Annotated in this window: 107 protein-coding genes, 1 pseudogene, 1 riboswitch and 1 other annotated feature (2 of these 110 running past the window's edge); of the genes and pseudogenes, 71 read left to right on the top strand and 37 right to left on the bottom strand. The window is 49.9% G+C overall.

Annotated features, from left to right (window positions below):
- The 3 genes in view from mdtC to LA337_14790 are tightly spaced (each overlapping or abutting the next) and all read right to left on the bottom strand, a layout consistent with a single transcriptional unit that may run on beyond the window.
- A protein-coding gene (mdtC, locus tag LA337_14800) for a multidrug efflux RND transporter permease subunit MdtC (protein UBI14451.1) crosses the window boundary here: on the bottom strand, window positions 1-2,347 show its 5' portion. Its footprint begins 734 nt before the window's first position; the window shows 2,347 of its 3,081 coding nt (coding positions 1-2,347); it begins with the start codon at window positions 2,345-2,347; its stop codon lies off the left edge, out of view.
- On the bottom strand, window positions 2,348-5,470 hold the full coding sequence (locus tag LA337_14795; GenBank protein UBI14450.1) for an MdtB/MuxB family multidrug efflux RND transporter permease subunit: 3,123 nt from the start codon (window positions 5,468-5,470) through the stop codon (window positions 2,348-2,350).
- The gene (locus LA337_14790; protein UBI14449.1) at window positions 5,470-6,717 is read right to left on the bottom strand and encodes an MdtA/MuxA family multidrug efflux RND transporter periplasmic adaptor subunit; all 1,248 of its coding nucleotides are present in this window, start codon (window positions 6,715-6,717) and stop codon (window positions 5,470-5,472) included. Before LA337_14790 ends, LA337_14795 begins: the two co-directional genes overlap by 1 nt.
- A gap of 279 nt (window positions 6,718-6,996) precedes the next feature.
- Between LA337_14790 and LA337_14785 the strand changes: the two genes are divergently transcribed.
- The gene (locus tag LA337_14785) at window positions 6,997-7,056 is read left to right on the top strand and encodes a type I toxin-antitoxin system Ibs family toxin (GenBank protein ID UBI18480.1); all 60 of its coding nucleotides are present in this window, start codon (window positions 6,997-6,999) and stop codon (window positions 7,054-7,056) included.
- A 99-nt stretch (window positions 7,057-7,155) separates the two neighbouring features.
- Here LA337_14785 and yegD read toward each other — a convergent pair whose 3' ends face one another.
- Window positions 7,156-8,508, bottom strand: coding sequence for a molecular chaperone (gene yegD, locus LA337_14780; protein UBI14448.1), 1,353 nt, complete (start codon window positions 8,506-8,508; stop codon window positions 7,156-7,158).
- A 136-nt stretch (window positions 8,509-8,644) separates the two neighbouring features.
- On the opposite strand from yegD, the gene alkA reads away from it, so the two are divergent.
- A complete protein-coding gene (gene alkA / locus LA337_14775) occupies window positions 8,645-9,514 on the top strand; it encodes a DNA-3-methyladenine glycosylase 2 (protein UBI18479.1) in 870 nt (289 codons plus the stop codon).
- Here the strand turns inward: alkA and LA337_14770 are convergent.
- A complete protein-coding gene (locus LA337_14770) occupies window positions 9,482-12,811 on the bottom strand; it encodes a diguanylate cyclase (GenBank protein ID UBI14447.1) in 3,330 nt (1,109 codons plus the stop codon). The two genes, alkA and LA337_14770, sit on opposite strands and share 33 nt — an antisense overlap.
- A 315-nt stretch (window positions 12,812-13,126) precedes the next feature.
- Here LA337_14770 and udk point away from each other — a divergent pair, with 315 nt between their 5' ends.
- From udk to asmA, 3 genes are all read left to right on the top strand, one after another.
- A complete protein-coding gene (gene udk / locus LA337_14765) occupies window positions 13,127-13,768 on the top strand; it encodes a uridine kinase (GenBank protein UBI14446.1) in 642 nt (213 codons plus the stop codon).
- A 91-nt stretch (window positions 13,769-13,859) separates the two neighbouring features.
- Window positions 13,860-14,441 (top strand): dCTP deaminase, encoded by a 582-nt coding sequence (dcd, locus tag LA337_14760; protein ID UBI14445.1) that lies wholly within the window; start codon window positions 13,860-13,862, stop codon window positions 14,439-14,441.
- Window positions 14,442-14,466: 25 nt separating this feature from the next.
- Complete coding sequence (gene asmA, locus LA337_14755; GenBank protein UBI14444.1) at window positions 14,467-16,320, top strand: outer membrane assembly protein AsmA; 1,854 nt, start codon at window positions 14,467-14,469, stop codon at window positions 16,318-16,320.
- Between the two features lie 44 nt (window positions 16,321-16,364).
- On the opposite strand, the gene LA337_14750 is transcribed toward asmA, so the two are convergent.
- Complete coding sequence (locus tag LA337_14750; protein ID UBI14443.1) at window positions 16,365-17,948, bottom strand: TerC family protein; 1,584 nt, start codon at window positions 17,946-17,948, stop codon at window positions 16,365-16,367.
- A gap of 654 nt (window positions 17,949-18,602) precedes the next feature.
- Between LA337_14750 and LA337_14745 the strand changes: the two genes are divergently transcribed.
- The 38 genes from LA337_14745 to ugd all read left to right on the top strand — a co-directional run bounded on the left by LA337_14745 (window position 18,603) and on the right by ugd (window position 63,801).
- Window positions 18,603-19,742, top strand: a complete 1,140-nt coding sequence (locus LA337_14745; protein ID UBI14442.1) for a polysaccharide export protein — start codon at window positions 18,603-18,605, stop codon at window positions 19,740-19,742.
- A 5-nt stretch (window positions 19,743-19,747) separates the two neighbouring features.
- The gene (gene wzb, locus LA337_14740) at window positions 19,748-20,194 is read left to right on the top strand and encodes a low molecular weight protein-tyrosine-phosphatase Wzb (protein UBI14441.1); all 447 of its coding nucleotides are present in this window, start codon (window positions 19,748-19,750) and stop codon (window positions 20,192-20,194) included.
- Window positions 20,194-22,356 carry a tyrosine-protein kinase Wzc gene (wzc, locus tag LA337_14735; GenBank protein UBI14440.1) on the top strand — a complete coding sequence of 721 codons (2,163 nt, stop codon included), beginning with the start codon at window positions 20,194-20,196 and terminating at the stop codon, window positions 22,354-22,356. The genes wzb and wzc overlap by 1 nt, the downstream gene beginning before the upstream one ends.
- A 77-nt stretch (window positions 22,357-22,433) precedes the next feature.
- Window positions 22,434-23,276 (top strand): colanic acid biosynthesis glycosyltransferase WcaA, encoded by an 843-nt coding sequence (wcaA, locus tag LA337_14730; protein UBI14439.1) that lies wholly within the window; start codon window positions 22,434-22,436, stop codon window positions 23,274-23,276.
- Between the two features lie 2 nt (window positions 23,277-23,278).
- Window positions 23,279-23,767 carry a colanic acid biosynthesis acetyltransferase WcaB gene (gene wcaB, locus LA337_14725; GenBank protein ID UBI14438.1) on the top strand — a complete coding sequence of 163 codons (489 nt, stop codon included), beginning with the start codon at window positions 23,279-23,281 and terminating at the stop codon, window positions 23,765-23,767.
- Window positions 23,764-24,981, top strand: coding sequence for a colanic acid biosynthesis glycosyltransferase WcaC (gene wcaC, locus LA337_14720; GenBank protein ID UBI14437.1), 1,218 nt, complete (start codon window positions 23,764-23,766; stop codon window positions 24,979-24,981). The genes wcaB and wcaC overlap by 4 nt, the downstream gene beginning before the upstream one ends.
- Window positions 24,956-26,173, top strand: a complete 1,218-nt coding sequence (gene wcaD / locus LA337_14715; protein UBI14436.1) for a putative colanic acid polymerase WcaD — start codon at window positions 24,956-24,958, stop codon at window positions 26,171-26,173. Before wcaC ends, wcaD begins: the two co-directional genes overlap by 26 nt.
- A gap of 5 nt (window positions 26,174-26,178) precedes the next feature.
- The gene (wcaE, locus tag LA337_14710; GenBank protein ID UBI14435.1) at window positions 26,179-26,925 is read left to right on the top strand and encodes a colanic acid biosynthesis glycosyltransferase WcaE; all 747 of its coding nucleotides are present in this window, start codon (window positions 26,179-26,181) and stop codon (window positions 26,923-26,925) included.
- A gap of 9 nt (window positions 26,926-26,934) precedes the next feature.
- A complete protein-coding gene (wcaF, locus tag LA337_14705) occupies window positions 26,935-27,489 on the top strand; it encodes a colanic acid biosynthesis acetyltransferase WcaF (GenBank protein UBI14434.1) in 555 nt (184 codons plus the stop codon).
- Window positions 27,490-27,513: 24 nt separating this feature from the next.
- On the top strand, window positions 27,514-28,635 hold the full coding sequence (gene gmd / locus LA337_14700; GenBank protein UBI14433.1) for a GDP-mannose 4,6-dehydratase: 1,122 nt from the start codon (window positions 27,514-27,516) through the stop codon (window positions 28,633-28,635).
- A gap of 2 nt (window positions 28,636-28,637) precedes the next feature.
- Window positions 28,638-29,603, top strand: coding sequence for a GDP-L-fucose synthase (locus LA337_14695; protein ID UBI14432.1), 966 nt, complete (start codon window positions 28,638-28,640; stop codon window positions 29,601-29,603).
- 2 nt (window positions 29,604-29,605) lie between these two features.
- Window positions 29,606-30,085 (top strand): GDP-mannose mannosyl hydrolase, encoded by a 480-nt coding sequence (locus tag LA337_14690; GenBank protein ID UBI14431.1) that lies wholly within the window; start codon window positions 29,606-29,608, stop codon window positions 30,083-30,085.
- Window positions 30,082-31,308 carry a colanic acid biosynthesis fucosyltransferase WcaI gene (gene wcaI, locus LA337_14685; GenBank protein UBI14430.1) on the top strand — a complete coding sequence of 409 codons (1,227 nt, stop codon included), beginning with the start codon at window positions 30,082-30,084 and terminating at the stop codon, window positions 31,306-31,308. Before LA337_14690 ends, wcaI begins: the two co-directional genes overlap by 4 nt.
- Entirely contained in the window at window positions 31,308-32,744 is a 1,437-nt protein-coding gene (cpsB, locus tag LA337_14680) for a mannose-1-phosphate guanyltransferase (protein ID UBI18478.1), read from the top strand. The genes wcaI and cpsB overlap by 1 nt, the downstream gene beginning before the upstream one ends.
- Window positions 32,745-32,871: 127 nt before the next feature.
- Window positions 32,872-34,242: a colanic acid biosynthesis phosphomannomutase CpsG gene (cpsG, locus tag LA337_14675; protein UBI14429.1), complete on the top strand. Its 1,371-nt coding sequence runs from the start codon at window positions 32,872-32,874 to the stop codon at window positions 34,240-34,242.
- A gap of 54 nt (window positions 34,243-34,296) precedes the next feature.
- Window positions 34,297-35,691 carry an undecaprenyl-phosphate glucose phosphotransferase gene (wcaJ, locus tag LA337_14670; protein ID UBI14428.1) on the top strand — a complete coding sequence of 465 codons (1,395 nt, stop codon included), beginning with the start codon at window positions 34,297-34,299 and terminating at the stop codon, window positions 35,689-35,691.
- A gap of 1 nt (window position 35,692) precedes the next feature.
- Complete coding sequence (gene wzxC, locus LA337_14665) at window positions 35,693-37,171, top strand: colanic acid undecaprenyl disphosphate flippase WzxC (GenBank protein UBI14427.1); 1,479 nt, start codon at window positions 35,693-35,695, stop codon at window positions 37,169-37,171.
- Window positions 37,172-37,234: 63 nt separating this feature from the next.
- Window positions 37,235-38,515 carry a colanic acid biosynthesis pyruvyl transferase WcaK gene (gene wcaK / locus LA337_14660; protein UBI14426.1) on the top strand — a complete coding sequence of 427 codons (1,281 nt, stop codon included), beginning with the start codon at window positions 37,235-37,237 and terminating at the stop codon, window positions 38,513-38,515.
- Entirely contained in the window at window positions 38,512-39,732 is a 1,221-nt protein-coding gene (gene wcaL / locus LA337_14655; protein UBI14425.1) for a colanic acid biosynthesis glycosyltransferase WcaL, read from the top strand. The genes wcaK and wcaL overlap by 4 nt, the downstream gene beginning before the upstream one ends.
- An 11-nt stretch (window positions 39,733-39,743) precedes the next feature.
- Complete coding sequence (gene wcaM / locus LA337_14650) at window positions 39,744-41,138, top strand: colanic acid biosynthesis protein WcaM (GenBank protein ID UBI14424.1); 1,395 nt, start codon at window positions 39,744-39,746, stop codon at window positions 41,136-41,138.
- 165 nt (window positions 41,139-41,303) lie between these two features.
- Complete coding sequence (gene galF / locus LA337_14645; GenBank protein UBI14423.1) at window positions 41,304-42,197, top strand: GalU regulator GalF; 894 nt, start codon at window positions 41,304-41,306, stop codon at window positions 42,195-42,197.
- Between the two features lie 443 nt (window positions 42,198-42,640).
- Window positions 42,641-43,657: a UDP-glucose 4-epimerase GalE gene (galE, locus tag LA337_14640; protein UBI14422.1), complete on the top strand. Its 1,017-nt coding sequence runs from the start codon at window positions 42,641-42,643 to the stop codon at window positions 43,655-43,657.
- A 33-nt stretch (window positions 43,658-43,690) separates the two neighbouring features.
- On the top strand, window positions 43,691-45,907 hold the full coding sequence (locus tag LA337_14635) for a glycosyltransferase (protein ID UBI14421.1): 2,217 nt from the start codon (window positions 43,691-43,693) through the stop codon (window positions 45,905-45,907).
- Entirely contained in the window at window positions 45,904-46,683 is a 780-nt protein-coding gene (gene wzm, locus LA337_14630; GenBank protein ID UBI14420.1) for an O89/O101/O162 family O-antigen export ABC transporter permease subunit, read from the top strand. Before LA337_14635 ends, wzm begins: the two co-directional genes overlap by 4 nt.
- Window positions 46,684-46,689: 6 nt before the next feature.
- Window positions 46,690-47,442: an O89/O101/O162 family O-antigen export ABC transporter ATP-binding subunit gene (wzt, locus tag LA337_14625; protein UBI14419.1), complete on the top strand. Its 753-nt coding sequence runs from the start codon at window positions 46,690-46,692 to the stop codon at window positions 47,440-47,442.
- A gap of 17 nt (window positions 47,443-47,459) precedes the next feature.
- Complete coding sequence (locus LA337_14620) at window positions 47,460-48,539, top strand: glycosyltransferase (protein ID UBI14418.1); 1,080 nt, start codon at window positions 47,460-47,462, stop codon at window positions 48,537-48,539.
- Window positions 48,540-48,548: 9 nt separating this feature from the next.
- Window positions 48,549-49,703 carry a glycosyltransferase family 4 protein gene (locus LA337_14615; GenBank protein UBI14417.1) on the top strand — a complete coding sequence of 385 codons (1,155 nt, stop codon included), beginning with the start codon at window positions 48,549-48,551 and terminating at the stop codon, window positions 49,701-49,703.
- A 44-nt stretch (window positions 49,704-49,747) separates the two neighbouring features.
- Window positions 49,748-50,938, top strand: a complete 1,191-nt coding sequence (locus tag LA337_14610) for a class I SAM-dependent methyltransferase (protein ID UBI14416.1) — start codon at window positions 49,748-49,750, stop codon at window positions 50,936-50,938.
- 2 nt (window positions 50,939-50,940) lie between these two features.
- Entirely contained in the window at window positions 50,941-53,022 is a 2,082-nt protein-coding gene (locus LA337_14605; protein UBI14415.1) for a glycosyltransferase, read from the top strand.
- An 89-nt stretch (window positions 53,023-53,111) separates the two neighbouring features.
- Window positions 53,112-54,518, top strand: coding sequence for an NADP-dependent phosphogluconate dehydrogenase (gene gndA, locus LA337_14600; protein ID UBI14414.1), 1,407 nt, complete (start codon window positions 53,112-53,114; stop codon window positions 54,516-54,518).
- Window positions 54,519-54,791: 273 nt separating this feature from the next.
- Window positions 54,792-55,592, top strand: coding sequence for a glycosyltransferase family 2 protein (locus LA337_14595; protein UBI14413.1), 801 nt, complete (start codon window positions 54,792-54,794; stop codon window positions 55,590-55,592).
- Window position 55,593: 1 nt separating this feature from the next.
- Window positions 55,594-56,463, top strand: a complete 870-nt coding sequence (locus tag LA337_14590; protein ID UBI14412.1) for a flippase-like domain-containing protein — start codon at window positions 55,594-55,596, stop codon at window positions 56,461-56,463.
- An 11-nt stretch (window positions 56,464-56,474) separates the two neighbouring features.
- On the top strand, window positions 56,475-57,956 hold the full coding sequence (locus LA337_14585) for a hypothetical protein (protein ID UBI14411.1): 1,482 nt from the start codon (window positions 56,475-56,477) through the stop codon (window positions 57,954-57,956).
- Between the two features lie 9 nt (window positions 57,957-57,965).
- The gene (locus LA337_14580; protein ID UBI14410.1) at window positions 57,966-58,364 is read left to right on the top strand and encodes a capsular biosynthesis protein; all 399 of its coding nucleotides are present in this window, start codon (window positions 57,966-57,968) and stop codon (window positions 58,362-58,364) included.
- A 1-nt stretch (window position 58,365) separates the two neighbouring features.
- On the top strand, window positions 58,366-59,100 hold the full coding sequence (locus LA337_14575; GenBank protein UBI14409.1) for a glycosyltransferase family 2 protein: 735 nt from the start codon (window positions 58,366-58,368) through the stop codon (window positions 59,098-59,100).
- Between the two features lie 272 nt (window positions 59,101-59,372).
- Window positions 59,373-61,991 (top strand): hypothetical protein, encoded by a 2,619-nt coding sequence (locus tag LA337_14570; GenBank protein ID UBI14408.1) that lies wholly within the window; start codon window positions 59,373-59,375, stop codon window positions 61,989-61,991.
- On the top strand, window positions 61,981-62,355 hold the full coding sequence (locus LA337_14565) for a GtrA family protein (GenBank protein ID UBI14407.1): 375 nt from the start codon (window positions 61,981-61,983) through the stop codon (window positions 62,353-62,355). The genes LA337_14570 and LA337_14565 overlap by 11 nt, the downstream gene beginning before the upstream one ends.
- A 279-nt stretch (window positions 62,356-62,634) precedes the next feature.
- The gene (ugd, locus tag LA337_14560; protein UBI14406.1) at window positions 62,635-63,801 is read left to right on the top strand and encodes a UDP-glucose 6-dehydrogenase; all 1,167 of its coding nucleotides are present in this window, start codon (window positions 62,635-62,637) and stop codon (window positions 63,799-63,801) included.
- A 46-nt stretch (window positions 63,802-63,847) separates the two neighbouring features.
- Here ugd and hisIE read toward each other — a convergent pair whose 3' ends face one another.
- The 9 genes from hisIE to hisL form a co-directional block, all read right to left on the bottom strand.
- Window positions 63,848-64,459: a bifunctional phosphoribosyl-AMP cyclohydrolase/phosphoribosyl-ATP diphosphatase HisIE gene (gene hisIE, locus LA337_14555; GenBank protein ID UBI14405.1), complete on the bottom strand. Its 612-nt coding sequence runs from the start codon at window positions 64,457-64,459 to the stop codon at window positions 63,848-63,850.
- Window positions 64,453-65,229 (bottom strand): imidazole glycerol phosphate synthase subunit HisF, encoded by a 777-nt coding sequence (gene hisF / locus LA337_14550; protein ID UBI14404.1) that lies wholly within the window; start codon window positions 65,227-65,229, stop codon window positions 64,453-64,455. Before hisF ends, hisIE begins: the two co-directional genes overlap by 7 nt.
- Entirely contained in the window at window positions 65,211-65,948 is a 738-nt protein-coding gene (gene hisA / locus LA337_14545) for a 1-(5-phosphoribosyl)-5-[(5-phosphoribosylamino)methylideneamino]imidazole-4-carboxamide isomerase (protein ID UBI14403.1), read from the bottom strand. The genes hisF and hisA overlap by 19 nt, the downstream gene beginning before the upstream one ends.
- Complete coding sequence (hisH, locus tag LA337_14540) at window positions 65,948-66,538, bottom strand: imidazole glycerol phosphate synthase subunit HisH (GenBank protein UBI14402.1); 591 nt, start codon at window positions 66,536-66,538, stop codon at window positions 65,948-65,950. The genes hisA and hisH overlap by 1 nt, the downstream gene beginning before the upstream one ends.
- Window positions 66,538-67,605: a bifunctional histidinol-phosphatase/imidazoleglycerol-phosphate dehydratase HisB gene (gene hisB, locus LA337_14535; GenBank protein ID UBI14401.1), complete on the bottom strand. Its 1,068-nt coding sequence runs from the start codon at window positions 67,603-67,605 to the stop codon at window positions 66,538-66,540. Before hisB ends, hisH begins: the two co-directional genes overlap by 1 nt.
- Window positions 67,602-68,681 carry a histidinol-phosphate transaminase gene (gene hisC, locus LA337_14530; GenBank protein UBI14400.1) on the bottom strand — a complete coding sequence of 360 codons (1,080 nt, stop codon included), beginning with the start codon at window positions 68,679-68,681 and terminating at the stop codon, window positions 67,602-67,604. The genes hisB and hisC overlap by 4 nt, the downstream gene beginning before the upstream one ends.
- On the bottom strand, window positions 68,678-69,982 hold the full coding sequence (gene hisD, locus LA337_14525; protein UBI14399.1) for a histidinol dehydrogenase: 1,305 nt from the start codon (window positions 69,980-69,982) through the stop codon (window positions 68,678-68,680). The genes hisC and hisD overlap by 4 nt, the downstream gene beginning before the upstream one ends.
- Window positions 69,983-69,987: 5 nt before the next feature.
- Complete coding sequence (gene hisG, locus LA337_14520) at window positions 69,988-70,887, bottom strand: ATP phosphoribosyltransferase (GenBank protein ID UBI14398.1); 900 nt, start codon at window positions 70,885-70,887, stop codon at window positions 69,988-69,990.
- Between the two features lie 45 nt (window positions 70,888-70,932).
- Window positions 70,933-71,055, bottom strand: a sequence feature (His leader region).
- Complete coding sequence (gene hisL / locus LA337_14515) at window positions 71,031-71,078, bottom strand: his operon leader peptide (GenBank protein UBI18477.1); 48 nt, start codon at window positions 71,076-71,078, stop codon at window positions 71,031-71,033. (Overlaps the previous feature by 25 nt.)
- A gap of 174 nt (window positions 71,079-71,252) precedes the next feature.
- Between hisL and LA337_14510 the strand changes: the two genes are divergently transcribed.
- The 4 genes and pseudogenes from LA337_14510 (at window position 71,253) to plaP (ending at window position 74,680) form a co-directional block, all read left to right on the top strand.
- The gene (locus LA337_14510; GenBank protein UBI14397.1) at window positions 71,253-72,077 is read left to right on the top strand and encodes an SDR family oxidoreductase; all 825 of its coding nucleotides are present in this window, start codon (window positions 71,253-71,255) and stop codon (window positions 72,075-72,077) included.
- Between the two features lie 40 nt (window positions 72,078-72,117).
- A pseudogene (locus LA337_14505) lies at window positions 72,118-73,102 on the top strand (LysR family transcriptional regulator).
- A 164-nt stretch (window positions 73,103-73,266) separates the two neighbouring features.
- The gene (yoeI, locus tag LA337_14500; protein ID UBI18476.1) at window positions 73,267-73,329 is read left to right on the top strand and encodes a membrane protein YoeI; all 63 of its coding nucleotides are present in this window, start codon (window positions 73,267-73,269) and stop codon (window positions 73,327-73,329) included.
- Window positions 73,319-74,680 carry a putrescine/proton symporter PlaP gene (gene plaP, locus LA337_14495; GenBank protein ID UBI14396.1) on the top strand — a complete coding sequence of 454 codons (1,362 nt, stop codon included), beginning with the start codon at window positions 73,319-73,321 and terminating at the stop codon, window positions 74,678-74,680. Before yoeI ends, plaP begins: the two co-directional genes overlap by 11 nt.
- A gap of 59 nt (window positions 74,681-74,739) precedes the next feature.
- Here the strand turns inward: plaP and sbcB are convergent, their stop codons facing one another.
- On the bottom strand, window positions 74,740-76,164 hold the full coding sequence (gene sbcB, locus LA337_14490) for an exodeoxyribonuclease I (protein UBI14395.1): 1,425 nt from the start codon (window positions 76,162-76,164) through the stop codon (window positions 74,740-74,742).
- 401 nt (window positions 76,165-76,565) lie between these two features.
- Between sbcB and phsA the strand changes: the two genes are divergently transcribed.
- The 7 genes from phsA to LA337_14455 all read left to right on the top strand — a co-directional run bounded on the left by phsA (window position 76,566) and on the right by LA337_14455 (window position 83,815).
- Window positions 76,566-78,839 carry a thiosulfate reductase PhsA gene (phsA, locus tag LA337_14485; protein UBI14394.1) on the top strand — a complete coding sequence of 758 codons (2,274 nt, stop codon included), beginning with the start codon at window positions 76,566-76,568 and terminating at the stop codon, window positions 78,837-78,839.
- Window positions 78,840-78,853: 14 nt separating this feature from the next.
- Window positions 78,854-79,432: a thiosulfate reductase electron transport protein PhsB gene (gene phsB / locus LA337_14480; protein UBI14393.1), complete on the top strand. Its 579-nt coding sequence runs from the start codon at window positions 78,854-78,856 to the stop codon at window positions 79,430-79,432.
- Window positions 79,429-80,196 carry a thiosulfate reductase cytochrome B subunit gene (locus LA337_14475; GenBank protein ID UBI14392.1) on the top strand — a complete coding sequence of 256 codons (768 nt, stop codon included), beginning with the start codon at window positions 79,429-79,431 and terminating at the stop codon, window positions 80,194-80,196. Before phsB ends, LA337_14475 begins: the two co-directional genes overlap by 4 nt.
- Window positions 80,197-80,335: 139 nt before the next feature.
- A complete protein-coding gene (gene dacD / locus LA337_14470) occupies window positions 80,336-81,508 on the top strand; it encodes a serine-type D-Ala-D-Ala carboxypeptidase DacD (protein UBI14391.1) in 1,173 nt (390 codons plus the stop codon).
- 122 nt (window positions 81,509-81,630) lie between these two features.
- The gene (gene sbmC / locus LA337_14465; GenBank protein ID UBI14390.1) at window positions 81,631-82,098 is read left to right on the top strand and encodes a DNA gyrase inhibitor SbmC; all 468 of its coding nucleotides are present in this window, start codon (window positions 81,631-81,633) and stop codon (window positions 82,096-82,098) included.
- Window positions 82,099-82,183: 85 nt separating this feature from the next.
- Window positions 82,184-83,242, top strand: coding sequence for an FUSC family protein (locus tag LA337_14460; GenBank protein ID UBI14389.1), 1,059 nt, complete (start codon window positions 82,184-82,186; stop codon window positions 83,240-83,242).
- A gap of 237 nt (window positions 83,243-83,479) precedes the next feature.
- Complete coding sequence (locus tag LA337_14455; GenBank protein ID UBI14388.1) at window positions 83,480-83,815, top strand: DUF496 family protein; 336 nt, start codon at window positions 83,480-83,482, stop codon at window positions 83,813-83,815.
- A 40-nt stretch (window positions 83,816-83,855) separates the two neighbouring features.
- Here the strand turns inward: LA337_14455 and LA337_14450 are convergent, their stop codons facing one another.
- The 21 genes from LA337_14450 to pduA form a co-directional block, all read right to left on the bottom strand.
- The gene (locus LA337_14450; GenBank protein UBI14387.1) at window positions 83,856-84,722 is read right to left on the bottom strand and encodes an L-threonine kinase; all 867 of its coding nucleotides are present in this window, start codon (window positions 84,720-84,722) and stop codon (window positions 83,856-83,858) included.
- Between the two features lie 92 nt (window positions 84,723-84,814).
- Entirely contained in the window at window positions 84,815-86,029 is a 1,215-nt protein-coding gene (locus LA337_14445; GenBank protein ID UBI14386.1) for an acetate/propionate family kinase, read from the bottom strand.
- Window positions 86,014-86,466 (bottom strand): propanediol utilization protein PduV, encoded by a 453-nt coding sequence (gene pduV, locus LA337_14440; protein UBI14385.1) that lies wholly within the window; start codon window positions 86,464-86,466, stop codon window positions 86,014-86,016. The genes LA337_14445 and pduV overlap by 16 nt, the downstream gene beginning before the upstream one ends.
- A 3-nt stretch (window positions 86,467-86,469) precedes the next feature.
- On the bottom strand, window positions 86,470-86,820 hold the full coding sequence (pduU, locus tag LA337_14435; protein ID UBI14384.1) for a propanediol utilization microcompartment protein PduU: 351 nt from the start codon (window positions 86,818-86,820) through the stop codon (window positions 86,470-86,472).
- Window positions 86,820-87,374, bottom strand: a complete 555-nt coding sequence (gene pduT, locus LA337_14430; GenBank protein ID UBI14383.1) for a propanediol utilization microcompartment protein PduT — start codon at window positions 87,372-87,374, stop codon at window positions 86,820-86,822. The genes pduU and pduT overlap by 1 nt, the downstream gene beginning before the upstream one ends.
- Before the next feature lie 2 nt (window positions 87,375-87,376).
- A complete protein-coding gene (locus LA337_14425; protein UBI14382.1) occupies window positions 87,377-88,732 on the bottom strand; it encodes an SLBB domain-containing protein in 1,356 nt (451 codons plus the stop codon).
- Complete coding sequence (locus tag LA337_14420) at window positions 88,729-89,841, bottom strand: iron-containing alcohol dehydrogenase (protein ID UBI14381.1); 1,113 nt, start codon at window positions 89,839-89,841, stop codon at window positions 88,729-88,731. Before LA337_14420 ends, LA337_14425 begins: the two co-directional genes overlap by 4 nt.
- A gap of 10 nt (window positions 89,842-89,851) precedes the next feature.
- Window positions 89,852-91,237 carry a CoA-acylating propionaldehyde dehydrogenase PduP gene (pduP, locus tag LA337_14415; GenBank protein ID UBI14380.1) on the bottom strand — a complete coding sequence of 462 codons (1,386 nt, stop codon included), beginning with the start codon at window positions 91,235-91,237 and terminating at the stop codon, window positions 89,852-89,854.
- Window positions 91,234-92,241, bottom strand: a complete 1,008-nt coding sequence (gene pduO / locus LA337_14410) for a two-domain cob(I)yrinic acid a,c-diamide adenosyltransferase PduO (protein UBI14379.1) — start codon at window positions 92,239-92,241, stop codon at window positions 91,234-91,236. Before pduO ends, pduP begins: the two co-directional genes overlap by 4 nt.
- Window positions 92,242-92,249: 8 nt before the next feature.
- On the bottom strand, window positions 92,250-92,525 hold the full coding sequence (locus LA337_14405) for a EutN/CcmL family microcompartment protein (GenBank protein ID UBI14378.1): 276 nt from the start codon (window positions 92,523-92,525) through the stop codon (window positions 92,250-92,252).
- Window positions 92,526-92,528: 3 nt separating this feature from the next.
- Window positions 92,529-93,020, bottom strand: a complete 492-nt coding sequence (pduM, locus tag LA337_14400; GenBank protein ID UBI14377.1) for a microcompartment protein PduM — start codon at window positions 93,018-93,020, stop codon at window positions 92,529-92,531.
- Entirely contained in the window at window positions 93,017-93,649 is a 633-nt protein-coding gene (locus LA337_14395; protein ID UBI14376.1) for a phosphate propanoyltransferase, read from the bottom strand. The genes pduM and LA337_14395 overlap by 4 nt, the downstream gene beginning before the upstream one ends.
- Entirely contained in the window at window positions 93,649-94,113 is a 465-nt protein-coding gene (locus LA337_14390; protein ID UBI14375.1) for a BMC domain-containing protein, read from the bottom strand. Before LA337_14390 ends, LA337_14395 begins: the two co-directional genes overlap by 1 nt.
- Before the next feature lie 23 nt (window positions 94,114-94,136).
- Complete coding sequence (pduJ, locus tag LA337_14385; protein UBI14374.1) at window positions 94,137-94,412, bottom strand: propanediol utilization microcompartment protein PduJ; 276 nt, start codon at window positions 94,410-94,412, stop codon at window positions 94,137-94,139.
- 19 nt (window positions 94,413-94,431) lie between these two features.
- On the bottom strand, window positions 94,432-94,782 hold the full coding sequence (locus LA337_14380) for a glycerol dehydratase reactivase beta/small subunit family protein (protein ID UBI14373.1): 351 nt from the start codon (window positions 94,780-94,782) through the stop codon (window positions 94,432-94,434).
- Window positions 94,772-96,604 carry a diol dehydratase reactivase subunit alpha gene (locus tag LA337_14375; protein ID UBI14372.1) on the bottom strand — a complete coding sequence of 611 codons (1,833 nt, stop codon included), beginning with the start codon at window positions 96,602-96,604 and terminating at the stop codon, window positions 94,772-94,774. The genes LA337_14380 and LA337_14375 overlap by 11 nt, the downstream gene beginning before the upstream one ends.
- Before the next feature lie 15 nt (window positions 96,605-96,619).
- Window positions 96,620-97,138, bottom strand: a complete 519-nt coding sequence (gene pduE, locus LA337_14370) for a propanediol dehydratase small subunit PduE (GenBank protein UBI14371.1) — start codon at window positions 97,136-97,138, stop codon at window positions 96,620-96,622.
- A gap of 14 nt (window positions 97,139-97,152) precedes the next feature.
- Window positions 97,153-97,827: a propanediol dehydratase medium subunit PduD gene (pduD, locus tag LA337_14365; GenBank protein ID UBI14370.1), complete on the bottom strand. Its 675-nt coding sequence runs from the start codon at window positions 97,825-97,827 to the stop codon at window positions 97,153-97,155.
- Between the two features lie 10 nt (window positions 97,828-97,837).
- Window positions 97,838-99,502 (bottom strand): propanediol dehydratase large subunit PduC, encoded by a 1,665-nt coding sequence (gene pduC / locus LA337_14360; GenBank protein ID UBI14369.1) that lies wholly within the window; start codon window positions 99,500-99,502, stop codon window positions 97,838-97,840.
- Between the two features lie 18 nt (window positions 99,503-99,520).
- Window positions 99,521-100,333, bottom strand: coding sequence for a propanediol utilization microcompartment protein PduB (gene pduB, locus LA337_14355; protein UBI14368.1), 813 nt, complete (start codon window positions 100,331-100,333; stop codon window positions 99,521-99,523).
- Window positions 100,333-100,614 carry a propanediol utilization microcompartment protein PduA gene (gene pduA, locus LA337_14350; protein UBI14367.1) on the bottom strand — a complete coding sequence of 94 codons (282 nt, stop codon included), beginning with the start codon at window positions 100,612-100,614 and terminating at the stop codon, window positions 100,333-100,335. The genes pduB and pduA overlap by 1 nt, the downstream gene beginning before the upstream one ends.
- A 524-nt stretch (window positions 100,615-101,138) precedes the next feature.
- Between pduA and pduF the strand changes: the two genes are divergently transcribed.
- From pduF to LA337_14265, 17 genes are all read left to right on the top strand, one after another.
- Window positions 101,139-101,948, top strand: a complete 810-nt coding sequence (gene pduF / locus LA337_14345; protein UBI14366.1) for a propanediol diffusion facilitator PduF — start codon at window positions 101,139-101,141, stop codon at window positions 101,946-101,948.
- A gap of 201 nt (window positions 101,949-102,149) precedes the next feature.
- Window positions 102,150-103,061, top strand: a complete 912-nt coding sequence (pocR, locus tag LA337_14340) for a regulatory protein PocR (protein ID UBI14365.1) — start codon at window positions 102,150-102,152, stop codon at window positions 103,059-103,061.
- 332 nt (window positions 103,062-103,393) lie between these two features.
- A riboswitch (cobalamin riboswitch) is annotated at window positions 103,394-103,569 on the top strand.
- Window positions 103,570-103,656: 87 nt separating this feature from the next.
- A complete protein-coding gene (locus tag LA337_14335; GenBank protein UBI14364.1) occupies window positions 103,657-105,036 on the top strand; it encodes a cobyrinate a,c-diamide synthase in 1,380 nt (459 codons plus the stop codon).
- Window positions 105,033-105,992 carry an adenosylcobinamide-phosphate synthase CbiB gene (gene cbiB / locus LA337_14330; GenBank protein ID UBI14363.1) on the top strand — a complete coding sequence of 320 codons (960 nt, stop codon included), beginning with the start codon at window positions 105,033-105,035 and terminating at the stop codon, window positions 105,990-105,992. Before LA337_14335 ends, cbiB begins: the two co-directional genes overlap by 4 nt.
- A 10-nt stretch (window positions 105,993-106,002) precedes the next feature.
- Entirely contained in the window at window positions 106,003-106,635 is a 633-nt protein-coding gene (locus LA337_14325; protein UBI14362.1) for a cobalt-precorrin-8 methylmutase, read from the top strand.
- Window positions 106,632-107,768 (top strand): cobalt-precorrin-5B (C(1))-methyltransferase CbiD, encoded by a 1,137-nt coding sequence (cbiD, locus tag LA337_14320; protein ID UBI14361.1) that lies wholly within the window; start codon window positions 106,632-106,634, stop codon window positions 107,766-107,768. Before LA337_14325 ends, cbiD begins: the two co-directional genes overlap by 4 nt.
- Window positions 107,762-108,367: a cobalt-precorrin-7 (C(5))-methyltransferase gene (locus LA337_14315; protein ID UBI14360.1), complete on the top strand. Its 606-nt coding sequence runs from the start codon at window positions 107,762-107,764 to the stop codon at window positions 108,365-108,367. The genes cbiD and LA337_14315 overlap by 7 nt, the downstream gene beginning before the upstream one ends.
- Window positions 108,357-108,926 (top strand): decarboxylating cobalt-precorrin-6B (C(15))-methyltransferase, encoded by a 570-nt coding sequence (locus LA337_14310; protein ID UBI14359.1) that lies wholly within the window; start codon window positions 108,357-108,359, stop codon window positions 108,924-108,926. The genes LA337_14315 and LA337_14310 overlap by 11 nt, the downstream gene beginning before the upstream one ends.
- Window positions 108,919-109,692, top strand: coding sequence for a cobalt-precorrin-4 methyltransferase (locus tag LA337_14305; GenBank protein UBI14358.1), 774 nt, complete (start codon window positions 108,919-108,921; stop codon window positions 109,690-109,692). The genes LA337_14310 and LA337_14305 overlap by 8 nt, the downstream gene beginning before the upstream one ends.
- Complete coding sequence (cbiG, locus tag LA337_14300) at window positions 109,673-110,728, top strand: cobalt-precorrin 5A hydrolase (GenBank protein ID UBI14357.1); 1,056 nt, start codon at window positions 109,673-109,675, stop codon at window positions 110,726-110,728. The genes LA337_14305 and cbiG overlap by 20 nt, the downstream gene beginning before the upstream one ends.
- Window positions 110,728-111,453, top strand: a complete 726-nt coding sequence (locus LA337_14295) for a precorrin-3B C(17)-methyltransferase (GenBank protein ID UBI14356.1) — start codon at window positions 110,728-110,730, stop codon at window positions 111,451-111,453. Before cbiG ends, LA337_14295 begins: the two co-directional genes overlap by 1 nt.
- The gene (locus LA337_14290; protein ID UBI14355.1) at window positions 111,450-112,235 is read left to right on the top strand and encodes a cobalt-precorrin-6A reductase; all 786 of its coding nucleotides are present in this window, start codon (window positions 111,450-111,452) and stop codon (window positions 112,233-112,235) included. Before LA337_14295 ends, LA337_14290 begins: the two co-directional genes overlap by 4 nt.
- A gap of 10 nt (window positions 112,236-112,245) precedes the next feature.
- Complete coding sequence (locus LA337_14285) at window positions 112,246-113,040, top strand: sirohydrochlorin cobaltochelatase (protein ID UBI14354.1); 795 nt, start codon at window positions 112,246-112,248, stop codon at window positions 113,038-113,040.
- Entirely contained in the window at window positions 113,037-113,750 is a 714-nt protein-coding gene (locus LA337_14280; protein ID UBI14353.1) for a cobalt-factor II C(20)-methyltransferase, read from the top strand. The genes LA337_14285 and LA337_14280 overlap by 4 nt, the downstream gene beginning before the upstream one ends.
- Window positions 113,747-114,484, top strand: a complete 738-nt coding sequence (gene cbiM / locus LA337_14275; GenBank protein UBI14352.1) for a cobalt ECF transporter S component CbiM — start codon at window positions 113,747-113,749, stop codon at window positions 114,482-114,484. The genes LA337_14280 and cbiM overlap by 4 nt, the downstream gene beginning before the upstream one ends.
- Window positions 114,485-114,486: 2 nt before the next feature.
- Window positions 114,487-114,768 carry an energy-coupling factor ABC transporter substrate-binding protein gene (locus LA337_14270; GenBank protein ID UBI14351.1) on the top strand — a complete coding sequence of 94 codons (282 nt, stop codon included), beginning with the start codon at window positions 114,487-114,489 and terminating at the stop codon, window positions 114,766-114,768.
- Window positions 114,755-115,343: the 5' portion of an energy-coupling factor ABC transporter transmembrane protein gene (locus tag LA337_14265; protein UBI18475.1), read on the top strand. The gene runs 89 nt beyond the window's last position; 589 of the gene's 678 nt are visible here — the first part of the coding sequence; its start codon is at window positions 114,755-114,757; its stop codon lies off the right edge, out of view. The genes LA337_14270 and LA337_14265 overlap by 14 nt, the downstream gene beginning before the upstream one ends.

Genomic DNA, 115,343 nt, shown 5'->3' with positions numbered 1-115,343 from the left:
TTGCAAAGTACGATAGCGGGATGGCCTTACCGTCATTGTTGATGACGAACATTTTATCCAGCGCGCTGATGTCCTGGGTGTAACGTCGATCGACTTCCATCACCACTTTGTACTGGTTCATCGGTTGATAGATAGTTGAAATCTGCCGTTGTCCGAAAGCGTTATTCAACAGGCTGTTGGCGGCGGCAACGTCGATCCCCAGACGAGACATGGTGTCGCGATCGTAAATCAGATTCATCTCCGCGCCATTATCCTGCTGATCGGAGTTGACGTCCGCCAGTTGGGGCAGGGCGGCAAGCGCCTTACGGATCTTCGGTTCCCACTCGCGCAGTGCCGCGAGGTCATCTGACAACAGAGTGTATTGATAGCTGGCGTTGGCCTGACGACCGCCGACGCGAATGTCCTGCACCGCCATCAGAAACAGGTTTGCTCCGGGTTCTTTGGCAAGCGCGACACGCAGGCGGTCGATCACCTGCTGAGCGGTTTCATGGCGCTCACCGCGTGGCTTGAGGGTAATAAACATCATCCCGCTGTTAACCCGTGAACCACCGGTAAACCCGGTGACGTTATTCACCGCCGGGTCGTCGCGGATTATCTTCATAAAATCCTGCAGTTTGCCGCGCATCGCCTGGAAAGAGATGCTCTGGTCGGCCTGGATCCCACCCATCAATACGCCCGTATCCTGCTCCGGGAAGAAGGTTTTGGGGATGGAAATATAAAGCCAGATATTCAGCGCAATGGTGCCAAGTAACACCACGCCTACCAGTCGCGTATGGCGCAGCACCCAATTAAGCGAGGTGCCGTAACTTTGCTGTAGCGCGACCAGCACACGACCAAAACCCCGTTTCCGGGACTGTTCGCGCGGGGCGCTCGATTTAAGCATCCAGCCGCACATCATTGGCGTTAAGGTCAGCGATACCAGCAGCGAGATACCAATAGCAACCGACAACGTGACGGCAAACTCGCGCAGCAAGCGCCCAGGTAATCCACCCATTAACAGTAGCGGCAGGAACACCGCCACCAGCGACAGGCTCATGGAGAGCACCGTGAATCCCACTTCACGCGTTCCTTGTAACGCCGCCTGGAGCGGCTTCATTCCCGCTTCCAGGTGACGGGAAATATTTTCCAGCACCACGATGGCATCATCAACGACAAATCCTGTGGCAATGGTTAACGCCATCAACGACAGGTTGTTCAGACTGAATCCACACAGATACATGGCGGCAAACGTCCCGATGAGCGAGACCGGAACCGCTACCGCGGGGATCAGGGTCGCGCGCCCGGAGCGCAGGAAAACAAAGACCACCAGGATAACCAGCGCAACGGAGATAATCAGCGTCTGTTCGACTTCCTCCAGTGAGGCGCGAATAGTCGGCGAACGGTCCTGAGCGATTTGCAGATCGATGGCGGCCGGGACCATCGTTTGTAACTCCGGTAATTTGGCGCGAATGCTGTCTACCGTCTGAATAATATTGGCTTCCGGCAGTTTGCGGATCATCAGCAGAATGGCCGGTTTGGCATTGGTCATCCCCGCGTTACGAACGTCCTGCACCGAATCAGTTACAGACGCAACGTCGCCCAGTCGCACTGCAGCGCCGTTGTTGTAGTGAATGATAATGGGTTGATATTCGGCGGCGGTTTTCAGCTCATCGTTGGTTTGTACCTGCCAGCGATGGGCATCATTCTCGATAGCGCCCTGCGGCTTACGCACGTTGGCGTTGTCAATTGCGCTACGTACGTCGTCCAGCGACACGCCCTGGTTAAACAGCGCTTGCGGATTGAGCCCTACGCGCACGGCAGGCAAAGAGCTGCCTCCAACGTCTACATCGCCCACTCCGTCGATTTGCGCGATGGTCTGCGCTAATTGAGTTGATGCGAAATCGTATAATTCACCCTGCGAGTAAGTGTCCGATGTGAGCGTCAGGATCATGATTGGCGCATCGGAAGGGTTGGCTTTGCGGTACGTTGGTCGGCTTGGCATTCCGCTTGGTAGCAGGCTTTGCGCCGCGTTAATTGCGGCCTGAACATCCCGCGCCGCGCCATTGATGTCGCGGTCGAATTTAAATTCGAGAATAATGCGCGTACTGCCAAGCGAACTGCTCGACGTCATTTCGTTCACGCCCGCGATGCGCCCCAGCGAGCGCTCCAGCGGGGTGGCAACGGATGATGCCATTGTCTCAGGCGACGCCCCCGGTAACGAGGCGCTGACCATGATCACCGGAAAATCCACCTGCGGCAGCGGAGCGACCGGCAGCAGACGAAAGCCCAGTATCCCGCACAGGGTGATCGCTACCGAAATGAGAATGGTCGCCACCGGACGATGAATGAAAAGCGCAAAAAATTTCATTTACGCTTCCTCTTCCTGGCGCGGGAAGCGGCTTTTCACATACAGCGACAAACGGTCAAACAGCAGATAAATCACCGGGGTGGTAAACAGGGTTAATACCTGGCTTACCAGCAGCCCGCCGACCATACCAATTCCTAATGGGCGGCGTAATTCGGCACCTACGCCGGTACTTAACATCAGCGGCAAGGCGCCGAGCAGTGCTGCCAGCGTGGTCATCAGAATTGGGCGAAAACGCAGCAGACACGCCTGGAAGATGGCTTCGCGCGGTGCCATGCCCTGTTCGCGCTCTGCAGCCAGGGCGAAGTCGATCATCATGATGGCGTTTTTCTTGACGATACCAATGAGCAAAATAATGCCGATAATCGCGATGACGTCCAGTTCGCTCCCGGCAATCATTAACGCCAGAAGCGCCCCGACGCCCGCCGTGGGTAGCGTGGAGAGAATGGTAATCGGGTGAATAAAGCTCTCATACAGCACGCCGAGCACGATATACATCGCGACAACCGCAGCCACAATCAACCAGATGGTGTTACCCAGCGCGGCCTGGAAAGCGAGCGTGCTGCCCTGGAACTGGGTGGTAATATTCACGGGCAGGTTAAGCGTTTTTTCGGCATCCAGAATCGCCTGCACCGCATCGCCCAGTGAATGATCGTCCGGCACGTTGAACGAGATGGTGGTGACCGGGAACTGATCGAGATGGTTAATCGACAGTGGGGCGAAACGCTGTTCAATGTTTGCTATCGCGCTGAGCGGTACCACGCCGCCTTCGCTACTGGTCAGGCGGATAGTGTCGAGCGCGGCAAGTCCCGGCGTACTATTAGTGTCATGCTCTAACACCACGCGATACTGGTTTGCCTGGGTGTAAATGGTTGAAATCAGTCGCTGGCCGAAAGCGTTGTACAGAGCGTTATCGACATCCGCCATGCTGATGCCTAAACGGCTGGCGCTGTCGCGATTGACGTTCACATACGCCACCAGGCCTTTGTCCTGCCAGTCGCTACTGACATCGGACAGTTGCGGTAGCTGATGTAGTTTTGCTAACAGTTGTGGAACCCAGGTGCTGAGGGCATCCAGGGACGTTGCTTGCAGCGTAAACTGATATTGCGTCCGGCTGACCTGGGTATCAATCGTCAGATCCTGGGTGGGCTGAAGATAAAGGTCGACGCCGGGTACTCTGTCAACCGCGTCCTGTAGCCGCGCGATCACTTTCTGTACGCGATCGTCGCGCTCATCCAGCGGTTTAAGATTGATTTGCAAACGTGCGCTGTTCAGTGCCGGGTTAGTGCCATCCACGCCAATAAAAGCGGTCAGGCTCTCTACTGCCGGATCCTGAAGGATGACATCTGAAACCTGACGCTGGCGCTGGGCCATGCTGGCAAATGAGCTGGACTGCGGTGCCTGTAGCGTACCCTGGATAATGCCGTTGTCCTGGATTGGGAAGAAACCTTTGGGAATAAAGACCCAGAGCATGACGCTCAGTGCCAGCGTGCTGAGTGCCACGCCCAGCGTGAGCCAAGGGTGGTTAAGCACTTTTGCCAGCCAGTGGCCGTACCCGGCTATGATGCGTTCGAACATTCGCTCCGAGGCACGGGAGAAGCGGTTTTGCTTACGCAATGAGGCCTGACTAAGCATACGTGCGCACATCATCGGCGTGAGGGTGAGTGATACGACGGCGGAAATCAGAATCGCCACGGCCAGCGTAACGGCAAACTCACGGAACAACCGGCCCACGATATCCCCCATAAACAACAGCGGGATCAGCACGGCGATCAGTGAAAATGTCAGAGAGATGATGGTAAACCCAATCTCACCTGCACCTTTCAGGGCGGCAGTTAGCGGTTTTTCGCCTTTTTCGATATAGCGCGAAATATTCTCGATGACCACGATAGCGTCATCCACCACAAAGCCTGTCGCGATGGTTAGCGCCATGAGGGTCAGGTTATTGATAGAGAAATCAAGAAACACCATTACCGCGAAGGTACCGATTAACGATAGCGGAACGGCGACGGCGGGAATAATAGTCGCCGGAATATTGCGCAAAAACAGGTAGATAATCATGACTACCAGCGCAATCGCCAGCATCAGCTCGAACTGGGTGTCAGCAACAGACGCACGAATATTGGTCGTACGATCCGAAAGTACGCTGACCTTAACTGATTTGGGCAGGCTGTCGGTGAGCTGCGGCAGCATCTGGCGGATACTGTCTGCCGTGGAGATGATGTTCGCTCCAGGCTGGCGCTGAACATTCATGACTATAGCTTGTTGCTTATTGGCCCATGCGCCCAGCCAGCTGTTTTCTGCACCTTGTTCGACAGTGGCGACATCGCCCAGACGAACCGGCGCACCATTTTTATAGGCAACAATGAGCTGACGATATTCGTCTGCGGACTGCATCTGGTCGTTGGCTGAAAGGGTAACGGCACGCGTTGGGCCATCAAGACTCCCTTTTGCCGAATTGACGTTAGCGCCGGTAATGGCCGTACGGATGGTTTCGCTGGTCAGACCGAGAGCGGCAATAGCCTGTGCGTTAAGCTTCACGCGCACTGCTGGACGTTGTCCACCGGACAGCGTCACCAGACCGACGCCGGAAACCTGGGATATTTTCTGCGCGACGCGGGTCTCGACCATATCTTCCACCTGCGTCATCGGCATGGCGCTGGAGGTGACCGCCAGCGTCATGATCGGTGGATCCGCCGGATTTACCTTGCTGTACACCGGCGGGTTAGGCAGATCGTTCGGTAACAGGTTGGTGGCGGCGTTAATCGCAGCCTGGACTTCCTGTTCAGCAACGTCCAGCGGCAGCGTGAGCTGGAACTGCAGTGTTACTACCGATGCGCCGCCGGAACTTTGCGAGGACATCTGTTTTAAGCCTGACATCTGTCCGAACTGACGCTCAAGCGGTGCGGTGACTGCCGAGGTCATGACGTCCGGGCTGGCGCCGGGATAGAGCGTAACAACCTGGATCGTGGGGTAATCGACTTCGGGTAAGGCGGCGATCGGCAGGAAGCGATAACCGATAACACCGGCAAGCATAATCGCCACCATCAGCAGCGTGGTGGCGACGGGGCGCAGAATAAACAGGCGCGATGGCCCGCCTGTGTTGTCCGGAGGTAACACCTGCATCAGGAGTTGGCTCCTTTTTTGCTGTATCCGCGTGGCGCAGTTTTTTCGCCCGTCGCTGAGGCATCGTGCGCCTCAACGACTTCGACTTTTGCGCCTTCCGTCAGGCGGTCAATACCGTCGGTTACGACCCGATCGCCAGCGGACAATCCAGCGGAGATCACCACTTTTTGGCTATCCTGAATACCGGGTTTAACCAGATGTTTGCTCACTTTGTTATCGCTGTTCAGTACCCAGACAAAATGGCCCTCATTGCCCATTTGCAGGGCAGCTGTTGGGATCACAACGGCATTTTGTTGTGTGTCGACCAGCATGCGAGCGTTAACGAACTGGTTAGGGAATAAAGCATCATCCTGATTGTTAAAGCGGGCTTTAACTTTAATGGTTCCGGTGGTGGCATCAATCTGATTGTCGAGACTGAGCAGGACGCCTTCGCTCAGCTTTTGCGAATTGGTTCGGTCCCAGGCTTCGACCTTTAACGGCGTTCCCGATTTTTGCGCCTGGATTACGGTAGCAATGTCATTTTCAGGCAAAGTGAATATCAGGTCGATAGGATGCGTTTGCGTAATAACGACGATACCGGTGGTATCGCCGCTGGAAATTTGGTTGCCGATATCGACCAGTTTCAGACCGACACGACCATCAACAGGGGCGGTTATCCGGCTCCAGTCGAGCTGCAACTGAGCGCTGGCGACGCTGGCTTCATCAGCTTTGATTGTCCCTAACGTTTCATTTACCAGTGCCTGCTGGGCATCCAGCTCCTGGCGGGAGACCAGATTGGTTTTTACCAGCTGTTGATAACGGGCAAGATCGCGACGGGCATTCGCCAGCGTGGCTTTATCTTTTGCCAGTTGTCCCTGCGCCTGAGCCAGAGCGACTTTGAACTGGCTGGGATCTATCTCTGCCAGCAGGTCGCCGGCTTTCACCTGCTGTCCTTCCTCGAAGTGCAAGGCGATGAGCTGACCATCTACCCGACTACGTACCGTAGCGGTATTTGCGGCAGTAATGGTACCCAGCCCTGTCAGATAACGCGGAACGGCTTCAACGGCGGCGGTGGCAGCCTGGACGGGAGCTAACGGTCCGGAGCGCATTCCACGCCGCCCTGAACCTGGCGCATTCTGCGCGGGTTTGGTTGCGCCCGGTGCGGTTTCCTGGGAGCCGCTGCGGCTATGCCAGAACCAGATGGCGGCGACGGTGGCCACGACGATCGCGATTGCTATCACCCAGCGGGATTTTTTACTGCCTTTCATTGTTATAAGTTTCTCATCCTGAAACGATTCGCGGAATGATACTAGTTTAGCCAGCGAACAAGGGAGAAAAATGGAGGAATTATGAAACACTGTCGGGATTCGTCTGAATGCTGACGCGGCTTTGCGAGGCGTTACGCAACATTAAGCGCTGAAAACGGCGAAGAAGAAATAGTGCGCTAGAGTGCGTTTAAGGCAAAAAGGAGGAAAGCCAGAGATTTCAGCGGGACGCTGGAACGGGAAAGCCCCTCCCGAGGAAGGGGCCAAAATAAGGAAAGGGTTATGATGAAGCAGGTCATCATACTGGTGATACTCTTAGTCATTAGCTTACCGGCTTACTAAGACACCAGGGGGAGGGGAAACCCTCCCTAACCCTCACTCCTGAAAATAAGCCACAGCAACGGTGATGTCAATACGCACACCTTTCAGCTTGCGAGCGGCTTAGCGGAAAACAACATCAGCCCAGCGGGCCAGTCCGGCGGTAACGGAACCGAAATCATCGCCACCTGCGATCGGGATCCCCGGAAGCTGCTGGGCAAGTGCTTTTTTAATCAGCGGCGAACGCGCACTGCCGCCGGTCAGGTAAATCACGTCCGGTTTTTCCTGCGCGTTTTCCAGCGCCAACTGAACCTGCTCAAGAATGCGCGCCAATGGCTGGTTGAGCGCAGCTTCCAGTCCGTATTGACTGATATCGGTTGCCAGCGTGTTGCTGATAAACGGTATCGCCGCCGTAACAATGGCCTGATCGGAAAGCGCGATTTTGCTCTCTTCTGCACTGCGTACCAGGCGATAGCTTAGACGCTCGCGCCAGACTTTAAGCAGCAGAGCGACTTTATCGGCTTCTCTCGCGTCGCGGACAAGATCGTTGAGCAATCGACCGTTGGCGCTGCTGTAGAAATCACTTTGCGCGGGAACATCGTTGATTGCGACCGCGTTCCACCAGGGCAGAATAGGCAAAGCGATACCTTTTTCAGTTTCGCCGCCCATACCAAGCAATGGCATCAGGTGTTTAAACGCCAGCGCGATATCCAGATCGTTCCCGCCTACGCGGCAGCCACTGTGCCCGAGCAGGCTGTTTTCGCGATCGGCGCGCTGATGCCATTGCGGCCCCATCAGCAGCAGTGAACAGTCGGTCGTACCCCCGCCAATATCCACCACCAGGACGCGTTTCTCATTCTGCAACGTGGCTTCGTAATCCAGTCCCGCCGCTACTGGCTCGTACTGGAAGACGACATCCTGAAAACCGGCGCGTTTGGCCGCACGTTCAAGAATACCTTGCGCCTGGGCGTTGGCGTCATCGCCACCTAACCCCTGGAAGTTGATGGGACGACCAATAACAGCCTGAGTGATGGCTTCCGGCAACTGGTTTTGCGCCTGGTTGCGTATGTGCAGCATCATCGCGCAGACCAGATCTTCAAACAGCGCAACCTGCTGCGGCTTCAGACCGCTGGCACCCAAAAATGATTTTGGCGATTTAACGAAGTACACCTCTTCCGGGTCTTCAATATACTGACCCAGCGACGCCAGACCGAACTGCACGCTGTTGGTGTTAACGTCAATGTCTTCTTCGCGGTTATAGCGCATTGCACGGCGAAGCAGCGCCTGCGTTTCATCGTCCGTGGTCGGGACGTCGTGGTGGCGATACAGCCACTCGCTGACCGCTTCGCGCGTTGGTGCGCAAAGCATTGAGGGCAGAAGCGTGCTGTTATTTTCCATTTTGAGCAGGTGAGGCTGCCCGTCACGCATAACGGCCACTGAACAGTTTGCCGTACCGTAGTCAAAACCAATAAACACCGTAAAAATCCCCATGCCAGTGAAGAAGGGGCGTGACTTTAACGAAATGTTGACGCTCCGACAACTGGAATATGAAAGCAAGGCGCATCAGTTGAATACCGTTTATGCTGTAGGTTTGCTTAAAAAGGAAAACCGAATGTTCACGCTGAGCTGGCAACCGCCTTATGACTGGCCCTGGATGCTGGGATTTCTTGCCGCCCGTGCGGTTGAAGGTATCGAAACTGTAGAAGAACTGAGTTATGCCAGAAGCCTGTCCATAGGGAAGCATCATGGTCTGGTGCGCGTCGTACCAGATTTGCACGCCAACGTGCTACACGTGACGTTAAGCTCAGGATTGCAACCGGTAGCCTCCGAGTGCCTGGCAAGAATAACACGCTTGTTCGATCTTACCTGTTGCCCGCAGCAAATTGTCAGCGCGCTGGGCAACCTCGGTGCGGCGCGTCCGGGACTGCGTCTGCCGGGATGTGTCGATGCGTTTGAGCAAGGGGTACGGGCAATTTTAGGCCAGTTAGTCAGCGTGGCGATGGCAGCAAAACTGACGGCGAAAGTAGCGCACGCTTATGGGGATACGCTGGAAGATGCGCCGGGGTACGTTTGTTTTCCTGTGCCTGAAGCGCTTGCTAACGCAGAACCACTGGACCTGAAAGCGTTAGGCATGCCGCTCAAACGCGCTGAGGCGTTGATTCACCTTGCTCGCGCAACGCTTGAGGGCACGCTTGCGACAACAGCCCCGGACGATATTGAGCAAGGCGTTAAGCAGCTACAAACCTTTCCCGGGATAGGACGCTGGACCGCCAACTATTTCGCGCTACGTGGTTGGCAGGCGAAAGATGTTTTTCTGCCGGATGATTACCTGATTAAACAGCGTTTTCCCGGCATGACGCCAGCGCAGATCCGGCGCTATGCCGAGCGCTGGAAGCCCTGGCGCTCCTATGCGCTTTTGCATATCTGGTATACGGATGGCTGGAATCCGTCAGTTGATGGCGAAATTACTGGTATTCAGTAGCAGTTCCAGCGGTTGGGCATCGGCAATAATATCGCCATAAATCATGTCGATACCGATGCCTGAAAGTGCATCCATGATCAGTGGCAGTTGCACCGGGCCAGCGATGGTTTTAATGTCCAGGCGCTGGGCATGGCCCTGGATAATGGACACCCACATTTCATCAATCAGGTCGCCGTGAGCGCTGGCGCTTAGCTCGCTGTCGAGCAACAGGTAATCGACAATGTGATACTTCAGGTTGTCAAAAAGCTCTAAATCACGACCGACCTGGCTTAACACAATTCGACAGCCGAACTGACGTAGCCGATGCAGGGCGGATATCGCCTGTGTTGAATTGGTTTTGATGGCGCTAGCCGGAACGGTCAGATGCAGCAACCGTGGCGGTAACGGACTGTGTTGCAATTGATCCAGTAGCTCATCAATAAGTTCTGAATTGAGCAGCCCGGCGGCTGAAAGGGGCAGGGCAATACTGAGGCCCTTGCTGGCGACAGCCGAAGCAGCATTCTGGAAGAATTCGCTGAATACCCGCCGGTCGAGCGCTTGATTCAACGCGGGATCGACCAGCCCATTACGGAAAGTGTGCTCTTCAATCACTTCGCCTTCTGCGGTCCCTAAGCGTAACGATATCAGCCAGAAGCTAAACGTCTCTGGGATACGCGGTGAAGCCACGCCTCTGGCGATCATCAGCATGGGGTTGTGTGTGATGGTGTGTCTTTGTTCGTCCAGTGACAGTTGGCTACGCGAGGCATGGGCCTGGCTTTGCTGGGGTTCATAGACGCACACTCGTCCACGTCCGCTGTTTTTCGCCGCGTAGCAGGCGATATCCGCCTGAGACATAACGTCGGTCGCGATATGGTTTTTCTCATCAATCAACGTAATCCCCGCGCTGGCGCCAATACGGTGCAAACGGCCTTCCCACATAAAGTGGTAATCGTTAACCGCGTTGATGATACGACCTGAGATAAAGCGGGCGCTTTCGATATTACAATCTGGCAGCAGCAGGCCAAACTCATCGCCGCCAAGGCGCGCCAGCATATCGCTGGATCGCAGCATGCTTAGCATCAGCGAAGAGAGTTCACGCAGCAGGGCATCGCCCGCGGCATGGCCTGCGCTATCATTCACCGCTTTAAAGCGATCCAGATCGATAAAAACCAGCACATGACGCTGGTGTGCGTCGTGTACCGTATGCAGCAACTGCTTGAGATGGTTTTCAAAGCTGACCCGATTTGCCAGCTGCGTCAGGTCGTCATGCGAGGCACTGTAGCTAAGCTGGCGCAGCATTTTACGTGACTCGGTGACATCCTGAATGACCAGCACCGAGCCAATGCTACCGCCATCGAGAGTGCTGAGGGGGGTGATGCTGTACTGAATGTCATAACTGTTGCCGTTGCGACAATGCAACACCACTTCCTGCTCGATGGCCGTACGCGACATGTCTGCACTGTAGATATTTTCCATCAGCGGGCCGTTATCGCCGAAAGTAATTCGCAACACCGTCAGGAGCGGAATGCCGATCGCGCTTTCCTGCTGCCAGCCGCTCATTTTCTCGGCGACCGGGTTCATAAAAGTCACATTCATGTCGACATCAATACAAATAACCGCTTCGCCGATGGAATCCAGCGTAATGTGCAGACGTTCTTTTTCCTGGAACAACGCTTCGTTGAGCTGCTTTACTTCTGTCATATCCATATTGATGCCAAGTAAGCGTTCAACTTCGCCGTCTTTATTCAGCACCCGGTTAGCCAGAGAGCGGATGTGCCGGATGCCATCTTTTACCGCAATACGAAACTCAAGCTTAAAGGGAGCCCGAGCGGCCAGCGAATCGCGAATCACATTTTCGGCGTGTTCGCGATCTTCAGGTACAACGCACTCATACCAGACTTGCCAACTGGGTTTGATATGCGCAGGGACTTCGTAGAGGTCAAACATACGCTTATCCCAACTGATCACATCAGGCTGCAGTTCCCATTCCCAAATGCCGATCCCCCCGGCTTCATTAGCGAGCGTGATGCGCTCCATCAGCCGTTTGTTGATCCACTCGGTATGCTTCAGATCGTTAATGTCTTCAACCTGCGCAATAAAGTAGAGTGGGGTATCGTCGCTATGACGTACCAGTGACACCGCCAGCAAGGCCCAGACAACCTCGCCCTCGCGGGTGTAATAGCGTTTTTCCATGGAATAGCTGTTGATTTCACCGCGAGTCAGCATCTCCAACTGTTCGAGGTCATTATTCAGATCTTCCGGCCAGGTTAATTGCTGGAAGGTGAGCGAACGCAGCTCATCCTGACTATAGCCCAGAAACTGGCACAAGGCTTTATTGGCCTGTAGCCATTGCCCCTCGGTACCGACCAGCGCCATGCCAATTGCCGAATACTCCATGGCGTTGCGAAAGCGCGATTCGCTTTCTGAGATGTGCTTGCGTTCGGCCCGAAACGCATACATCACCATGGTCATCATATTGGCTGGTAGCAAAATCATCAAAAACGGCAGCCAGGGGATATCCGTCATCATATTGGGCTTGGGGGTATAGAGCAGCGAAGGGTCGGCGGCAAGCATCAGCGAAACCATCATCACGGTGCTGAGGAAAATTAAAAACGCCTCCATGCGCGGCAGACGCACAGCGCTCCACATCAACAGGACGATTACGCAGGTAAAAGGCCATGGAAGATACATCATGGACAGCCAACTGAACGTTAGGGTTACCAGGAGCGTAATTAACGTCTCGAACAGTAATCGCGGATTGCGGTGGCGCAGCAAATAATGTGGCTTAAACAGTAAACCTAACGGCACCAGCGCCAGCGCGCCGATGGATTCTGAGAGCACCCAAATAAGAAAAGTATTTAACGACGTTTCCCGCGGTAAAAGTAACCACAATAGTAAACCACCCAATAGCGGAGGGACAACGGCGCTGCCGAACGCCAGGCGTGCCCAGTCGTTAAGATTTTTTAAGGGATTGTACCAGGGCAGTAGTTTGCGCAATAACATTGCCCCAACGACAGCCTCAATAATGTTGATGGCTGTGTAGGTAAAGCTAAGCGACTCGCCGGGGAAAAAGAGTAAAGAAGCCCCGATGTTACCAAATGAGCACGCCAGCGCGATTCCTGGCCACATTTTTCCTGCATGACGATAAAAAGCCACCATCATGATCGAGGTCGGAAACCACAGCGGCGCCAGTTGTGCACCGAATCGAGACAGTTCCAGCGAGAACAGCGTAAAGATGAAAGCCACCAGACCTAAACTGGCCAGGCGCAGTAGAGGATGAGGTAAGGTAACTAAAACATGTTGGGATTGTTTACTCATTACCACTCTACCCAAATAGCCGGTGTCGCCCAGTAGAGATGCCGGACGCATCACATTTAATCTGGGATTATGCTAGTACAAATAATTTACAATTTATACGCCAGCTGCTCATAAATTAACACTCTCAAGCTATTAATTACTAAGGCTGATGAATAAATGTAGCGCATGCTTTAAATATGACCGTTTAAATTTGCGACAGGGACAGCATTGGTGCAGGCTGGGCTGGCATCGCGCTGCTGAAATCCCTATAATTGCCGCGTTTGGCGTTTCGGCGCCGCCCTTCCTTACATCCAGGTTAATCAGGTCGCTAAATTTATGACTGATCAGTCCCATCAGTGCGTCATTATCGGCATTGCCGGCGCATCGGCTTCCGGCAAGAGTCTTATTGCCAGTACTCTTTATCGCGAATTGCGTGAACAAGTCGGTGACGAACATATTGGCGTTATTCCCGAAGACAGCTATTACAAAGATCAAAGCCATCTGTCGATGGAAGAACGTGTAAAAACCAACTACGACCATCCGAACGCGATGGATCACAGCCTGCTGTTCCAACATTTGCAAACTCTGAAACGCGGCAGTGCCATTGAGCTGCCTGTGTACAGCTACGTTGAGCATACGCGCACGCAAGACACTATTCACATCGAACCCAAAAAAGTCATCATCCTGGAAGGCATTTTGCTGCTGACGGATGCGCGTTTGCGCGATGAGATGAACTTCTCTATTTTTGTCGATACGCCGCTGGATATTTGCCTGATGCGCCGTATCAAGCGGGATGTGAACGAACGTGGTCGTTCAATGGATTCTGTGATGGCGCAATACCAGAAAACCGTCCGCCCGATGTTCCTGCAATTTATTGAGCCTTCAAAACAATACGCCGACATCATTGTGCCGCGCGGGGGTAAAAACCGCATCGCCATCGATATTCTGAAGGCTAAAATCAGTCAGTTCTTTGAATAAGTTCAGCGAATTGTGTACCGTTCAGTGATAACCTGGTTCACCCTTAACGCACCTGGCATTAAGGGGTTGAAGCACGAAAGGAGAAAGTGCCATGCGTTTATGTGACCGAGATATTGAAGCCTGGTTGGATGAAGGTCGCCTGTCGATCAATCCACGCCCTCCTGTCGAGCGAATCAACGGCGCCACGGTAGATGTGCGCCTTGGCAACAAATTCCGTACGTTCCGCGGTCATACGGCGGCGTATATCGATTTGAGCGGGCCGAAAGATGAAGTCAGCGCCGCGCTGGATCGCGTGATGAGTGATGAAATCGTCCTTAAAGACGGCGAGGCGTTTTTCCTGCACCCGGGCGAACTGGCGCTGGCAGTGACGTTCGAATCCGTGACGCTGCCTTCCGATCTCGTCGGTTGGTTAGATGGACGTTCTTCATTGGCGCGTCTGGGACTGATGGTACACGTCACCGCACACCGTATCGATCCGGGCTGGTCTGGCTGCATCGTACTGGAGTTTTACAACTCCGGGAAACTACCGCTGGCCCTGCGTCCAGGCATGCCGATTGGCGCATTAAGCTTCGAACCGCTTTCTGGTCCGGCGGCGCGACCTTACAACCGTCGTCAGGATGCAAAGTATCGCGATCAGCAGGGCGCCGTTGCCAGCCGAATCGATAAAGACTGAGTTTTTTCAGTCCATTGGGGATAGCATGAGACGATTTCTGACGACGCTGATGATCTTACTGGTCGTGCTGGTGGCCGGTTTTTCTGCGTTAGTACTGTTGGTGAATCCGAATGATTTCCGCGCGTATATGGTCAAGCAGGTTGCGGCGCGTAGCGGATATCAACTGCAGTTGGATGGTCCTCTGCGTTGGCACGTTTGGCCTCAACTGAGTATCCTCTCGGGGCGCATGGTGTTAACGGCTGAAGGCGCCAGCGAACCCCTGATTCGTGCCGATAATATGCGTCTTGACGTCGCGTTGTGGCCACTATTGAGTCACCAGCTCAGCGTGAAGCAGGTGATGCTCAAAGGCGCGGTGATTCAACTGACCCCGCAAACTGAAGCGGTGCGCGGCGAAGATGCGCCCGTGGCTCCAAAAGACAATACGTTGCCCGACCTGGCTGAAGACAGAGGGTGGTCGTTTGACATCGCGCGCCTGCGCGTTGCCGATAGTGTCCTGGTCTTCCAGCATGAAGACGATGAGCAGGTCACGGTTCGCGATATTCGTCTGGACATGGAACAGGATAACCAGCACCGCGGCACGTTTGATTTCTCCGGGCGCGTGAACCGCGATCAGCGTGACCTTGCTTTATCTTTCAACGGCACCGTCGATGCTTCCGACTATCCGCACAACTTATCCGCGAATATTCAACAGCTAAGCTGGCAACTGCAGGGAGCCGATCTGCCGGCGCAGGGGATCAAGGGTCAGGGACAGCTTCAGGCACAGTGGCTGGAAGAGAAAAAACAGCTCGCGTTTAGCCAGATTCATTTGACCGCTAACGACAGCTCTCTCGCCGGGCAAGTTCACGTGTCATTGTTGGATAAACCAGAATGGGTCGTCGACCTCAAGTTTGGCCAGCTCAATCTGGATAATCTGCTCGTACAACGTGAGGCTGCGACGACCACTAACGGTGAGGCTCAGCAAGGTCAGAGTCAGCCAACGCTGGCGCGCCCCGTCATTGCTTCGCAGGTTGATGCCGTTTCGTATCAGGGACTTAAGGGCTTTTCGGCAGACATCGCTTTGCAGGCTGACAAAGTGCTGTGGCGGAAAATGGCGTTTGACAATGTCTCGGCAAAAATTGACAACCAGTTCGGCTTATTGAACGTTGCCCAGTTGCAGGGGAAAAGTGACGGCGGGCTGGTGTCGCTTCCCGGTACGCTGGATGCCAGAAAAGGGCAGCCGCGAGCGGTCTTCCATCCGCGGCTGGATGGCGTAGAAATTGGTACTATCCTGAAAGCTTTCGACTATCCAATCGCCCTCACCGGTAAACTGTCGCTGGCGGGTGATTTCTCTGGCTCAGATATCGATGCTCAGGCGTTTCGTCATAGCTGGCAAGGGCAGGCCCATGTCGAAATGAACGATACGCGAATGGAAGGGATGAACTTCCAGCAGATGATACAACAGGCCGTCGAGCGTAGCGGTGGGGATGTTAAAGCCCAGCAAAACCTGGATAACGTGACTCGCCTCGATCGTTTTGTAACCGATATGACGCTGGATAATGGCGAGGTGACGCTGGATAACATGGCCGGTGAGTCGTCGATGCTGGCGCTGACCGGTAAGGGAACGCTGGATCTGGTGAAGCAGAATTGCGACACGCTGTTTAATATTCGCGTCCTCGGCGGCTGGGATGGCGAAAGTAAGCTAATTAACTTCCTGAAGGCCACCCCGGTACCTCTCAGAGTCTACGGTCAGTGGCAGGCGCTGAACTACAATCTGCAGGTCGACCAGCTTTTGCGTAAGCATCTGCAGGATGAAGCGAAACGTCGTCTGAATGACTGGGCCGATCGCAACAAAGACTCTCGCAACGGCAAGGATGTTAAAAAGTTGCTGGATAAACTCTGATTCATATTGCCGGATGGCGGATGATGCCGCCTCCGGCTCTTGAACTACACTTCGTAATCCATCTCTTCTTCATTGTGCAGCGGTATCAGCTGGACTTTTTGCACGCGATGATTTTCCACCTGCAGGGTTTTCAATCGGAAATCGCCAACCTGTACTTCCTCCCCGGTTTTCGGGATGCGCTGCAAGTACTCCATTAACAGCCCGGCAATGGTGTGATATTCACGCTTATCGTCCAACGGGATAGGCACGTACTGCACCAGGTCTTCCAGCGGCATATGTCCGTTAGCGGTCCAGGTACCGTCAGCATTTTTCTGGATATCATGGCGGGCATCAATCTCTTCTACCTCGTTCGGCAGGTTACCTGCGATGGTTTCCATGACGTCGCTGAGTGTGACAATCCCTTCGACGGATCCAAATTCATCGGCCACAAAAGCGAAGTGCGTTCGGGCATTACGGAACTGCTCAAGCGCCGGAAGCAGCGGCAGGGTCTCCGGGAACACCAGAGGCTGACGAATCAAGACGCGTAAATCGAGCGGCTCACCGCGCAGGGACTGCTGCAACAGGTCGATGACATGCACCACGCCGAGCAACTCTTCCTGCTCATCTTCGCCGGTGACCACCAGACGCGTATGTTGGTTTTTTTCCAGCAAAGCGCGGATTTCTGCTTCGGGCGCATTGAGGTCGATGTGTTCAATATCGTGGCGCGAGGTCATGATGCTGCTGACGGTACGCTGATTAAGGTTCAGCACGCGTTCAATCATCCGTCGCTCCTGAGGGGCAAAAATCTGTCCTTCATGATGATCCGCCAGCATCGCCGCAGTTTCGGCATCCAGTTCGGCGTCTTCTTTTTGCCCGCTCAGCAGCCGCATCACCGCCTCAGCGGTGCGCTGGCGTAAGGTATGGTTGGCAGACAAGAAGCGACGACGGTTAAAGATAGCCAACTGATTCAATGCTTCAATCATCACCGAGAAGCCGATGGCGGCGTACAGGTAACCTTTCGGGATATGGAAACCAAATCCTTCGGCAACCAGGCTGAAACCAATCATCAGCAGGAAGCTCAGACAAAGAATGACAATCGTTGGATGGCTGTTAACAAAGCGCGTCAGCGACTTGCTGGCCAGCACCATCAGGCTGATGGCGATGATTACCGCAGCCATCATCACCGCCAGGTGATCGACCATCCCAACGGCTGTAATGACGGAATCCAGAGAGAAGATGGCGTCCAGCACCACGATTTGCGCGACGACACCCCAGAACTTTGCACCTTTACGTTGGGTGGGGTTATCGCTGTCTTTTCCTTCCAGCCGTTCATTTAGCTCCATAGTGGCTTTAAACAGCAGGAAGAAACCACCGAATAGCATGATCAGATCGCGGGCGCTGAAGCTCAGGTCGCGAATGCTGAACAGCGGCGTGGTCAGCGTCACCAGCCAGGAAATTGATGCCAGCAGCAGCAGGCGCATGACCATCGCTAGCAGTAGCCCGGTAATACGCGCCTTATCCCGCTGGGCTGGAGGCAGTTTCTCCGCGAGGATGGCAATAAAAACAAGATTATCAATGCCAAGAACAAGTTCGATCACGATTAACGTGACCAGTCCGGCCCAGATTGACGGATCGGCAATCCATTCCATAGTAAATGCTATACCCATAGTTGTATGACAATTGTCACAATTCGATCATGGGTAAAACTGGCGAAAAATGCAATGGCGAGGAGGGATTTCTCTGTCAGCGATATCCGGTCAAATGCAGGATATGAGCCTTAATGTAACTACAGGAAATAGTTTTATTAATCCAAATATATTTAGGAAATATCGCAGGTGGATATTTCTATATCAATATTGTCAACATCAATAAAATCCTAAAAATATACAAATTCAACGCTTAATATTAATCTTAAAAGCGAGTTGTTGGCGGCTTGTTATCTTGCCTGACATTCTCTTAGCTGCAACAATTCCTGCGGTAATAATCAAAAGGCAAATATTTCCTCGTCAATCAGAGGCGCTATTTCTGATGCGTTGCCGCTGTAAATGTGATGAAAATAAAGGAGAAGATAAAAATTTAAATTAATCAGTGCATTGGTAGCTATTGAAGCCAGGGGCGGTAGCGTGTCTGGTCGCCTGAAACAAGCCTAAATTCTTCTGTCAAGAGACCGCAGATGAATTCATTTTTTTTAGGATTGATGCCAGTTAAATTCCATTTCAATTAACGGCAAGGTAAATGCGTACAGGCGAAGTCGCTATTTAGATTGCATGTGATAATTACTCTGCCAAAGTGATAAATAATCAATGATGAAATCCAAACTTAAATTGATGCCAGTATTGGTATCGGTAATCTTGATAAACGGTTGTACCGTGCTTCCGGGCAGCAATATGTCTACGATGGGCAAAGATGTGATTAAACAGCAGGACGCTGATTTTGATATCGATCGCATGGTGAATGTTTATCCACTCACCCCGCGGCTGGTCGAACAATTACGCCCCCGACCAAATGTTGCACAGCCTAATATGTCTCTCGACCAGGAGATTGCCGGGTATCAGTATCGGGTTGGTCCGGGTGATGTCCTGAATGTGACCGTCTGGGATCACCCTGAACTTACCACCCCCGCCGGGCAGTATCGTAGCTCAAGCGATACCGGCAACTGGGTTCAGCCTGATGGCTCCATGTTTTACCCCTACATTGGCAAAGTCAGCGTAGTAGGAAAGACGTTGGCTGAAATTCGTAGTGATATTACCGGGCGCTTAGCGAAGTACATTGCTGACCCGCAGGTGGACGTTAATATCGCCGCTTTCCGCTCGCAGAAGGCTTATGTCTCCGGGCAGGTAAACAAATCCGGCCAGCAGGCCATTACCAACGTGCCGCTTACTGTTCTCGATGCCATCAACGCCGCTGGCGGTCTTACCGAGGCGGCAGACTGGCGCAACGTTGTACTGACTCATAAAGGGCAAGAGCAACGCATTTCACTGCAAGCGCTGATGCAAAATGGCGACCTGAGCCAGAACCGTCTGCTCTATCCTGGCGACATTCTGTTTGTGCCGCGTAATGACGATTTGAAAGTCTTTGTGATGGGCGAAGTGAAAAAACAGAGCACCCTCAAAATGGACTTCAGCGGCATGACGCTTACCGAAGCGCTGGGCAATGCGGAAGGTATCGATCTGACCACCTCCAACGCCAGCGGTATTTTTGTTATTCGACCACTGAAAGGCGACGGCGGGAACAACGGCAAAATAGCCAATATCTATCAGCTTGATATGTCCGATGCGACATCGCTGGTGATGGCGACCTCATTCCGACTTCAACCCTACGATGTGGTGTATGTCACGACTGCGCCGGTTGCTCGCTGGAACCGTTTGATCAATCAGTTGCTGCCGACTATTAGCGGTGTTCGCTATATGACGGACACGGCCAGCGACCTTCACAACTGGTAATCATCATGTTTAACAAAATATTAGTTGTCTGTGTGGGAAACATTTGCCGCTCCCCGACGGCAGAGCGCTTGTTAAGACAATTTCATCCGGCGTTGACGGTATCTTCTGCCGGCCTCGGGGCGCTGGTGGGCAAAGGTGCGGATCCGAACGCCATCAGCGTGGCGCAGGCGCACAACCTGTCTCTGGAGAATCATTGTGCCCGGCAGATCTCGGGACGAATGTGCCGGGAATATGACCTGATCCTGACCATGGAAAAACGCCATATTGCTGCTCTGTGCGAAATGGTGCCGGAGATGCGCGGCAAAGTGATGCTCTTTGGTCACTGGGACAGCGAGCGTGAAATCCCCGATCCGTATCGTAAAAGCCGGGACGCGTTTGACGCGGTGTACGCATTACTTGAACGGTCTGCCCGCCAATGGGCTCAGGCATTGAACGCAGAGCAGGGAAAATAATGACAGAAAAAGTTAAACAGTCTGCTGCGCCGGTAACGGGCAATGATGAAATCGATATTGGTCGTCTGGTCGCAACGGTGGTGGAAGCCCGCTGGTGGGTACTTGGCATCACCGCGGTATTTGCATTGTGCGCCGCGATCTACACGCTGTTTGCCACACCAATCTACAGTGCGGATGCGCTGGTGCAAATTGAGCAAAATACCGGAAATTCACTGGTGCAGGATATTGGCTCGGCGTTGTCGAACAAACCTCCGGCCTCTGAAGCGGAAATTCAGCTCATCCAGTCACGGCTGGTATTGGGGAAAACGGTAGACGATCTCAATCTGGATATTGCCGTTACCAAAGATACGTTCCCCATTTTTGGCGCGGGCTGGGATCGGTTGATGGGCCGTCAGAACGAAACAGTTAACGTGACCACCTTCACGCTGCCAAAGGCAATGAATGAACAGACCTTCACAATCAGCGTGCTGAATGACAAACGCTATCAACTGGTGAGTGACGGAGGATTTAGCGCCCAGGGGCAGGTAGGGCAGATACTGGAACATGATGGCGTGACGATGCTGGTGGAGGCTATTCATGCCAGCCCTGAGAGCCAATTTACCGTGCGTAAATTCTCCACGCTGGGCATGATAAACACCCTGCAAAATAATCTGATGGTGACGGAAACCGGAAAAGATACTGGCGTATTGAGCCTGACCTTTACCGGCGAAGATCGTGAGCAAATCCGCCAGATCCTTGACAGTATTACCCGCAACTATCTGCAACAAAACGTGGAGCGTAAATCTGAAGAGGCCGCTAAAAGTCTGGCGTTTCTGGCAAAGCAACTCCCCGTGGTGCGTAACCGGCTGGACGTTGCCGAAAACAAGTTAAATGCTTTTCGTCAGGACAAAGACTCCGTGGATTTGCCGCTGGAAGCCAAAGCGGTGTTGGATTCAATGGTGAATATTGACGCGCAGCTTAATGAGCTGACCTTCAAAGAAGCGGAAATTTCCAAGCTGTTTACTAAAGCGCATCCGGCGTACCGCACGTTGCTGGAAAAACGCCAGGCGCTGGAAGATGAGAAAAGCAAGCTGAACGGACGCGTAACGGCGATGCCAAAAACGCAGCAGGAAATTGTCCGTCTGACGCGCGACGTGGAGTCTGGTCAGCAGGTCTATATGCAGTTACTTAACAAGCAACAGGAACTGAAGATCACCGAGGCCAGTACGGTCGGAGATGTGCGTATCGTCGATCCCGCGATTGCCCAGCCTGGCGTGTTGAAACCGAAAACGGCACTCATCATTCTCGGCAGTATCATTCTCGGTTTGATGCTTTCAGTGGTGGGCGTATTGCTGCGATCGTTGTTTAATCGCGGCATTGAAAGCCCGCAGGTGCTGGAAGAACATGGTATCAGCGTGTATGCCAGTATTCCGCTGTCTGAATGGCAAAAAGCGCGTGATAACGTTCAGACCATCAAAGGTGTGAAACGCTACAAGCAAAGCCAGTTACTGGCGGTGGGAAATCCGACGGATCTCGCGATAGAAGCGGTCCGCAGCCTGCGTACCAGCCTGCACTTTGCCATGATGCAGGCGCGCAATAACGTATTGATGCTGACCGGCGTCAGCCCGTCGATTGGTAAAACATTTGTCTGCGCCAACCTGGCGGCGGTCATCAGCCAGACCAACAAACGCGTGCTGTTGATCGACTGCGATATGCGTAAAGGCTATACCCACGAGCTGCTGGGGACCAATAACGTTAACGGTCTGTCTGAGATCCTCATCGGCAAGGGGGATATCTCATCTGGCGCGAAACCGACATCCATTGCGCATTTCGATCTGATCCCTCGCGGTCAAATCCCTCCCAATCCTTCCGAACTTTTGATGAGCGAGCGCTTCGGCGAACTGATTGCCTGGGCCAGCTCGCACTATGACCTGGTGCTGATTGATACGCCGCCAATACTGGCTGTGACCGATGCGGCTATCGTGGGTCGTCACGTCGGAACCACGCTGATGGTGGCCCGTTATGCGGTCAACACGTTGAAAGAGGTGGAAACCAGCCTGAGTCGCTTCGAGCAAAACGGCATTCAGGTGAAAGGGGTGATCCTCAACTCTATCTTCCGCCGCGCCAGCGGGTATCAGGATTACGGTTACTACGAATACGAATACACGTCGGATTCGAAATAGATAACGAACAGCAACGCATATCGAATGTAGGCCTGATAAGCGTAGCGCCATCAGGCAACTTTATTTGGGAAACGAAAATGACGACAGAAAACCCACTAATTTCAATTTATATGCCAACCTGGAACCGTCAACAGCTGGCTATCCGGGCGATTAAATCGGTATTGCGCCAGGACTATCCTCACTGGGAGATGATCATTGTGGATGATTGCTCTTCCTCGTATGAGCAACTGCAGCAGTTTGTTGAGGAACTCAACGATCCGCGGGTGTCGTATACGCATAATTCCACTAACTCCGGGGCCTGCGCGGTGCGTAATCAGGCCATTATGCAGGCCAGTGGGCAGTATATTACGGGAATTGATGATGATGATGAATGGACGCCGAACCGCCTGAGCATCTTTCTTAACTACCGCCATCACCTGGTCACGCGGGCGTTTCTGTACGCCAATGACTATGTCTGCGAAGGCGAAGTGTATTCGCAACCGGCCAGCCTGCCGCTGTATCCGAAATCCGGTTATTCACGTCGTAAATTTTATAAGCGTAATATCATTGGTAATCAGGTGTTTACCTGGGCGTGGCGGTTTAAAGCATGCCTGTTCGATACCACGCTGAAAGCGGCGCAGGATTACGACATCTTCCTGCGTATGGTAGTGGCGTACGGTAAACCGTGGAAGGTAAAAGAGGCAACGCAGATCCTGCATGTCAATCACGGTGAAATGCGTATTACCTCATCGCCGAAAAAATTCTCCGGCTACTTTCAGTTTTACCGTAAACACAAAGGCAAATTTGACCGGGCCAGCAAGAAATATCAGCTGTTTACTCTCTATCAGATCCGCAACAAACGGATGAACTGGCGCACGTTGCTGACGCTGCTTTCTGTTCGCAACAGCAAGCGTCTGGCCGACGGAATGCGAGGTCGTTAAGTATGCTGGAAGATTTACGCGCTAATAGCTGGAGTCTTCGCCCCTGCTGCATGGTGGTGGCCTATCGGATTGCCCATTTTTGCTCCGTCTGGCGTAAAAAAAATGTCTTGAATAACCTGTGGGCCGCCCCGGTGCTGGTGATGTATCGCCTTATCACCGAATGCCTGTTCGGCTATGAAATCCAGGCTGCTGCATCTATTGGTCGTCGTTTCACCATCCATCATGGCTATGGGGTGGTTATTAATAAACACGTGGTGGCAGGGGATGATTTTACTCTGCGTCACGGTGTCACCATCGGCAATCTGGGTACCAACGATCCGTCCTGTCCAGTTATTGGTAACGGCGTTGAGTTGGGAGCGAATGTCACTCTGCTCGGCAACGTTGTTATTGGCAATAACGTGACGATTGGCGCCGGGAGCGTCGTGGTGGATAGCGTCCCGGACAATGCGCTGGTCGTGGGTGAGAAGGCTCGGGTGAAGGTAATAAAATGAAGATATTACAGTTTAATGTGCGGCTCGCAGAAGGTGGGGCGGCTGGCGTGGCGTTAGATTTACATCTGAGGGCGCTGGAGAAAGGGCTGTCCTCGCGTTTTGTCTATGGCTATGGCAAAGGAGGTAAGAAAAGCGTCAGCCATGCGAATTACCCGCAGGTTTTCAAACATACGCCACGCCTGACGTCGGCGGTGAACATTGCGCTGTTTCGTTTCGCGAACCGCGATCTGTTTGGCAATCTCGACAAGTTATACCGTGAAGTTATCCGCACCAGCGGCCCGCAGGTCCTGCATTTTCATGTGTTGCACAGCTACTGGTTGAACCTGGAAGAGGTGGTCACCTTTTGCCAAAAAGTGAAGGTGTGTAAACCGGATGTTACCTTCGTCTGGACGCTGCACGATCACTGGAGCGTGACCGGGCGCTGTGCCTTTACCGATGGTTGCGAAAACTGGAAAACGGGCTGCCAGAAATGCCCAACGCTCAGTAACTATCCGCCGGTAAAAATCGATAAAGCCCATCAGCAGTTACCCGGTAAGCGGCAGATGTTTCGTGCCATGCTGGCGCTGGGCTGCCAGTTTATCTCGCCCAGTCAGCATGTGGCCGACGCATTCAACAGCCTGTATGGCGTGGGACGCTGCCGTATTATTAACAACGGCATCGATGTAGCAACTGAATCCATTCTTGCCGAGCTTCCCGCTAAGCATGAGGGGAGCGGTAGACCGAAAATCGCCGTGGTGGCTCATGATCTGCGCTATGACGGGAAAACCAGCCAGCAACTGGTGCGAGCGATGGTAGCGCTCGGAGACAAAATTGAGCTGCATACTTTTGGCAAATTTTCGCCATTTGCGGGAGATAACGTCATCAATCACGGGTTTGAAAGCGATAAGCGCACGTTGATGAGTGCGCTAAACGAGATGGATGGCCTGGTGTTCAGCTCCCGAGTTGATAACTACCCGCTGATCCTGTGCGAAGCGCTTTCCATTGGCGTACCGGTTATTGCCACGCACAGTGACGCCGCGCAAGAAGTACTGGCAAAATCGGGCGGTAAAACGTTCAGCGAAGCGGACGTATTGCAACTGGTGCAACTGAAAAAATCAGACATTGCGCAGGCGGTGTTTGACACGTCGCTTGCTGCGTTCAGCCAGCGCAGCCGGGTGGCATACAGTGGGCAACAGATGCTGGAGGAATATGTCTCGTTCTATCAGAATCTGTAGCTATCTGGTGCTACCGCTGCTTTATTTGCTGGTCAACGTCAAACTCGCCCAGCTTGGCGAGAGCTTCCCAATAACTATCGTCACCTTCTTACCCGTTCTGCTGTTGCTGTTTGTCGAGCGCATTAATATCAAAAAATTAATGATTGCGTTGGGCATGGGGGGCGGGCTGACGGCGTTTAATTATCTGTTCGGTCAGTCACTGGATGCCAGCAAGTACGTGACGTCCGCAATGCTGTTTATTTATACCGTGGTGATCATTGGCATGGTGTGGAGTATTCGCTTCAAAACCATTTCACCGCATAACTACACTAAGATCTTGCGGTTTTTCTGGCTGGCGGTGGGACTGGTGGTGGGGTTAGCTGCAGTTGAAATGGCGCAGATAATTCTCAGTGGCGGCAGCAGTTTAATGGAAGTTATTTCGAAATATCTTATTTACAGTAACAGCTATGTTCTGAACTTTATTAAATTTGGTGGAAAACGTACTACTGCGCTCTATTTCGAACCGGCATTTTTCGCTCTGGCGTTAATCTCAATTTGGCTCAGCATCAAACAGTTTGGTATCAAAACGCCTAAGTCCGATGCTATGATTCTGGCAGGGATAATATTATCGGGATCGTTTTCAGGGGTAATGACGTTTATTTTGTTTTATCTTCTGGAGTGGGCGTTCCAGTATCTGAATAAGGATGCGATAAAAAAGAAGCTACCGCTGGCGATAATCTCATTAAGCGTATTTGTAGTTGGAGTGATATTTGCTTTTCCATACATCGCAACGCGCCTTGGAGATTTAGGAACTGAAGGTTCGTCATCGTATTATCGGATCGTAGGACCATTAGTGATGGTCGGTTATTCGTTACTTAACGTTGATGGGGTAGTGAGATTCGGCTCACTTTATGAATATGTTGCGTCATTCGGAATTTTTAACGGTGCAGATGTTGGTAAAACAATAGACAATGGCTTGTATCTGCTGATTATTTATTTTTCATGGTTCGCGGTGATATTAGCCCTATGGTACATGGGGAAAGTCATGAAAATGATGATCAATGCGTTTGGTGATAATCAGAATTATCGGGTGCAGCTTTATCTTTTTACGCCACTGTCGCTGTTTTTTACAGGCTCAGTATTTAGTCCGGAATACGCGTTTTTAATTGTGTGTCCGTTTATTTTGCGCAAGGCGCTGAATATCGCGAGGTAAATCACATGCTGCTCAGTATTATCACCGTCGCCTTTCGCAATCTGGAAGGGATCGTCAAAACTCACGCATCACTGGCACATCTGGCGCAGGCGAATGATATCAGTTTTGAGTGGATTGTTGTTGATGGCGGCTCTTCTGATGGTACGTCATCCTTTCTTGAAGGACTTAGCGCAGAGCACCGGTTACGGTTTGTCAGCGAGCCGGATAAGGGCATCTATGATGCGATGAACAAAGGTATCGCTATGGCGCGCGGGCGGTTTGCGCTGTTCCTCAACTCCGGGGATATTCTGCATGCGGATTCGGCTTGTTTTATCCGTCAGCTGAAAACGCAAAGCGATAAAACTATGGTTATTGGTGATGCGTTGTTGGATTTCGGCAATGGCAACAAAATTAAGCGGCGAGCCAAGCCGGGTTGGTATATTTATCACAGCCTGCCCGCCAGCCATCAGGCCATCTTCTTTCCGCTCTCTGGACTGAATGTCTGGCGCTATGATTTGCAATATAAAATATCGTCCGATTACGCATTAGCTGCCCGATTATACAAATCCGGTTATGCTTTTAAAAAACTGAGCGGGCTGGTGTCAGAGTTTTCCATGGGTGGCGTGTCAACGACGAATAATCTGGAATTGTGCCGGGATGCCAAAAAGGTACAGCGCCAGATATTACATATGCCAGGTTTTTGGACCGGATTGTCAGAATATTTACGTCTGCGCACAACCGGTAAAACAAAAGCTTTATATGGAAAAACGTAAGGGCAAATTATGCAGGATTTAAGCGGATTTAAAGTGCCTGCTGGTTTTCGTGGTGGTGGCGCCATTAAAGTCCAATTATGGTGGGCAGTGCAAGCAACATTGTTTCGCTGGTCACCGCAGGTCATGTACCGCTGGCGCGCATTTTTATTACGCATGTTTGGCGCGAAAATAGGAAAAAACGTAGTTATTCGACCTTCAGTAAAAATTACTTATCCGTGGAAATTGACCCTGGGAGATTATGCCTGGGTGGGTGATGACGCGGTTTTATATACGTTGGGTGATATTACTATTGGTGCTCACGCGGTTATTTCGCAAAAAAGTTATTTATGCACCGGGAGTCATGATTATGCCAGTCAATATTTTGATATTAACGCCACACCGATAGTGGTTGGTGATAAATGCTGGTTGGCGACAGATGTCTTTGTCGCGCCTGGCGTGACCATTGGCGATGGCACCGTCGTCGGAGCACGAAGCAGCGTTTTTAAATCGCTGCCAGCAAATGTCGTTTGTCGGGGAAATCCCGCAGTAGTCACGCGCAAACGCGTCGAAAAAGTTACTCCCTGAGGGGATCATTTAAGAGGTAATAACATGTCAAAAGTCGCTCTCATTACTGGCGTAACCGGGCAGGATGGTTCTTACCTGGCAGAATTTCTGCTGGAAAAAGGGTATGAAGTACACGGCATTAAGCGCCGCGCTTCATCATTTAACACCGAACGTGTGGACCACATTTACCAGGATCCGCATTCGGGTAATCCCAAATTTCATCTGCACTATGGCGATTTGACGGACTCCTCCAACCTGACCCGTATTCTACAAGAGGTCCAGCCGGATGAGGTCTATAACCTGGGCGCCATGAGTCATGTCGCAGTGTCGTTTGATTCACCGGAATATACCGCCGATGTCGATGCGATCGGCACCTTACGTTTGCTGGAAGCTATCCGTTTCCTCGGCCTGGAAAAGAAAACGCGTTTTTATCAGGCTTCCACCTCTGAACTGTACGGCCTGGTACAGGAAATTCCGCAGAAAGAGACTACGCCGTTCTACCCGCGCTCGCCGTATGCCGTTGCTAAGCTGTATGCGTATTGGATAACCGTCAACTACCGTGAATCTTACGGTATGTATGCCTGTAACGGCATTCTGTTTAACCACGAATCTCCGCGCCGCGGCGAAACCTTTGTTACTCGCAAAATTACCCGAGCGATCGCCAACATCGCTCAGGGGCTCGAGTCTTGCCTGTATCTGGGCAACATGGATTCACTGCGCGACTGGGGCCATGCCAAAGATTACGTCAGGATGCAGTGGATGATGCTGCAGCAGGATAAACCGGAAGATTTCGTGATTGCCACCGGCGTGCAGTATTCCGTGCGCCAGTTTGTGGAAATGGCGGCCGCTCAGTTGGGAATTAAATTGCGCTTTGAAGGCGAGGGCGTGAATGAAAAAGGCATTGTGGTTTCCGTAACCGGACACGATGCGCCAGGGGTAAAACCTGGAGATGTCATGATTGCCGTCGACCCGCGTTATTTCCGTCCGGCTGAAGTGGAAACGCTGCTGGGCGATCCGGCTAAAGCACATGAAAAACTGGGCTGGAAGCCGGAAATTACGCTGCGCCAGATGATCTCGGAAATGGTTGCCAACGATCTTGATGCGGCGAAGAAACATTCCCTGCTGAAGTCGCACGGTTACGAGGTCGCTATCGCGCTGGAGTACTGAGGATGAAGACACAACGTATTTTTGTGGCGGGCCATCGCGGTATGGTGGGGGCCGCCATCGTCAGACAACTGTCTCAGCGAAATAATATAGAGCTGGTGCTGCGTACCCGCGAGCAACTTAACCTGCTGGACGCCAGCGCAGTGCAGGCGTTCTTTGCCACTGAACGCATTGACCAGGTTTATCTGGCGGCGGCAAAAGTGGGCGGGATTGTGGCGAATAATACTTATCCTGCTGATTTTATTTATGAAAACATGATAATTGAGAGCAACATTATTCATGCTGCGCATTTGCATAACGTGAATAAACTGTTGTTCCTCGGGTCATCCTGTATTTATCCAAAGCAAGCCACCCAGCCAATCGCTGAGAGTGAATTGTTGCAGGGGCAACTTGAGCCGACCAATGAGCCGTATGCGATTGCCAAAATTGCCGGTATCAAGCTGTGCGAATCATATAACCGGCAGTATGGCCGGGATTATCGCTCAGTGATGCCGACCAATCTGTACGGACCGCATGACAACTTCCATCCGAGTAATTCGCATGTGATCCCGGCGCTGCTGCGCCGCTTTCATGAAGCTCGCGAGCAAAATACGTCGGATGTGGTGGTGTGGGGTAGCGGTACGCCGATGCGCGAATTTCTGCATGTCGACGACATGGCGGCGGCCAGTATTCATGTGATGGAGCTGGCTCAGGAAGTCTGGCAGGAATATACCCAACCAATGCTGTCGCATATCAACGTGGGTACTGGCGTTGATTGCACCATCCGTGAACTGGCCCAGACCATCGCGCAGGTCGTGGGTTACAAGGGGCGAGTGGTGTTCGACGCCAGCAAACCGGACGGCACGCCGCGCAAATTGCTCGACGTCACGCGGTTGCATCAGTTGGGTTGGTATCACGAGATATCCCTGGAAGCGGGGCTTGCCAGTACATATCAGTGGTTCCTTGAAAACCAGCAGCACTACCGGGGGTAAGTATGTTTTTACGTCATGAGGATTTTGCCACCGTTGTCCGTTCAACCCCGCTGATTTCCATCGATTTAATCGTGGAAAACGCCGACGGCGAATTTCTGCTCGGTAAACGTCTCAATCGTCCGGCGCAGGGGTACTGGTTCGTGCCCGGCGGTCGGGTGCAAAAAGATGAATCGCTGCGCGTGGCCTTTGAGCGGCTTACTGAAGCTGAGCTGGGGTTACGTTTACCGCTGTCCGCTGCGGAGTTTTACGGTGTCTGGCAGCATTTCTATGACGACAACTTTTCCGGGGAGGATTTCTCAACGCATTACATCGTGCTGGGATTTCGTCTACGGGTGTCGGAAAACGACCTGCACCTGCCTGACGTTCAACATGATGCGTACCGCTGGCTGGCAGCTGCACAGATTCTGGCCAGTGACCACGTGCACGACAACAGCCGGGCTTACTTCTGTGAAACGGCCCAGACCGGAGTACCCGGTCTATGAAGATCCTCGTGTATGGCATCAACTATTCACCGGAGTTGACCGGTATCGGCAAATACACCGGTGAAATGGTGCAGTGGATGGCGCAACAGGGGCATGACGTTCGGGTGATCACCGCGCCGCCTTATTATCCGCAGTGGAAGGTCAACGGTCGCTATTCATCCTGGCGTTACCGTCGTGAAGAGGGTGACGCCATTGTCTGGCGTTGTCCGCTGTATGTGCCTGAGCAACCCTCTACGCTCAAACGGCTGCTGCATTTGGGCAGTTTTGCCCTGAGCAGTTTTTTCCCGCTGCTGGCGCAACGTCGCTGGAAGCCGGACCGCATTATCGGCGTGGTGCCGACGCTGTTTTGTACGCCGGGCATGCGTCTGCTGGCAAAACTTTGTGGCGCGCGCACGTTGTTGCACGTTCAGGATTACGAAGTCGATGCCATGTTGGGACTTGGGATGGCGGGCACAGGCAAGCGCGGTATGGTGGCAAAACTGGCCAGCGCCTTTGAGCGCAGTGGACTGTTGAATATGGACCATATTTCGACCATCTCCCGGACCATGATGCACAAAGCCATGGAAAAAGGCGTTGCGCCGCACAAAGTTATTTTCTTTCCAAACTGGTCGGAAGTGACACGTTTTCGCGACGTGAACGATACCGATGCCCTGGCGTTGCGTCAGCAACTGGGCTTGCCTGTCTCCCAAAAGATCGTTCTTTACTCGGGCAATATCGGTGAAAAGCAGGGGCTGGAGAGCGTGGTTGACGCGGCTGTCCTGTTGAGCGAACAGCCCTGGCTATTTGTGATTGTCGGGCAGGGCGGTGGTAAAGCGCGGCTGGAGAGTATGGTCAGCGAACGCGGTCTGAACAATGTGATGTTCTTTCCACTGCAATCTTATGACGCGCTGCCGGCATTGCTCAAGATGGCGGATTGTCATCTGGTGGTACAAAAGCGCGGTGCGGCGGATGCCGTACTGCCCTCCAAACTGACCAATATCCTCGCCGTTGGCGGTAACGCGGTCATTACCGCCGAGCCTGAAACCGAGTTGGGTCAGCTTTGTGACACTTATCCTGGCATTGCGGTGTGTGTGGAGCCGGAGTCGGTTAACGCGTTGGCCTGCGGTATTCAACGGGCGCTGATGATGCCAAAAGTGAACACGATGGCACGTGATTATGCCGAACGCACGCTGGATAAAGAAAACGTGCTGAGTCAATTTATTGCTGATATTCGGGGTACATGATGAGTCAAAGCAAACTCTTTCCGGTAGTGATGGCCGGTGGCTCGGGTAGCCGTTTATGGCCATTGTCCCGCGTGCTGTATCCAAAGCAGTTCCTGTGTCTGAAAGGCGATCTCACCATGCTGCAGACAACGATCTGCCGTCTGAACGGCGTGGAGTGCGAAAGCCCGGTGGTTATCTGTAATGAACAACACCGTTTCATTGTAGCGGAACAGCTACGGCAACTGCACAAGCTGACTGAGAACATTATTCTCGAACCTGCCGGGCGTAACACGGCTCCGGCGATAGCGCTGGCCGCGCTGGCGGCAAAACGTCAAAGTCCGGGTGAAGATCCGCTGCTGCTGGTACTGGCAGCCGATCACATGATTGCTGACGAAGAGGCATTTCGCGAGGCGGTTCGTAATGCGATGCCCTATGCCAGTGCGGGTAAGCTGGTGACGTTTGGTATCGTGCCAGACCAGCCGGAGACCGGCTACGGCTATATCCGTCGTGGTGAGGTTTCACCGACGAATACCGACGCCGTGGCTTTTGAAGTGGCGCAGTTTGTTGAAAAGCCCAATCTGGAAACCGCGCAGGCTTACGTGGCGAGCGGCGACTACTACTGGAACAGCGGCATGTTTTTATTCCGCGCCGGGCGTTATCTGGAAGAACTGAAAAAATATCGTCCCGATATTCTTGAGGCCTGCGAAAACGCCATGAGTACGGTTGACCCCGATCTCGATTTTATCCGCGTTGATGAACAGGCGTTTCTCGCCTGCCCGGAAGAGTCTGTGGACTATGCGGTTATGGAACGTACGGCCGATGCGGTGGTGATGCCAATGAACGCAGGCTGGAGCGATGTTGGCTCCTGGTCATCATTGTGGGAAATCAGCGCCCATACCGCTGAAGGTAATGTGCATCACGGCGACGTCATTAGCCATAAAACGGAGAACAGCTATGTGTATGCCGAATCTGGCCTGGTGACGACCGTCGGGGTGAAAGATCTGGTGGTGGTGCAGACCAAAGACGCAGTGCTGATAGCCGATCGCAACGCGGTGCAGGACGTTAAAAAAGTGGTAGAGCAAATTAAAGCTGACGGACGTCATGAGCACCATATTCACCGTGAAGTTTATCGCCCATGGGGCAAGTACGATTCTATTGATGCCGGAGACCGTTATCAGGTGAAGCGAATTACCGTCAAACCCGGTGAGGGATTGTCCATGCAGATGCATCATCACCGGGCTGAACACTGGGTTGTGGTGGCTGGTACCGCGAAGGTGACGATTAATGATGATATCAAGCTGCTCGCTGAAAACGAGTCTGTCTATATTCCGCTGGGCGCGACCCATTGTCTGGAGAACCCTGGGAAAATCCCACTCGATCTGATTGAGGTGCGCTCCGGATCTTATCTCGATGAGGATGATGTCGTGCGGTTTGCGGACAGATACGGGCGCGCTTAACACAACATCCTCGTTGCCGGATGGCGGCGTGTACGCCTTATCCGGCCTACAAACGAACGGTTAGTCATTTTTTGAAAAATATCTCCAGTCAGGAGAGGGCTAACTGTTGCCTGAAGAAGGGTAAATCATGACGAAATTAACCTGTTTCAAAGCCTATGACATTCGCGGCAGGCTGGGCGAAGAACTAAATGAAGAGATTGCGTGGCGTATTGGCCGCGCTTACGGCGAGTTCCTGAAGCCAAAAACGATTGTTCTGGGTGGCGACGTGCGCCTGACCAGCGAGACGCTAAAGCTGGCGCTGGCAAAAGGGCTGCAGGATGCGGGGGTGGATGTGCTGGATATTGGTATGTCGGGCACCGAAGAGATTTACTTCGCCACCTTTCATCTGGGCATTGACGGCGGTATTGAAGTGACCGCCAGCCATAATCCACTGAATTACAACGGCATGAAGCTGGTGCGGGAAGGGGCGCGCCCCATCAGCGGTGATACCGGTCTGCGCGACGTGCAGCGCCTGGCGGAAGTCAACGACTTCCCGCCGGTCGATGAGGCAAAACGTGGCCGCTACCAGCGTATTACTACCCGCGATGCCTACATCGACCACCTGTTAGGGTACATCAATCCCGGCAACCTGAAACCGATGAAGCTGGTGCTCAATTCCGGCAACGGCACGGCAGGTCCGGTGATTGACGCCATTGAAGCCCGTTTTAAGGCGCTGGGCGCACCGGTCGAATTTATCAAAATCCACAATACGCCGGATGGCAACTTCCCCAACGGTATTCCCAATCCTCTGCTGCCGGAATGTCGGGCTGACACGCGCAATGCGGTGATTAAACACGGCGCAGATATGGGGATTGCCTTCGATGGGGATTTTGATCGTTGCTTCCTGTTCGATGAAAAAGGTCAGTTTATTGAGGGCTACTACATTGTCGGCCTGCTGGCGGAAGCGTTTCTGGAGAAGAACCCGGGGGCGAAAATTATCCACGACCCGCGCCTGTCCTGGAATACCGTGGATGTGGTGACGGCGGCAGGCGGTAAACCAGTGATGTCAAAAACCGGGCACGCGTTTATCAAAGAGCGCATGCGTCATGAAGATGCCATTTATGGCGGTGAAATGAGTGCGCATCACTATTTCCGCGACTTTGCTTACTGCGACAGCGGCATGATCCCGTGGCTGCTGGTGGCGGAGTTGCTGTGTCTGAAAGGACAGTCGCTGGGCGAACTGGTCCGCGACCGGATGGTGGCCTATCCGGCGAGTGGAGAAATAAACAGTACGCTGGCAGAGCCGGCGGCAGCGATTGCGCGCGTGGAGCAGCATTTTTCCCGTGAGGCGTTGACGGTGGACAGAACGGACGGTATCAGCATGTCGTTTGTCGACTGGCGCTTCAATTTACGCTCTTCCAATACTGAACCGGTGGTGCGTCTGAACGTGGAATCGCGCGGAGATATTCCGTTGATGGAAGCGCGAACGCGCACTCTTCTGGCGTTACTGAATCAGTAATGCCGGTGCTTCCTTTGCCCGATTACGGGCAAAGGGTGACTAACAGGAACCACGATGACACATCTAAAAAAGCGCGAACGCGCCAAAACCAATGCGTCGTTAATTTCGATGGTGCAACGCTTTTCAGATATCACCATCATGTTTGGCGGATTGTGGGTAGTCTGCGAATTAAGCGGTTTGCCTTTCCTGTATATGCACCTGCTGGTGGCGCTGATCACACTGGTTGTTTTTCAGATGCTCGGGGGCATAACAGATTTTTATCGCTCCTGGCGTGGCGTCAAAATTTCAACTGAGCTGGTGCTGTTGTTGCAAAACTGGACGTTGAGTCTGATTTTTTGCGCAGGTCTGATCGCCTTTAATAACGATTTCGATAACCGTCTCGCCGTCTGGTTGGCGTGGTATCTGTTATCTAGCGTTGGCCTGGTGTTGAGTCGTTCGTTTATTCGCTACGGCGCGGGGTGGCTGCGTAATCGTGGTTACAACACTCGCCGGGTGGCGGTGGCTGGCGACATGCCTGCCGGACAACTGTTGCTGGACAGTTTTCGCCATGAACCGTGGCTGGGATTTGAAGTAGCGGGTGTCTATCACGACCCCATCCCTGGAAAAAACTCTCGCGACTGGGCCGGTAATCTGCAGCAACTGGTGGATGACGCCAAATCCTCGCGTATTCATAACGTTTATATCGCCATGTCGATGAGCGATGGCGCCAGCGTAAAAAAACTGGTGCGCGATCTGGCCGACACCACCTGTTCGGTACTCCTCATTCCCGATGTCTTTACCTTCAATATCCTGCATTCACGGATTGAAGAGATGAACGGCGTTCCGGTGGTGCCGCTGTATGACACGCCGCTCTCGGGGATTAATCGCCTGTTAAAGCGTGCGGAAGATATCGTGCTGGCTTCACTGATCCTGCTGCTTATTTCCCCGGTGCTGTGTGGCATAGCGCTGCTGGTAAAACTGACCTCCAAAGGACCGGTGATTTTCCGCCAGACTCGCTATGGCATGGACGGAAAACCAATCAAAGTCTGGAAGTTTCGCTCAATGAAAGTGATGGAAAACGACGCGGTGGTGACGCAGGCGACGCAAAACGATCCGCGCGTAACTCCTGTGGGAAATTTCCTGCGCCGGACGTCGCTCGATGAACTGCCGCAGTTTATTAACGTGCTGACCGGGGGAATGTCTATCGTCGGGCCACGTCCGCATGCGGTGGCGCATAACGAGCAGTACCGCCAGTTGATTGAGGGGTACATGTTACGCCATAAGGTGAAACCGGGGATTACCGGCTGGGCGCAAATCAACGGCTGGCGTGGTGAAACCGATACGCTGGAAAAAATGGAAAAACGTGTGGAGTTTGACCTCGAATACATTCGCGAGTGGAGCGTGTGGTTCGATATCAAAATTGTTTTTCTGACAGTATTCAAAGGCTTTGTTAACAAAGCGGCGTACTAACATGAGCTTACGAGAAAAAACGCTTAACGGCGCTAAGTGGTCGGCGATTGCCACGGTGATCATTATTGGACTCGGACTTATTCAGATGACCGTCCTGGCGCGGATTATTGATAACCACCAGTTCGGGTTGTTAACCGTGTCGCTGGTGATCATTGCGCTGGCCGATACGTTGTCTGACTTTGGTATCGCCAACTCAATTATTCAGCGTAAAGAAATTGGCTATCTTGAACTGACCACGCTGTACTGGCTCAACGTTGGGCTGGGTATCGCGGTATGCGTGGCGATGTTTCTGTTGAGCGAGACGATTGCCCGTGTGCTCAATAACCCCGAACTTGCGCCGCTCATCAAAACCTTATCGCTGGCGTTTGTAGTGATACCGCACGGGCAGCAGTTTCGTGCGTTGATGCAAAAAGAGCTGGCCTTTAACAAAATCGGCATGATCGAAACCAGTTCGGTGCTGGCTGGTTTTATCTTTACCGTGGTCAGCGCCCATTTCTGGCCGCTCGCGCTGACCGCCATTCTTGGGTATCTGGTAAACAGTACGCTACGTACGCTGCTGTTCGGCTATTTTGGCCGTCGGATTTACCGCCCGGGGCTGCATTTTTCGCTGGCATCCGTTTCGTCGAATCTGCGTTTTGGCGCATGGCTGACGGCAGATAGCATCATCAATTACATCAATACCAATCTTTCCACGCTGGTTTTAGCCAGAACGTTGGGAGCTGGTGTGGCGGGGGGATTCAATCTGGCCTGGAACGTGGCGGTTGTCCCCCCGATCAAACTGAACCCGATTATTACCCGCGTCCTGTTTCCGGCTTTCGCCAAAATCCAGGACGACAGTGAAAAGCTAAAGGTGAATTTTTACAAACTGCTATCGGTGGTCGGGATTATCAACTTCCCGGCGCTGCTGGGATTAATGGTGGTGTCGAACAACGTAGTGCCTTTGGTGTTTGGCGAGAAGTGGAACGGCATTATTCCCGTCTTGCAACTGCTGTGCATCGTGGGTCTGCTGCGCTCGGTGGGGAATCCAATAGGATCGCTTTTGATGGCGAAAGCGCGGGTTGATATCAGTTTCAAGTTTAATGTGTTCAAAACCTTTCTGTTTATTCCAGCCATTTTTATCGGTGGTCATCTTGCCGGGGCGATTGGCGTGACGCTGGGCTTTTTGCTGGTTCAGGTGATTAACACGATCCTCAGCTATTTCGTGATGATCAAGCCTGTTCTTGGCCCCAGCTACCGCCAGTACATGCTCAGTCTATGGTTGCCGTTGTATCTCTCTTTACCCACCCTTGTGGTGAGCTATGCGCTGGGCTTAACGCTGCGCAGCCACCTGCCATTAGGCGCGTTGCTGGGGATGCAGATTGTGGCAGGTGCGCTGGTATTTGCGGTGATGATTGTGCTGTCGCGCCATCCGCTGGTGGTGGAAATAAAACGCCAGCTTTGTCGCAGTGAAAAAATGAAAACCTTGCTTCGTGCAGGATGAATTGTGCTTGTTGCATGCCGGAGGGCGACAGCCGCCCTCCGGCAATGATTAGAAGAGGTCAGAATGAAATTACTAATTTTAGGCAACCATACCTGTGGGAACCGTGGGGATAGCGCGATTCTGCGCGGTTTGCTGGATGCCATTACCGCCTTGCGTCCCGAGACTGAAGTGGATGTGATGAGCCGTTACCCGGTGAGCTCCTCATGGTTGCTGAACCGCCCGGTGATGGGCGATCCGCTGTATTCGCAGATGAAGCAGCACAATAACGCAGCGGGCGTCATGGGGCGCGTGAAGAAAGTGCTGCGTCGTCGCTATCAGCACCAGGTACTGCTCTCGCGCGTCACTGATTCCGGTAATCTGCGCAATATCGCTATCGCCCAGGGATTTACCGATTTTGTTCGTCTGCTGTCGCGCTACGACGCCATTATCCAGGTCGGCGGATCGTTTTTTGTTGATCTGTATGGCGTACCGCAGTTTGAACATGCCCTGTGTTCGTTTATGGCAAAAAAACCGCTGTACATGATTGGCCACAGCGTGGGGCCATTCCAGGATGAGCAGTTTAACCAACTGGCTAATTACGTATTTGGACACTGTAATGCGCTGATTTTGCGTGAGTCCGTCAGTCTGGAACTGATGAAGCGCAGTGCAATAAACACGGATAAAGTCGAAACCGGGGTGGATACCGCCTGGCTGGTAGATAACCATCATGAGGATTATGAACCCGGTTATGCCGTCCAGCATTGGTTAAAAATGGCGGCTAAACAGAAGACGGTTGCCATAACGTTGCGTGAGTTGGCTCCTTTTGATAAACGCCTGGGGACAACGCAGCAGGCCTATGAGCAAGCCTTTGCCGGAGTGGTGAATCGCATCCTCGATGAAGGTTACCAGGTGATTGCACTGTCAACCTGCACCGGTATTGATAGTTACAACAAAGATGATCGCATGGTGGCGTTAAACCTGCGCCAGTATGTTAACGACCCGGCCCGGTATCACGTGGTGATGGATGAACTCAACGATCTGGAAATGGGGAAAATTTTGGCTGCCTGCGATCTGACGGTGGGGACTCGCTTGCACTCTGCCATCATCTCAATGAATTTTATGACGCCAGCCATCGCCATTAACTACGAGCATAAATCGGCAGGGATTATGCAACAGTTGGGGTTACCAGAGATGGCCGTCGATATTCGCCATCTGCTCGATGGTAGTCTGGAAGGGAAGGTCGCCGATGCTCTCGGACAGCTACCTGAGCTGCGCATACGTCTCGGCGACGCGGTTACGCGTGAGCGCGAACGCGGGGTGAGCATGGTGCAGTCGGTTTTATCGCGTATTGAGGGGGAAAAATGAAGATTGGCTTTTTCCTGCTTAAATTTCCGCTCTCCTCTGAGACCTTTATCCTCAATCAGATTACCGCATTTATCGATATGGGCTACGACGTGGAGATTGTCGCGTTGCAGAAGGGCGATCTTGAAAATACCCATGCTTCATTTAATACCTACCGTCTGGGTGAAAAAACGCGCTGGTTACTGAATGAACCACAGAGCAAGCTGGCGAAGCTGAAGTATAGAGCGGCGGCGACGCTGCACGGGATTACCCGCGCAGCCACCTGGAAAGCGCTTAATGTGGCACGCTATGGCGATGAGGCGCGCAATCTGATTTTAGCGGCCATTTGTGGTGGGAATCCACGGGCGTTTGAGGCGGATGTCTTTATCGCTCATTTTGGACCTGCAGGCGTAACGGCCGCCAAACTGCGTGAGCTTGGGGTGATCCGCGGAAAAATCGCCACGGTATTTCACGGCGTTGATGTTTCGCATCGGGATGTGCTTGCTCACTATACCCCTGAATATCAGCAGCTGTTTCAACGTGGAGATTTGATGTTACCCATCAGTAATCTCTGGGCTGGACGTTTAAAAAACATGGGGTGCCCGCCGCAAAAAATCGCGGTTTCCCGTATGGGTATCGACATGACACGTTTTACGCCTCGTCAACTGAAAGCCCCAGCCGCACCGCTGGAGATTATCTCTGTCGCCCGGTTAACCGAGAAAAAAGGACTGCATGTCGCCATCGAAGCCTGTCGGCAGTTGAAAGAGCAGGGCGTCTTATTTCGCTACCGCATTCTTGGCATTGGTCCCTGGGAGCGTCGTTTGCGTACGCTTATCGAGCAATTTCAGCTTGATGATGTGATTGAGATGCCCGGCTTTAAACCCAGTCATCAGGTAAAGGAGATGCTTGAGCAGGCGGATGTATTTTTGCTGCCGTCGATCACCGGAAGGGATGGCGATATGGAGGGTATCCCAGTGGCGCTGATGGAGGCGATGGCAGTGGGGATCCCGGTCATTTCTACCGTCCACAGTGGGATCCCGGAGCTTGTCGAGTCGGGTAAATCTGGCTGGCTGGCACCGGAAAATGACGCGCAGGCTCTGGCAGAGAGATTAGCGGCATTTAGCCTACTCGATAGTGAGCAGGTGCAACCGATTGTGCAGTGCGCGCGCGAAAAAATTGAAAAAGAATTTAATCAATTAGCGATCAATAAACAGTTAGCCAGTCTGCTACAAACGATGTAAATCGAGGTTGTATGTCAGAGAACAAACTCTCACGCCGTACTTTTCTGACGGCAGGCTCTGCGCTTGCCGTGCTGCATTTTCCCGTTGTGCGGGCGCTTGAATCACCGGTCAGCGTCAACATTCAGGATTACAACCCAAAGGATTGGGTCGCTTCTTTCCGGCAGGCGTTCAAAGAAGGACAAACTGTAGTCGTGCCAAAAGGACTGGAATGTAAGGATCTTAATACCGCTATCGTTATTCCCCCTGGCAAAACACTATCCGTGCAAGGTCGAGTAAGCGGTAATGGCCGTGGCCGCTTTGTTCTGCAGGATGGATGTAAGGTGTTGGGCGAGCAGGGCGGGAACCTGAGGAATGTTACCCTGGATGTACGGGGATCGGACTGTGTGATAAAAGGGATTACCATGAGTGGTTTCGGCCCGGTGACGCAAATCTATATCGGCGGAAAAACCTCAAGGCTGATGCGCAATCTGACTATCGATGATATTACCGTCACACGCGCTAACTACGGGATCCTGCGACAGGGTTTTCATAACCGTATGGATGGTGTGAAGATTACCCACTGCCGTTTTAGCGATCTTCAGGGCGATGCCATTGAGTGGAATGTGGCGATTAACGACAGCAACATCCTCATTTCTGACCACGTCATCGAACGTATCAACTGTACCAACGGCAATGTGAACTGGGGCATAGGCATCGGGCTGGCGGGCAGTACCTATGACAATACCTATCCCGATGAGCTGGCGATAAAAAACTTTGTCGTGGCGAACATCACTGGTACCGACTGTCGACAGTTAGTCCATGTGGAGAACGGCAAGCATTTTATCATTCGTAATATTACCGCGCGAAATATCACCCCGAATTACAGTAAGAAAGCGGGCATCGATAATGCGACGGTCGCTATTTATGGATGTGATAATTTCGTCATTGATAATATCAATATGGAAAATAGCGCGGGTATGCTCATTGGTTATGGTGTGATCAAAGGGCGATATTTATCCATTCCACAAAACTTTAAGTTGAATAATATCCATCTCGATAACACCAAACTTGAATACAAATTACGCGGCATTCAGATCTCATCGGGTAATGCAACATCATTCGTGGCCATTACCAACGTGGAGATGAAGCGCGCCACGCTTGAGTTGCACAACCAACCACAGCATCTTTTCTTGCGTAACATCAGGGTGATGCAGCAATCTGTAACAGGACCCGCGCTTAAGATGCACTTCGATCTCCGTAAGGATGTACGCGGCAAGTTTATGGCTAAACAGGACACATTACTCTCACTGGAAAATGTCCATGCGGTAAACGAAACGGGACAAAGTTCAGTTGACATTGACCGCATAAACCATCAGGTGGTGAATGTTGAAGCGGTGAATTTTCGACTGCCAGGGAAGGGGGGGTAACTTTGCGACCATTCCTGGCTAAAGTTGCACCTCCCTGGGATTAAGATTACTGCATTCCGCAGTTAAGCGGCGTAACATACGCTGCATCGGAGTAATGTAATTCATACTGGCTAAAACAAGCTAAAAAGCTATAATTCAGCAACAATTGAATAGGTGAATGACTTAATGATTAATTTGAAAGCAGTTATTCCGGTAGCAGGTCTGGGGATGCACATGTTGCCTGCCACGAAGGCAATCCCTAAAGAGATGCTGCCGATCGTAGACAAGCCGATGATTCAATACATTGTCGACGAAATTGTAGCTGCAGGTATCAAAGAAATCGTTCTGGTAACTCATGCGTCTAAGAACGCGGTTGAGAACCACTTCGACACCTCTTACGAACTCGAATCGTTGCTTGAGCAGCGTGTTAAGCGCCAGCTTTTAGCCGAGGTGCAGTCTATTTGTCCCCCTGGCGTGACTATTATGAACGTTCGTCAGGCTCAGTTGCTGGGCTTAGGTCATTCCATTCTTTGCGCTCGCCCAATTGTTGGGGATAACCCGTTTGTCGTCGTATTACCGGACGTCGTTCTGGATACCGCGAGTGCAGATCCTCTGCGCTACAACCTGGCTGCCATGGTTGCTCGTTTTAATGAAACCGGGCGTAGTCAGGTGCTGGCAAAACGTATGGAAGGCGATCTGTCAGAATACTCGGTTATTCAGACCAAAGAGCCTTTGGATAACGAAGGCAAAGTGAGCCGGATCGTTGAATTTATTGAAAAGCCGGATCAACCGCAGACGCTGGATTCCGATCTGATGGCAGTAGGGCGTTATGTGCTGTCTGCTGATATTTGGGCCGAATTAGAGCATACCCAACCTGGCGCATGGGGACGTATTCAACTGACTGATGCCATTGCAGAGCTGGCTAAAAAACAGTCTGTTGATGCCATGCTGATGACAGGCGATAGCTACGACTGCGGTAAAAAAATGGGTTATATGCAGGCATTCGTTAAGTACGGACTGCGTAACCTGAAGGAAGGGCCAAAGTTCCGTAAGAGCATTGAGAAGTTGCTCGGGGAATAATCAAGACAACAGATTATTTATATTGGTAATACTTCATATTAAATGGCAGGGGAAGTCTCTTGATGCTATCGGTAGACAGCATGACTCTACTGCCTTTTTTATGATAAAAATCAAGCAGTAAAAAAATCAATGTTCTACCTTTTCTTGTAGCAAAAATCGATTTTTCCTTGTTTCTTAGTGAGATTAATACGACAATATTTGGAATGTTCTGGGGCTAAATGTGTCAAAATGTAATCGATAATTGACAGGTTGAGCCCCGCAAAAATTGGAGTGTACAGTAGACTGGTAGCTGTTGAGCCAGGGGCGGTAGCGTGTCTGAACAAATTAACATTTCGGTGTTAAAATAAGATAACGTTATGTTAAAGGCTAATTTACAAAATATATAAGATCAAATAATTGAACACGTAATTAGCATAAAAGATTAATACAATTTCGGAGACTTCATGACTATACTTGTGACAGGTGGCGCTGGTTATATTGGTTCACATACCGTTTTACAATTAATTGAGGGCGGGTATGATGTGGTTGTGCTTGATAACCTGAGTAATTCATCCCAAGAGTCACTTCATCGCGTTGGGTCTTTGGTTTCGAAAAATATTCCATTCATTAAAGCTGATATCAACGATAAACAAAAGCTTGAAGAAGTTTTTAAAAACTACGATATTGATGCAGTGATTCATTTTGCAGGATTAAAATCTGTTGGTGAATCAGTAAAGAAACCACTGGAATATTACATTAATAATGTCAGTGGAACCCTCACTCTGCTTGAAGTTATGAAGCAAGCAAATGTTTACAAATTCATTTTTAGTTCGTCTGCGACTGTTTATGGTAATCATTCTCCAGTTCCCAACCTGGAGGAATATCCTATTGGAAATGCTTCATGCCCCTATGGAACTACTAAAGTCATGCTGGAGCAGATTTTATCAGACTATGCGAAATCTGATGATAAATTAAAAATTATTGCTCTGCGTTATTTTAATCCTACAGGTGCACATCCTAGTGGCCTTATTGGGGAAGATCCGAACGGCATTCCAAACAATCTTGTTCCTTATATTTCTCAAGTTGCTATTGGCAAATTGGAAAAACTGTCCGTTTATGGTGGCGATTATGAAACTATTGATGGAACAGGAGTACGCGACTTTATCCATGTAGTAGATCTTGCAGCAGGCCATGTTAGTGCTTTAAGGTATATCGATAAATTGCAAGGATATGACATTTTTAATCTTGGTACCGGCACTGGTGTCTCAGTTTTACAAGTAATTGATGCCTTTGAAAAAGCAAGTAACCAGAAAGTTAATTATGAAATTGTCGCCAGACGTGAGGGCGATATAGGATCTTCTTGGGCTGATGTATCTAAAGCAGAAAGGATTTTAGGCTGGAAATCCAGGTACAATATTGAAGATATGATGGTCCATACCTGGAATTGGCAAAAACAAAACCCTAATGGCTATGGAAGCTAGTACCAATCTATTTAATATTATAATGGCGTATCAATGAATTTATTTTTCATAGTCGATAAGTTGGATTGGGCATTCGGTAGAATAGCCCAAAATATAGCAACAGAATTAAGCGGTTTTAATGTAAAAATAGTTTGCACCGATGATTTTAAAACTGTGGCAGACTTTGTTATATACCTGGATAAAAACGTAAAAGAAAAGAGTATTTTACACTTCTTTTGGCGTGATTATCTCATGGAAGTGATGAACTTCACTCAGCGGAATCCCCAATATAAAGAAATTTTGATCAGCAATATTGTTACAACGCATATTCCTGATCATCTTTTTACTTATGATGATATTGCAAACTATGAGAGAAGAATTCCTCTTATGAATTTTGTGGATGGGTATTTTGTTACATCCGGAAAATTGAAAGAGCTATATTCTGAACTGTCTGATTTTCCGCCTCCTCATAGTGTTATCTATGATAATCCAGAAATTCCAATGAGCGAGGTAAAAAGTTATGATAATCGTGACAGAAAAAAACTCGTATGGATTGGCAATAGTAAATGGGGGGAATACCTCGGTTACCAGGATTATAAAGGCCTGAATACAATAGTATTGCCGGCTCTAGATAAATTAAAAAAATCTGGATATACATTTGATTATATTGAGTTTGACAGTTCTAAGGGTAAGACCGATCGTGAGGTAATTCTTAAAACACTTTCTGATGCAGATATTCTACTGATTAGTTCGGAATGTGAAGGTACACCATTGCCACTTCTTGAAGCAATGGCAAACAGTTGTGCTGTTGTGTCGACAGATGTTGGCATAGCCAATGAAGTATTACCTGAAAAGCAGCTACAGTATATTGTGTCTCGAGATGCAGAGGCATTTTATGATTCATTGAAAGGTCTTCTTGACGATCAACGTGGTCTTGAAGAATTACAAAGAATGAATTATTTAGCATATCGCCAGCAATTTGTAGATGGTGGCCTTATAGCTGACAAATGGGCATTGTTCTTCAAAGATATGTGTTCAAAATCGCAAAATGAATTTAAGAATATATTCCTTCGCGAGCAGAAGGCTCCATCATTTAAAGAACGATTGATATCAAAAGCTATTTATAATCTAAGCAGACTAGCTCTTCGTTTGAATTTGATGAATACGCTAAAACAATACAACCTGCTACGAAAAATATATTATAAGGTTGCAGGAACAACCACAAATCAAGTTGATTATGATTTGTTGGATGAGTTTTATAGTAATGCAATAGCAGATAAAGAAGTATTAGCATTTTACTCTGCATATTGGTCTGGTGTTGCCACATCAACTGCTAGTTTCTTTAAAGATGATAGTATCCAATATCCATATTATTCATATGAGTTCCCACAGGTTTCTACTCATGTCTATCTAAACAGGTTGGCAGAAAAACTTGCTGTATCTAAAACACTAAAAAGTGTGATCATGAGCGGTGGAACACAATTACAAATGGAACTTGCCAAAAAAATTAAGGCATTAAGTCCGAAAATAAAAATATTTTTTGCATGGCATGGTTCACCTGCTCAGTGGGTTGACTCCTCGCAATATTCAACGTTTGATGGATGGTATGAACTTTACCGAGAGCGAATTGTTGATGGGGTCATCTCGTTTAAGCCTGAGCTAGATGAAACACTCAATGCTTACGGTATTCGTGCATTCTCAGTATCGAATTATGTTGTATCAGGCACTTCGTTTTCTAAAAAATTAGCTGCACCTGATTCTGCCAATTTCCGCGTAGGTTTGTTCGCTGCAATGTTCAGTTGGTATAAAAATCCATTTCCTCAGTTACTAGCAATTGGTTCATTAAAAGGATGTGAGCTAGTTACAAACCTGCATCTTGAAAATAATATGAAGTGGGTTACTTCAAATATTAAACTTACGGCCTTATCAGAGAATTTAAATAATAAGCGGTTTATCGAACTGCTATCTCGTTTACATGTTGTGTGCTATGTAACGAATACGGAATGTTCGCCAATGATAGCGTTGGAATCTGCAAGTGTCGGAACGCCATGCGTTGTGGGGCCAGCCGGAAACATATATAAAGGTTTTCCTGAGTTAGAATTGTATTTGGTTGAAAAAGAGGTTGATAATCCAACTGCAATCAGGAATCGGTTACAATTAGTTCGTGATAATTACGGGGAAATTAAAGTTTTGCTTAACGCATTTGTTTTGGAATACAACTCCCGGTTAGAATTAATTAAAGAAAAGATGTATAAAGAGCTGAAGCAATGAAAGAATCACTAACAGATATATATTCGTCAATAAAATCTTGGCATCTTTGGACTACATTAGGTTGGTTGGAATTAAGACAGAGATATAAAAGATCCATTGTTGGACCGTTTTGGATTACATTAAGTATGGCGGTCCTTATTATTGCCTTAGGGGTGATTTATGGAGAGCTATTTAAACTAGAAGTTAAAGAATATCTCCCGATGCTAGCAGTTGGTTTGGTTTTCTGGAACTTTATTAGTGGCGTTATAAATGAAGGATGTGTTACTTTCATATCGTCTAGCTCTTTTATAAGTCAATTACCAACTAAAAAATTCATATATATTATGCAAATGTTATGGCGAAATTTTATGATGCTTTGCCATAATATAGTAATAGTTATTGGTGTATTGATTATATTCAACGTTTTTTCGTTAAGGAATTTTCCTCTTTTTATACTTGGTTTTATGATCGTAGTTGTTAACTTGATCTGGATTGCGACTTTGTTCGCGGTGATTTCTGTACGTTTTAGAGATTTTCCGCAAATGGTCATGAGCTTTATGCAGGTTGTCTTTTACATAACTCCGATATTATTTTCTGGAACAATGCTGGCTAAATATAGCTTACTGCTGAAGTTAAATCCATTTGCCTGGTTTATTGAGATTATTCGTTCGCCTTTAGTGGGCAAAATGCCAGAGCTATACTGCTATTATAATTCCATTATCCTTGCATGCGTAGGAACAGTTATCTCCCTAATTACATTTGCAAAATGTAGAAACCGCATTGCATATTGGGTGTAAATTATTATGTCTCATTTGATTGACTTGAAAGATGTGGGTGTTGAATTTCCCATTTACGACGCTAAAAGTAGATCGTTTAAATCGCAGGTGGCAAATTTAACCCGTGGTGTAATTTCTTCAAAAAAAGAAAGCAGCACAGTTACGGTTAAATCATTGGACGGTTTGACGTTTAGTCTGAAAGAAGGTGATAAACTCGGACTTATTGGAAACAATGGTGCGGGAAAATCTACGCTACTGAAACTCTTGGCTGGTATTTATGAACCAACATCCGGCACAATTAAACGAAAGGGTAAGATAGTTCCTCTGTTGGACATCGCTCTAGGGATGGATGATGATTCCACAGGATACCAAAATATAAAGCTACGTGGTTTATTACTAGGTATGACGAATGCAGAAATCGAATCCAAAATAGAAGAGATCGCTTGTTTCACTGAACTAGGTGATTATCTGAATCTACCAATTCGTGTCTACTCTACCGGCATGCGCGTGAGATTAGCATTTGCAGTATCAACTTCAGTTGATCCAGATGTACTTCTACTCGACGAAATTATTGGTACTGGCGATGCTTCCTTCTTAAATAAAGCAAAGAAAAGATTCGAGGAATTACAGGAGAGGGCAAAGGTAGTTGTGTTGTCTTCGCATGACAATAATGTCATTCTGAAAACTTGTAATAAAGTCCTGTGGCTAGAGGGCGGTAAACCAAAGATGATTGGAGATCCGGAAGAAGTACTAAATAAATATATGGATAGTGTGATTTAAAAAAACAGGTGGTATGAGTGAAAATTGATTATGTCATTACAGGCATGAATGTCGGAGGCGCGGAAATGCAGGTAGTTGAACTGCTTCTCGAGCTTAAAAGGTGTGGGCATTCTGTTCGGTTAATTTCGCTTACACCACCAGTTGATTTGATCGATAGGCTAATTAGAAATAACATCCCAGTTGTTTCATTGGGGATGAAGTCCAAATTAGCTTTACCATTTGCAGCATTTAAATTAGCCAGGTTGATGAGACAGAATTCTCCAGATATTGTGCATTCGCATATGTTTCATGCCAATATCCTGGTACGTCTTGTGAGAGTATTTTTGGCGGATAGTACATCTATTATTTGTACTGCGCACAGCGTTCGTGAAGGTGGCAGTACCAGAGACTGGCTTTATCGTTTAACTAATAAATTCAGTGACTTGAATACAGTCGTAAGCGATGCGGCACGGCAGCGGTTTATTAACGACAAAGTATTTCCATCAGAGAAAACACTTACTGTTTATAATTGTATCAATATTGATCATTTTCGTATCATTGATAGACAGAGCAGGAAACGATTTCGCTGGATAACCGTTGGGCGGCTTGTAAAAGTAAAAAATCAACTGCTGATTTTGCAAGCGATGATGAAGTTGCCACATAGTGAACTCATCATAATTGGAGAAGGCGAGGAACGACTCTCATTACAAACATTTATCGATCACAATTCTCTAAGCGAACGAGTTACTCTCTTGGGGAAAAAAGATAATGTTGTTGATTATTATCATGATTCCGATGCTTTTGTGCTGGCCTCAGACTATGAAGGATTTGCACTCGTCGTTGCCGAAGCTATGGCATGCGGATTGCCAGTTGTCGCAACAAACTGTGGTGGGCCGGCAGAAATTATTGGAAATGGACAGGATTTTGGCATAACAATTTCGGTTAATGATGTACATCACTTAACCGCTGCGATGCAACAAATTGAATCATTAGATGTTGAACAGCGTAGAGGAAGTGGCTATCGTGCTCGGGAAAGAGTCATTGAGAAATTTTCTGCTAAAAAAATCGTATCTCAATGGGAAGATATCTACCTGCGCATACAGAAAAACAGAATCTAGAACTCACCTATGAAAATAGCATTAATCGGTACTACAGCAGAAAGTCTAATCCAATTCAGAAAAGAACTGATTAATTTATTACATAAAAATGGCCATGTTGTGTATGCGTTTGCAATTGACTATGATGATGTAACAAAAGAAAAAGTTAAATCATTTGGTGCTATACCAGTACATTACCATTTCAGTCGAACAGGGCTAAATCCATTTTCTGATATTATCAATACCTATAAATTATATAAGATTCTAAAATCACTTAAGTTGGACCTGGCATTTTCATATTTTTCAAAGCCAGCCATTTTTGCTACTTTAGCAGCAAAATTTGCAAGAATACAAAAGCGTTATGCGATGCTTGAAGGGCTTGGTTTTTTCTTTACCAATTCTGGAGGGCAGGTTTCATTACGGACTAAATTACTGAAAAAAATATTAGTATCGCTTTACAAATTAAGCTTCAGACATATTGAAAGTCTCATCTTGCTTAATGCGGATGATAAGCGAGACCTTTTAGTTAATGAAAAAATTCAAGTCAAAAAGGTTCATATATTAGGGGGTATTGGATTAAATATGTCTGATTATCCCTACTGCCCACCCCCTGTTGATCCAGTGTCTTTCATTTTTGTCGCTAGATTTTTACAAGAAAAGGGAGTTTATGAATTTATTGAGGCTGCAAAAGTAGTCAAAAAGAAATTTCCTGAAACTCATTTTTGCATGCTGGGTCATCTGGATCTCCATAATCCGGGGAGCTTAACTATAGAGCGGCTTAATGATTTGAAGTGTAATAACATCATTGAGTTACCTGGCCACGTTGATAACGTGCAGGAGTGGCTTGCTAAAGCGAGTGTATTTGTATTGCCTTCCTGGCGTGAAGGGTTTCCGAGGAGTACACAGGAGGCGATGGCAATGGGACGCGCCGTCATAACCAGCGATGTGCCAGGCTGCCGAGATACCGTGGTTGATGGTGTTAATGGATTCTTGATTAAGCCACGTTCTTCTCATGCTTTAGCGGAAAAAATGCTTTGTTTTTTACATCAACCTGAACTAATTACCCAAATGGGGAATGCAAGTCACCAAATAGCTTTACAACAATTTGACTCATATATAGTTAATTCAAAGCTTATGAAAATACTGCGCGTAGATTATGAAAATACAAAATCTAATGACTGTTAAATCATATAAAAAACTTTATAAAAACACAATTTAGTAGGAATATTATGGAAAGATTAAATTTGAGTGAAAAACCTGCTCACTCTTTACAAGAATCAGCTATTCATTGCGCCAGATATGCTAATATCTTACATCTTGTTAAAGATAAAGTAGTCCTCGACATTGCCTGCGGCGAAGGATATGGCTCAGCACTATTAATGAAAGCTGGTGCTAAACGAGTTGTGGGGGTTGATATCTCTGAAGAGTCAATTGAGCACGCAAAGAAACTTTTTGGGGAATATAATGTTGAGTTTATTGTAAGTGATGCAAACACCATCTCAGAGCGTTATGGCGAAGACTTTTTTGATATCGTTGTTTCAATAGAGACAATAGAACACATCAATACCCCTGAAGTTTTTCTTAGTGCTATCAAAAAAACTGCTAAAGAAAATGCGATTTTCTATATAACTTGCCCTAATGATTATTGGTATTATCCAAATGATGAACAATCCAATCCCTTCCATGTACGAAAATATACTTTTCAGGAGTTCACAGAACTTAGTTCAGGGATTTTGGGTAAGAATGTTCAATGGGCATATGGTGGTTCTGTTTTTGGATTTGGCACAGTCTCAGCAAACAATCGAGGTTTTGAAAAGATAGGTTCTTCATGGATGGAAATAAGCAATTCAGAAAATTCAATTAATGTTCTAAACACAGATATTGATGCAGTTAGTGAAAATAATTGCAGTTTTTTTGTGGGCTTATGGAATGCACCTGAAACAAACTTTAGTAACAGTACATTTCCAATAAGTATGGATGCTTATTCGCGCATGACAGAAGAGTTCGAGTCGAATGTAAGTCTGGTACTTCGTGAGGATCAGGCAGAAAATAAAAAAGCCATATCAATATTAAAACAAGATATGAAAAAGTTAACAATGGACCTGAGAAAATCAAACCTTTTATTATCTGCATTAAAAATTGAAAACATTGCGCTGCGTACGAATATTTCCGAATTGCAACAACAGCTTGCCAGACAAATCGTGATGCATGATGAAGTAACCAATACAAAAAATAATTTAGAATTAAAAAACGCAGATTTAATATCGTTGAGTGAGGATTTAGAAACTAAAAATTCAACATTGATGGAAAGAGTATCACAGATGGAAATTCCATACTATCGATACTTAAGGCTCTCCGCTCTTCTTCCGGATGTTTTGAAAAAAATGATACTTAAAATTGTGCGTTTGATCAGGAAATAAAAATGTCTGCACGTTTAAAATTATTACCAGGATTAAAATCAACTGAATATGTGTATTCAGACCTTCATGCTTTGCTCGATTCTAATGCTGGAAGCTCGTTTGGTCCGAATATCGGTAGTGATGGTTCCAACCTAACAATAACATGTTTATCGATGAGCAGAGTTTTTCTTACTGAAAAACTTGTTAATTCTATATATCAGCATATACCTAATTTTAAAGGTGATATCCTGATTGTTGATAATGGCAGTACAGTAGAAGAACTTTCAGTTTTACAAACTTTAAGTGACAGGGTTCCACTAAATATTAGGGTCGTCGAACTTGGTGATAATTTTGGCGTAAGTGGCGGAAGAAATAAAACTTTAGAGCATATAAAAACAGAATGGGCAATGTTTCTTGATAATGATATTTATTTTATAAACAACCCACTCCTGAGATTGCAAAAAGATATTTCAAGACTTGGCTGTCATTTCATCAATATGCCATTGCTGGACTCTGATGGGGAAACATTATTCGCAAATGGGGGGAATGTTTTCCTCGATATTGATAATGATTCGGTACATGTTGGTGCAGGAAGTGCATGCGTCCAGGAAAAAACAATTACATATGATGGTGAGGGCTTCCTTTCTACATTTCTCTTTGGCGGTGCGAGTGTTATTAAAATTGACTCTCTAAAAAATTTAGGGAAGTACGATGAAAATATGTTCATTGGGTTTGAAGATATTGACTTATCGCTTCGTCTTTACCAGTCAGGAATGAAAGTAGGCACATGTGGTGCAATATCTTTAATCCATGATCACCCCAAACCTAGTTCCAATAAAGATAAAGATTATGAGAAAATCCGCTTCACGAGAAGTATATTAAAAGAGTCCGCGGATTATCTTGAAAACAAATGGGGAATGGTTTTTTGGTCAGCTCCAGTTGATGATTGGTTGGAAGAGAAGCAACGCAGTTTTGAACTGATAACTCAAAATAAAGGTAACCGTTCGCAAATAGATGATAATGAACTAAGTATCATTTGTGATTTACCATTAGCAAAACCAAGAATTGCATTGATTATTGATACTGAAAACTGGGCATTTTCAAATATAGCAAATCAAATAGTCAATTATCTGTCAGATTCATATGATTTTACAATAATACCAACTGAAATTGTTGATAATATCAGTCAGGTTATTATGATGACCAAAAATTATGATATAACTCATTTCTTCTGGCGTGAATCGCTTAGGCTTATATACGATGAATATTATATAAACTATAACCGTACTATCGGGTTTGATGAACTTAGTTTTAAAAAACAATACTTAGATGGAAGGATAATAACGAGTAGTGTTTATGATCATTTATTTCTGGATGAACAAGCTATAAAATTAAGAAAGACATTTTATAATGATTTAATAACTGCTTATACGGTTAGTTCATCAAAATTATATGATATCTACTCATCCATAGCCGAGTATCCTAATCCGTCAGTTCTTGCTGAAGATGGTGTAAATTTAAAACTATTTTATCCAATCGGCCTTGAACGCTTTAACAATATTGAGTCAAGAACATTGCGCGTAGGTTGGGCTGGTAATTCAAAATGGGCGGGAGAAGTAGAGGATTTTAAAGGTTATCATTCTTTATTAAAGCCAGCCGTTGAACAATTGCAATCAGAAGGATTAAATATTGAATTAGTCCTTGCCGATCGTCAGCTCGGATTTATTCCTCATGATGAAATGGTAAACTATTATAGTCAAATTGATGTCTATGTCTGTCCTTCAAAAATTGAAGGCACACCAAACCCTGTTCTCGAATCTATGGCATGTGGCGTTCCCGTGATAAGTACTGATGTTGGTGTGGTTAATGATGCTTTTGGTGATATGCAAAAAGAATGGATTTTGCCAGTTAGAAGCAAGGATATTTTGATAGATAAACTTAGGGATTTTTATAATAAGCGTAGCACAGTGATAAAATGTTTGTCTTCAGAAAATTTGCAGCAAATAAAAAAATGGGATTGGGAAGTTAAATCTGAGAATTTCCGAACTTTTTTCGACAAAGTATTAGAATCGAAAAAGCACAGCAAGATAAACCCTAAAATGTGATCAAGGTATCATTTGAACCTTGGTCCTGGTTTTTTATCATTATCGCGAGTTAATAAGTTCGTGGTATCTACACCTGACAGGAGTATGTAATGTCTAAGCAACAGATCGGCGTCGTCGGTATGGCAGTAATGGGGCGCAACCTGGCGCTCAACATTGAAAGCCGTGGCTATACCGTTTCCGTATTCAACCGCTCCCGTGAAAAGACCGAAGAAGTCATTGCTGAGAATCCGGATAAGAAACTGGTTCCTTATTACACGGTAAAAGAATTTGTTGAATCACTTGAAACTCCTCGTCGTATCCTGTTAATGGTGAAGGCGGGGACGGGTACAGATGCTGCCATTGATTCACTTAAGCCGTATCTGGAAAAAGGTGACATCATCATTGATGGCGGTAATACTTTCTTCCTGGATACTATTCGCCGTAACCGGGAACTGTCCGCCGAAGGTTTCAATTTCATCGGCACCGGTGTATCCGGTGGTGAAGAAGGGGCGTTGAAAGGTCCATCTATTATGCCTGGTGGTCAGAAAGAAGCGTACGAGTTAGTTGCTCCAATATTGACTAAAATCGCGGCTGTTGCTGAAGATGGCGAACCGTGTGTAACTTATATCGGCGCTGATGGTGCAGGCCATTACGTGAAAATGGTCCACAATGGTATTGAGTACGGCGATATGCAACTGATTGCTGAAGCCTATTCTTTACTAAAAGGTGGTCTTAACCTGTCAAACGAAGAGCTGGCAGACACTTTTACCAAGTGGAATGAAGGTGAGCTGAGCAGTTACCTGATCGACATTACCAAAGACATTTTCACCAAAAAAGATGAAGAGGGTAAATTCCTGGTTGATGTGATCCTGGATGAAGCGGCTAACAAAGGCACTGGTAAATGGACCAGTCAGAGTTCTCTGGACTTGGGCGAACCGCTATCTCTGATTACCGAATCTGTATTCGCTCGGTATATCTCCTCCCTGAAAGACCAACGCGTAGCAGCTTCTAAGATCTTGACCGGACCTAAAGCTCAGCTTGCAGGTGACAAAGTAGAGTTTATTGAGAAAGTTCGTCGTGCATTATATCTGGGGAAAATTGTGTCTTATGCACAAGGATTCTCGCAATTGCGTGCTGCATCTGATGAATATAAGTGGGATCTGCAATACGGTGAGATCGCGAAGATTTTCCGTGCTGGCTGCATCATTCGTGCACAGTTCTTGCAGAAAATCACTGATGCTTATGCAAACAATGATAAAATCGCGAACCTGCTGCTGGATCCCTACTTCAAGAATATTGCTGATGAATACCAGCAAGCTCTGCGTGATGTGGTAGCCTATGCGGTACAAAATGGTATTCCTGCACCAACATTCTCAGCTGCAATCGCGTATTATGATAGCTATAGAGCAGAAGTTCTCCCTGCAAATTTGATCCAGGCACAACGTGATTATTTTGGTGCGCATACTTATAAACGTATAGATAAAGATGGTGTATATCATACGGAATGGATTAATTAATCTCTTTTTTAGAAGTAATAATGTGCGTTAAATCAAATGCTTGCTTCTTTTTGAAGTAAGCATTTATAACAATATTGATATATTAATATCATTGCTTTTTTATTTGAATTTAGTTGAACTAAAATAACTTTATTTAATATTCACATGCAATGTTATCTGGGATATCTTCGATTAAAACTTGAATTATAGTTAACATTACCCATCTTATAGATTGTGGGTAATAATTTGTATACTATTGATAATTATAAAATCTGAAATTATTAGGGCAAATCAATGCAAGATAAAATTCTTTTGTTTATTCCTGCTTATAATTGTGAAAAACAAATTCCTCGCGTGCTTAATCAATGTCTAAATATAAATAAAATCATAAATGAAATTATTGTTGTTGATAATCAAAGCACCGATGATACGTTACTTGCAGCATCTGAAGCAGCGAAAAGTATTGAAACGCCAGTGACAATTGTACGTAACAATGATAATTATGGATTAGGTGGTTCTCATAAAGCTGCATTTCAATATGCTCTAGACAATAAGTTTGATTACATTATTGTTTTGCATGGTGATGATCAAGGAACGCTTTCTGATCTTCTACCACTAATTATCGAAGGTAAGCACAGAGATAAAGATTGCCTCCTTGGAGCAAGATTCATGCCGAAATCAAAATTAGAAGGATATTCTTTGTTTCGGACTTTTGGTAATTATGTTTTTAATAATTTATTTTCCATGGCATGTGGGAAAAAGCTCTTTGATTTGGGTTCCGGTTTAAACATGTACAGTGTTAAAGCCTTAGCTTCTGTAAATTATCAAGGTTTTGCTAATAATTTGACATTTAATTACTTCATGATTTTAGCAACAGTAAATTGGAAATGGGATATGGAATTTTTTCCAATTACATGGCGTGAAGACGATCAGATATCTAATGTCAAATTATTTAAACAGTCTCGCGAAGTATTAAAAATATTACTTCGATATGTATTTATGCGTAATAAATTTCTGACCAATAATTATTCAGGTCGCGAATTTAATAGTTATAATTTTACAATTATGGAACAGCATCATCGCAGGGATTTTTAAAATGACTTTCTCTCGAAGAACACAATTAAAGCTATGCCCTACAATAGTTGGTAGTTTGGCATTTGTGTATTTTTCAGTCAGCTCTTTAACGAAATATGACTTCAGCAGTTTCGCTACGGCTCTAATTGTACCCACTGTTGCATATATCGTCGCCCATTTTCTTCGTGCAATACGCTTAGGTGTGTTATTGAAGGCGCAAAAAATACGGAAATTGCTCTCTTTGCATTTCTATACAGCGGCATGTTCGGCTGTAATACCATTCAAACTCGGAGAGTTGATAAGAATAAATGAAGTGTCTCGATGGGAAAACAATTACTGCAAAGGCATTTTAATAGTATGGATTGAAAGAATATTTGATGTTGTTGCTCTAAGTATTTTAGCTCTACTAATCTATCTTTCGGGCGGTGTACAGGTTTTAGCAGGGATGTGGGGATTATTGTGGATAATGCTTGCATTTGTCTTTTTTAGCATTGTTATGTTTTTTGTTCTCCCAGAGCAGTTAAGTGCGTTAAATCTACATGTGATAAGATCTTACAGGGGCCGTAAGGCTATCAAAATACTGCATTTACTAGATATCATCTCCAGTATTTTAGAAAAAGTAAGGCCAATTGTTTCTGAAAAAATTTTAACTCTATCGATATTAACAATTTTTATCTGGATTTTTGAACTAGTATCATTAATGCTTTTCTTAGACCACACACAAATTATCCCAATTGTTAAGGACTTATTAGCTCAATTTTCGTTTGTTCTCACTGACTCCCCAAAATCGTTAGTGCAGCTAATAACTGTTGATGCAGTGAAAAATACTCTATTAATTATTTTTGGTTACGTTTCACTATTTTTCTACATGCAGATGAATTTAAAAAAATAAAAGGAATAAAAATGACAGTTGTAATGGTATATGATAATTCGATACCTGTTCCCCAGGATATATCAAATCTTTTAGGTGTCAGCAAATTTTCAGATATTTATTATCGCAAGCGTTCACTGGATAAATGGGTTAGTGATATTTGCGCGGAAGCTAATATCAAATTTGTGGAAATCTCAGGTGATGTTCAAAGCGATGTCGAAAAAATAAGGCAACTCGGTTATTTGAATACACAAAATTTAGTTGTTATGTATATGCCATCTTACGTTGCATTTGGATGTGATGAGATAGATGCTTCCCTTTTTCTTAAAAAAATAAGTTATACAAGGTCTTCAGTTGCCATCGTTGGGAATGAAACTTTAACTGGTGTAAAAGATATTTATCTTAGTGCGGTTGTTGGTCAAACAGCACGAGAACTTTTAAATGCTCTTGAATATAACTCTAAACCTAGAGACTTTATATTTAACTTTATCGATAATCTCAAGTTACTAAAAAGTGATGTTGAACTTATCGATATGTGTGATCCCTTGCGATTTACAGATTATCTTACCAGTAATTTCGATGTTCGTTTTTTTAATTCAGTTCAACCAATTGATAACTTCACTTTAATCAAATATTCAACTGATTCTAAAAAACTTGAGCGAGAATGTAAGTATTACGATCTGTTACCTCCAGAGTTGAAGATGTTCTTTATACAGACATATGATTTCAGATTGGAATCAACTGGAGCGAGCTATAAAATGGAACGCCTTTTTGTGCCTGATATGGCACTTCAATGGATCCATGGGTCGATGAATGAACTAAATTTTGAACGTTTTATTGAAAAAGTATTCCACTTTATAAAACTTCGGCCAGTGAAAAAGGTAGATAGTGTAACAGCTCAAGAAATCCATAATGACGCATTTTTCGGCAAGGTAAAAGAACGTCTTTTACAATTGAAGTCTTTACCTGAATATCCATCGTTGGAGCCTTATATTAATTCTCGCTTTGGTGATATTGAATCACTATTCCAACGCTATTACTCCCTATTTGATAAATATGGTCGTTCGCAATCTTCAAACGAGTTAAGAATCGGTCATGGCGATTTGTGTTTTTCTAACATCTTGTACAGTAAAACAACAGGGTTGATGCGATTCATTGACCCTCGTGGGGCCAATACTGAAGATGAGCTTTATGTCAGCCCTTACTATGATCTTGCTAAACTATCACACTCAGTATGCGGAAATTATGATTTTATAAATTATGGACTCTGCTCGCTAGATCTAGAAAAAAATCTCAGTGTAAGACTTACGTTGGATAATAGTAGTCCATTATGGGCGAAAAATATATTCCAGAACAAATTAAAAGAAATAGGTTATAACCCTGTGCTCATTCGTTTATTTGAGGCTTCACTATTTCTAAGTATGGTGCCTCTGCACATTGATTCACCTAAAAAAGTTATCGCTTTTTTAATTAATGCCGAAATCATCCTGGATGAAATTGAAACACAGCTTTAAGGAATTATAATGATTAATAAAACAAGAAGTATTGTATTTGATGTTGATGGTACATTATGTCCAATTCGCAAGCCCGATGAGGATTATTCAGAGCTTGAACCATTTGAGGATATGATTAGTTTACTTCGTGAGTATAAAGCAAAAGGTTTTTATATCATATTATATTCTGCAAGAAACATGAATACATTCCAGGGAAATATTGGACGTATTGCAGCAGTAACGGGTAAGCAACTTATGGAATGGCTGGAACGCCATAATATTCCATATGATGAAATGCACCTGGGAAAACCCTGGCCCGGTCGTGGTGGATTCTATGTAGATGATAAAAGTATACGCCCTGATGAATTTTTAAAATTATCTTATGAAGAAATTCTGGCATTAATTGGTGATGAGCCAGGAGGTCAATAATATGAATATTGTAATTACAATGGCTGGGTTGGGTAAGCGCTTTAGGGATGCTGGGTATACATGTCCTAAGTATGAGATCGTTGTTCATGGATATACGTTATTTTATTGGTCAATGTCCAGTTTGAAAACATTTATTGATGCAGGTGCCAATTTTATTTTTGTTGTTAGAAAAGAGGATAACGCAAAGTGCTTTATTGAGGAGCAATCCTGTAAAGCTAATATTAAGTCATGCAAAATACTTGAAATTGATGAACTTACAGATGGGCAAGCCACCTCAGCATTGCTTGGTGGTGATTTGATTACTGAGCCAGAACTTCCTTTTATTGTATACAACATAGATACCTTTGTTCACCCTGACTCGCTACCTGTGAGTGCTGTACAGGGGGATGGCTGGATTCCATGTTTTCCCGGTAAAGGTGAGGGGTGGAGTTTTGCGCAAGTTGATGTTGATAATCGTGTTATCGATTTACGAGAGAAAGTTCGCATTTCTGAACATGCGACTATTGGTCTCTATTGGTTCTCTTCCTTTAATCTTTATCGTGATATTTATTCTGAATACTATAAAGATTCCTCAAATATGGAAAAAGGTGAGAAATATATTGCACCAATGTACCGTGAGATGATTCAAAAAGGTCTTGATGTTTATATTCATCAGGTACCTTTTGATGCCGTTTCTCCGCTTGGAACACCAACAGAAGTCCAATGTTTCATGTCTGCTAAAAAACCTCGGATTTAATTAACTTAGTGAATTTCTTGCAAATGCGAAATGCTAGAAGCTTATACCCCATATTTTTTTTCGTTGCGTTGACATTGATGTTTCTAGCCCCACTATATAATTCGTTATCATTGAGTAATGTAATTTACTCTCTGATATTATCTGTTAGTGGTGCTGTTTCTTTCTTTTTTATTACAAGAGACAAAAAAGCAATATCTATATGGGTAATAGCGCCACTAGTGGCTGCTCTATTTTTCACTTTCTCAGTTCCGTTAGTTCAGAATGATTTTCCCGTGGTCAGTATCACTGCTACGGGACAGAAAAATCCTGAGTCGATATCTTCTGAGGTTTTTGTTCAATTCGTTACGAATCCTAAATCACATATTTCTGTTTCATATCCCGGCTGGGAAAAAAGACCCGGAGTATATGTTTCTTATCAGAACCAGCCAAATACAATCACATTTTCTGGCCAATGGAGCAATGACTCGCATCTTAGTTTAACTAGTCATGCATACTCTGGTGTTGCTAAATTAAAAATAGGTAATGATGAGCGAGAAATTGATCTCTATTCTTCCAACGCGCATACAATTAACATCCCACTTCCTGATGGCGCTGTTTCTTGGAAGAGCTGGCTGCAGAGGGTTTCAATATTTATATCGCTTAGCCTACTTTTTTTCGCCCTTACAACTCCAGGTAGTGGGCGACAATCTGAAATTGCGAAACTATTAGCCCTGTGTTTGGTAGTAACTGGCGCTTCTCTGTGGTACGTCAAGGATATCTCTTATACAGGCGACCTGGAATTAGTAGTCCTTTCCGGGAATGGCTCTCCATCAAAAATGTCATTCGATGCTGGTTATGGCTTTACTAAAGCCTTAACATTTCCTGTGAAAACAGGTTCTGTTCATACCGAACACTATCCTAATTCAAGCTCGTCTGAGTGGCATCTTGAAGTAAGTGACGGTTCATTCTCTCGCTTTCAGATTGACGGTGAAGTTATTAAAACAGAACAAGTCTGTGATTTTTCGAAAGAAAGTGAAGGTTGCGTATATCAAATATTCGGTGACAGCCCTCATATATGGTTAACAGACGGGCGTATAAAATACCAACTAGAAAATGTTGAGCCAGATAAAAATACGGATAAGTATTTTGTTTATATTTCAAAAAATAAGGATGTGCTTACGGCAACTAGTTCGCGTGCAGTGATTTACGCTAGTGCATGGGACCGTTTTTCTCAGTGGGTTAATTCAGTTTCGGTGACTGATAATAATAACTCAGAGTTTTCAACTCTCATCCGTATCAGTGCTCTTAAACCTGGCTTTTATAAGACTTTGGGTGTAAATGAAAAAGGTGAGGGTGTAAAATTAACCTCTTTCAACTACCCTGACTTTGGTAGCTTTAAAGCTATGAAAGTGGCATTTGTACTTGTTAGTATCAGTTTCGTTTTTTTGGCTTATTTTTTATTTGCAATAATGCGTTGCCTGATTAGTTCTGCGATAAATGCCCAATCTAAAAAGATTTGGATAGTGAGCTTTGGCATCTTTGGGTGGTTGCTCATTGCTATGGTGATCGGATGGCCAGCTGTTCTAGGGTGGGATGGTTTTTCTCCTTATATTCAGGCGCAAGCAGGGCAGATCACTCTTTGGTACGGCATTGGTTATCCCCTAATCGTAGGTGGATTTTTATTGTCAAATATGCCACAAGTCATCACAGTATGGTCGTTTCTGGCTACCTCTGTTGTTTTGCTTGGTTCTTGCTCTTTATTTTTTCGTTATTACCAGGGTAAGTTGGCGTGGTGGGGTGTCATCTGGGCTATTGTTTATATTCCATTGACAGTAATTATATTGGGGATGCTTACTCATCTCCGTGATGCTTTCAATGGTTTGACTCTTGCTCTATTCATGCTTGGCAGTTTTTGCCTGGCAATATATTGGCGAAAACTTAGTTTAAATGCAAAACTATTTTTTACAGTCACACTTTTTGTACTTGGCATTGCATTAGCATTATTACGTATTGATAACGTACCTTCAATAATTTTTATCGCTATCGGTCTTAGCCTATTAACTTTTAAACCGAGTGTTAAATTGTTCTCGGTTTTACTGCTTATAGCAATGAGTTGGGGGGCTATAAATAAGGTCGTAGAACCATTAGTTTATCCAGATCGTCATCGCGCGGAGGAAGAGAAACGTCTTTACGCCTCAACTGCTGTTATGAATCCTCTAACAGGTATGTTGGTCTATGGCAAAGATAAGTTGGATCCTCAATTGTATAAAGATATTTATGTGTCGCTAAATAAAATTATGGATGTTGAGTATGCTTTAAAAAACTGGTCTCCTTATAATGTAGTCTATTGGCATCAGACAGCCTCAGAAAGGCCTCTACCAACATCTGAAGTATCTAAACAACTTACGAAATTGTATTTTATAAGTGCTATAAAGGAGCCTGTACTTTTTCTACACCTCCGGCTTTCATCTTTTACAGCTATACTGGGAACAGATATTTTTCCTTTGCCTCCTATAGCTTCACCACAGTTTAATATTCTTCCTGGATTATCTGATCATCTATTAAGTACAACTAACCCTTGGAAACAAACAGTCGAACTTATGGGGTTTGGCCCACACCCTCATTTATCTGCTAATTTAATGAAAAGCTTAATGAAATGGTCTGATTACATTTCAAGTAATTATTTGCAAATACTTATGTGCTTTATGGCTATAGTGTTTTTTAAACGAGCGCCGTTTGCAGCTGTTATTGCTTGTGCCGAGCTTATTAGAGCCACTGTTTTCCTTTTCTTTGCTCCTGCATCGGTCTTCCTTTATCTTTACGAATTGCAACTTATAGGTTTCATGTTGCCTATGCTCATATTGATAGAATCCAAGGTGAGAAAATATAAAGGTGTAGGCAATGATTGTTAGATTCGCCGTTGTCTCAGGCCTGGGATGGTTAATTGATTTTTCTATCTTCGCATTATTGAATTTATTAGGACTTCCAATCTGGCTGGCTAATATTGTTGGTGCCACTGCTGCTGTATTGTTTGTTTTCTTTGTTTCAGTCAGGAGAATTTTCCAATATAATGGCCACTATATCATTTGGAAACTTTTTAATTATATAGTTTATCAATTAATTGCTATAGTTTGTGCATCACTACTCATTGACTTCATAGCTTTACAATATGAGATATTGCCTATAGTAGCAAAAATTATAGTTACACCTTTAACCTTCTACGCAAACTTCCAGTTTATGTCTTTTTTGACCACTGGACGATTACGTTTAAAGTAGATGTTAATTTAAATATGTAAATATATCATTCAGCGCTATTGCTGAATGCTTTTTGTTTTTTAAGCCCAGCTCTAATTGTCTGGGCTTTTTTTTGTCTAAATTCTTATTGATTTTTACTTTTTCCTTAATATTAACTTAATAAATGAGATCTATAGTTATGAAGTAAATCTGAATTGTACTGTCTTTCATTGACACTTCATCAACTCAGACGTTACAACTTTTAATACATGTCATGATGATACAAACATGATGAGCAAAAGTTAACCCTGAGATAATTAAATGAAAATCACCATTTCTGGTACCGGATATGTTGGCTTGTCAAATGGTATTCTGATTGCTCAGAGCCACGAAGTGGTGGCACTGGATATCATCCAGACGAAAGTCGAGATGCTGAATCAGAAACAATCGCCGATTGTGGATAAAGATATTGAAGAGTATTTGGCGACCAGGTCACTAAACTTCCGCGCAACGACTGATAAGTATGATGCCTACCGCGATGCGGACTACGTCATTATCGCGACACCCACTGATTATGATCCAAAGACTAATTACTTTAATACCTCAAGTGTCGAATCTGTTATTCGCGACGTGGTTGCAATTAATCCAGATGCAGTAATGGTCATTAAATCTACCATCCCAGTAGGTTTTACTAATTCTATTAAAGAAAAATTGGGCACCGACAATATTTTCTTTTCACCAGAATTCCTGCGTGAGGGTAAAGCACTATATGACAACTTGTACCCATCTCGTATTGTCATCGGCGAGCGTTCAGAGCGCGCTGAGCGTTTTGCTGCTCTGCTACAGGAAGGGGCATTAAAGAAAGATATTCCGACCCTATTTACGGACTCAACCGAAGCCGAAGCTATCAAGCTCTTTGCAAATACCTACCTGGCTATGCGCGTAGCCTATTTTAACGAACTTGATAGCTATGCAGAGAGTTTAGGGCTCAATGCGCGACAGATCATAGAAGGGGTCTGTCTGGACCCGCGCATTGGTAACCATTACAACAATCCCTCTTTCGGTTACGGTGGATACTGTCTGCCAAAAGACACGAAGCAACTACTCGCCAACTATCAGTCTGTACCCAATAATATTATTTCAGCAATCGTTGATGCCAACCGGACGCGAAAAGACTTTATTGCTGATGCAATTATTTCACGAAAGCCAAAGGTCGTCGGTATTTATCGACTGATCATGAAAAGTGGCTCAGATAATTTTAGAGCATCGTCTATACAGGGTATTATGAAGCGTATTAAAGCGAAAGGTATCCCTGTCATAATCTATGAACCTGTATTGCCAGAGGATAGTTTTTTTAATTCGCGGGTTGAGCGTGATCTGACTAAATTTAAAAGTGAGTCCGATGTTATCATCTCTAACCGGATGGCCGAAGAACTGCTGGATGTAGCCGATAAAGTTTATACCAGAGATTTATTCGGAAATGATTAAACTATCAATAAAATAAAGATACCGGCATAGTGCCGGTATCTGTCTATTACTGCTGTCTTTTGCGTAAATTCTCAATCACCGTCGTCAGGTCGAGGTCCTGATCCTGCAGCAGCACCAGCAGGTGATACATCAGGTCAGAGGCTTCATTCGTTAACTCGAAACGATCGTTCACGGTTGCGGCAAGCGCGGTTTCCACGCCTTCCTCGCCCACTTTCTGGGCAATGCGTTTAGTGCCGCTGGAATACAGCTTCGCGGTGTAGGAACTTGCTGGATCTGCGGTTTTACGTTCGGCAAGCAGTTGCTCGAGTTGATACAGGAACAGCCACTGGTGGCTGGCGTCGCCAAAGCAGCTTGAGGTGCCTTTATGGCAGGTCGGGCCAATCGGGTTAACCAGCACAAGCAGGGTGTCGTTGTCGCAGTCAGGTGCAATGCTCACCACATTAAGAAAGTTGCCAGAGGTTTCACCTTTGGTCCACAGGCGTTGCTTGGTCCGCGAGAAAAAGGTCACTTTGCCGCTTTCGAGCGTTGTATCCAGCGCCTCCGGGTTCATATAACCCAGCATCAATACTTCACCGGAAACCGCATGCTGCACGATGACTGGCATCAGTCCGTCGGTTTTTTCCCAGTCCAGCTCGCGGCATTGTTGTTTCGTTAACATATCCTGATCTCCACGCCCTGTGTTGCCAGGTACGCTTTTAATTCGCCAATATTGATAATTTGCTTGTGAAAGACGGAGGCGGCAAGCGCGCCGTCCACGTCGGCGTCCCGGAAAGCTTCCAGGAAATGTTCCATAGTGCCCGCGCCGCCGGAGGCAATCAGCGGTACATGGCAAACGTCGCGCACTTTTTTCAACTGCTCCAGGTCATAACCGTTACGTACGCCGTCCTGGTTCATCATGTTCAGTACGATTTCGCCTGCGCCGCGTTTTTGGACTTCCTGTACCCAGTCCAGCGTTTCCCACTGCGTGACGCGGGTACGGCTTTCATCCCCGGTATACTGATTCACATGATATTTGCCGGTTTCGATGTCATACCAGGTATCAATGCCCACCACGATGCACTGCACGCCGAAGCGGTCCGCCAGACGAGTGATAAGCTCCGGTTCGGCCAGCGCCGGGGAGTTGATGGAGATTTTGTCCGCCCCGAAGGAGAGGATACGTGCCGCATCGTCGATGGATTTAATGCCACCGGCAACACAGAATGGAATATCGATCACTTCCGCTACGCGTGATACCCAGCTTTTATCCACTACGCGGCCATCGCTGGACGCGGTGATATCGTAGAACACCAGTTCATCTGCGCCTTCATCGGCATAGCGTTTGGCCAGCGGGACAATGTCGCCAATAATCTCGTGATTACGGAACTGGACGCCTTTTACCACCTGACCATCACGGACGTCCAGACAAGGAATTATGCGTTTTGCCAGCATTGAATGGCCTCCTCAACGGTGAACTTTCCTTCCAGCAGGGCTCGTCCGACAATCACGCCGCGAACTCCGGTCCCGCGCAGGGCTACTACATCCTCAATTCCGCCAATGCCGCCAGATGACTGAAACGCGACCTGTGGGTATTTGGCGCACACTTCTTCATAAAGCGCGACGTTCGAGCCTGCCAGCGTACCATCGCGGGAGATATCGGTGCACAGCACGTGCTTCAGGCCGACGGGTAAATAGGCCTCAACCAGTTCTTCCAGTGAAACCCCGGAATCTTCCTGCCAGCCGCTAACCGCTACCTGTTTATTGCCGCGCTCGTCAATACGAACGTCCAGCGCCAGCACCAGCGCGTCGGCGCCAAAACGGGTAAACCAACTCTTGACTTCCTCGGGGGATTTTACCGCCGTCGAACCCACCACCACGCGTGCCACACCTGCGTCAAGAAGCGCCGCAACGTCCGCTTCCGTACGCACGCCACCGCCAACCTGAACCGGAACATTGACGCCAGCGACCAGCGTTTTAATCAGTGGGATCTGGCGCTGCGCCGGATCTTTCGCGCCGGTTAAATCTACCAGGTGCAGTACCTCTGCGCCCTGGGCTGCATAATCCTGCAAACGGGGAAGAGGATCGTTGCCGTAATCACGTTGCTTAGCGTAATCGCCCTGATGAAGACGCACCACCGTGCCGTCGATTAAATCTAATGCCGGAATAATCATTACATCTCCAGAAAGTTTTTCAGCAACTGCGCCCCAGCCGCGCCCGAACGTTCCGGGTGAAACTGCACGCCAAAGAAATTGTCCTTTTGTACTGCCGCGGTAAACGGTTCGCCGTAATTGCACTGGGCGATGGTCCACGGGTTTACCGGCATAGCGTAGCTGTGTACAAAGTAGAAATACGCGCCATCTTCAATGCCCTGGAACAGACGATTTCCCGCCTGCGGATAGATGCGATTCCAGCCCATATGCGGCAGAGGCAGACCGAAATCGGTCATCTTCGGAACGTCCTGCTCAATAATGCCCAGCAGGGAAACACCGTTACTCTCTTCGCTACGACGGCCAAGCAGTTGCATGCCTAAGCAGATCCCCAGTACCGGTTGCGTACAGGCTTTAATCAGTTCAATCAGATCGCGCTCGTGCAACTGGTCCATAGCCGCCTGGGCGGTACCGACGCCTGGCAGAAACAGTTTATCGGCACGCAGCACTACGTCCGGGTCACGGCTGACAACTGGGTCGTATCCATGGCGTGCGACGGCGGATTTTACCGAGTGCAGGTTGGCGCAACCGGTATCAAGGATCACCACGTTCATTACAGCACTCCTTTTGAGGAGGGCAGCGTGTCGCCTTCTACACGAATCGCCTGACGCAGCGTACGACCAAAGGCTTTAAACAGGCTCTCCACACGGTGGTGGTCATTTTTCCCTTTGGTTTTCAGGTGTAAGGTGACGCCCATGGTATAGGAGAGCGAACGGAAGAAGTGTTCAATCATCTCCGTGCTCAGATCGCCCACGCGCTGGTAGGTAAATTCTGCGCGATATTCCAGGTGCGGACGCCCGGAGATATCCAGCGCGCAACGTGCCAGACACTCGTCCATCGGCAGCACAAAACCAAAACGGTTGATGCCACGTTTATCGCCTAATGCCAGCTTTAAGGCTTCACCCAGCGCCAGACCGGTATCTTCAACGGTGTGGTGATCGTCTATATACAGATCGCCCTTGACGGCAATCTCCATGCGAAAACCGCCGTGGGTGGCGATTTGATCCAGCATGTGGTCAAAGAAGCCAACGCCGGTATTAATTTTGCTACTGCCTTCGCGGTCGAGCCAGACTTTGACGTCAATCTGCGTTTCTTTGGTATTACGTTCAACGTGCGCGTAGCGGTCACGTTTGGTCAGTTGCTCGCCGATCATCGGCCAGTTCAGGGTATCGCGGTGATAGCGTAATCCGCTAATGCCCATATTTTCAGCGAGCTGAATATCGGTCGCCCGGTCGCCAATGACGTAGCTGTTTGCCACATCCATAGCCTGCTCAACCAGATACTGCTCAACCAGCTTCACTTTTGGCTTACGGCAATCGCACTCGTCCGCTGGCAGGTGCGGGCAGATCAGTACCTCATCAAACGCAACGCCCTGAGAGGTGAAGATTTGCATCATCAGGTTATGCGGACCGTCAAAATCAACCTGCGGGAAGCTCTGCGTACCGAGTCCATCCTGGTTAGTAATCATTACCAGCTTAAAGCCCGCCTTTTGCAGTTTCAGCAAAACGGGAACGACTTCCGGCTCGAAGGCGAGTTTGTCAAAGCGATCGACCTGATAGTCACTTGGCGGTTCGGAAATCAGGGTTCCATCACGGTCAATAAAAAGATACTTCTGGCTCATACTTGCTCCGCACGTAAGGCGTCAATGACGCGCTGGCTCTCTTCACGGGTTCCGACAGTAATTCGCAGGCAGCCGCTTAACGAAGGTTGTTTATTCTGATCTCGTAAGATAATGCCCTGATCCCACAAAGATTTAAATACGCTGCTTGATGCGGTGAAGCGCGCCAGAACATAGTTGGTTTCAGAGTTGAAAACCTGTTCTACACAGCGAATTTCTTTCAGGTTCTCCACCAGATACTGACGCTCTTGCAGGATCTGCTCTACACGTTGGCGCATGGCGGAAATCCCTTGCGGCGTCAGCGCCTGGGCGGCAATATCCGCCACCGGCGTAGAGAGCGGGTAGGGAGCAATCACCTTTAACAGCAGATTGATAACCTCTTCATTCGCCAGCGTAAAGCCGCAGCGTAAACCGGCGAGAGCAAACGCTTTGGACAGCGTGCGTAATATCGCCAGATGCGGATATTCAGAAAGCCAGCCTGCCAGCGTGGCCTGCGGACAGAACTCAATATAGGCCTCATCAGCGACCACAATGGCTTTACCCTGCGTCAGTTCGAGCAGTGCGCGCAGGTCTTGTGGGTTAATCAGCTGGCCGGTTGGGTTGTTGGGGCTGCATACGTAGACTACCTTCACGCCATCAAGCTTGTCCGCGATGCCCTGCAAATCCAGTTGCCAGTTATCAAGGGTCGGGACGGTGCGGCATTCAACGCCAATCGTTTCTGCGCTGACGCTGTACATGCCGTAAGTCGGCGGACAGTACAAAATTGCATCTTTACCGGGTTCACAAAATGCACGCACCAGCAGTTCGATCCCTTCATCTGCGCCGCGGCTGACCAGCACCTGTTCCGGTTTGACGCCAGCATACTGCGCGTAATTCTCAATCACCGCTTTCGGCTGGCACTCCGGGTAGCGGTTCAGCGTCTGCTGGCTTAGCTGAAACTCAACGGCGGTGGGGTACTCATTCGCGTTGAGCCAGACATCGCCGTTGCCGCCAAGGCGACGAGCAGACAGATAGGGCGTTAACTCGCGAACATTCTTACGGGCTAAATCAGTGACGCTGAGAAAGTTGTCAGTGCTCATGCTTGCTCCTTCAGGGCGTTAACGCGCAGGGTGACGGCATTTTTGTGGGCAGTCAGTCGTTCAGCAGCGGCCAGTGTTTCAATGGTTGAGGCCAGGGCAGAGAATCCTTGAGGTGTTAATTCCTGTACGGTCATCCGTTTCTGGAAATCCGCCAGCCCAAGGCTTGAGCAGGTCGCGGTATAGCCGTAGGTTGGAAGAACGTGGTTGGTGCCAGAAGCGTAGTCGCCTGCGGATTCCGGTGACCAGTCGCCGAGGAACACCGAACCGGCGCTGGTGATATCGTCAACCAGCTCTCGCGCGTTACGGGTCTGAATAATCAGGTGTTCCGGGCCGTAGGCGTTAGAAATGTCCACGCACTGCTCAAGATCGTTGGCGACAATCAGTCGGCTGGCACTGAGCGCCTGGCGCGCGGTCTCAGCGCGGGAAAGTTCGGCGAGCTGGCGTTCAACGGCTTTGGCAACGCCCTCTGCCAGCGTAGCGTCTGGCGTCAGGAGGATAACCTGCGAGTCGGGGCCGTGTTCGGCCTGAGAAAGCAGATCGGAAGCGACAAAGTCTGGCGTTGCGCCGCTGTCGGCGATAACCAGCACTTCGGACGGGCCAGCAGGCATGTCGATAGCCGCGCCGTCAAGACGCTGGCTAACCTGGCGTTTGGCTTCGGTCACATACGCATTGCCTGGCCCGAAGATTTTATCGACCTTTGGAATAGATTCAGTCCCCAGCGCCAGCGCGGCAATAGCCTGCGCGCCGCCCACATTAAACACCTCTTTTACGCCACACAGCTGTGCGGCGTAGAGAATTTCATCGGCAATCGGCGGCGGTGAGCAGAGCACCACTTTTTGGCACCCGGCGATGCGCGCCGGGGTCGCCAGCATTAATACGGTAGAGAACAGCGGCGCCGATCCCCCTGGAATATACAGGCCCACGGAAGCGATAGGACGAGTCACCTGCTGGCAGCGGACACCCGGCTGGGTTTCGATGTCCACCGGCGGCAGGATTTGCGCGGTGTGGAAAGTAGCAATATTACGCACCGCCGCCTGCATGGCTTGTTTCAGTTCGTCGCTCAGGCGACTGCTGGCCTGCTGAATTTCTTCCTCGGTGACGCGCAGTGCGCCGACCTCGGTTTTATCAAATTTCGCGCTGTATCCACGTAGCGCCCGGTCGCCATTATTTTTGACGTTCTCAAGGATCTCGGCCACCGTGCGGCTGATGCTTTCAGAGGCGGAAATCGCCGGGCGCATCAGCAGTTCGCGCTGCTGCTCAGGGCTACAGCTATTCCAGTCAATCAGGGTATTGAAGCTCATGGTTGTTACTCCATCATCTTCTCAATCGGCAGCACCAGAATTGAGCTGGCACCGAGCGCTTTCAGTTTTTCCATCGTTTCCCAGAACAGGGTTTCGCTGCTGACCATGTGCATGGCAACGCGCTGTTGGTCACCCGCCAGCGGCAGAATAGTCGGGCGCTCAGCGCCAGGCAGCAGAGCGATGACTTCGTCCAGACGCTCGCTCGGCGCGTGCATCATGATGTACTTAGATTCACGGGCCTGAATCACCCCCTGAATACGGGTCAGCAGTTTGTCGATCAGTTGTTGCTTGGCGTCGGCCATTTCGCCGTCGCGCTGAATCAGGCAGGCTTTAGAGCGGTAAATCACTTCCACTTCACGCAGACCGTTGGCTTCAAGCGTTGCGCCAGTTGAAACCAGATCGCAAATCGCATCAGCCAGACCCGCGCGGGGAGCGACTTCTACAGAGCCGTTTAACAGACAGGATTTAAACGATACCCCTTTTTGATCGAGATAACGTTTGAGCAGGTGCGGGTAAGAAGTCGCGATACGCTTACCGTTCAGTGCTGCCGGGCCATCCCAGGCTTCGTCAACCGGGGTTGCCAGCGAGAGACGGCAGCCGCCGAAGTCCAGGCGGCGCAGGGTAAAATAGCGAGGATCTTCACCCTGTGCCCGGCGATTGAGCAATTCCTCTTCGAGAACGTTTTCCCCGATGATGCCGAGATCAACGACGCCATCCATTACCAGACCAGGGATATCGTCATCACGCACGCGCAGGATATCGATTGGCATATTCTCCGCCATCGCAATCAGGCGCTGGGTGTGGAGATTAATTTTAATGCCGCAACGGGCCAGCAATTCGCGTGAATCATCGCTTAAACGGCCTGATTTCTGCATAGCTATGCGTAAACGGGTGTTATCTAACATTCTTTATTCCTCGTTATCCTGTCTGAATCAGTTTGGGTCACGCACAAAAAAAAGCCCCCGGAAGAAATCTTCCGGGGGCTTTCTCATACGCTCATGCACCGCTGGAAGATTTAAATGTCTCCCAGCACACATCGCCTGAAAGACTAGTCAGGATGATGGTGATGATGGTGTTTAAATTGAGCGCGTGTCATAAATTTTCTCGATGAATGTTTATTCATTTGATGTCTTTTAACCTAAACCACTTTAGCTACGGAAAGCAAGGGCTTTTTTTGATCATTAATTCATTTCATATTGATACTATGAATTGTCAGCCACAGTGGGCTAGCGTAGCCTTGCGTTATAGGCCAAAAGTCAGGAGAGAAGGCATGAAAAAGGTCGCAATTGTCGGTTTAGGTTGGTTAGGCATGCCGTTAGCTATGTCGCTGGCGGCGAGAGGCTGGCAGGTTACCGGCAGCAAAACCACATTGGATGGGGTGGAAGCGGCCCGCATGAGTGGTATCGAGAGCTACTCGCTGCGCCTGGAGCCTGAACTGGTCTGTGAGCCAGACGATCTCGACGCACTGATGGACGCCGATGCGTTGGTTATTACGCTACCTGCGCGCCGTAGCGGCCCGGGGGAGGCATTTTACCTGCAAGCTATGCAGGAACTGGTCGACAGTGCGCTGGCGTATCGTATCCCGCGGATTATTTTTACCAGCTCGACGTCGGTTTATGGCGATGCACAAGGCATCGTGAAAGAAGGGACGCCGCGTAACCCGGTTACGGCGAGCGGTCGCGTTCTGAAAGAACTTGAAGACTGGTTGCACAATTTACCAGGCACCTCGGTGGATATTTTGCGCCTGGCCGGGCTTGTGGGGCCGGGCAGACATCCTGGTCGCTTTTTCGCTGGCAAGACGGCGCCAGATGGTCATCATGGCGTCAATCTGGTGCATCTGGATGATGTGGTTTCTGCCATCTCGTTGCTGCTGCAAGCGCCCAAAGGGGGACACATCTATAATATATGTGCGCCTATGCATCCGGCGCGTAATGTGTTCTATCCGCAGATGGCCCGCCAGTTGGGGATGGAGCCGCCAGAATTTCGCGGCGGTGAGGATAACGGTAAAGGTAAAGTCATTGATGGCAACCGTATCTGTAATGAGCTTGGGTTTGAGTACCAGTATCCCGACCCGCTGGTGATGCCGATGGAGTGACAAGCCAGCAGAGTGTCGCTGATACCGCCAGGGGGCGAGTATGAAACCACTGCTGGATGTTCTTATCATTCTCGATGCGTTGGAAAAAGAGGGCAGTTTCGCGGCGGCGTCGGCAAAATTATTTAAGACGCCGTCGGCGCTTAGCTATACCGTCCATAAGTTGGAAAGCGATCTTAATATTCAGCTACTCGATCGCAGCGGGCATCGGGCGAAGTTTACCCGCACCGGTCAGATGCTGCTGGAAAAGGGGCGGGAGGTGCTGCACACCGTCCGCGAACTTGAAAAGCAGGCGATTAAACTTCACGAAGGCTGGGAGAATGAACTGGTTATTGGCGTAGATGATACGTTTCCCTTTTCGCTACTGGCCCCACTCATCGAATCTTTCTATCAACACCACAGTGTGACGCGCCTGAAATTTATCAATGGCGTGCTGGGCGGCTCATGGGATGCCCTCACTCAGGGACGGGCGGATATTATCGTCGGCGCCATGCATGAACCGCCTGCCGCGAGCGAATTTGGCTTTGTGCGGCTGGGGGTTCTGGAACAGGTGTTTGTGGTTGCGCCGCATCACCCGCTGGCACAGGAACAGGAGCCGTTAAGTCGTCGCACCATTCGGCGTTTTCGCGCCATTGTGGTGGGCGACAATGCGCAGCATGCCAGCGCCTCAGGTTCTCAGGTGCTTGACGATCAGGAAGCGATTACCGTTTTTGACTTCAAAACCAAGCTGGAACTGCAAATCAGCGGTCTGGGATGTGGCTATATTCCGCGCTACCTGGCGCAGCGATTTCTGGAGAGCGGCGCGCTGATTGAGAAAAAAGTGGTCGCGCAAATTGTCTTTGAACCTGTGTGGATAGGCTGGAATGAACAGACCGCCGGGCTAGCCAGTGCCTGGTGGCGGGATGAGATTTTAGCAAATAGTGCTATTGCGGGGGTGTACGTTAAAACGGCTGCTGATAAATCAATCAGTTAAGAAAAAATATTCTTTTACAGCTGCTTCATTCTCTTGTTATTTCTCTCCAAATTAGTGCAAAATACGCCGCTTGCAAAAAATGACATTAACCGACGTTTTCATACGCGTCGGTTATTTTTTTTTGCATCAAACCAATCATTCATAAAAGAGGCCGGGCTTCGTACCGGATAGATACTTACTTAAAAATCGACAGTTGTTGTCGCTGAGGATTAACAAAAAATGGGGCAATTTTTTGCTTACGCGACGGTTTTCACCGTAATGGGGGATAACCATGTCGCATAACGCTACTCCAAACACCTCTCGCGTGGAATTACGTAAAACGCTTACGCTGGTTCCGGTTGTCATGATGGGCCTTGCCTATATGCAGCCGATGACGCTGTTCGATACATTCGGTATCGTATCAGGAATGACCGATGGTCACGTCCCGACAGCTTACGCCTTTGCACTGATCGCCATCCTCTTTACCGCACTGAGCTACGGTAAACTGGTGCGTCGCTATCCGTCTGCAGGCTCTGCCTACACTTACGCCCAGAAATCCATTAGCCCGACCGTTGGCTTTATGGTGGGTTGGTCATCACTGCTGGACTACCTGTTCGCACCGATGATTAACATTCTGTTGGCGAAAATTTATTTTGAAGCTCTGGTGCCGTCGATACCGTCATGGATATTCGTGGTGGCGCTGGTGGCCTTTATGACCGCCTTTAACCTGCGCAGCCTGAAATCTGTTGCGAATTTCAACACCGTCATCGTGTTGTTGCAGGTGGTACTGATTGCAGTGATCCTCGGCATGGTCGTTTATGGCGTGTTCGAAGGGGAAGGTGCCGGTACGCTGGCGAGTAGCCGTCCGTTCTGGTCTGGTGATGCGCATGTGATCCCGATGATCACGGGGGCCACCATCCTGTGCTTCTCGTTCACCGGTTTTGACGGTATCAGCAACCTGTCAGAAGAAACCAAAGACGCTGAACGCGTGATCCCGCGTGCGATTTTCCTGACCGCGCTGATTGGTGGCCTGATCTTTATCGTCTCCACCTATCTGTTGCAGTTGTACTTCCCGGATATCTCGCGCTTCAAGGATCCAGACGCTTCGCAGCCGGAAATCATGCTGTATGTCGCTGGTAAATTCTTCCAGGTTGGCGCGCTGATTTTCTCTACCATTACCGTACTGGCGTCCGGTATGGCGGCGCATGCAGGCGTAGCGCGTCTGATGTACGTGATGGGCCGTGACGGCGTATTCCCGAAAAGTTTCTTCGGTTACGTACACCCGAAATGGCGTACTCCGTCCATGAACATCATTCTGGTTGGTGCGATTGCTCTGCTGGCAATCAACTTCGACCTGGTGATGGCGACGGCGCTGATTAACTTCGGTGCGCTGGTAGCGTTTACCTTCGTTAACCTGTCGGTAATCTCCCAGTTCTGGATCCGTGAGAAGCGTAACAAAACGCTGAAAGACCACTTCCAGTACCTGTTCCTGCCAATGTGCGGTGCGCTGACCGTTGGCGCGCTGTGGGTGAACCTGGAAGAGAGCTCAATGGTTCTGGGCCTGATCTGGGCTGCTATTGGCCTGATCTACCTGGCTTGCGTGACCAAAAGCTTCCGTAATCCGGTACCGCAGTACGACGAAGATATCGCGTAATAACGGCATTTAGCTGAAAAAAAACGGAGACATGTTCTCCGTTTTTTTATACGTGGGATTTATACAATCTCTTGCGCATACTGCCAGAGTGATTTCAGCAGCATCAGCTTTTCTTTGTTGTCCGCATATTGCTGACTCAGCATCTGTAATTCATTGGCATAATTTTGCAAAAACTCCGGCGTGAATACCTGACGACGATGGTCCAGCCAGCGTTGTTGTTCGGCTTCATCCAGCGTTCCGGGGAAGTTACGCGCGCGGTAATTAAACAGTAGTTTTTCAATGCGTTTATCAACAAAGGAGATATCCAGCGCCGGTAAATTGCGCGGTTCGGTTTCCAGAACGATTTTCATCGCGGCGCGGTCGGCATCGCTGAAAAAGCCGTTGTACAACTGGGCGTCTACGTTATCAGATGACACAAAGGGTTGTGCATCGGCGAAGATAGCCACGACTTTGTCGCGTACCTGAGGGTTTTCGCGCAGAACCTTGAGATTGTCCAGGCATTGCTGGCGGTTAATGCCAAGACGATCGGCATCTTCCGGGCGCAGAGTGTTCGCTTGTGCCAGGACCGGACATTTGTTGATGTGCACCAGTTTAACCGGTACAGCGGGGTTATCTCCCAGATCTGCCTTAGCGGTGTAGAGCCGCTCACGCAGCGCGTCGCTGTCCAGCTCGAGCAGCGGCGAAATATCACCGGCTAAGTCGACCATAATCACCGCGTTGCGATTCTCCGGGTGCCAGGCCAATGGTGCCACCCAACTGGTGTTACCGCGCCACGCGCCAAACATACCCGAAACATGAACCAACGGCTTCATTTGCGGGACATCAATCAGCGCGGCCAGCTTGTGCTTATTACGATGGCTGTAGAGATAATCAAACAGACGCGGCTGGCGCAACTTCACTAACTGTGCCATCGCGATCGTGGCGTAAACGTCGGCCATCGCATCGTGGGCATTGGCGTGTTCAATACCGTTGGCTTTGGTCAAATGCTCCAGGCGAAAACTGGGTAAGCCGTCGTCGTTTTCCGGCCAGTTAATGCCTTCAGGACGCAGGGCATAGCAGGCGCGCATCACATCCAGTAGATCCCAGCGTGAATTATCGTTCTGCCAGCTCCAGGCATAGGGATCGTAGAAATTGCGATACAGAATGTTGCGCGTCACCTCATCATCGAAGCGCACGTTGTTATAGCCCAGGATACAGGTTTTCGGCACGGTGAACAGGGCGTGGATGCGCGCAGCAAAAGCGGCTTCATTCTCTCCCTTTTCACGTGCTTCCTGCGGGGTGATTCCGGTTATCAGCACCGCCTCAGGCTGCGGCAGATAGTCGTCTGCGGGTTTGCAGTAAAAGACTTCAGGTTCACCGATGATGTTGAAATCGTTATCTGTGCGGATAGCCGCAAATTGCGCGGGCCTGTCCAGCGCCGGATGGGTACCAAAGGTTTCGTAATCGTGGAAGAGAAAACCAGGTTGCTGCTTGCCGTCATTCATTGTTCAGTTATGTCCGGGATCAATTTAGCGCTCGGCCAAGAATACCAAAAAATAGCGAGGTAATCAGCAATGGCATTATCGATGCTGGATGGCGCACGCAATAAAATTGCGATGAATGCGGCTTTAATAGAATTGAATAATAAACTCTGTGTTATTAAAGGAAATTACTGGAATAAATTTTCTGAAATTTACGGGCTGGAAAATAATCTAATTGATAACCATTATTGTTATTTTTTTCTGTTAGTTTGTTGTTTCTGGAAGTTTTAAAAGTCTTTTATAAACAATAGGTTTTTATAATCTTGAATTGACGACTTCATATTGTAATGAAATGTGAGTGAGGTTAAAAATTAATAATTTAAACGCCATATAATCATTGGATATATCTAATAACAGGAGGTTATATGAGCATTAGTCGGCGTAATTTTTTGCGAGGAGTGGGCATCGGTTGCTCAGCCTGCGCGATAGGGAGTTTCCCGCCAGGCGCACTGGCGCGAAATTCTCCACAGAGCATTAAGGGGAAAACATCCCTGACGCCAAGTTTGTGCGAAATGTGTTCTTTTCGCTGCCCAATTCAGGCGCAGGTAATTAATAATAAGACGGTTTTTATTCAGGGGAACCCTAATGCGCCTCAGCAGGGGACGCGAATCTGCGCTCGTGGTGGCAGCGGTGTTAGCCTGGTCAACGACCCACATCGTATTGTTAAACCCATGAAGCGCACAGGACCTCGCGGGAGCGGTGAATGGCAGGTCATTAGCTGGCAGCAGGCGTATAAAGAAATTGCTGAAAAAATGACGGCAATAAAGGCGCAGTATGGTCCGCAAGGGGTCGTATTCTCTTCCAAATCCGGTTCGCTTTCTGGTCATTTATTTCATCTGGCAACAGCATTTGGATCGCCAAACACCTTTACTCACGCGTCGACGTGTCCTGCCGGAAAAGCCATTGCCGCGAAAGTAATGATGGGCGGTGACTTAGCCATGGATATCGCCAATACCCGATATATGGTCTCTTTTGGCCATAACCTCTATGAAGGCATTGAAGTTGCCGATACGCATGAGCTAATGACCGCGCAGGAAAAGGGCGCCAAAATGGTCAGTTTCGATCCCCGTCTGTCCGTCTTCTCCAGCAAGGCGGATGAATGGCATGCGCTTAAACCGGGCGGCGACCTGCCGGTGTTAATGGCCATGTGTCACGTCATGATTAATGAAAATCTGTATGACGCAGACTTTGTGGCACGCTACACCACCGGGTTTGACCAACTGGCAGAAGCAGTACAAGAAACCACGCCGGAATGGGCGCAAAAGCAAGCGGATGTGCCTGCTGATGTTATTGTCCGGGTCACCCGCGAAATGGCCGCCTGTGCGCCTCATGCTATCGTCAGCCCAGGCCATCGCGCGACGTTTTCGCAAGAAGAAATTGATATGCGGCGTATGATTTTTACCCTCAATGCGCTGCTGGGTAATATTGAGCGTGAGGGTGGCTTGTACCAGAAAAAAGCCGCGGCAACCTACAACAAGCTGGCCGGAGAGAAGGTTGCTCCTGTGCTGGCAAAACCCGATGTCAAATTACCCAAACCAGCTGCACAGCGCATCGATCTGGTTGCCCCTCAGTTTAAGTACATTGCGGCGGGCGGTGGCGTGGTACAAAGCATTATCGACGCTGTGTTAAATCAGACGCCTTACCCGGTGAAGGGCTGGATTATGTCCCGTCACAATCCCTTCCAGACGGTAACCTGTCGGCCAGATCTGGTTAAAACCGTTGAACAGCTCGATCTGGTGGTCAGTTGCGATGTCTATTTAAGCGAAAGCGCGGCGTATGCCGATTATCTTTTGCCTGAATGTACTTACTTTGAGCGCGATGAAGAAGTCTCTGACATGTCGGGCCTGAATCCGGCCTATGCCCTGCGCCAACAGGTTGTTGAACCTATAGGCGATGCACGTCCGAGCTGGCAAATCTGGAAAGAACTGGCCGTGCAATTAGGTCTTGGGCAATTTTATCCCTGGCAGGATATGCAGACGCGACAACTGTTCCAGCTCAATGGCGATCATGCGCTGTCCGCTGAACTGCGTCAGAAAGGATATCGTGAGTGGGGTGTTCCGCTGCTGCTGCGTGAACCTGAAGCGGTGCGTCAGTTTGTGGCGCGCTATCCGGGCGCTGTGGCGGTTGACGGCGACGGCACCTATGGCGAGCAACTGCGCTTTAAATCCCCGTCGGGAAAAATCGAACTCTACTCTGAGGCGCTGGAAACGCTTCTGCCTGGCTACGGCATTCCGCGCGCCCGCAATTTTGCCCTCAAAAGCGACAATGAACTCTATTTTATTCAGGGAAAAGTGGCGGTACATACCAATGGCGCGACGCAATATGTGCCACTGCTCAGTGAGCTGATGTGGGACAACGCGGTGTGGATCCACCCACAAACGGCCCGCGAAAAAGGGATTAAAAACGGCGATGAGATCTGGCTGGAAAATGCGACCGGCAAGGAAAAAGGCAAAGCGCTGGTCACTGCCGGAATTCGACCCGATACGCTGTTTGTTTATATGGGATTTGGCGCCAAGGCGGGAGCCAAAACAGCGGCGACGACGCACGGTATTCACTGCGGTAATTTGCTTCCGCATGTTACCAGTCCGGTTTCCGGTACGGTGGTACACACCGCTGGCGTTACGCTTAGTCGGGCATGAGAAAGGAGAACATCATGAATCAATCAACAAACCCTTATGTCATGCTGCATGACGAGAAACGCTGTATTGGCTGTCAGGCGTGTACAGTTGCCTGCAAGGTACTGAATGACGTGCCGGAAGGATATAGCCGCCTACAGGTGCAGATCCGTTCACCCGAACATGAACCCGAGGTGCTGTCCCACTTCCAGTTTGTTCGCGTTTCCTGTCAGCATTGTGAAGATGCGCCTTGCGTCAGCGTCTGTCCTACCGGCGCTTCATTTCGTGACGAAAATGGCATTGTGCAAGTGGATAAGTCTCGCTGTATTGGTTGCGACTACTGCGTTGCCGCTTGTCCGTTCCACGTACGCTACCTCAACCCGCAAACGGGGATTGCCGACAAATGTAACTTCTGCGCGGATACTCGCCTGGATAGTGGTCAGTCACCTGCCTGCGTTTCCGTTTGCCCGACGGATGCGCTGAAGTTTGGCCGTCGCGACGACCCGGAAATTCAGCATTGGATAAATCAAAAAGAGGTTTATCGCCAGCAGGATACGCGCAGCGGCCCGGTAAGTGTCTATCGGCGTAAAGAGATCCATCAGGAGGGGAACGTATGAATTCTATCTGGGGGGCAGAGCTTAACTATGCGCCAGATTACTGGCCGCTGTGGCTCATTTATGCAGGCGTTGTTGTCGTGCTGATGATTGCGGGTCTGGTCACGCACGCGCTGTTGCGTCGGATGCTGGCGCCCAAAACGACAGCCGGAGAAGAGCATCGGGACTACCTCTATTCGCTGGCGGTCCGCCGCTGGCATTGGGGCAACGCGCTACTCTTTATCCTGCTACTGCTGAGCGGTTTGTTTGGCCACTTCTCAGTCGGACCGGTGGCATTGATGGTGCAAATCCATACCTGGTGCGGTTTTGCATTATTGGCCTTCTGGATTGGCTTTGTGTTAATAAACGCAACCAGCGGCAACGGCTGCCATTATCGCGTGAAGTTGAACGGGTTGATATCACGCTGCCTGCTGCAAACGCGCTTCTATCTGTATGGCATCATGAAAGGCGAGCCACACCCGTTTGCCGCAACGGCAGAGGACAAATTCAATCCGCTGCAACAGCTGGCCTATCTTGCCATCATGTACGCGCTGGTTCCGTCGCTGATCATCACGGGGTTGCTATGTCTTTACCCGCAGGTGATTGGGGCGGGGCCGGTGATGCTGGTGCTGCATATGGCGTTAGCGGTTGTGGGCTTACTGTTTATCTGCGCGCATATTTACCTGTGCACGCTGGGCGACACGCCGGGGCAAATTTTCCGCAGTATGATCGATGGCTATCACCGCCATCGCAGCCATCACGCAGAGACTGCGCCGCGTAAAGGGTAGTTCCGGACGAGGCTTGTCTCTGAAAATCTTTCCTGATAGCAAGAAAATGTGCCTTATGTCACATTTTCTTGCAATTTATCCATGTTTGTTCGACAGAACTTCCGTAAAAAGAACGGCTATTTCTCCCTTTTCTGAGGACATGCTGTTGAAACGCCGTTTGTTTATTGCCGCTTCACTATTCACGATGAGTTTTACGTCCGCCTGGGCGAATGATGCCGTAAGCTTCGCCCCACAACCTCCGGCGATCGCTGCCGGGGCGTGGGTATTAATGGATTACACCACGGGCCAAATTCTGACAGCCGGTAATGAACACCAGCAGCGCAATCCCGCCAGCCTGACTAAGCTGATGACCGGCTATGTTGTCGATCGCGCAATCGACAGCAACCGTATTAGTCCGACAGATATTGTCACCGTCGGGCGCGATGCGTGGGCGAAAGATAACCCGGTATTTGTCGGTTCATCCCTGATGTTCCTGAAAGAAGGGGATCGCGTTTCGGTACGCGACCTCAGCCGTGGATTAATCGTTGATTCAGGAAATGACGCTTGTGTGGCGCTGGCGGATTATATCGCCGGGGGACAACCGCAGTTTGTCGCGATGATGAATAACTATGCGCAAAAGCTGAACCTACAGGATACCCATTTTGAAACGGTACATGGCCTGGATGCGCCGGGTCAACATAGCTCGGCGTACGACCTGGCCGTGCTGTCCCGCGCTATCATCCACGGGGAGCCGGATTTCTACCATATGTACAGTGAGAAAAGCCTGACCTGGAACGGCATCACGCAGCAAAACCGTAACGGCTTGTTATGGGATAAAACCATGAACGTTGATGGCCTGAAGACAGGGCACACGTCCGGCGCCGGGTTTAACCTGATTGCTTCCGCCGTTGACGGGCAGCGCCGCCTGATTGCGGTTGTGATGGGCGCGGAGAGTGCGAAAGGGCGCGAAGACCAGGCACGTAAACTGCTGCAGTGGGGGCAACACAACTTTGATACGGTGCAGGTTTTGCGTAGCGGTAAGCAGGTTGGTACTGAACGGATCTGGTATGGCGATAAAGAAAAAATCAGCCTCGGTACCGAGCAGGATTTCTGGATGGCCCTGCCTAAGGCGGAAGTCCCTAACATCAAAGCAAAATATGTCCTTGATAAGAAAGAACTGGTTGCGCCAATCGCCGCGCATCAACGTGTGGGGGAAATTGAACTCTACGATCGCGATAAGCTGGTGGCGCATTGGCCTCTGGTTACGCTGGAGTCCGTTGGCGAAGGCGGCGTCTTTTCGCGTCTGAGCGATTATTTCCACCACAAAGCGTAGTTTTCCCGATGCGCCAGGCTGGCAAGAGTGCGAATCTGCTCACATAATAATCACTGTTTCCTTGTGGCCGACATAGCTAAAAATTACACTGTATATAAATACAGTGTAACAGTGGAGGTTGTATGGAGTACGAGATAAAGCAGGTTGATAAACGCATGATTGCCGGTTTCCATATGGTTGGACCATGGGAACAAACGGTTAAACAGGGTTTTGAGCAGTTAATGAAGTGGGTCGACGGTAAACAGGTTGTGCCATTGGAATGGATAGCTGTTTATTACGACAATCCTGACGTGGTTCCAGCAGAAAAACTGCGCTGTGATACCGTGGTTTCTGTGCCTGAAGGTTTTGAAATACCGGAAAACAGCGAAGGGGTGATCCTCACCGAGCTGGCGGGTGGCGACTATGCTGTAGCCGTAGCGCGCGTTGAAAATCATGATTTTGCGACGCCGTGGTATCAGTTTTTTGAGCGCCTGATGCAGGATACGACTTATACGATAGCCGCTAAACCCTGCTTTGAAGTTTATATGAACAATGGCATGGAGGACGGCTACTGGGACATTGAAATGTATGTGCCGGTGCAACCGAAGTAACTGCTTAAGGTGTAAATCAGGATGATGTTTTCACCGTAAAACAGGTACAATTCGCTTCTTTGCTATTCCCTGACGGAGTGCATGAGTGCGTGCAGATAAGTCACTAAGTCCTTTTGAAATTCGTTTGTATCGTCATTATCGTGTGGTGCATGGTATTCGCATTGCGCTGGCGTTTCTTCTTACTTTTCTGTTGGTACGTCTGTTTAACATTCCTGAAGGTACATGGCCTCTGATCACGCTGGTGGTGATTATGGGGCCAATTTCTTTTTGGGGTAACGTTGTTCCCAGAGCGTTTGAGCGTATAGGCGGAACTATCCTGGGCTCGGTGCTTGGATTGATTGCCCTGCGTCTGGAACTCTTTTCGCTTCCGCTAATGCTGATATGGTGCGCGGTGGCGATGTTTCTCTGCGGCTGGCTGGCGTTGGGTAAAAGGCCCTATCAGGCGCTGTTAATTGGCATCACGCTTGCCGTGGTCGTGGGGGCGCCTGCCGGAGATATGAATACCGCGTTATGGCGCGGTGGCGATGTTATTCTGGGGTCGTTACTGGCGATGCTGTTTACCGGCATCTGGCCGCAGCGGGCATTTATACACTGGCGTATCCAACTGGCGCATTGCGTAACGGGGTACAATCGGGTTTATCAGGCCGCGCTATCCCCTAATCTGCTTGAGCAACCGCGGCTGGAGAAGCATTTACAACAACTCTTAAGCGACGTTGTCAAAATGCGTGGGCTCATCGTTCCTGCCAGCAAAGAAACCCACATTCAAAAATCGATCTTTGAAGCTATTCAGACGGTTAATCGCAATCTGGTCTGCATGCTTGAGCTGCAAATCAATGCGCTTTGGGCCAGCCGCACCAGCCACTTTGTCATGCTGAATGCGCAAACTTTGCGTGAAAATCAGCTCATGACGCAGCAGGCGCTACTGACGATAACCCACGCTTTGTACGAAGGGAATCCGCAGCCGGTGCTAGCCAATACGGAAAAGCTCAATGACACCGTGGCGGAACTACGCCAGCTCATTGCTGAACAGAAAGGCGATAATGTCGCTGAAACGCCCATTCACGGCTACGTTTGGTTGAACATGGAAATGGCGCGGCAGTTGGAGTTACTCTCACATTTAATCTGTCGCGCGCTGCGCAAATAAAGAGCAGATGAGGGGATTGATTCTGCTGCTGCTTCGATTCAGCAAAGAATAGAGGTATGATACTGAAAAAGGCTAAAACCATTGGTAACTGCAATGGCTTACCCTCGATAATTCAGGTTTCAACCATGCATTGTCAATGCAGATGCAACTTGAAGTATGGCGGGCATGAAAGTAATGTTGACCCACTTTAGCCGTTGTTTTAACGAATCCGAATCTCACATTATCAGGGGTGTAAAAATGGAAACTACCAAGCCTTCTTTCCAGGACGTGCTGGAATTTGTTCGTCTGTTCCGTCGTAAAAACAAACTGCAACGTGAAATCCAGGACGTTGAGAAAAAGATCCGTGACAACCAGAAACGCGTTCTGCTGTTAGACAACCTGAGCGACTACATCAAGCCTGGAATGAGCGTGGAAGCGATTCAGGGCATTATTGCCAGCATGAAAAGCGATTATGAAGATCGTGTTGATGATTACATCATCAAAAATGCCGAGATCTCTAAAGAACGCCGCGATATCTCTAAGAAGCTGAAAGCGATGGGCGAAGTGAAAAACGCCGAAGCGAAAGCCGAGTAACGATTATATCTTTGTTCGGGTCGCTGCATAGCGGCGACCCTTATTGCAGTTCGACCCCGCCAGTAACCATCCGCAACAAATGCTGTTCCGGCCAGTGGGCCGTTAGTTTTTTCTGCGCCAGCATCCATTTAATGTAATCCACATCATGTCGGTTTCTGTCCAGCATCAGCCCGACTACGCTGCCGCTGTGCGCGACGTTGACGCCGTATAAATCACATTCTTCTACCAGCGCTAACAGTGAATCAAAATCCGGTTTTGGTAACAGTAACTGGCTGGCGATCGCGCTAAGCGTAGCGGCTTCTCCCAGGCGGTAAGGATTTTGGCTGAGACAGGCTTCCTGCACTTTTTCCCATGCCCGTTTTAATGCGGCTGCTCCCGCCTGCAGGCCGGAATGACGTGGAATACGGTGATAATCCGCGGTACGTAATGTTTCCGGACTTTCAAGAACCAGCAGATCGAGTTGAGGCTGAGTTTCACAGGCAATTTGCGTGGAGGCGTTGTTATGATCGAAAAGAGTAAGCTTCCGAAAAACGGTGCTGTCGGTCGGCTCCAGCGAAACACAAAGCTGCGCCAGTGCCGGTTCGTCCAGTTGATGGCCGAGGTAATGCGCCGTGGCGATCGCCGTGGCGGCAATATCCGCAGTGCTGCTGGCCATCCCTTTAGCGACGGGAATGGTTGACTGAACATCAATTCGGATATCCTGACTAAGATGCGCCGGGTACTGCCAGTGCTGTAATAACCTGTCTACCATTGCCCGGGAAAGTGGACGTTCGTCCGTTAGCGGTGAGCCTGAACTGACCTCAACGGTGCTATACCATTCGACCGGGCAGGAGACCAGTTTCTCACTGCCCAGAATCCAGCCCTGGATAAGTTCTCCGCACGATGCGGGACATTGCGCAACAGCCACGTCTTCACCTTTGTGTTCAGCAATCCTCGGCGCATAGTGTCATGGCGATCGCGCTATTACCATGATTTGCCGCAATTTGCGGTGTGGCAATATCAGGCGGGAATGCCCAATGTCACAGTTTCTGATATCGCTAAACGCATAACGTCCTGAGCTATCATTAACTCTTCATTGGTATTAATCACCGCCACTTTGACCACCGCATTTTCCGTCTGAATAAAGGTGGCGTTACGCTGATTTTTTTCTTCATCAACGGCCAGACCTAAGAAATTCAGGTTGTGACAAATTGCGGTGCGGGCCCGTGCTGAGTTCTCGCCAATTCCTCCGGTAAACACCAGCGCATCCAGGCCGCCCATCTGCATAATATAGCTGCCAATAGTAGCGCGAATCCGCTCGGCAAAAAGCGTCAACGCCAGTGCGGCCTGGTGATTGCCCGTATCTGCGGCATGTTCAACATCACGATAGTCGGGTGAAATACCAGAAACGCCGAGCAATCCAGATTCATTGTTGAGCAATTGGTTGAGCTGCTGGGGAGTTTTGCCTTCGCGCAGGGCAATCCACGGCAAAATGGATGGATCAATATCGCCACTTCGCGTGCCCATCATTACGCCAGACTGCGGCGTAAAGCCCATTGATGTATTTACCGAATGCCCGCCTTTGATAGCACAGATGCTGCTGCCGTTGCCCAAATGACAACAAACAACGCGCAGGGCGCTGAGCGGCACGCCCAGCTTTTCAGCCAGCTTAGCGCTGACGTACTTGTGGCTGGTGCCATGAAAACCATAGCGACGAATACCCAACTCTGAATAGTAGCGCCAGGGCAGGGGATAGATGAAAGAGGGTTCATCAAGGGTCTGATGAAAAGCCGTGTCAAAAACCGCAACGGCCGGCGTATTTGGCAATAGCTGGCGAAATACCGCAATTCCCAACGCATTTACCGGGTTATGAAGCGGTGCCAGTTCCGCAAGGCGTTCGATTTCCGCCAGCGTTTCATCGGTTACCAGCGCGGAATCTTTAAAGGATTCTCCGCCGTGGGCGACGCGATGGCCAACGCCGTCAATCTCTTCCAGACTGCTGATAATATTGTGACTGAGCAGTTTTTCCAGCAGCAGCGTCACTGCTTCACGGTGATCGGCTACGGGCAAAGTCTCCTGCCATTTCTGCGCTGGTGCTTTTAGGGTGACATGCGCATCAGACATACCGATACGCTCGATCAGTCCCTGGCAAATCATTTCACCCTGTGGCATCGCCAGTAGCTGAAACTTAAGCGAGGAGCTGCCTGCATTAATGGCCATTATTTTGTGAGACATGAAGGTTCCTTTGCATTCAGAAAAGTGAACATCTCATCAACCCCGGTATTCTCCAGCGCGCTGGTGACAAATACTTTTTGTGCGCCAGCCTGAACTAACCAACTCTCCACAAGAGAAATACGCTGCGGGTTAGCTAAATCGGCTTTGGTGACGAGACCGATAACGGGACGGTTCATGGGACCTGTAAAACCTGGAGAAAAAGGTGACCATGGCGCGTCAGCATTCAGAACCAGCGCGATAATGTCTGCTTCACAGGCGCTGACCAGCAGCGCGCTGTACAGGCAGCGGTTTTCGAGATATTCACCCGGTGTGTCTATTGCCGTAGGAGACCAGACTATGGCCTGGGTCTTCTGATAGTGAAGCGCCTCTCCCCGCATGCACTGCGTGATCGACGTTTTACCGCACTGGCTGGGGCCAATTAACATTATGCGTTTCATGCTTTACGTCCGGGTGATGGGGCAAGCGGTAAAACGCATCATTTCGCCCAGCGTTCGGGTTACCTGTTTCAGCGCGTACTCAACGGCGGAAACATCGCCAGTCAGTACCACCGCGCCGGTAAACCGGTCGAGAAAGCCAATCTCTACCGCCCCGGATTTCGTGGCGATATCACAGGCGATGATTGAGGCTTCGCTAGGGGTAATGGTCAGAATACCGATTGCGGAAACTGAATCTGGTAATCCCAGTTTCTTGAACAAATCTTTACCAGGATTGGCGATAAGATGCGCCAGCGTGACCTGCTTGCCTGGAACATATTCCTGAATCATTCGATCCGTGGTGGGTTGTCTTTCCATTATCCCTCCACCATTTGTCGCCACATGCTTTCATGCGGGCGAGGTATGACCGAGCGGTAAACCAGCAGGCCTTTTTCACCCGCACTTTCACTGGCAACCGTTACCGCGTTATTCACATCCGACACATCGCCGGCAACGACCATGTAGCACTTGCCGCCAATACCAAATGCCATATGGACGCGAACCAGCGTGACGTTAGAGGCTTTAACCGCCCGGTCGGCGGCGCAGATGCAGGCAGCAACGCTCCATGTTTCGACAATGCCAACTGCCTGACGCTTATCCACGCTGTTTAGTCCGCTGATTGCGGGAAGTACGCTGGCATGAATGTTGGGGAGTACCAAACTGTCAACGAGCATATCGCCAGCCAGAGATGTTCCAGTGGCTATCGCCTGTTGTACGGCACCTACGTCACCACCGAGCATGAGCAGAAATTTTCCCGGGCAGATGGTCTTGCTGACCAGTAAATTCACATTCGCGCTTTTTAACATGGCATCGCCAGCTTCCATTCCTTTGGCAATGCTGGTGAGTTCTAAAATCCCTATAGCCTGAGACATGATTAACCTCTAATTACCGTGATGGATTGCTCAGTGATTTCGCTGACAATACCGTCAATACTGGCGTGAACAGGCGCGCCTAATGCACCGGACGGCACATCGGCAACGCATTGACCGCGAACAACGCGTTCACCTTGCTGTACACATGGGGTGGCGCTGGCGCCAATATGCTGGCGTAGCAACAGCGTCGTTTTATCGGTGGAATAATCAGTCTCAGCCAGTGGCGCGTCGTGATACCAGTCGCTAAGACCCAGTTTGGTGATAAGGCGTTTAACCGGGATCAGCCGGTACTTCGCCATTTCATCCTCAGGATTTAGCGGCCCTTCATATCGATGGTTGAGAGCCCGCAGCTCGCGTTTAAGCATGCGGTTGATTCGCATCGGTGATATCCCAACCGGACAGGCTACGCTTTCACACACATTGCATTCTGAACAGGTCAGGGCTGTGAGCAGCAGTTGCGGCGTGGCCGCCTGCTGATAATTCACCGCACGAACCAACAGGTGCGGGGATAATTCATGGCCGATCAAATGCCTTGGGCACAAATCCGTACACAAACGGCACTGCTCGCAAACGGTTTTTGCTACTGAAAGCACAGTGCGTTCATCCTGCATCCGCCGCTGAATCAACGCATGAGACTTAGGCAAAACCAGCAGGCCCCCGGTGGTCTTGCTGACTGGGGTATCCAGTGAAGTAATCAGGCCGCCCATCATCGGACCACCGTTGATAAAACCGGGATCGTCAACGGTTGCGCCGCCGGCCAACGACAGAACATCACGTAAAGACATTCCGATAGGGACAGTGAGAGTGATTGGTTTGGCGACTGCGCCGTTAATGGTCAGGGTACGACGCGTAACGGCGTACTGTTGCTCAACTGCTCTCGCGATGTTGAGCACGGTCTGGACGTTATTGACTACTACGCCGACGCTAACAGGCAACGCGGCAGGCGGAACTCTCCGACCTGTTGCCATCCAGATGGTCAGAACCTCGTCACCTGCCGGGTAGACATCAGGCAAAATATGTAAGCGGATCCCGGCAGGCAGAAGGGGCGTTAACGCCTTGATCGCTTTGTGGTATTTCTCTTTGAGCGCAATAATTCCGACACTGGCTCCGGTAGCCGTCATGGCATATTGAACGCCGCGGATAAGTCGCTCAGCCTGGACGGCCATTAACTGCTGGTCAACTTTCAGCATTGGCTCACATTCCGCCGCATTGACCAGAAATGTATCGACCTGCGCCTGTAATTTTACGTGAGCAGGAAAGCCCGCGCCTCCTGCCCCGACAACACCCGCTGCGCGAACGCGTTCGCGAATTGTCTGCGCATCATAAAGCGTGGACTCTGCCGTCATGGCTGTCTTCATAATAATTCCTCAAGCAGTTCCTGCATGGCACTGGCGTCGGCAACACGCGGATTGGTTTGCAGGGTGACGTCAGCCAGCGCGGCCTGAACCATCGACGGTATACGTTGTGACCAGGCTTGCTTTCCGTCTTTAAGCGCGTCAACAAAAGAAGGTAACGCACACTGTTTTTTGAGTAGCTCGATATGACGAATAAGCGCATTCAATGCCGCTGTATCGTTCGCGCTATCCGGGCATAAGTGACAGGCTTTAGCGAAACGGGCATAGCGCTTAGCAGCCCGCGGATCGCGGGCATTAAAATGAATGACATGGGTCAGCAGCAGCGCATTGGCAAGTCCGTGCGGCAAATGAAACTGACCGCCCAACTGATGGGCAATCGCATGATTGATCCCCAGTCCAGCCTGACTGAATGCCATTCCCGCGAGCGTTGAGGCGTTGTGCATTTTCCCTCTGGTTGCCAGGCATTCGCCTTTACTGACGGCGACAGGCAGGTACTGGAAGACGATTTGTGCCGCTTTTTCAGCCAGCGCGTCGGTGAAGTCGCTGGCTTTTGTGGACACGTAAGCCTCCAGCGCATGCGTTAACACGTCCATGCCGGTATTTGCGGTTATGGCTGGCGGAACGCTGACGACCAGCGTCGGATCAAGGATGGCCATGTCCGGATAAAGCGCATTATTGAATAATGGATATTTAATGCCTTTATCCGGATCGCTAATCACGCAGGCGCTGGTGACTTCCGAGCCTGTGCCGCTGGTGGTAGGGATAGCGACACAGGTTTCAATTTCAATACCGAACTGTCGGCTGAACCAGACGATGGCTTTTGCAGCGTCCAGAGCTGAGCCGCCACCAAAACCAATGACGACATCTGGTCGCAGGGACTGCATTTGCGCAATCCCATGTACTACCGTGTTAATGGTAGGATCGGGAGTGATGTCGCTGAAAATGCTGATGCGGTTATCCGCTGGCAGAGCGTCGCGCAGCTTTTCAATCAGGGGGGAGCGCGCGAGAAAACCATCGCAGATAATCCAGATATGCTTATTCGTGAAGCGCTTGAGCACATCCAGACTTCCCTGGCCGCTGTACAATCGAGTTTGCAGTGAAAAGCTTTTCATAACGGCCCCATTAGCGAATAGAAAAACCGTTTGTCAGCACGCAACGACGAGAACGTGCGAAAGTGCGCGCAGATGTTGTTCCCTCGCCAGTTGGCGTCGCAATGGTGAAAGTAGTAAAGCCTTCACCACCCACGCCAATCCCGGCGTAAGAGGGGCCATTTTTCACAAAGATGGAGGTCTGAAGCGTGCGCGCGGCAAGGTTCAAACGTGACACATTCTGCGAATGCATAATGGCGGTGTGATGCAATCCCTCTTCAACCTTGAGGGCCAACGTTAACGCGCTGTCAAAATCGCTCACCGTGACGACGGGGAGCATTGGCATCAGTTGCTCGCTGGTCACCCACGGGTCGTCACACTTGACGATGCCTATCAGTAATCGAGGCGCTTTTGCCGGAACCGGTATTCCTGCTGCTTCCAGTAAGATTGCCGGGCTTTTACCCACCAGTTTTTTATTGGCCACGCCTTCTGGCAGACAGGCTGCGCGCAGTTTGTCTACCTCTTCGTTATTGAGTAGCATCGCGCCAAAAGACTGCATTTGTTGAACCAGTCGTTCAGCAACAGCATCAACAACAATCAGGCTCTTCTCAGCAATGCAGGGGAGGTTGTAATCAAAGGATGCGCCATTGATGATATCTTCCGCCGCCTTAACCAGGTCGGCCGTTTCATCAACAATGCAGGGCGGATTCCCTGCGCCTGCGCCAATGACTTTCTTCCCGCTTTTCATGCCCATAGCAACAATGCCAGGGCCACCGGTAATCGCCAGAACTGCGATTTTAGGGTGCGCCATCATCTGCTGGGTAGCCTCAAAAGTGGGTTCTGTGACCGTGACGACAAGATTGCGAATCCCGCAGCAACGGAAAGCAATATCTTCAATCATGGCAATCAGCTTCAGTGAGACTGCTTTAGCACCCGGATGCGGGCTAAAATAAACGCTATTTCCCGCAGCCAGCATACTGATGCTGTTGTTAATAATGGTTTCCGTCGGGTTGGTGCTTGGGGCGACGGAGCCAATTACGCCAAATGGAGAATACTCAAATAACACCATGCCGCCGTCGCCGGTTAGCGCCGTGGTGGTGAGATCTTCGATACCCGGGGTGTTGTCCAGCGCGGCTTTATTTTTAAGGAACTTATCCTCTTTGTTGCCCATTCCTGTTTCGGTAGCGCTCTCAGCGGCCAGTGAAGCAAGATGAGGCGTCAGTTCTTCGCGCAGAGCGTTTATGATGGCGCTGCGGGTTTTCAATGGACATTGCTGGTAACGCAGAAAAGCCTGATGAGCGGCATCGATCGCTTCGCCAACGGCCGGAAAAATTCCGTTATTCTTAACGTCTGTTTTTGCCGGGGCGAGTTGTTCACTCAAAATGTTACGAATAAGGGTTTCAAGTTCTGAAGTATTCATTGATGTGTTCTCACGTTAATCGCCGCAATGGCCGTTTCTGCAATGTCCATATCCTGCTCAACGCTTCCCCCGCTGATGCCAAGACCCCCAAGGAGTAAACCCTCACGCCATAAAGCGTACCCGCCACCAAAGGTGACGACTTTTCCCTGCATATGGCTTTCCAGACCGTAAAGCGCGGCGCCTGGTTGTACCTCTGATGTCAACTCATGCGTGGCGGTTTTCATCGCCACGGCAGTCCAGGCTTTCTTCGGCGCCAGTTCGCTACTGACGAGTAATGCGTCAGGCATGCGCCAGGCCACCGTTTGGGTCCCGTTCGCATCGACAATGCTGATGACGACCGGAACCTGGAGTTCTTCTGCTCTCGTTACCGCAGCACAAGTGAGTTGGTGGAGTTCCTGAAAAGACAGAGACATAGCCGGCTCCCTCGTGGCTGAAGTACGGATGGCGGCAAGATAGCGCTCCGCCACCTTCTGAATAATGTCGTTTTGATGGGCGTCATGATCTTCTGCACGTGCAAGCGCATATAAACAGTCGGACAGGCGATTGATATAACGCATTAGCACGTGTCTGACGGCGATCTCGGTGGAGAGCTCGACCAGTCGCCTCTCTGCGCGACGAGCCAGCGTGCGGGCAAAATGCAGACGGCTGGCGGCTTCACTGCGGCCAGGTAAGATAAAGCTGCGCAGGGGAGGTACCCTGCCCATTGCGGTATCGATGGCGGCTTCCAGTGCTGCAATTTCTTCCGAGCTGATATAACGCTGCTCTGGCGTTGGTTCTTCGCTTTCGCTTGCCAGCTCGGCGCTGAACCAAAAAAGCTGCAGTTGAATGTTTTCAAGTAACTGGCGGTGCTGCGGGTTTTTCGCCGCGCAAACGCACAGGCTAAGCGCCGCATTAAGTTCATCCAGCGTACCGTAAGCCTCGACGCGCGGGTGCGTTTTGCTCACGCGTTGCCCGGTAAAAAGGGCCGTTGTGCCAGCATCGCCGGTGCGGGTATAAATCGCCATAGTTCCTCCTAACGAGAAAGCGTGTCGACAATGCCGACGATAGCCAGGTCGATGGCCTCATTAGGGCCAGAAAAAACGTGTCTGGCGCTGGAGCCGCTGCTGAGCAATACCAGTTCGCCGGTCCCCGCGCCGACGGAATCAACGGCGACTTCATCTCCGCTTAGCGGGGATGCGGGAAGCTCTCCGTCAGCACTCACCCGACGTACCAGCAGCAGTTTCTTCCCCACCAGCGATGGAGATTTTTGCGTGGAAACCACAACGCCTGTAACCCGTGCCAGATGCATAGTTCACTCCTGCTTAATTAATTGAACATTTCGCGTACTGACCGCTTCCTGAGCCAGGGCCGTCACGACACATCGACGGCGTAGCACCAGTACGCCACCTTTCAATTGGGCAACGTCGGCATAGCTGAGAAGTTTGTCAGGATGCAAAAAAATGATTCGCCCCAGCTCGTCACTGAACTCCAGCGGCAGACGCGCGAGTTTTTTCACGGGGATCGCGGGTAACAATCGATGATGTAGTGAAATTTTCAGGCGGACTCCGCATGCCAGCGCCTCGTGAATGGTTACCACCGGCGCATTGGCTGAGCAATCCTCGGCAATTTGCTGCAACAATGGCAGGTCGACCTGCAGGAGGTGGATCGCCGAGTACTGGCAGCATACTGTCCGTGAATCGAGTTCCCGTAACTGCGCGACGCTAAGAGTGAGCGTGCTTTCCGCGCGTTTTTTTAATCGGGAAACAACCTCCTCGATAATGCGTTGCAGCAGTTCGTTGTTCATCGTGGGCTCACCAGTGTGGCAAATGCCTGCGGATTATCAGCACCTGCAGCATTGGCTTCGTCTGTATCGATATGCATCTCAAGGCGCATATCTGGCGAAACGCGTACGGCGACGTTATCGAAAATCAGTCGACGTTCATCGCCATTAATGGCGACCGAGACTTTATCGCCATGGGATACGCGCAGGATCAGGGCATCGAGAGGCGACATATGGATATGCCGTTGGGCGACAATTACCCCGGATGCTAAGTCCAGCTCAGCAAATGGGCTGACGAGGCGAACGCCAGGCGTGCCCTTGATATTGCCTGACATCCGCAACGGAGCAGCAATTCCCAGCGTGCGGGCGTCGGTACGGGAAATCTCGACCTGACTGGTGCTACGCAGTGGGCCGAGTAAACGCACATTTTTTAACTGGCCTTTTGGCCCCACCAGCGTGACGGTTTGCTCTGCTGCATATTGTCCGGGCTGCAGCAGCTCTTTTTTCTCACTAATAGGGTGATTAGGAAACAAGCGACCGTAATCTTCAGCGCACAGATGAATATGACGATTAGAGATCCCCAGCGGAATCGGGCGCTCGCGCATTTCATCCAGAACCTTAGCGACCGTTGTTTCCAGTTGCTGTTTATCCATTACGCTTCACCTCGTTTGCCAGAGTGCAGACAAAGAGTGCGCGGCTCGCCCTTTTGACGAGGGCAGGCAGGATCAAGACACAGATTGCAGCTAATTAGCTCGGCATCTTGCGGCGCTTCAGGTGCTGCCGGGTCTACAAGCATCTCTTCATGCGCTACGGCTGGAGTGGGTTCGGGTGTAGGTTCCGACTCCTGGGTAACGCTATGTGACAGGATACCGTCCCCTGGTCTGGATATGACTTTGTGGGCCACCAGTCCGTCACGTTGTTCAGCAAAACTGACACCGGTGGAAATGGCCGCCTGAACGGAGGCCACATCCCCGATTATCTTGATCACCGTCCAGCCTGAGCCGTTGGTTTTTTCGAGGCCCACCAGCGTGATGGAGGCGGCTTTCGCCATGACGTCCGCGCAACTGATGGCTAATGCCAGACCACTAACTTCAAGTAATCCCAGTGATTGCTTCACGCTGTGCTCCTTGGTTTTAACGCTTATGCGGATTTAGGTAAAATGGCTTCAACGTCGCTGTGCGGACGCGGGATAACGTGGCAGGATTTCACCTCACCAACGGCGCTTGCCGCTGCGCTTCCGGCATCTACGGCAGCTTTTACCGCGCCGACATCGCCGCGAACCATAACGGTGATCAGGCCTGAGCCGATTTTTTCGTAACCAACCAACTGCACGTTTGCGGATTTCACCATGGCATCAGCGGCTTCAATAGCGCCGACAAGCCCTTTTGTTTCAACCAGTCCCAGTGCGTTATTCATACTGCTTTTCTCCTGTGGGTTATGAGTGGCATTCCCGGAACGGAATGCCTTTAACCAGCCGCGCAGCGTTATTACCAATACTGCGACGAGCGTGGTTATCTTGTTGATACGTCAGCGTAAAAAGTGGCGCTGATGTGGGTAAGTTTTTGTAGTGCACGACCAGTTTTTCGCGACTGCAGCCAATGCCAACCAGCAATGGCGATTGGCAGGCAGCCAGCCATGCGTTGTGGATAACGTCAGTTGATTGGCTCTCCTGGATGACAAAGGGGATCCCTTCTTCTTCAATACCCAGCAGCACGTCACTCCAGACGTCAGCGCAGCCAGCAGTGGTGAAGATCACAATGGCGGGCGTGGTGAGATTACTTTCCATGAGCGAACGCCTTGTACCAGGAGAGAATCAGCCCGGTCGCAACCGCATTGCGTGGACCTTCGGTGCCACGAATGTTGCCGCGCCCGGCAACCAGGCGATAATGTGCCAGCGCATCGGTGACCAACTGTGGAACTTCGAAGTCCAGCGATGAGCCGCCAACCAGTACCACAAAGGGAATATCCCGAATGTTCCCGGTCGGACTCACCTGACGTAGCGCTCTGAGCGCGTTGGTAACGAAAACGCGTTCTTTCGCACTGCGGCGGATGGCCCGTACTTTCTCCAGCGCCAGTTCGCCTGGCAGTGGCACCAGTTCATCGGGTTTTACTACACACACGCGGGCAAAAACCGTTGGTGGGAGAGGCGTGGGGAAGAACTGGACGCTGCCATCTTCGTGGCGAAGATGGAATAAGCTTTCGACTTTTGCCAGCGGATACTTTTTGATCTCTTCAGCGAGATAACGGTCATCCAGCCCCAGTTCACGGGCAATGATCATCGTGACCATATCGCCCGCGCCCGCCAGGTGTGTGGCAATAATTTCGCCTTTCGGGTTGATGATGGAGGCGTCAGTCGATCCCGCGCCGAGATCCAGAATGGCCAGCGGGCGCGTCGTACCTGGGGTGGTTAAGGCTCCCAGAATGGCCGCTTCGGCTTCGGCGCCGCCAACCTGGACATCAATGTTGAGCTTTTGCGTGATTTCCTGGGCAATCATCGCCATTTGCAGGCGGTCTGATTTCACCATGGAGGCAATGCCGACGGCCTGTTCAAGGGAGAACTCACCGGCCAGGCCACCTGTCACGCTGACGGGAACCGAGGTATCGACCGCCAGCAGATCCTGAATAAAAATTTCGTGGCTGGGTTTGTTGGTTAATTCAGCCATTGTCTGGCGCACATGCTCCAGCATGCCGCCAATATTGGTGCCAGCCTCTCCGGTGACGTTATCCAGTTTCGGGCATTCACCGACCGCTTTCATAATCGCTTCAGCGCCAGCTGCAACGTCGACACGTACAGTACGACCTTGCGACTGTAGCTCCAGATTTCCGGCGGGAATAGCTCGTGCTTTCACATCGCCTGACGGTGTTTTCACCACCACGGCAGAGCGGTTGCCGATCAGCGCCCGCGCCATCGGGACAATGTTTTTAGTCTCCTCGGCATTGAGGCCAAAGACGGTTGCAATCCCGTAGGGGTTAGAAAGCGTTTCAATAACCTTTCCTGGGACCGCGACCTCAATGGCAGCCAGCATACCCAGAGGGATGCGGTTGATATGAAGGACTTCATCGACGATGGGCAGAGGCTGAGTCAGACGATTACTAACCAGAACGCCATCGTCCTGCTGCAAAATTACGCCAGTCAACTGATATCCGGCACGGACGGAAGCATTAATCATCGTGGCGACATCGGCGAAATCAAATGCCGATGACACCACCAGAATGTAGGGGGTATCCGCCGGGCGACTGAGCAGGTCTTCCGGCGTAATCGTGATGCCTACGCCTAACCCGACGCCGCCCGGCGTTTTGGGGTTATGGCCGATCATGGTGGATTCAGTGATGATGGTTTCGGTTATCGTTTCCATCGCCACGTCGCCAATGACCGGGGTGGCTTCGTTAATACGGATGAGCGAAATATCGCTGACATTGATACCGGCGTTTTTTGCCGCCAGCGTAAGCGCCTCCTGGATGCCAAACACATTACGTAATGTGCCCTTAATCCCGGTGGTTTCTGCCAGTGCGCTGCCGGTGATGTTCAGCGCGCCAGACTCATCCAGGGTTGCCAGAGCGACTTCCGTTGATGAGTTGCCTATGTCAATGCCAGCTATATATCGCATGATCCTGTCCCTGAGTTAGTCGTCGCCTTTGAGTTTTTTACGCTCAACGTACAGCGCTGCCGCTTCACGAACGAAAGCTGCACAGATCTTGGCCTGATAACGATTTTCGAGATCGTCGGCGATGGCCATCAGCTCATCTTTCGTTGAGCGGTACGGGCGCAGCGCGTTGTAGATCTCAAGAATGCGATCGTCAGGAACAGCAGTTAGCTCAGCGGCGCGCTCGAAGTTCATCGCCAGCCTGTCACGTCCGGCATCTTTGGCTATTTCTGCCTGCAGGCGCAGTGTTTCAGGGGTGATGCGCATGTCCTGCGCCGTCACGTTGTTGCTCAGAACATTTTCAAGCGTGAAATCATCCAGAGTTTTGTTGGTTGCGGTTTTTACCCACTCAGGATGTTTATTCGCGAGAGGGTAATCCGTGACTTTCGCGGTATGTGTTGATGAGCTCGCCGCAGCAGGCGTTACGGACTCGCCTTGCAGGCTGTTCATCCGGCTCAGCACATCCCGAACCATCGATTCAATTGCATCGGTATTCATGGAGTTATCCTTTATTAAAGCGCCACGCGCAGTTCCTGCGGGTTTTTGCCCGTCACGACGTATTTAGTCTCTTTTATGTGCAGAATGGCCGATTTCGCCTGGTACTTAGGGCGAGCCATCTGATCATTCAGAGTAGGGACCGGCTGCGGAGATTCACGCTTGGCATAACGCGCGGCGTTTTTACCGATCTGGCGATAGGTTTCCAGCGTCAGAAGCGGTGCCTGAGGGAACAGCTCCAGGTTTGAAAGCGGCGGTAACCCCTGCTGGTGGATAACCGTGGTGCCTTTTGACTGGATGCCGATAGAGATCCCGGAACCGCTCAGACGGTTACCCTCAACGGCGACAAACGCCACATCGGAGGATTTAAAGCAGCGTATAACACGCGCTTTAATACCTTCTTCTTCAATACCGGCAATCACTTCTCGCAAGATATTCTTATGCGGGATCCCTACGATATTGACGGTTTGCGACAGTCCAAACGCCGGACCTACGGCAATTATCACTTCGTCCTGCTGCTGGCCTTGTTTGGCTTCGCCAATCTCGGTCAGAAAGCTGTCTCCTTGTTCCGCAGCAGCCTGTGGTGCGCTAGCCGTTGTCGATGCGCGGAATGAGACAGGTTTGTCGCTGGTTTGCATTTCAGACAGTACGTCTTCAATTATCTGGCGCAGCAGCTTTTCATTGATTTCCATTTTTCACCCCTTAGCCAAGTTCGTTGGGATCAAGTGCGCCAGGGATGTTTTTGATCTCTTCCCAGCGTTCGCCTTGCAGGCGATAACCTGTTGCCGGACCGGCATAGTCGTTGACGTCATTTACCGCGGATAGCACCTGTCCGTCGCCAACGATAATGGCGGAGGTATGCAGATAATCCCCGGTTAACTTGGCTTTCTGGATGTTGAGCATGTCCTGAGCGACATCGGTAAACCCGCCCTGAGCAAGGGCTTTCACCACTTCCAGACCGTTACGGTTTTTATTGATGATCTCTTGCGCAAACTTGATGTCTTCAACGATGTTTCGTTCAGGCATATCTTTCGAACCGTGGGCGTAGGTCGCAGCTTCCACTTCTTCATCAGTGATTGGCGGTAATCCCATTCCGGCAAAGACGGCCTGTAGTGCGCGCGCCGCTTTATTACGAATGGCGATAACGTCTTCTTCACGAACCGGACGCAGACCCCCATCTACCTTGAGGTCACGCTGGAGAACGTTGTAGTCGTCAAAATCTTCGGCATCCTCGTTCGAACCCGCAAACATGTTGTCGTAGTTCGGTACCGCGGAATAACCGGAAGAGATGAAGTCAGTACCCGGCAGGAACTGCATCAACAGGCGGGCAGTACGACGCATATCCGAGTGGGTAAAGGTTTGGTCGTTGCTGGAAGCACATTCCAGATCCAGAGAAGAGCAGATCAGGTTTTCAGCAAGCACAGCACGAATGCCTGATGGCACCGCGGAAGGCACGCCGATGCAGCTTACTGAACCATTTTGTAAACCCTGTACGCCAGCGGCTTTGGTGATGTAAATACAGCGGGCTTCCAGATAAAGCATCGATTTGCCTTCGGCGTAACCCATCTGAACTTCTGAGCCTGAGCCGGAGGTAAAGCGCATCTTCAGGCCACGTGAGGCGTAGGAAGAGGCGAGGAAGCCTTTCGACCATGGTGTATCGTCGCCGTCGGTAAAGACGGGTTCAGTACCATAGACGGAGATGGTTTCCGCGTAGCAGGTGTGGCCTAGCATGCCGAGTTTAAGTTCGGTTGCTTCTTCCAGCGAGCACTGGGTTAATACGCCAGGGCGTCCAACCTGTGAGCCGACTAACAGCGCAATGGCGTTAAATGGCGCATAACGCGCAACGGCAACGGTTGTTTCCTGTTCGTCAAACCCGCGCCATGCGCCTTCAGCAGCATCAGCGGCAATCTGCACCGGGTTATCTTTAACGTTAGTAACGTGCGCCTGTTGAGATGGTGTACGACGCGCACGCATTTTCTGCATGGCCATCATCATCTCAACGACGTTCATATGGGACACCACTTCGACAATTTTTGCCGGCGTCATTGCGGTGGTCAGCGGCACAATGTCTTTGCGCTTCACGTTAGGGTCGCAAAGCATATTGGCAAGTTTTACCGAGTCCATCGCCATGACTTCTTCAGCGCGTGCCAGGTTAATGCCATAGCGGGCAATAAAATGGTCAATCAAGTCAAATTCACTGGCGGATTTACCGTCCAGTTCAGTGACTGTACCGTTGACGATTTTAATCGACGGCTTGGGGTCGTTCGGGCTTTCCATTGCAATGAAGCCTTCTTCGATCCACTCCTTAACGAAGCCATCCTGATTCACAGGGCGCTTCGCCAGTGCTTCAAATCTTTTCGATCTCATGAATCAGCCTCACTGATATCAGATGTAGGACGGACGATCGTTTTTCGGCTCTGAGCCGAGGGTCCCTAGAACGGTTTTACCGATTTCACGGGCGGAGATAACGGCCTGGCGAACAGCGCCGGAATCACCTGAAATGACCAGGATGGCTTCGTTACTGAAGCTGGTTCCATGGGCTGGGGAGCTGTAGGCCACAACTTCCACATTGGCGGATTTCAGCGCAGTATCAGCCATCAGGACACCAACGGATGCTGGCGCGCCGACGATAACGCCACAGGCACGGCCAATCGGTGCGCCAAAGGCTTTTTCAAGTGCGTAGCTGGCGCGTGCGGTGTACTGCATTTCGATGTGACCGGCTTCGTTGGCATAAACATCGCCAAAGGTGCGATCCAGCTCTTTCAGCGCAACTTCAATGCCGCGTTTCACGTCGGAAACATCGTTGCCGCCGAGAATAATCAGCGAGCCGTGTCCTGCGCCGCCTTTGGTATCACGCGGTAACTCAATACTGACGACTTCAGTATTTGTTGCTTTTACCGCTTCATCGGCGGCCATGATGTGAGGACCCGCACCAGTGCGTGCGCCGAGGATGCCAATGGAGCGATACCGTTTTTCAAGTTTCATCGCGTCCAGGAGGGCACTGTCTACGTTGGCGATTACCAGACCGACGGTGTCGCCAATCGCAGTACCGACAAACTCCGTTAAACTGCAGCTTTTCTCTGCCATAGCCGTTTCTCGTGTTGGAGGATTATTTTCAGGGATAGCCTGCTGTTCCGGCGTTGCCACACGAGCAATCACCTGCGCCATGATCTGTTCAACCAGCTCATTGCTGCTCATTAGCTAATTCCCTTCGGTAAGATTTTTTCTACATCGGTATGAGGGCGTGGGATGACGTGTACGGCTTTCACTTCTCCCACGTTACGGGCTGCGGCGGCACCTGCATCTGTTGCTGCTTTGACTGCGCCGACATCGCCGCGGACAATAACTGTTACCAGCCCCGAACCAATTTTTTCGTAGCCGACCAGCATTACATTGGCTGACTTCACCATTGCATCTGCGGCCTCTATGGCTGCAGTCAAGCCTTTGGTTTCTACCATTCCTAACGCTTCTTGTTGCATAAAGACCTCGCCTGGGTTGTCCTGATTTTCATGACTATAAAAAGAAGCGAGGAAAAAGAATGGCTGAGTTGAAAGTATGAGTGAAAAAATAGTGAGGATACGGTGATATAAAATTGCTGCGTTTTATTGTATGTGATTGTTTTGTATTATTATTTTAATTTTTTATGATGTGATTATTTGGTTATGTCAATTCCATATTTACACTTTTCTGAGTGACAGTTTAAATATCATTTGCTATGCGGAAAAATGAAATTGTGATGGTGGTTTGAAAACGGAATTCTGCTATTAGCAATATTTTATTATTTTGAAAATGTGCTTTTAATAGGGTGAGTCCTCGTTTTATCACCTGTTTTAATAAAGGTGATAGCAAGAATTTGCTATCGCAGCACGATTTTAAAAATCATACCGCTCGCAGATTGCCAACAATTTGCCGACATGCCTTTTTATAGTAAGCCTTGAAGTATTCTACTTGCCAGCAAGGAGTCCGCTGGTAAAGACACGAACTCTGCTTAGAAGGTGTCACAATGAACGATTCACTAAAAGCACAATGCATTGCTGAGTTTTTGGGTACCGGGCTGTTTTTATTTTTTGGTATTGGATGCCTGAGTGCCCTGAAAGTCGCGGGTGCCAGCCTGGGATTGTGGGAAATCTGCATCATATGGGGACTGGGGATCTCGCTTGCAGTCTATCTGACGGCCGGGATATCTGGCGCGCATCTCAACCCGGCTATCACTATTGCTCTGTGGCTGTTTGCCTGTTTTCCGGGGCGTAAAGTTTTACCTTACTCCGTGGCACAGGTTGCGGGTGCCTTCGGCGGTGCACTGCTGGGGTATTTGCTCTACGGCAGTCTGTTTACCGAATATGAATCGGCCCACCAGATGGTGCGCGGTAGTCTGGAAAGCCTGCAACTTGCCAGCATTTTTAGTACGTATCCTGCAGCGGCGCTCAGCGTATGGCAGGCCGCGTTAGTCGAAGTGGTGATTACCTCCATTCTTATGGGAATGATCATGGCGCTGACTGATGATGGTAACGGTGTTCCTAAAGGTCCGTTGGCGCCATTGCTGATTGGTATTCTGGTCGCTGTTATCGGCGCATCCACCGGTCCGCTTACCGGATTTGCAATGAATCCGGCGCGTGATTTTGGTCCTAAATTGTTTGCCTGGATGGCCGGATGGGGAGATGTTGCGATGACAGGTGGACGTGATATTCCTTATTTTATCGTGCCGATTGTCGCCCCTATCATCGGTGCTTGCGCGGGCGCAGCAATTTATCGTTATTTTATTGGCAAAAATTTACCGTGTAATACGTGTAAGCTGGAGGAAAATGAGAGCTAGCTTCACAGAAGAAGTTTATTTTTGAAAGGTAAAAACTGTTTTCGTGATCCGGTTTCCTGAACCGCTGAAAAAGTCTCCCAACAATGGGAGACTTTTGTTATGTTCAATGATGACTTTCATCATTGCTCAGGATGGCAGGATGAAAATGAATGTGAATAATATGTTTTGTTTATAACAATAAATTAACTGAGAGGTTTTATCATGATTTCTGCGAGTGCCCTGAACTCAGAACTCATTAATAAAATCGCACAGGATTTTGCGCAGGCCACCAGTCTGGCCGTTGTGGTTGTCAATATTCACGGTGATGAAATTTCTGAGCTTTTTAATTTCACCCCATTTTGCCAGTTGATGCGCCAGCATCCGCAGCACAGTACCCGCTGTCGTATGAGCGATCGCTGTGGGGGACTGGAAGCTTCGAAATCCGATCAACCCTGCATCTATCGCTGTCACGCCGGGCTTACCGATTTCTCAATTCCGCTGGTCATTGCGGGACACCTGGTAGGGTTTGTGCTTTGTGGACAAGTCCGCTTAAGTAATGATGTCGGTCTGGTTGATATTCTGAATGTAGATGATCGCTGGCAAGCGGATCCCGAGCTGGTCAGTGAATTTCGTAATGTACCAGAGATGGACTATTCGCGAGTCATCGCTTCTGCGGATCTTCTCAAACTCATTGTAGAAAATTGTCTTAAGAAACAACTTAATTTTGTTGTTATCAAGGATAATCCGCAGCAGTCAGAGCCGGTTCGTGCGAACCGCAGTACCAACCCTCACGACAGTAAAATGAAAAAAGCTCTGCGCTATATTGATGCGCATTTATCAGACGAATTGCGTCTGGAGGATGTTGCCTCTCATGTTTTCCTGAGTCCTTACTATTTCAGTAAATTGTTCAAAAAATATCAGGGTATCGGTTTTAACGCATGGGTAAACCAGCAGAGAATGGCCAGTGCCAAAGAGTTGCTTTGTCACAGTGACTGGAGTATTGCCAGCATTGCGCGTAATTTGGGCTTCTCGCAAACCAGTTATTTTTGCAAAGTTTTCCGTCAAACGTATCAGGTTACGCCGCAGGCATTTCGCCAGCAAATTAATGTCATTTCACGTAGTGAATCCGCCTAAATAGCAATATTTTGCTATTGCCGATTTTTGATATAGGGCGCTATGTCAGTCATTATAAAATGAAAAGTAACGACACCAGTCAATAAATTGTCATAGCGCAACAAATTAATGGTATCAGAGGGATAAACTGCACCAGTTTTTATTTTTGTGATGAGATACAGTGTCTGTGTGAATGACTTTCTTTATTCTTTACTGACGCTTTCATTCAAAGTTTGAACATATGAATAAGTGGGTTTAGGCCAGATAATTGGCTGAATGAACCCGGAAAGATATTAAATTGAATTATTGTCATGAGGTTGTGAATTTACCTCATAACAGAGAGCTTAATTAACCAGGCTCTTGAACTGACAGGTTTGCCACATTTGTGGTAGGGAAGGGGGTGAGAATCCCCCGCAGCCCCCGCTGCTGTGATGCTGACGACCCCGTATGGACCACTGATCGCAAGATTGGGAAGGACGGGTGAGGATGACGCTAAGCCAGAAGACCTGCCTGTCAGTGACTACCAACAACTTCGGTGGGAAGTGGGTGGTTCAGATGCATACAGTCGAGAGACTGGGTATCTCTACACCCCTACCACCCTGAACAGGATCAGGGTATGGCGGCCAATTTTCACGCATTTGTTCTTGCAGGTACCGGAAGCGGCTGTGGTAAAACCACGGTGACGCTGGGCTTGTTGAGCTTGTTGAAAAAACGCGGTTTACGCGTCCAGCCTTGCAAAGTGGGTCCTGATTACCTTGATACCGGCTGGCATACAGCGGTATGCGGTACTGCTTCGCGCAATCTTGATAGCTTCATGCTTCCCGTCCCCACGTTGAACGCTCTATTTTGCGAGCAAATGCAACATGCGGAAATCGCGGTGATTGAAGGTGTTATGGGGCTGTATGACGGTTATGGCACCGACCCAAATTACTGCAGCACCGCCGCGATGGCCAAACAGTTAGGCTGCCCGGTTATCTTACTGGTTGATGGCAAAGCCGTTTCCACCTCGATCGCCGCGACGGTAATGGGATTTCAACATTTTGATCCAACCCTGAACATCGCCGGCGTCATTGTTAACCGGGTCAACAGCGAATCGCATTACCAGCTCCTGAAAGTGGCGATTGAGCGTTACTGCGATGTCCCCGTATTGGGTTATGTTCCCCGAATGGAAGGCGTTGCGCTTCCTGAACGGCATCTGGGTTTGGTTACCGCACGCGAGTCGGTTATTAACCAGCAGCCGTGGCAGGAGTTTGCCGCGACGCTGGAGCAAACTCTTGATATCGATGCGCTGCTGAAATTAAGCCAGTTAACCAACCTTCCCACTGGTGAATGGCCAGCGCTGCCTGCCGCAGACGCCGGAGCAGGGCTAACGCTTGCCATCGCCGATGACGAAGCTTTCAACTTCTACTACCCGGATAACATCACGCTCCTTGCGCGCGCAGGGCTTAAGATTGTTCGTTTTAGCCCGTTGCACGACACCAGCTTACCCGATTGTCAGATGGTCTGGTTAGGTGGCGGATATCCTGAGTTACATGCTGCGACGCTGGCTCGCAATGTTTCGATGCTTAGCCAACTGCGGGCAGCGCATCAGCGGGGTGTCGCGATTTATGCCGAGTGCGGGGGATTGATGTATCTCGGCAGTTCGCTGGAGGATAGCCACGGCGATACCTGGCTGATGGCGGATATCATTCCCGGTCACAGCAAAATGGGGAAACGTCTGACCCGATTTGGCTACTGTGAAGCGCAGGCCACACAGCAAACATTGTTAGCCGCAGAAGGCGAAGTGCTGCGCGGACATGAATTCCACTACTCCGATTTTACCCCTGAAACGCCAGCGGTGATGAACTGTCGCAAAGTGCGCGATGGCAAAACGCTACAAGCCTGGTCTGGCGGCTGGCAGGTCGGAAACACCTTCGCCAGCTATCTACACGTTCATTTTGCTCAACGTCCGCAGATGCTCAACCATTGGCTGGCAGCCGCGAGGAGTGCGCTATGACGATCCTCGCGTGGTGTGTTGCCTGGCTGCTTGATTATATCATCGGCGATCCGCAGAACTGGCCACATCCGGTGCGCTGGATTGGCAATCTGGTTTCTGCGGTGCAGCGAGTTGTTCGGCGTTACTGCCATAGCGACCGCGCGCTACGTATCGGCGGCGCGGTGATGTGGATTGTGGTGGTCGGTCTGACCTGGACAGTGTCCTGGGGAGTGCTGGCGCTGGCGCAATCTATTCATCCCTGGCTTGGTTGGGTGGTGGAGGTTTGGATGATCTTTACCGTGCTGGCCGGGCGCTGTCTGGCAAACGCGGCGCAGGATGTCGAACGTCCGCTACGTGCCGGTAATCTTGCCGCAAGTCGTGAAAAATTGTCATGGATTGTGGGACGCGATACCTCGCAATTACAACCTCAGCAGATCAATCGCGGCGTAGTAGAAACCGTGGCTGAAAACACTGTCGACGGCATCATCGCGCCGCTGTTTTTCCTTTTTCTCGGCGGTGCGCCTCTGGCGATGGCCTACAAAGCGGTAAACACCCTTGACTCCATGGTGGGCTACAAACATGAGAAATACCGCGCAATCGGTATGGTCAGCGCCCGCCTGGACGATGTCGCAAATTATATCCCTGCGAGGCTGAGCTGGCTGCTGCTGGGCGCAGCGGCGTTTTTATGCCGCCAGGATGGCGCGCGTGCGTTGCAGATTGGCTGGCGCGATCGCTACAACCACAGCAGCCCAAACTGTGCGTGGTCGGAAGCATCCGTTGCCGGCGCATTAGGAATTCGGCTGGGTGGTCCAAATGACTACTTTGGCGAGCGCGTTGAGAAACCGTGGATCGGTGATGCACAACGTGACATTTCGGTAGACGACATTTCCCATACGATTCGATTGATGTGGGTGGCATCGACGCTGGCACTGGCGCTGTTTATTGCGCTGCGATGCCTGCTGGTCGGTGTAGCCTGAGGACAACACAATGCAATATATCCAGCAACCCCAGGCGATTGAGGCCAAAAGTTTCGACATTATTGGCGAGATCATCAGTGAAACCCGTCCGGACTATCAGTTTGCCAGTCCGTTACATGAAGCCATTATCAAGCGGGTCATTCACACGACGGCGGATTTCGACTGGCTGGACATTCTGTGGTTTTCCAGTGATGTGCTGGAGCAGTTTTGTGCGGCGCTTAGCCGTTCGAGCGTGATTTATACCGACACCACGATGGCGCTTTCCGGGATCAATAAAACGCTGTTGGCAAAATTCGGCGGTGAATGCCGCTGCTACATCAGCGACCCGCGCGTCGTACGTACGGCAAAAGAGCAGGGTATTACCCGGTCCATGGCGGCCGTCGACATTGCGGTGAAGGAAGAAGGGGAAAAGCTGTTTGTCTTTGGCAACGCGCCGACAGCGCTGTTTCGCCTGCTAGAGCATGATGTAGCCGTCAGCGGTGTGGTTGGTGTACCGGTCGGGTTCGTTGGCGCAGAAGAGTCGAAAGATGCCCTGACCCAAAGCAATTTGCCCGCCATTGCAGCGCTAGGTCGCAAAGGGGGAAGTAATGTCGCTGCCGCTATCGTCAACGCCATGCTTTATCACATGCAGGGGGCGCGATGAGCGAGGCCTTCGATACGCCGGTTTGGCACAACGGTAAAGCGTTGCGTAAGGGATATACCACGGGATCGTGCGCGACGGCGGCTGCAAAAGTGGCAGCGCTGATGGTACTGCGCCAACACCTGATCCATCAGGTTTCCATTGTCACGCCTTCCGGTGTGACGCTGTGCCTGAACGTGGAGTCGCCGCATATCGAAGGACAGCAGGCGATAGCGGCCATCCGCAAAGACGGTGGCGATGATGTGGACGCCACCCACGGCATGCTGATTTTTGCCCGCGTGACGTTAAACGATAGTAAAGAGATAACCCTTCAGGGCGGGGAAGGCGTTGGCACGGTAACCCGCAAAGGGATCGGCCTGCCGGTGGGGAGTTCGGCGATTAACCGCACACCTCGCCAGACCATTGAGTCTGCGGTACGTGAGGCGATTGGGCCGAATCGTGGAGCGCAGATTGAAATCTTCGCGCCGGAAGGTGAAGAGCGGGCGCAAAAAACCTACAACTCCCGCCTTGGCATTCTGGGCGGCATTTCGATTATCGGCACTACGGGGATCGTCACGCCGATGTCGGAAGAGAGCTGGAAACGTTCACTGTCGCTGGAGCTGGAAATTAAGCGAGCGGCGGGGCTGGAGCGTGTCGTACTGGTGCCTGGAAACCACGGCGAGCGTTTTGTGCGCGAACAGATGGGGATCGACACTCAGGTGGTGGTCACCATGAGCAACTTTGTTGGCTACATGATTGAAGAAGCCGTACGTCTTGGATTCCGGCAAATCGTACTGGTGGGACATCCAGGCAAGCTCGTCAAAATTGCGGCGGGGATCTTCCATACCCACAGCCATATTGCCGATGCCCGCATGGAAACGCTGGTGGCCCACCTCGCATTACTTGGCGCGCCGCTGGAACTGCTGACGCTGGTCAGCGACTGCGATACCACCGAGGCGGCGATGGAACACATCGAAGCATACGGTTTTCAGCACATTTATAACCATCTGGCTAAGCGCATCTGTATGCGCGTCCTGCAAACGCTGCGCTTTACCAAAAATCCCCCGACCTGCGACGCCATCATGTTTTCTTTTGATAATCAGGTGCTTGGCAGTAATCGCCCGGTCGCAGAAATTGCTGAGGAAATGCAATGTTAACCGTTGTAGGGATGGGGCCCGCCGGTTTGCATTTAATGACGCCTGCGGCGCGTGAAGCGATCGCAGAGGCTGATGTTCTGGTCGGTGGAAAGCGGCATTTGCAGCAATTCCCGGATTTTACCGGTGAACAGTTTGCTCTTGGCGCCAATATCCCGGAACTCCTGAATTGGATCAGCGCGCACCAGGAACAACACATTGTGGTGCTGGCGTCTGGCGATCCGCTGTTTTACGGCATCGGGACGCGCATGGTGGGCCATTTCGGTATTGAAAATGTACGCATTATTCCCGGCATTAGCGCGGTGCAGTACCTGTGCGCGCAGTCCGGCATTGATATGAACGATATGTGGTTGACCAGTAGCCATGGTCGTAGTGTCTGTTTTGATGAACTGGCGCGACATAACAAGGTGGCGATGGTGACAGATACGCTGTGCGGCCCACGGGAAATTGCACAACAGCTTATCGCACGAGGCAAGGGACATCGCTGGATGGTGATTGGCGAAAACCTGGCGATGGAAAACGAACGGATCCATTTCCTGCCTGTGAGTGAAGTTAACGCCGACTATGACATGAATGCAGTGGTGATCCTCGATGAAAGATGAGCTGTTTCTACGTGGAGAGAAAGTGCCGATGACCAAAGAAGCGGTACGCGCACTTGCCCTCTCAAAACTTGAATTACACCGCGCCAGTCACCTGATTGATATTGGTGCCGGAACCGGCAGCGTGTCGATAGAAGCCGCTTTGCAATACCCTGGATTGCGCGTGACGGCAATCGAGCGTAACCCGGCGGCGCTCAGATTGCTGGATGAAAACCGCCAGCATTTTGCCTGTGCAAACATCGACATTTTTCCTGGCGTTGCGCCAATGACCATCGCGGAAAAAGCCGATGCCATTTTTATGGGCGGCAGCGGCGGCCATTTGACCGAACTGATTGACTGGTCAATGCGTCAATTACATCCCGCCGGGCGGCTGGTGATGACGTTCATCCTCCAGGAAAACCTCAACACCGCGCTGGCGCATCTGGACCATCTTGGCGTACAGGGAGTGGATTGCCTGCAGTTACAGGTTTCCTCGCTTGCCACGCTTGGCAGTGGTCACTATTTCAAACCGAATAACCCCGTATTTGTTATCGCCTGTCAGAAGGAAGGAAACCATGTCTGAGATTTTTGATCCCCGTAGCGTGTGGTTTGTTGGCGCAGGTCCTGGCGATCGCGAGCTGATTACCCTCAAAGGTTACCGGTTGCTACAGCAGGCGCAGGTTGTTATCTACGCCGGATCGCTGATTAACACAGAACTACTGGAATATTGCCCTGCCGGCGCTGAATGTCACGACAGCGCTGAACTGCATCTGGAACAGATCCTCGACCTGATGGAAGCCGGAGTGAAAGCGGGTAAGACCGTTGTCCGCCTGCAAACCGGCGATGTTTCGCTGTACGGTTCCGTGCGCGAGCAGGGCGAGGAGTTGACCAAACGCGGGATCGACTGGCAGGTGGTGCCTGGCGTTAGCGCATTCCTTGGCGCGGCGGCGGAGCTGGGCGTTGAGTATACCGTGCCTGAGGTTTCGCAGAGCCTGATCATTACTCGCCTTGAAGGACGCACGCCGGTACCGGAACGTGAACAGTTGGAGTCTTTTGCCAGTCACCAGACATCTATGGCGATTTATCTGTCCGTCCAGCGTATTCATCGGGTAGCGGAGCGTTTGATTGAAGGCGGTTATCCGGCGACCACGCCAGTGGCGGTGATCTACAAGGCCACCTGGCCAGAAAGCCAGACCGTGCGCGGTACCCTGGCGGATATTGGCGACAAGGTTCGCGATGCGGGCATCCGTAAAACGGCTCTTATTCTGGTCGGTAATTTCCTGGGCTCGGAGTATCACTACTCCAAACTCTATGCGGCGGACTTTAGCCATGAATACCGTAAAGCCTGAATCTATTGCGCTTTTTTGCCTGACCCCCGGCGGCGTTGTGCTGGCGAAACGTCTGGCGGCCATGCTGCCGGTCACCTGTTTTACCAGTGAAAAGCTGCTGGAAGAGGGGTTTGTTCCTTTCGAAAACGGCTTTGCGAATACCGCCCGCGAAGCGTTTGCGAATTACTCGGCGCTGATTTTTATCGGGGCGACCGGCATTGCGGTCCGCGTGTTGGCCCCGCTGGTCAACGACAAATTTTGCGATCCGGCTGTGGTGGTCATTGATGAACGTGCCCAGCATGTCATCAGCCTGCTCTCCGGTCACGCAGGGGGCGCGAATGCGCTGGCGCGTTATCTGGCGGGCATGTTGGGCGCAGACCCGGTTATCACTACGGCGACGGATGTGAACGATATGGCGGCACTGGATACGCTGGCATTTCAACTGAATGCCCGGATGAGTGATTTCCGTTCGGCGGTCAAGATCGTTAATCAGATGCTGGTCAGCAATAAGCGAGTTGGACTGTGGTGGGATGACGAACTGACGCAGGATGTCAGCCATTGCGACCGGCGCGGTTTTATCACGGTCACCGATCTCAACCAGCTACCTGAACTGGATGCGCTGGTGTGTATCACCTTACGCACCAATTTACCCGATCTGCCTGTTCCGCACTGGAAGCTGGTGCCGCAGCGTGTGGTGGCCGGAATTGGTTGTCGTCGTGACACGCCGTTCCCACTTCTGGCCGCGCTGCTAGCCCGCCAACTTGAAGCCCAGCAGCTCGACCCGCTGGCGCTAAAAGCGATTGGCAGTATCACGCTGAAAAAAGATGAACAGGGACTTATCCAACTGGCTTCGTGCTGTCGCGTTCCTTTCGAAACCTTTACCGCTGACGCGCTGCGTGAGCATGAGCACCGTTTTCCGGCCTCATCGTTTGTTCGCAAAACGGTGGGTACAGGAAGCGTTTCTGGTCCTGCAGCCTGGCTGTTGAGCCACGGAAAACTGTTAGGCGAGACCCTGCGAGAACAGGGCGTCACTATCACTTTGGGAGTTTCACACTGATGTTAAGCGTAATTGGAATTGGCCCTGGCTCGCAGGCAATGATGACCATGGAAGCCGTTGAAGCATTGCAGGCAGCGGAAATCATCGTTGGCTATAAAACCTACACCCATCTGGTAAAAGCGTTCACTGGCGACAAGCAGGTGATCAAAACCGGGATGTGCAAAGAGATTGAACGCTGCCAGGCGGCTATCGAGCTGGCGCAGGCGGGTCGCAATGTGGCGCTGATCAGCAGCGGAGACGCGGGGATTTACGGTATGGCTGGGCTGGTGCTCGAACTGGTCAGCAAGCAAAAGCTGGACGTTGAGGTCAGGTTAATCCCTGGCATGACCGCCAGTATTGCCGCCGCCTCTTTGCTTGGCGCACCGCTGATGCACGACTTCTGCCACATCAGCTTAAGCGATCTGTTAACGCCGTGGCCGGTCATCGAAAAACGTATCGTTGCCGCTGGCGAAGCAGACTTTGTTATCTGTTTCTACAACCCGCGCAGTCGGGGACGCGAAGGTCATCTGGCGCGTGCATTTGAACTGCTGTCTGCCAGCAAAAGCGCGCAAACGCCGGTCGGTATTGTGAAGTCAGCTGGACGTAAAAAGCAGGAAAAATGGCTGACCACTCTTGGCGAAATGGACTTTGAACCGGTTGATATGACCAGTCTTGTGATCGTTGGCAACAAAACCACCTATGTTCAGGACGGCCTGATGATCACGCCACGAGGTTATGTGCTGTGAATTATGGTGATGTGCTGGTCATGGGCGGTACCAGCGATGCGCGCATGCTGTGCCAGCAACTGGATGCGGCAAACGTGGCTTACACCCTGTCGGTTGCAACCCCAACGGGGAAACAGCTGGCGGGAGATATTAAAGGCCAGGTGCGCTGCGGACGTCTGGAACGTGAACAAATGATTGCCTGGCTGCAGGAAAATCAGACGCGCTGGGTGATCGACGCCTCGCATCCGTATGCCGAGGTGGTGAGCCGCAACATCATGAGCGCTTGCGAAGCCGCGGGCGTATTGCTGAGCCGCTATCAGCGTCCTGAGCAGTTGAGCGGTTTAACCCACCCGCAGTTGTATACCGTACAGAGTATTCAGCAAGCGTGCGAGGTGGCTCGACGCTTCGGCGATCGCGTGCTGTTGACGACCGGCAGTAAAGATCTGGCTATCTGGCGCGAAGGGTTGCCTGAAAAAACGCTGCTGGCACGCGTGCTGCCTGTACCTGAAGTCATTCAGCAATGCGCGGATCTTGGGTTTGGTGTCGGTGAAATATTCGCATTGTGCGGGCCGTTTAGCGCCGAGTTCAACGCTGCGTTTTATCGCCAGTGTCAGGCTGATGTGGTGATCACCAAAGCATCAGGCGCGGAAGGTGGTTATCAGGAAAAAGTTCAACCCTGTCTGGATGCCGGTATCCCCTGCATCGTGATTACACGTCCGGCACCGTTGGTGACGGGAGATGAGTTACTGGAAAGTCAGGCCGCCTTTGGGGCGCGTTTAACGCGCTGGCTGGCCGCTGCTTAAGGAGTTAGAGATGAAAAAGGCGCTTCTGGTGGTCAGCTTTGGCACCAGCTACCACGACACCTGTGAGAAAAATATTGTGGCCTGTGAGCGCGATCTCGCAGCCAGTTGCCCTGACCGCGACCTGTTCCGGGCGTTTACCTCCGGGATGATAATCCGCAAGCTCAAGCAGCGTGACGGCATTGAAATCGACACGCCGCTGCAGGCGCTGCAAAAACTGGCGGAGCAGGGATATCAGGATGTGGCTATTCAGTCGTTGCATATTATCAACGGCGACGAATACGAAAAAATTGTCCGCGAAGTGCAAAGTATGCGCCCGCTTTTTTCTCGCCTGACGCTGGGTGTACCGCTGCTGAGCAGCCATGAAGATTACGCCCAGCTGATGCTGGCGCTGCAACAGCAAATGCCGGCGCTTGGCGAAAATGAAAAAGTGGTCTTTATGGGACACGGCGCCAGCCATCATGCCTTTGCCGCCTATGCCTGCCTCGATCACATGATGACGGCGCAGCGTTACCCGGCGCGGGTTGGGGCGGTGGAAAGCTATCCGGAAGTCGATGTGCTGATTGAAAGTTTGTCCCAGGAAGGAGTGACGGCGGTACATCTGATGCCGCTGATGCTAGTTGCTGGCGATCATGCCATCAATGATATGGCCTCCGACGAAGATGATTCGTGGAAAACATTGTTTAACGCGGCCGGGATACCGGCAACGCCGTGGCTCAGTGGCCTGGGTGAGAATCCAGCGGTTCGCGCTATGTTTGTGGTGCATTTACAGCAGGCGCTTAATGTTGCGCTGGAGGAAGCGGCATGAGCGGAAAACTGTACGCATTAAGCACCGGGCCAGGTGCTTCCGATCTTATTACCGTGCGGGCCGCACGCACGCTGGGCACGCTGGACATTCTCTATGCGCCTGCCGGGCGGAAAGGTGGCGACAGCCTGGCGTTGTCGATCGTGCGGGAGTATATCGGCGAGCAGACCGAAGTTCGCTGCTGCCATTTTCCTATGAGTGCCGACAGCGCTGAAAAAGAGGCCGTATGGGATGACGTTGCTGCCGCGTTAGTACAGGAAGTTGAAGCCGGTAAGCAGGTGGGCTTTATCACTCTCGGCGACGCCATGCTGTTCAGCACCTGGGTCTTTTTACTCCAGCGTATAGGCTGTCCTGATTGGTTAGAAATTGTCCCGGGCGTGACCTCTTTCGCTGCGATTGCCGCGCGTTCCAAAACGCCGCTCGCCATGGAGCAACAGTCTCTGGCAGTGGTCTCCTGTACCGCGCCGGAAGCGGAAATCCAGCAGGCATTAAAGCAACATGACAGTCTGGTGCTGATGAAAGTATACGGTCGTTTTGCGCGCATCAAAGCACTGCTGCGACAAGAGGGATTGTTAGATTGCGCATTGATGATGTCTGAAGCCACGCTGCCGGGTGAGCAGTGCTGGCGTCATCTCGATGAGGTGAGCGACGATCAGCCGCTGCCTTATTTCTCGACCATTCTGGTCAATAAACAGTGGGAGTATGCACAATGAAGCTTGAACAACAGCTAAAACAGCTGTCTTTCAGCGGGTTGGCTGCGGCGCTATTACTGATGATTGTTCCTGAACAAGCGTTCGCCATGCACATAATGGAAGGTTTCTTGCCGCCGATGTGGGCGCTGGCCTGGTGGCTGCTGTTTTTGCCCTGTCTGTGGTACGGGCTGGTGCGTCTGCGCCAAATCGTACAGGAAGATAGTCACCAAAAAGTGTTACTGGCTTTGTGCGGCGCGTTTATTTTTGTGCTATCGGCGCTGAAAATTCCTTCCGTTACCGGAAGTTGTTCACACCCTACCGGCGTAGGTCTGGCGGTTATCCTGTTTGGACCGGGCGTGGTGGCAATCCTTGGGGCAATTGTTCTGCTGTTCCAGGCACTGCTGCTGGCGCACGGTGGTTTGACGACGCTCGGCGCTAACGGTATGTCGATGGCGGTGATCGGCCCGGTTGTGGGCTACATGGTGTGGAAAATGGCCTGCCGTGCGGGGCTGCGTCGTGATGTCTGCGTCTTCCTGTGCGCGATGCTGGCGGATCTCGTCACTTATTTCGTGACCTCGGTGCAACTGGGCGTTGCGTTCCCGGATCCGTCCGCTGGCGCTACCGGCTCAATCATCAAGTTCATGGGAATTTTCTGCCTGACGCAGATCCCTATTGCGATTGCGGAAGGTCTGCTCACCGTAATGATTTATGACCAGCTAACCAAACGGCAGTTGATTACCGCTCAAGGACATTAACGATGAAAAAGACGCTGATTTTGTTAGTGATGGTTGTCGCGCTGGTGATCCTGCCGTTCTTTATCAACCACGGTGGAGAGTACGGCGGTTCAGACGGTGAGGCGGAGAGTCAGATTCAGGCAATTGCTCCCCATTATGAACCGTGGTTCCAGCCGTTGTATGAACCCGCAAGCGGCGAGATTGAAAGCCTGCTGTTTACGCTTCAGGGATCGCTGGGCGCAGCCGTGATTTTCTACATTCTGGGTTATACCAAGGGCAGGCAACGTCGTGATGACCGGGCTTGACAGGCTTAGCTATCAAAGCCGCTGGTTTCATGTCTCACCGGTGCGGAAATTTCTGCTCTGGCTGATGATGATGATTCTGGCATTTACTCTGCCCCCGTTGGGGCAGGGTATTGAGCTATTATTGATTGCCGCGCTGAGCTGCTGGCTGCTGCGCATTTCCTTCTGGCGCTGGTGTCGCTGGATGGCTTTGCCATTTGGTTTTCTGACAGTTGGTGTGGTGACTATTCTGTTTAGTTTTAGCCGCGATCCACAGACGTTGCTGGCGAGTATTCCTGTAGGAAGCTATTGGTTAGGCGTGAGTGGGCCAGGGCTGGTCACCGCTAATGAAACCTTCTGGCGCAGCCTGGCTGCGCTGGCGGCAACGTTCTGGCTGGTACTGAATCTACCGTTTCCGCAATTAATTATCTTACTTAAACGCGGGCGCGTTCCTCGCCTGTTGACTGAGCAGATCCTGTTAACCTGGCGCTTTATTTTTATCCTGTTAGACGAGGCGCTGGCTATACATCGCGCACAAACGCTGCGTTTTGGTTATCGTAGCTTGCCGTTGGGCTATCGCTCGCTGGCGATGTTGGTGG

The organism is Citrobacter europaeus (assembly GCA_020099315.1).
GTDB lineage: Bacteria > Pseudomonadota > Gammaproteobacteria > Enterobacterales > Enterobacteriaceae > Citrobacter > Citrobacter europaeus.
The sequence above is the reverse complement of the archived record's forward strand: the minus strand, read 5'-3'. Positions and strand labels throughout refer to the sequence as shown.

What these genes read in the sequence shown, in the direction of transcription:
- LA337_14795 (UBI14450.1), bottom strand. Translation starts at nt 5,470, where the DNA reads ATGCAGGTGTTACCTCCGGACAACACAGGCGGGCCATCGCGCCTGTTT.
- LA337_14790 (UBI14449.1), bottom strand. Translation starts at nt 6,717, where the DNA reads ATGAAAGGCAGTAAAAAATCCCGCTGGGTGATAGCAATCGCGATCGTC.
- alkA (UBI18479.1), top strand. Translation starts at nt 8,645, where the DNA reads ATGTTCACGCTGAGCTGGCAACCGCCTTATGACTGGCCCTGGATGCTG.
- LA337_14770 (UBI14447.1), bottom strand. Translation starts at nt 12,811, where the DNA reads ATGAGTAAACAATCCCAACATGTTTTAGTTACCTTACCTCATCCTCTA.
- udk (UBI14446.1), top strand. Translation starts at nt 13,127, where the DNA reads ATGACTGATCAGTCCCATCAGTGCGTCATTATCGGCATTGCCGGCGCA.
- dcd (UBI14445.1), top strand. Translation starts at nt 13,860, where the DNA reads ATGCGTTTATGTGACCGAGATATTGAAGCCTGGTTGGATGAAGGTCGC.
- asmA (UBI14444.1), top strand. Translation starts at nt 14,467, where the DNA reads ATGAGACGATTTCTGACGACGCTGATGATCTTACTGGTCGTGCTGGTG.
- LA337_14750 (UBI14443.1), bottom strand. Translation starts at nt 17,948, where the DNA reads ATGGAATGGATTGCCGATCCGTCAATCTGGGCCGGACTGGTCACGTTA.
- LA337_14745 (UBI14442.1), top strand. Translation starts at nt 18,603, where the DNA reads ATGATGAAATCCAAACTTAAATTGATGCCAGTATTGGTATCGGTAATC.
- wzb (UBI14441.1), top strand. Translation starts at nt 19,748, where the DNA reads ATGTTTAACAAAATATTAGTTGTCTGTGTGGGAAACATTTGCCGCTCC.
- wzc (UBI14440.1), top strand. Translation starts at nt 20,194, where the DNA reads ATGACAGAAAAAGTTAAACAGTCTGCTGCGCCGGTAACGGGCAATGAT.
- wcaA (UBI14439.1), top strand. Translation starts at nt 22,434, where the DNA reads ATGACGACAGAAAACCCACTAATTTCAATTTATATGCCAACCTGGAAC.
- wcaB (UBI14438.1), top strand. Translation starts at nt 23,279, where the DNA reads ATGCTGGAAGATTTACGCGCTAATAGCTGGAGTCTTCGCCCCTGCTGC.
- wcaC (UBI14437.1), top strand. Translation starts at nt 23,764, where the DNA reads ATGAAGATATTACAGTTTAATGTGCGGCTCGCAGAAGGTGGGGCGGCT.
- wcaD (UBI14436.1), top strand. Translation starts at nt 24,956, where the DNA reads ATGTCTCGTTCTATCAGAATCTGTAGCTATCTGGTGCTACCGCTGCTT.
- wcaE (UBI14435.1), top strand. Translation starts at nt 26,179, where the DNA reads ATGCTGCTCAGTATTATCACCGTCGCCTTTCGCAATCTGGAAGGGATC.
- wcaF (UBI14434.1), top strand. Translation starts at nt 26,935, where the DNA reads ATGCAGGATTTAAGCGGATTTAAAGTGCCTGCTGGTTTTCGTGGTGGT.
- gmd (UBI14433.1), top strand. Translation starts at nt 27,514, where the DNA reads ATGTCAAAAGTCGCTCTCATTACTGGCGTAACCGGGCAGGATGGTTCT.
- LA337_14695 (UBI14432.1), top strand. Translation starts at nt 28,638, where the DNA reads ATGAAGACACAACGTATTTTTGTGGCGGGCCATCGCGGTATGGTGGGG.
- LA337_14690 (UBI14431.1), top strand. Translation starts at nt 29,606, where the DNA reads ATGTTTTTACGTCATGAGGATTTTGCCACCGTTGTCCGTTCAACCCCG.
- wcaI (UBI14430.1), top strand. Translation starts at nt 30,082, where the DNA reads ATGAAGATCCTCGTGTATGGCATCAACTATTCACCGGAGTTGACCGGT.
- cpsB (UBI18478.1), top strand. Translation starts at nt 31,308, where the DNA reads ATGAGTCAAAGCAAACTCTTTCCGGTAGTGATGGCCGGTGGCTCGGGT.
- cpsG (UBI14429.1), top strand. Translation starts at nt 32,872, where the DNA reads ATGACGAAATTAACCTGTTTCAAAGCCTATGACATTCGCGGCAGGCTG.
- wcaJ (UBI14428.1), top strand. Translation starts at nt 34,297, where the DNA reads ATGACACATCTAAAAAAGCGCGAACGCGCCAAAACCAATGCGTCGTTA.
- wzxC (UBI14427.1), top strand. Translation starts at nt 35,693, where the DNA reads ATGAGCTTACGAGAAAAAACGCTTAACGGCGCTAAGTGGTCGGCGATT.
- wcaK (UBI14426.1), top strand. Translation starts at nt 37,235, where the DNA reads ATGAAATTACTAATTTTAGGCAACCATACCTGTGGGAACCGTGGGGAT.
- wcaL (UBI14425.1), top strand. Translation starts at nt 38,512, where the DNA reads ATGAAGATTGGCTTTTTCCTGCTTAAATTTCCGCTCTCCTCTGAGACC.
- wcaM (UBI14424.1), top strand. Translation starts at nt 39,744, where the DNA reads ATGTCAGAGAACAAACTCTCACGCCGTACTTTTCTGACGGCAGGCTCT.
- galF (UBI14423.1), top strand. Translation starts at nt 41,304, where the DNA reads ATGATTAATTTGAAAGCAGTTATTCCGGTAGCAGGTCTGGGGATGCAC.
- galE (UBI14422.1), top strand. Translation starts at nt 42,641, where the DNA reads ATGACTATACTTGTGACAGGTGGCGCTGGTTATATTGGTTCACATACC.
- LA337_14635 (UBI14421.1), top strand. Translation starts at nt 43,691, where the DNA reads ATGAATTTATTTTTCATAGTCGATAAGTTGGATTGGGCATTCGGTAGA.
- wzm (UBI14420.1), top strand. Translation starts at nt 45,904, where the DNA reads ATGAAAGAATCACTAACAGATATATATTCGTCAATAAAATCTTGGCAT.
- wzt (UBI14419.1), top strand. Translation starts at nt 46,690, where the DNA reads ATGTCTCATTTGATTGACTTGAAAGATGTGGGTGTTGAATTTCCCATT.
- LA337_14615 (UBI14417.1), top strand. Translation starts at nt 48,549, where the DNA reads ATGAAAATAGCATTAATCGGTACTACAGCAGAAAGTCTAATCCAATTC.
- LA337_14610 (UBI14416.1), top strand. Translation starts at nt 49,748, where the DNA reads ATGGAAAGATTAAATTTGAGTGAAAAACCTGCTCACTCTTTACAAGAA.
- LA337_14605 (UBI14415.1), top strand. Translation starts at nt 50,941, where the DNA reads ATGTCTGCACGTTTAAAATTATTACCAGGATTAAAATCAACTGAATAT.
- gndA (UBI14414.1), top strand. Translation starts at nt 53,112, where the DNA reads ATGTCTAAGCAACAGATCGGCGTCGTCGGTATGGCAGTAATGGGGCGC.
- LA337_14595 (UBI14413.1), top strand. Translation starts at nt 54,792, where the DNA reads ATGCAAGATAAAATTCTTTTGTTTATTCCTGCTTATAATTGTGAAAAA.
- LA337_14590 (UBI14412.1), top strand. Translation starts at nt 55,594, where the DNA reads ATGACTTTCTCTCGAAGAACACAATTAAAGCTATGCCCTACAATAGTT.
- LA337_14585 (UBI14411.1), top strand. Translation starts at nt 56,475, where the DNA reads ATGACAGTTGTAATGGTATATGATAATTCGATACCTGTTCCCCAGGAT.
- LA337_14580 (UBI14410.1), top strand. Translation starts at nt 57,966, where the DNA reads ATGATTAATAAAACAAGAAGTATTGTATTTGATGTTGATGGTACATTA.
- LA337_14575 (UBI14409.1), top strand. Translation starts at nt 58,366, where the DNA reads ATGAATATTGTAATTACAATGGCTGGGTTGGGTAAGCGCTTTAGGGAT.
- LA337_14565 (UBI14407.1), top strand. Translation starts at nt 61,981, where the DNA reads ATGATTGTTAGATTCGCCGTTGTCTCAGGCCTGGGATGGTTAATTGAT.
- ugd (UBI14406.1), top strand. Translation starts at nt 62,635, where the DNA reads ATGAAAATCACCATTTCTGGTACCGGATATGTTGGCTTGTCAAATGGT.
- hisIE (UBI14405.1), bottom strand. Translation starts at nt 64,459, where the DNA reads ATGTTAACGAAACAACAATGCCGCGAGCTGGACTGGGAAAAAACCGAC.
- hisF (UBI14404.1), bottom strand. Translation starts at nt 65,229, where the DNA reads ATGCTGGCAAAACGCATAATTCCTTGTCTGGACGTCCGTGATGGTCAG.
- hisA (UBI14403.1), bottom strand. Translation starts at nt 65,948, where the DNA reads ATGATTATTCCGGCATTAGATTTAATCGACGGCACGGTGGTGCGTCTT.
- hisH (UBI14402.1), bottom strand. Translation starts at nt 66,538, where the DNA reads ATGAACGTGGTGATCCTTGATACCGGTTGCGCCAACCTGCACTCGGTA.
- hisB (UBI14401.1), bottom strand. Translation starts at nt 67,605, where the DNA reads ATGAGCCAGAAGTATCTTTTTATTGACCGTGATGGAACCCTGATTTCC.
- hisC (UBI14400.1), bottom strand. Translation starts at nt 68,681, where the DNA reads ATGAGCACTGACAACTTTCTCAGCGTCACTGATTTAGCCCGTAAGAAT.
- hisD (UBI14399.1), bottom strand. Translation starts at nt 69,982, where the DNA reads ATGAGCTTCAATACCCTGATTGACTGGAATAGCTGTAGCCCTGAGCAG.
- hisG (UBI14398.1), bottom strand. Translation starts at nt 70,887, where the DNA reads ATGTTAGATAACACCCGTTTACGCATAGCTATGCAGAAATCAGGCCGT.
- LA337_14510 (UBI14397.1), top strand. Translation starts at nt 71,253, where the DNA reads ATGAAAAAGGTCGCAATTGTCGGTTTAGGTTGGTTAGGCATGCCGTTA.
- plaP (UBI14396.1), top strand. Translation starts at nt 73,319, where the DNA reads ATGTCGCATAACGCTACTCCAAACACCTCTCGCGTGGAATTACGTAAA.
- sbcB (UBI14395.1), bottom strand. Translation starts at nt 76,164, where the DNA reads ATGAATGACGGCAAGCAGCAACCTGGTTTTCTCTTCCACGATTACGAA.
- phsA (UBI14394.1), top strand. Translation starts at nt 76,566, where the DNA reads ATGAGCATTAGTCGGCGTAATTTTTTGCGAGGAGTGGGCATCGGTTGC.
- phsB (UBI14393.1), top strand. Translation starts at nt 78,854, where the DNA reads ATGAATCAATCAACAAACCCTTATGTCATGCTGCATGACGAGAAACGC.
- LA337_14475 (UBI14392.1), top strand. Translation starts at nt 79,429, where the DNA reads ATGAATTCTATCTGGGGGGCAGAGCTTAACTATGCGCCAGATTACTGG.
- dacD (UBI14391.1), top strand. Translation starts at nt 80,336, where the DNA reads ATGCTGTTGAAACGCCGTTTGTTTATTGCCGCTTCACTATTCACGATG.
- sbmC (UBI14390.1), top strand. Translation starts at nt 81,631, where the DNA reads ATGGAGTACGAGATAAAGCAGGTTGATAAACGCATGATTGCCGGTTTC.
- LA337_14455 (UBI14388.1), top strand. Translation starts at nt 83,480, where the DNA reads ATGGAAACTACCAAGCCTTCTTTCCAGGACGTGCTGGAATTTGTTCGT.
- LA337_14445 (UBI14386.1), bottom strand. Translation starts at nt 86,029, where the DNA reads ATGTCTCACAAAATAATGGCCATTAATGCAGGCAGCTCCTCGCTTAAG.
- pduV (UBI14385.1), bottom strand. Translation starts at nt 86,466, where the DNA reads ATGAAACGCATAATGTTAATTGGCCCCAGCCAGTGCGGTAAAACGTCG.
- pduU (UBI14384.1), bottom strand. Translation starts at nt 86,820, where the DNA reads ATGGAAAGACAACCCACCACGGATCGAATGATTCAGGAATATGTTCCA.
- pduT (UBI14383.1), bottom strand. Translation starts at nt 87,374, where the DNA reads ATGTCTCAGGCTATAGGGATTTTAGAACTCACCAGCATTGCCAAAGGA.
- LA337_14425 (UBI14382.1), bottom strand. Translation starts at nt 88,732, where the DNA reads ATGAAGACAGCCATGACGGCAGAGTCCACGCTTTATGATGCGCAGACA.
- LA337_14420 (UBI14381.1), bottom strand. Translation starts at nt 89,841, where the DNA reads ATGAAAAGCTTTTCACTGCAAACTCGATTGTACAGCGGCCAGGGAAGT.
- pduP (UBI14380.1), bottom strand. Translation starts at nt 91,237, where the DNA reads ATGAATACTTCAGAACTTGAAACCCTTATTCGTAACATTTTGAGTGAA.
- pduO (UBI14379.1), bottom strand. Translation starts at nt 92,241, where the DNA reads ATGGCGATTTATACCCGCACCGGCGATGCTGGCACAACGGCCCTTTTT.
- LA337_14405 (UBI14378.1), bottom strand. Translation starts at nt 92,525, where the DNA reads ATGCATCTGGCACGGGTTACAGGCGTTGTGGTTTCCACGCAAAAATCT.
- pduM (UBI14377.1), bottom strand. Translation starts at nt 93,020, where the DNA reads ATGAACAACGAACTGCTGCAACGCATTATCGAGGAGGTTGTTTCCCGA.
- LA337_14395 (UBI14376.1), bottom strand. Translation starts at nt 93,649, where the DNA reads ATGGATAAACAGCAACTGGAAACAACGGTCGCTAAGGTTCTGGATGAA.
- pduJ (UBI14374.1), bottom strand. Translation starts at nt 94,412, where the DNA reads ATGAATAACGCACTGGGACTGGTTGAAACAAAAGGGCTTGTCGGCGCT.
- LA337_14380 (UBI14373.1), bottom strand. Translation starts at nt 94,782, where the DNA reads ATGGAAAGTAATCTCACCACGCCCGCCATTGTGATCTTCACCACTGCT.
- LA337_14375 (UBI14372.1), bottom strand. Translation starts at nt 96,604, where the DNA reads ATGCGATATATAGCTGGCATTGACATAGGCAACTCATCAACGGAAGTC.
- pduE (UBI14371.1), bottom strand. Translation starts at nt 97,138, where the DNA reads ATGAATACCGATGCAATTGAATCGATGGTTCGGGATGTGCTGAGCCGG.
- pduD (UBI14370.1), bottom strand. Translation starts at nt 97,827, where the DNA reads ATGGAAATCAATGAAAAGCTGCTGCGCCAGATAATTGAAGACGTACTG.
- pduC (UBI14369.1), bottom strand. Translation starts at nt 99,502, where the DNA reads ATGAGATCGAAAAGATTTGAAGCACTGGCGAAGCGCCCTGTGAATCAG.
- pduB (UBI14368.1), bottom strand. Translation starts at nt 100,333, where the DNA reads ATGAGCAGCAATGAGCTGGTTGAACAGATCATGGCGCAGGTGATTGCT.
- pduA (UBI14367.1), bottom strand. Translation starts at nt 100,614, where the DNA reads ATGCAACAAGAAGCGTTAGGAATGGTAGAAACCAAAGGCTTGACTGCA.
- pduF (UBI14366.1), top strand. Translation starts at nt 101,139, where the DNA reads ATGAACGATTCACTAAAAGCACAATGCATTGCTGAGTTTTTGGGTACC.
- pocR (UBI14365.1), top strand. Translation starts at nt 102,150, where the DNA reads ATGATTTCTGCGAGTGCCCTGAACTCAGAACTCATTAATAAAATCGCA.
- LA337_14335 (UBI14364.1), top strand. Translation starts at nt 103,657, where the DNA reads ATGGCGGCCAATTTTCACGCATTTGTTCTTGCAGGTACCGGAAGCGGC.
- cbiB (UBI14363.1), top strand. Translation starts at nt 105,033, where the DNA reads ATGACGATCCTCGCGTGGTGTGTTGCCTGGCTGCTTGATTATATCATC.
- LA337_14325 (UBI14362.1), top strand. Translation starts at nt 106,003, where the DNA reads ATGCAATATATCCAGCAACCCCAGGCGATTGAGGCCAAAAGTTTCGAC.
- cbiD (UBI14361.1), top strand. Translation starts at nt 106,632, where the DNA reads ATGAGCGAGGCCTTCGATACGCCGGTTTGGCACAACGGTAAAGCGTTG.
- LA337_14315 (UBI14360.1), top strand. Translation starts at nt 107,762, where the DNA reads ATGTTAACCGTTGTAGGGATGGGGCCCGCCGGTTTGCATTTAATGACG.
- LA337_14310 (UBI14359.1), top strand. Translation starts at nt 108,357, where the DNA reads ATGAAAGATGAGCTGTTTCTACGTGGAGAGAAAGTGCCGATGACCAAA.
- LA337_14305 (UBI14358.1), top strand. Translation starts at nt 108,919, where the DNA reads ATGTCTGAGATTTTTGATCCCCGTAGCGTGTGGTTTGTTGGCGCAGGT.
- cbiG (UBI14357.1), top strand. Translation starts at nt 109,673, where the DNA reads ATGAATACCGTAAAGCCTGAATCTATTGCGCTTTTTTGCCTGACCCCC.
- LA337_14295 (UBI14356.1), top strand. Translation starts at nt 110,728, where the DNA reads ATGTTAAGCGTAATTGGAATTGGCCCTGGCTCGCAGGCAATGATGACC.
- LA337_14285 (UBI14354.1), top strand. Translation starts at nt 112,246, where the DNA reads ATGAAAAAGGCGCTTCTGGTGGTCAGCTTTGGCACCAGCTACCACGAC.
- LA337_14280 (UBI14353.1), top strand. Translation starts at nt 113,037, where the DNA reads ATGAGCGGAAAACTGTACGCATTAAGCACCGGGCCAGGTGCTTCCGAT.
- cbiM (UBI14352.1), top strand. Translation starts at nt 113,747, where the DNA reads ATGAAGCTTGAACAACAGCTAAAACAGCTGTCTTTCAGCGGGTTGGCT.
- LA337_14270 (UBI14351.1), top strand. Translation starts at nt 114,487, where the DNA reads ATGAAAAAGACGCTGATTTTGTTAGTGATGGTTGTCGCGCTGGTGATC.